We start from the raw sequence: 115,343 nt of genomic DNA on the forward strand, positions 1-115,343 counted from the left end.
CCATTCAGTCCTTAGTGGAACGGAAAGAGGCAGTGATCAACGCCTTGACTTACTCATTTTCTAATGGCATGATTGAAGGTACGAATAATCTGATTAAGGTCATCAAGCGTCTGGCTTTCGGTTATCGTTCTTTCATTCAATTTAAGACCCGCATTTTACTTATTTCTAACACCTTAGTTCCCTGCCGTTTTCTCAATTAAAAATGAGTCCCATTTCTGGAACTCATCTGCGTCTTTCTTGTTTCGGTTTTTCTCTCACCAACACTATTTTTGAAAGAGCCTTTTTAGTTTCAAAACCCTGTTTCATTCATTTCTAAATCCGCGGCATAAAGATCGTCAATCTCGCCTCGGACTGATGCGGGAACGCGGAATACAAGAACGATACCGCGCTAAGCGGTATCGTCATGAATTCTCTGGTTTATTTTAAATGCGACTGCATCCAGTCGGTGATCTCGTTCAATCTTCTCATCCGGTGTAGCGGTTTGCCGGACCGGCTCAGTTCATGATTTTCACCCTTGAAATACACGAGCTTGGACTCGACGCCCAGATCGACCAGAGCGGTATACATCTGCAAGCCTTCCGCCATCGGACAGCGGTAATCTTCATCAGAATGGATAAACAGCGTCGGCGTCGTGCAGGCACGCGCATACTTAACTGGGGAATGCCACCACAGCTTTTCCGTATCGTCGTAGATATTGCCGCCCTGCTGGTCTGGTCCGAAGGTCATGCCGATATCGGAAACGCCGTAGAACGAAATCCAGTTGGCGATGCTGCGCTGGGAGGCCGCGGCCGCAAAGCGCGAGGTATGGCCGATGATCCAGTTGGTCATGAATCCGCCGTAGCTGCCGCCGGTTACGCCGACACGCTGCGCGTCGATCGCCGGATACTGCTTGAGCACCGCATCCGTGAAATCCATGATGTTGTTGTAATCGCAGGTGCCGTATTTGCCGCGCAGATCCGCGAATTCATTATCGCGGCCGTCGGAGCCGATCGGGTTGCAGAAGAAGACAAAATAGCCTTCGTTCGCCCAGACCTGCATCTCATGATAGAAGACCTCGCCATACACTGTCTTCGGTCCGCCATGGATATCCAGGATTGCCGGATAGCGCTTCGTTTCATCATAATCCTTCGGCAGCAGCACCCAGCCGTTGATCGTCGTGCCTTCCGACTCGACGCTTAACCGCTGCGGAACCGCGACATATTTATTCGTTAACACCGCTTCGTTGAAATCGGAAATCTGGGTGGTCGTCTTAGTCTCCGGATCATACTCATAGATTTCCTGCAGCTTCTGCCCCAGCATGCCCGCAAACAGAATCTTACCGTCGGCCAGCGCGAAATGATCGACAGAGCCTGTCAGCTCGATCACCGGCTGAATGCAGCCGCAGGCGCCCATCTTATACAAATGCGAGCTGTCCTCGCGCGTCGTCAAGAAATACAGCGCTTTTTCATCCGCCGCAAAACCGCAGCCGCCGCCATAACGGCAGTCGGAGCCGACCGAGGAGCCCATACTGTACTCGTACGGCGCCCACAGCGTCACCTCATGGCTCACCGGATCAAGCTTATAAAGATACGGATTTTCGTTATTGCCATGGCGGGTTGTCGTCGCAGCCGCCAGCACGATGGCCTCACCGAAAAACGCGGCTTCGTGAATCGAATATTCTTTTTTATCATAAACACATTCCGTCGTCCTGGTTTTGACGTCATACAGATAGACGGAAGCCTTGCGCTGCGGACGGCTTGTGTATTCCTCGCCGGTATACAGCACCTTGCCCTCCTTCACGTCGACGTCGCCGGTCATAAACAGCGGCGCGGTGATCGGCGTGCAGGTCTTCGCCTTCGCATCGACGACATACAACGTATTCCGCAGCTTGTTCGTGAATCCGCCGCCGTTGGACCAGAACGGAATTTCATCGAAAACTTCATAATCAACGTTGTCTTTCTTCGCCTTCAAAACCTGTTCGCGCTGTTCTTCGCTCATCGCCGCAAAATCGCCGATTCCGGCATCCGTGCGGGCTTTGATCAGATACAGATCCACGTCCAGCTTCCAGATCCCGATCGCCTTTAACGGTACCGTAAAGGCCTTGACCGCTTCCCCACCCGTTAACGAAATCCGGTAATACGCGGTATACGGCTCGCCGGCTTCCGCCTTCTTCTTGTCCTGGCTGTCACGGCTGGCCGCAAACAGGATTGTCGTCTCATCATCAAAGATAAAGCTGCTTTCCTTATCCATCGCCGTCAGCTGCGCAAATCCCTGATCCTTGCGGACCCAGATGTTGCTTGTGTAGCCGTTGTTCTTCGGATCCGCCTGCCAGACCGTCACAGCCGCCGCCGTTTTTTCCGGCGATACAGTCAGATTGGATAAAAAGCGGTAGTTGTAAAATTCATCACGTTGAAGTTTGTCCATTGTTTATTCCCCCTTGTTCATGAACGTTTCTATTTCTTCCGTCGTATGCGGCAGCTTTTCGCTTAAGTTGACCGCCCCGGTTTCGCTGACGAGCACATCGTCCTCGATCCGAATGCCAATCCCCTCCGCTTCCAGGTACAGTCCCGGCTCCACGGTGATCACCATCCCCGCTGCCAGCGGCAGATTCGCGATGTTGACGTCGTGAGTATCCAGACCCAGATGGTGCGACACACTGTGGAAGTAGTAATCCCGCACGGTCATGCCGTGATCTAACAGACCGATCGCGGCGAGCTGTTCGCTGTAAAAATCAACCAGCACCTGGTTCAGCTGACGCAGCGTGCGTCCCGGCCGGATGGCGGCGATCACCCGCCGCTGACCTTCCAGCACGATATCATAAATCTGTTTCTGGCGCTCTGTGAAACGGCCGTTGGCCGGATAGGTGCGCGTGATATCGGCACAGTAATGACCAACCGCACCGCCCAGATCGCACAGCACCAGACTGCCGTCTTCGATCACTTCGTCATTGCGGCTGTAATGCAGCGTCGTCGCATTGGCGCCCGAAGCGCAGATCGTCGGGAACGCATGCTCGCGCACCCCCTGCTTCATCAAAGCGAAGTCGAAGACCCCTTCCAGCTCGGTTTCATTGATGCCCGGCGCGCAATGCCGCATCATCACCTTGACGGCGGTGATCGTCGCTTCCTGCGCCTGCCGCATCAGATTCAGTTCATCCTCGTCCTTGATCATCCGCAGCTGGGCCAGGGACGCGTGGACGTTGATCAGATCGACGCTGGGATAATGCTGCCGCACATGACTGGCAAACCGATAGGCCGGATCATCCGGCTCCTCCCAGCTCTCCTTCGCCAGATCCAGCCCGACGCTCATACGGCGGTTGCCGCGGTTCAGCTTCATCTGACGATGGATGAAATCAAGCATTTCCGCATTCGGATACACTGCGTCGACATCGGCCTGCTGCTGTGCTTCCTCCGGTTTCATCCGGCCGCCGACCCAGCGGGCCTGTTCCGGATCAAACGGCTCGATAAACAGCACTGACTGCACGGAATCACCGTTTTTAATCAGCGCCAGCGTCATCGACTCCCGATCTAAACCGGTCAGATAGTAAAAATTACGGTTGACCGAGAACGGATAGGCCTCGTCCAGCGAACGGACCGGCGCTTTGCCGGAGAAGAATAATGCCAGGGAACCCTGCGGCATTGCCTCCATGACGCGGGTTCGGCGTGTTTTATAGTCCATTACAGTTCCTTTCTGCAGCGGTCGATCGCTGCGGCAATCCGCGGCAGATCCGCGGTCTCAATTCCCCAGTGCGTGACCAGCCGGTAAACGCCGTGATCCGCACCGTTGATTAAAATCCCCTGTTCCTTTAATGCATCGACAAACCGCTCCGGCGCGGCCAGACCGTTCAGCGTCAGAAAGACCATATTGATATCCAGCTGATCCTTCGCCACCGCAACGCCGTCCAGCTCCGCCAGCATCGCCGCCAATGTTTTCGCATTGGCGTGATCCTCGCCCAGCCGCAGGCTCATCTGATTCATCGCGATCAATCCGGCCGCGGCCAGAAATCCTGCCTGACGCAAGCCGCCGCCGATCCGCTTGCGGTTGCGCCGCGCGCGGGCAATGAATTCCTTCGTTCCGCATAACATTGAACCGACCGGCGCGCATAGTCCTTTGGACAGGCAGAACGTCACGGAATCCGCACAGGCCGCCAGCTCTGCCGCATCAACGCCCAGCGCCGTCGCCGCGTTAAACAATCGTGCGCCGTCCAGATGGACGTTGAGTCCGGCTTCCTTCGCTGCGGCATAATCCTGCCGCATGAGTTCCAACGGCACCACTGTGCCGTTGGACAACGCGTTTTCCAGACAGAGCAGCGTTGTCGGCGGTTCGTGAATGTCATCCGGCCGGATCGCCTGACGGATATCGTCCGGATAAATCCGGTCGTCCGGGTTGTCGATCGTCCGCCCCATACATTGACAGATCTGAGCGAGATGGCCGACTTCATGGGTGATGATGTGGCTCCGCGCTCCGAGGATCACTTCATCCCCGCGCTGAGTCTGCGACTGAACGCCTAACAGATTCCCCATCGTTCCGCTGGAAACAAACAACGCCGCTTCCTTGCCTAAACGCTCGGCAGCCTGACGCTCCAGCTCGTTGACCGTCGGATCGTCGCCATACACATCGTCGCCGACAAGGGCGGAAGCGATTGCTTCCCGCATCTGAGGCGTCGGCTGCGTAACCGTGTCGCTGCGCAAATCGAGTATTTTCATGATTTCAACTCCAATTCTGATTTTCATTATAGAAAAAAACGCAGGTCTTTTAAAGTCTTTTCCCCGGATTCCTGAACTTCTTGATGATCTTTTTTCAATTTCTTCCTGAAACAATTTTCATTGAACTGATTCTTCCAGGTTAGTCCTGGTCTTCTTTGAAGCCGGTTTTCAAAATTCTTTATTTTTTCTGACGCTGATTTTTCGTTTTCTCTGGTATCCTAATGAATAGGAAGTGAGACTATGGTGCTTAAATTGATATTAATTCTGGTCTTGGCCGGAATTCTGGCGGGTCTGGCCGCCCAGCAGCGCCTGCTTGAGCGCAGTCATGTTTCGTTCAGCATTCGCAAAAAAATCCAGATTTTTGACGGAGTCGCGGTACTGATATTCATCGTCCGGTTCATGCCCTTACCGCTGGGCTCTACGCAATTCGTTCAGGCTCTGGCCTTGGGCGCGTTGGTTTTCCTGGCGATTTCCACACTGCTTCTGCTGCTTTTTCAGCTGCGGCACACCGGTACGCGGACCTGGCTGCTCAGCTGGCTGAGTCTCAGCGTCCTGCTGAGCGGCGGAATCAGCGTCACAGGATGGCGGCAGGCGCATACGCTTGCCGTTCACGATACCCAGCTCACGCTGAGCTCCCGGTTTCCACATGACGAACTGCAGTTCACCGTGATCTCGGATTTGCATTTGGGAACCTCCGTCAACACGAAGGAAATCAACGCCTTAATCCGCATCCTGGAACAAACGCCGGAGCAGCCGGTGATCATCGCCGGCGATCTGTTCGACGAATACACGACGCCGCAACAGCTGCAGCAATTCCTCGATGCCGTCAATCATTCCCAACTGGAAACGGTCTATCTGGCGGCGGGCAATCATGAATACCACCAACGCCGCTATGAAGCGTATTCCCAACAAATCCAGGCCAGCCGGATCGTCCTGCTTCGCGATCAAACCATCGCGATTGACGAGCATCTTCAGCTGTTGTTCCGTCAGGACCGCTCGCAGCCGCGTCTGGCGTTAAACGATTTGATCGGCAATCTGAACGCCGACTGGATCGTCGTCGATCATCAGCCTAAACTGAAAGAGAAAAACCCGGCGGTGCTTTTACAGGTGTCCGGCCATACCCACGCGGGACAGGTTGCGCCGTTCTCCCTGATTGTTGGACTGGCTTATCCGTGCGTCGCCGGCCACTGCGATACCCAGCCGCAAGCGCTGGTCACCAGTGGAATGGGCGTCTGGGGATTACCGTTTCGTTTCGGCACTGTGAGTGAAATTCTGCGGGTCACGCTGCATTTTCAGGCACAGTCAGGAATTCCTGCCGATAATGCCTGAAGACCTGCATCCTATTTCTTAGTCAGATGTCCTTTTTCTTAGTCTAGATGTCCTTGAATTTAATCATTCCTGCTCAGATTCCTCGGGGCAGTTTTTTTATGTTTCGCAAGGTTACTTTCCCCTCATTCGCAGAAATCATCGTTAAAGCTATACTCAAAATCAAAAAGTACGTTCGACAGGAAAGCCTTGCATTTCCGCCTTGCTTGTTTTAAAAAATGAGAAAAGCTGCGCTTCTCTCAACCTGCGCAGCTCTTCAAGATTTTACAATTATGCTTTGTTCGGCGTCAACGCCTTGATAATCGAGGCGGCCGCTTTCTTCCCCGCGCCTAACGCCAGGATGACCGTCGCCGCGCCGCTGACTGCGTCGCCGCCGGCGTAGACGTTCTTCATCGTCGTTTCCTGTTCTTCGTTGACGACCAGACACCCGCGGGCATTGGTCTGTAAGCGAGGTTCACTGCGGACAAGCAGCGGATTGCTGGAAGTGCCTAAAGCCATGATCACGCAGTCGCAGACCAAATCGATCATTTCTCCAGTCGGCACCGGCGAACGCCGGCCGCGCTCATCCGGCTCGCCCAGCTCCATCTTCTCCAGCTTCACGCCTTTGACGAAGCCTTTCTCATCCTTGTAGATTTCAACCGGATTGTGCAGCGTCATAAACGTGATGTCCTCGTCCATCGCATGTTCGACTTCTTCCTTGCGCGCCGGCATTTCCGCCAGCGACCGGCGGTAGACGATTGTAACTTTCTTCCCCAGCCGGCGGGCGCAGCGTGCGGCATCCATCGCGACGTTGCCGCCGCCCACGACGATCGTGTGATTGCTTTGATAATACGGCGTCAGATGATCCTCGCGATAGGCCTTCATCAGATTGACGCGGGTCAGCACTTCGTTAGCGCTGAAGACCCCGGCCGCAGTTTCTCCCGGAATGCCCATGAACTTCGGTAAACCGGCGCCGCTGCCGATAAAGACCGCCTGGAAGCCTTCGTCTTCCAACTCCTGCATCGTCAAGGTCTTGCCGATAATGACGTTGGTTTCAATCGCAACGCCCAGGTGTTTCAGTTGATCGAGCTGTTCGTCGACGATTCGCTTCGGCAGACGAAATTCCGGAATACCGTAGCGCAAGACGCCGCCCGCCTCATGCAAAGCTTCATAGATCGTCACCGCAAACCCTTCCTTCGCCAAATCCGCCGCACAGGCCAGCCCGGCCGGACCGGAGCCGACAATCGCAACCTTCATTCCGTTGGGCTGCGGCTTTTCCGGGTAAACTGGCGTGTGATGGTCGGCGACATAGCGTTCCAGCCGGCCGATCGCCACGGCTTCCCCGCGGATTCCGCGGACACAGTTCTTTTCACACTGGTTTTCCTGCGGACAGACGCGCCCGCAGATTGTCGGGAAACTGTTGGTCCTGGTAATGATGCCGTAAGCCTCGTCGATCTTGCCCTGCTTCAGCGCCTGGATAAAATCCGGAATCATGACGGAAACCGGGCAGCCCGCTGTGCATGGATGATTGACGCAGTGCAGACAACGATCTGCCTCGTTGATCATCTGTTCCTCAGTATAACCTAACGCAACTTCCTCAAAGTTTGTAATCCGCACCAGGCCCTCCTGCAAAGGCATCGGCGTTTTTTCATTCTGCATATTCGGCATGTTATTTCGCCTCCTCAAGATGACAGCGATGATCTTCCATATACGTGCGGTTACGCTGCATTAGCTCGTCGAAATCAACCTGATGGCCGTCGAAATCCGGGCCGTCGACACAGGCGAACTTCACCTTGCCGCCAACGGTGACGCGGCATCCGCCGCACATGCCGGTGCCGTCGATCATGATCGGATTCAGGCTGACCAGCGTCTTGATGCCGGCCGCTTCCGTCACCTTGCAAACCATCTTCATCATGATGATCGGTCCGATGGCGATGACTAAATCATATTTCTTTCCCTGTTCCAGCTTTTCTTTCAGCGCATCGGTGACAAAGCCCTGCTTGCCGGTGCTGCCATCGTCGCTGATCAGCGTAAACTCGTCCGCGATCGCCGTCATTTCCTCTTTCAAAATAACCAGCGATTCATTTTTAAAGCCGGCGATCAAATCGACATGCGCGCCCCGCTGGTGGCAGGCCTTCGCACTTGGATACGCGATCGCGCAGCCGACGCCGCCGCCGATCACGCAGATATTCTGTGCTTCGCCAAAATCAGTAGCCTGACCTAATGGCCCGACGACATCGCGAATCGAATCACCGGTCTTTAAGGCGCAAAGCCGCTTCGTCGATTCGCCCGCGGCTTGTACGATCACGGTGATCGTGCCCTCCTGCGGATCGGAATCCGCAATCGTTAACGGGATCCTTTCTGCTTTTTCATCTTGATGAAGAATCACAAACTGTCCTGGCTGAACCTTCTTCGCGATCCGCTCTGCTTTTAACTTCAGCAACGTGATCTGCGGGTTCAGGACACGAGCTTCTAAAATTTCAACCATGTTCTCTCATCCTTTCTGCAATCCCTTTCATAAATTAAGTATATAGCGAACACCTTGTGAATTCAACAAGTTAAATTAATTTCATTATTCACAATCTCCATTAACAGGAAAGTGTCTGAATTCTGATGCTTTCTGCTTGACAAAACAAAAAAAAGAACCTTTACGGTTCTTTTAAATCAGCCGGACTCCGCCTTCCGGACGTATGGATAAAACATGACAGCTGCCTGAGCCGAAGCAGTCGTCCATGACCTTCTGATACGAGTCAAGCAACGCCAGCGGCACAAACGCCTGAATCGTTCCTGCCAGACCGCCGCCGTGGACGCGCCATGCGCCATGGCCCTTCAGCACGTTTTCCGACAAGGCCAGCGCCAGCGCCAGCGACTGATGCCGGATATCGCTCGGACTGGTTACGTTCTGTAAATACATGAAGCTGGAATGCCCCGATTCGATCACCAGTTCAAAGAAACGCTTCAGATCGTGATCCTTCAGCGCCTGCACCTGCAGCGGCACCCGCGCGTCTTCCTCAAAGAAATGAATCGCCCGCAGAATTGCACGATCGTTCTGAACCTTCTCCCGCACCTCGCGCAGCCGGCGGTAGAACTCAGCCGGCTCCACCTGACGCAGCACCTCGGCGCCGAAATACGCGGCAACCTGACGCATTTCTGAAGGCATCAGACCGTATTCATCCGACAGATCGGCGTGATCCTGGCGCGTATCGACCAGACACAACGCGATCTGACTGTGATTGAAATCAAAATCAACCTGTTCCACAAGCACATTCTGCGGATCCTTGAAATCAATCGTCACAAAATTGCCGACGGAACAAGCCATCTGGTCGAGCAGCCCGCTCGGCTTGCCAAAATACACGTTTTCTGCATACTGACCGATCTTGGCGATTTCCTGCGCGGAAACCTGTCCGTCATTATACAAATGCGATAAAATCGTGCCGACCAGCACTTCAAAAGCAGCGGAGGAAGAAATTCCCGAGCCTTTCAGCACCGTGCTGTTGGAAACGGCCTGAAATCCGCCGATCTTGTAGCCGCGCTGGACAAATCCGGCCAGCACGCCGCGGATCAGTGCTTCCGAGGTGTTTTTTTCTTCCGGATGGACAAACAGATCCGCTAACGACACTGGTTTGATCTCAAAGCCTTCCGAGTAAAAGACGACCTCGCCTTCCCGCCTGCCGGCCGCCGCTGCCGCATCCATATTGACGCTGGCTGCCAAAACGCGGCCATGTTGGTGGTCGGTATGGTTGCCGCCGACCTCGGTTCGTCCCGGAGCCGAAAACAAAGCGCAGTCCGTATTTCCAAACGCTCTTTCGTAATCGTCGATCAACTGGCCGTAGCGTGCGATCTGACGCTCAGCCTGTCCCTCTCCATACAGACTGGTGAACCGCGGCCGCTGTTCATTTAACGCCGCTTTAAGCTCTGTCTTGTTCATGCCTGATCCTCCTGATCAAATTCAAATGCCGTGCAATGCTCCATCGTTTCACCCGGGTTCAGAATGCAGGAAATCTTCGATGGATCATTGACGCTGTTGGGATAATACTGCGTTTCAAAACAAACTGCGCAATGCGGCGTATACCGCACCCCGCCGCGGCCAACCTCGCTGTTTAAGAAGTTGGCGGTGTAGACATGCATGTCCGGCATATCGCTCAGCACCCGCATCGTCAGTCCGCCTTTGATCAGGCTGGCGACCGGTCGGAAGCCAACGCCGTTGAGCACATAATTATGATCCAGGCCGCCGGCGATTTCCAGCTGGCTGTGATGTTGGTTTAAGACCTCGGTCAGTTTTTTCGGCTGGCGCAGATCGAAGGCCGTGCCTTCGACCTCCAGCGTTTCCGGACGCGTGCAGCCATTGGGATCAAGCAAACCGATTTCATCGGCGTCCACCTGAATCCAATGTTCGTCTAACGACGGAATCTGTCCGTTCAGCGAGAAATAGGCGTGATTGGTCAGCGATACCGGCGTCGCGGCGGTCGTGCGGGTGCGGGTCGTAATCGACAGCCGGTTGCCTGCCAGAGCATAGGTCACCGTGACCGTCAGCTCACCGGGAAAGCCTTCGTCGCCCGCCGGCGATACCAGCTCCAGCGTGACCGTCTGGGAAGTATGTTCCCGCACCGTCCACAGCTTCGCGTCAAACCCTTCCTGACCACCGTGCAGCGTATTGCCTTTATCGTTGCGGTAAAGCGTGTAAGCCTGTCCATCGAGCGTGAACTGCCCGTCCTTAATGCGGTTAGCGACGCGCCCGATCATCGCGCCCATGTATTTGACGGATTGCTGATAGCCGCCGACCTGATCGAAGCCCAGCACTGCGTCCAACTGTGCGTCCTTGACCCACAGTGAAACCAGCGTGGCGCCGTAATCGCTGACGCGCACCCGCAGCTTATCGTTTTCAATTTCTAACCACTGCGCAGACCGGCCGTCCTGCAGCGTTCCGAAGTTTCCTTTGTTCATCTTCACAGCACCATCTTTTCAAACGCGTTCTGAGCGGCTTTTTGTTCCGCCTTTTTCTTGGAGTTGCCCTTGCCTGTGCCCAGAATAATCCCGTCCAGTTTAACCTGCACTTCAAACTCCGGTTTATTGGAAGGCCCCGTCGTATTGATGACTTCATAGGTCACGGTTTTGCGGGAATCCGATTGGACATATTCCTGCAGCTTCGTCTTATAATCGACGATGATCGGTTCCTCCGGATGGCTTAAATGCGGCACGATTACCTCGGTCAGGATATTGTCGATCGGTCCCATACCGCCATCCTCATACAGTGCGCCCAGCATCGCTTCAAACATATCGGCGATGATCGAATCGCGCTCGCGGCCGCCGGTTTTTTCCTCGCCCACGCCCAGCTTCAAGAAGGAATTCAGCTGCAGCTGCCGGGCATAGATCGCCAACGCCTCCTCGCACACCAGCTGCGCGCGGAAGGTCGTCATATGCCCTTCGTCCAGCGGCGGATCCAGGCGGAACAATTTATCCGAAACCCACAGCTGCAGCACCGCGTCGCCCATGAATTCCAGGCGCTCGTTATCATGTTTCAGCTGCTTATGTTCATTGACATACGAGGAATGCACAAAAGCCTGCTCGATCAACCGGCTGTCTTTGCAATGAATTCCTCGTGCTTCAAGCCATTCGCATATTTTCATTTTTTTCTTCCTTTCTGATTCTCTTATTTTATTATATCGTGATTAATCCATATAAGAAATAGCGGATTCATTTTCTTTCCGGATTTTAGTTAACAACGGCTGAAACTCCGTGTTGTCCGGATCGTTCAGGATCCGCGCCGCGTCCTGACGGGCAGTCTGGATGATTCTGGTATCGGCGATAAGATCGCCTAAAATCAATCCCGGCACCCCGCTTTGACGGGTACCCAGCAGCTCGCCTGGTCCGCGTTGTTCCAGATCCTTCATCGCGATCTCGAAACCATCTGTCGTCTGTTCCATGATTTTCAAACGGGCCAGACTTTCCGGATCCTTGCTTGCGGTCAGTAAAAAACAATAGCCCTGCCGGCGTCCGCGGCCAACCCGGCCGCGCAGCTGATGGAGCTGCGACAGACCGAAGCGGTGCGCGTCGTAAATCACCATGCAGCAGGCGTTAACGACGTTGACGCCGACCTCGATGACCGTCGTCGACACTAAGATCTGCGTCTTATTGGCCTCAAAATCATGCATCGCCTGTTCCTTTTCCTCGCTGCTCATGCGCCCATGCATCAGGCCCAGCTTGGCCTTGCCTGAAAAGGCTTCGCTTAAGCTTTCAAAAATATCAAGCACGTTGCGGCCGTCGAAGTTTTCATTTTCCTCGATCGCGCTGCAGACGATGTAAATCTGACCGCCCTGCTCCAGCTGGTCCAACAGCTGCGGCATGATCGTGCGCAGGCTGTTTTCCTCCACTAACCGAGTCTGAATCGGTTTGCGGCCCGGCGGCATCGTCATGATCGTCGAGATATCCATGTCGCCGTAGAGCGTCGCGGCCAGCGTCCGCGGGATCGGCGTCGCGCTCATCAACAGAAAGTCGACCTTCTCGCCCTTTTCCTTTAACGCGCGGCGTTGTTCCACACCGAAGCGATGCTGCTCGTCAGCGACGACCAGCCCCAATTTGGCAAACTCCACTTCCTTTTGAAAGAGCGCGTGCGTGCCGGCGACCAGATTCAGCGTTCCGTCCTTCATCGCCTGCAGCACTTCTTTTTTCTTTGCCGAAGGCAGCGACGAACAAAGCACGTCGATCTTGATCGGCAGACCGGCGAAAAGCTTCTTTAAGGAAACGGCATGCTGACGGGCAAGGATTTCCGTTGGGGCCATGATCGCGCCCTGATGGCCGCTGAGCACGCAGGCATACAAAGCCAGCGAAGCGACCAGAGTTTTGCCGCAGCCGACGTCGCCCTGGATTAACCGATACATGATTTTATCGCTGCCCATGTCGGCCAGAATATCCCGCACCGCTTTGAACTGATCCGGGGTCATCGCGAAGGAGAGGTGATTCGCCAGCGCGTACACCTGTTCAGCATCGAATTGCTTGGCTTTCTTCGTCACGGTTTCGGTCTGTTGCCGGTGGATCATCTCCAGTACAAGATGAAATTTCAGAAACTCCTCGTATTTCAGCGTCCGCGTGGCCTGGTAGACCTCGTCCATGGAGCGTGGGAAATGCAGGCAGCGCAGCGCCGTCTTTTTCGGCAGCAGGCGGTATTGTGCCTGAAGCGAAGGCGGTACGAGCTCTTCAATATGCGATTGAGCGGTGATGAAGGTTTTTTTGATAATTTCCTGCATCATCTTCTGCGTCATGCCTTCCTTTAAAGGATAGACCGGCGTGACGCCCAGCTGTTCCTGCAGCGGCTGCGAGTTATACGTCGAAGCTGTGATCTTGTTTCCGCCCTGGTAATAGCCGATCACCGTCACGCGCTGGCCCACCGTCAGATTACTGGCCCAGGGGCGGTTGAATATCGTGATCTCAAAGCAATCGTCGTCATTTTCCAGCTGGAACTTCGTCATCGTCTTGCCGCCGCGAATCCGCATCGTCCGCGCCGGCCGCACAATCTGCCCTTCCAGAATAACCTCGCTTTTCACCTGCCATTGATCATAAGGAATCACCTCACGGCTTTGATAGCGCAGCGGCACGCACATCAGAATCGCGTCGCTGTCGGTCAGTCCCATTTTTTCCAACAGCTCGGTCCGCTTCGGGGTCATTTTCAACTGTTTTAACGTCAGCGCCATCGGTTCTTCCTCCTTTCAAACAAGAATAGCTTTATTATACCTTATTTTTCAAGTCAGCGCCAAGCGAACTTGAAAATCTCCGGCAGAGATCTCTGCTTTTGCGTTTGATTTATGCCCATGGCAGAATCCGGATCTTCATTCGCAGACAAAACAAAAACGGAATGCAGAGATTTTCGGTTCTATAAATTTTGGTGTTGGTGGAAACCAAAGCCTTTTTTTCTTGAGCATAAAAAAAGAGACATAGGTAAGAATTTCCGTTACAATAAAATCACCACAAATTACAGAAAGGAAATCTCACTATGTCCATTACTCATTCTATCGTATCTGTTCTCAATTTAAAAGACCCTCATCTTCATTTCTCTGAGGATTGTGTCTCTTCTCAGTCGATTCGTGGTGTTGACTCCCTTGTCTTTTCCGGCTCGCTTTCTTATGACCCTCCCTCTTCCTGTCCTCTCTGCGGGTCCTCCAACCCCGGCTCGGCTATCATCAAACATGGTACGAAATCCTCCCTCATCACCCTGCCTTCCGTTTCCCGCCGCCCCGCTTATCTCCGCCTCAAAAAACAACGCTTCCTTTGTAAACATTGCGGCCATACTTTTACGGCTTCGACTTCCATCGTTCTCCCTCATTGTTTCATTTCCAATAACACTCGTCTCTCCATTGCCCTCGACGCCAAGATGAAGACTTCTGAAAAAGATATCGCTTTCCGTCACTCTGTTTCTCATGCTACGGTGAATTCCCTTCTTCAACAGCTCTATCAGGATTTTAAAGTCCAGCGGAATTTTCTTCCCCCTCATCTCTGTTTTGACGAGTTTCGCTCTGTCAAAGGGGTTGATGCTTCAATGTCTTTTCTCTTTCTTAACGCGGAATCCGGTCAGATCCTCAATATCCTTCCTGATCGCAGAATGCCCGCTCTCATCCGCTATTTCATGAGCTATTCCAGGAAAGCCCGCGAAGCCGTTAAAACCGTTTGTATGGATATGTATTCCCCTTACTTCTCTGTCGTTCACCACTGTTTCCCTCACGCCAAGATCATTCTTGACCGCTTCCACATCGTTCAGCTGCTCAGCCGCGCTCTCAATAAGACCCGCGTCAATTTCATGAATCAGAGTAAGCCTCATTACAATAAGCTCAAACGCTATTGGAAACTCCTTCTTAAATTTGAAGATGACCTGAATGATCAGGACTTCAAAAAATGGGTTTGCTTTCCATCTCTGATGCGCGAAATTGACCTTGTCCACTTCTTAGTTGAACTGGATCCCGAGCTCAAGGCGACTTATGAGCTCTATCAGAGTCTCCTTACCGCGCTCAACCGGAAAGATCCTGACGCCTTCCTCCAAGCTTGTCTGAATCCTGATCCTTTGATCTCCAAGCCCATGAATACCGCCATTCAGTCCTTAGTGGAACGGAAAGAGGCAGTGATCAACGCCTTGACTTACTCATTTTCCAATGGCATGATTGAAGGTACGAATAATCTGATTAAGGTCATCAAGCGTCTGGCTTTCGGTTATCGTTCTTTCATTCAATTTAAGACCCGCATTTTACTTATTTCTAACACCTTAGTTCCCTGCCATTTTCTCAATTAAAAATGAGCCCCATTTCTGGAACTCATCTGCGTCTTTCTTGTTTCGGTTTTTCTCTCACCAACACTATTTTTGAAAGAGCCAGATTTTCCGCATTCCGTCGATTTTCTGTTTCTGTCAAGTTCAAACTTCAGACTTGCAATATTTACAACGTTGTCCCTTTGACTTATTCGACACCAAAGATAAACGAGTAGACAGGCTGACCTCCGGCCTGGATATCCGTTTCCACGCCGAACTGATCTTCGATGTACCGGGCGATCTGGGACGTTTCTTCCTCGCTGGCGTCTTCACCCGCAAGCACCGTCACGATCTCCGAATCCCCGTCGATCAGGCTGTCCAGTAACCGCAGGCACGCATCCATTTTATTCGGCGTTGAAATCACGATCGACTTCTCGGCGATGCCCATGTAATCCCCGGCTACGATCTCCATGCCGTCGAAGGTTGTATCCTTGATCGCATAGGTGATCTGCCCCGTTTTGACATGCTGCAGCGCGGCTGTCATTTCCGCTTCGTTTTCTTCCGCGGAGACTTCCGGATTGAACATGATGCAGGCGGATAAGCCCTGTGGGATCGATTTTGTCTGCAGAACCCGGATATCCTGGTCTTCCATCACTGCCGCGGCCTGCTGCGCCGCCAGGATGATGTTGGAGTTATTCGGCAGGATGAAGATATGCTTCGCCTTGACCTTCTTGATCGCCGCGACAAAATCCTCAGTCGACGGATTCATCGTCTGCCCGCCGGAAATCACGACGTCGACGCGGTATTCCTCAAACAGCTTCTTCAAGCCGTCCCCGGCCGCAACCGCAATCAGAGCGTAATCTTTTTCTTCCACCGGGGCTTCCGCTTTTTCCGGCAGCGATTCGTTCATGATCGTGTTGTGCTGTTCCTGCATGTTTTCAATTTTCAGTTTGACGAATTCGCCATAGCGCTGCGCATAGTTCAGCGCGTCGCCCGGGGTCAGGGTATGCACGTGCACCTTGACCAGATCGTCATCCTGAACGACGACGATCGATTCGCCCAAGCGAGCCAGCGCCTTCTTCATCTTCTCTTCGGTGAATGTGACCTGTCCCTGCTCGCTTAAACGCAGAATAAATTCCGTGCAGTAGCCGAATTCTTCATTTTCCAGCTCCATCGCCGCTTTAGCGGTGGTGCTTTCCTTTTCTTCCATGACGAACGGATGACCATCCATCGCCGCTTTAAAGCCTTCTAAAATAACGACCAATCCGGTTCCGCCGCTGTCGACGACGCCGACTTCCTTTAATACCGGAAGCAGTTCCGGCGTATTGGCCAGTGAAATCCGCGATTCGTCGAGAATGCAGTTAAACACATCGTCGATCGTCGCTTCCGGATGTTCCTTCATGTATTGCTCGCCGGCCGCGCTGGCTTCGCGGACAACCGTTAAAATTGTCCCTTCCACCGGGCGCATAACCGCCTTGTAGGCAACCTTGCTGCCATTGACGAACGCCGCCGCCAAATCCGCCGGAGTCAGCTCGCTCTTGCCTTCAATCGACTGGTAAAAACCTCTGAAAATCTGCGACAGAATGACGCCGGAATTTCCCCGTGCTCCCATCAACAGCCCCTTCGACAAGGTCTTCGCCAACAAGCTGAGATCCTCAGTGCACGCCTGCATCGCTTCCTTCACGCCCGAGGTGAACGTCATCGACATGTTCGTGCCGGTGTCGCCGTCCGGGACTGGGAAAACATTCAGCGCGTCAATCGCGTCGTGGCGGTTGCTCAAATGAGCCGCTCCGCTGAGCAGCATCTCTTTAAAATCCGTTCCGTTAATTCTATTCATGATACCCTCCGATTAACCAATAACCCGGACACCCTGCACATAGACATTGACGGCCGCAAAATCCTGCTCCAGAGTTTTCTCAAGGACATACTTCACTTTCTTCTGTACTTCACTGACGACTTCGGACACTTTAACGCCGAAACCGATGACGATATATAGATCCAGTTCCATTCCCCTGTCGGTCTTTCTGACGACAACCCCGCGGGAATAGTTTTCTTTTTTCAATAATTCAGCCCAGCCATCCTTCACTAACTTCTGGGAAGCCATCCCGACGACGCCGTAGCATTCGCTGACGACACCTCCGGCCAACGTTGCGATCGCTTCCTGCGAGATGTTGATATTTCCGTAGCTGGTTACCCGTTCTATGGACATGAACGATTCCTCCTTCGCTTTATTTATTATATCAAACTATTTGTACTTTTCAAATTTTACTCGGTTTCTGCGCCGTTTGTGTCAGAATTTTCATCTGATTCTCCCTCTGCGGGCGCGTTGGGATCCGCTTCGCCCGGACACAGCTGGGTGTAGGCGGACTTGGACATTTCATCGACGTAGATGCACGAGTTCGGCTTGTTGAGATTGGAAACGATGCTGTTGTACTCGCTGAGCACGTCCATCGAATAGTAGCTGGAAAAAAACTGGTTGCCGTCATGCATGATCAGCCGGATCATGTTGGGATCGTAGGAAACCTCATATTGCTGGATCTCCGAAATCAACGAAATCATCGCTGCGGGCACATGGCGGAACGCCATCGCCAGATCGGCGCTCTGTTCCTCGCTTTGAAAGCCGACGATCAGCGGAATTCTTGCAATCAGGCCGGTCATCCGTTCATCCATCTTGACGACGGTTCCGTCCTTGAATAAAATTTCCGGTTCTTCGATGTAGCGGTAGCCGACCGGCTCCCGTTCTTCAATTTCAATCACGATCTGGTTGCCGCGCTCATGCCGCACTGAAGCCGAGACGATCAGCGGGTACTGCTGCAGGGCATTTTTCACCTGCGGTGCAAATACCGTCAGCCAGCGCGACTGAGCTGTGATTCCCGCCAGTTCCAGCACATCGGCACGGCTTAGACTGACGTTGCCTTTAACGCTGACGGTTTTGATTAACGAAGCGTCGCTTGAATAATACGCCAGTCCCATCACGATCAGCGCGCAGACTAACGACGCCTTGAACAGCCGGCGTTTCTGATGGCGGAAGTTTTTTTGTTCGGCCTGACGCCGCCGTTGTTCGATCAACAGATCTACCGAGTTTTTGTTTTCGTCCGGTTTGACCGGCGATGGTTTGCGGATCACCAGTTAAACTTCTCCACTTCCAGAATCAGTTCCTCACCATAATGACGGCGCACCTGTTCCTGAATTTCCTCGACCAGTTCAATAAAATCCCGGGCCTTTCCCTGTTGATCGTTGACGATGAAATTGACGTGCTTCTCGCTGACGGAAACCCCGCCGACACGGCGGCCGCGGTAGCCCAGCTCGTCGATCATCTGCCAAGCCTGGCGATCCTTGGGATTGCGGAACACGCTGCCGGCGCTCGGCTTATCCAACGGCTGCGATTCCATCCGCCGCTGACGCCGGCGGTCCATCAGATCGCGGATCTCCGTCTGATCCTGTTTTGTCAAATGAAACCGGACGGCCAGAATCACCCAGTCGGGATGACTTTGGAAAATCGAAGTCCGATAGCCAAAGCCGCACTCAGCCGGACTTAACCATTCGCAGCGTCCTTGCCGCAGCACGAACACCTCGCTGACGACCTCAGCCATGCAGCTCTTGTACGCGCCGGCATTCATAAATGTCGCGCCCCCGACCGTGCCGGGAATGCCGCTGGCAAATTCCAGTCCGGACAGCGAATGCTTCATCGCTTCATACGACAAAGCGATAATCGAACAGCCGGCCTCCGCCACTACCGTCTGGCCGTCGAAATAAAAGTCGCCGTGATAGCGGTCAAGCTTGAGTATCACGCCTTCGTAATCGTTGTCGGAGCATAACAGATTGCTCCCCTTGCCGAAGATTTTATACGGAATCCCCTGCTTGGCTAACAGCCGCAGCACCTGCGTCAGCGCCAGCATTGTCTTGGGATAGACGACCGCGCGGGCATTGCCGCCGATGCGCAGTGTCGTCAGCGTCGACATCGGAACATTTTCCGTCACATCGCCATAGCACCGCAGTCTTTCCAAGCTGTTTCTCATTGTTAAAATCACCTTTTATCCTTGTTGGATCCAGTTGTATATCTGTTCGCTGGCATCCGGATGTCCCAGCCGCTTCGCAGCCGTCCGCATGCTTTCCAAACGGATCGGATCAAAAACAACACTCTCTATTTTTGCGGTTATTTCCCCTTCTGTCAAGTCTTTTTCTTCGATCATGAGCGCCGCCCCCGCGCTCTGCAGCGCTTTCGCGTTGAGCACCTGATGGTTGTTGGGAACGTAAGGGCTGGGAATGATGATCGCCGGCAGCCCTAAAACCGTGATCTCCGCGGCCGTTGTCGCTCCCCCGCGCACCACCGCCAGATCGGCGTTGACCATGACCTTGACCCCGTCGATATACGGGACTACCTTGATATTGGCACATTCCAGATGCTGCGCGCGGACTTCCTCATAAGCCGCCCGGCCGGTAACATACAATACCTGATAAGATTGGCCGGCCATCTGCTTCAGCGCCTTGACCATGACGGCATTGACGCTTTCCGAGCCCAGCGAGCCCATCACAACAACGACTAACGGCCTGGCCGGATCCAGACCCAGCTGCCGCACCACGTTGGGATCGCGCTGCGCCCGGGCCGCCACACTGGCCCGCGGATTGCCGAGGATCCGGGTTTTCTGCGGCGGAAACTGGTCTAAGTTTTCAGGATAGCAGCCGACGATCTGATCGGCATATTTCGCCAGAAAGCGGTTCGCTTTGCCGGCATAGGAATTTTGTTCGTGAAGCATCGTCGGCACATGCGCGAAGTGCGCGGCCAGAATCACCGGCGCGCTGATATAGTTGCCAAAGCCGATCGCGTAATCCGGACGGAACTGCCGCACAATCTTCCGGCAGGCGAAATACGCCTGAGCCAGCTGCATGACGGCCTGAACCTTCGCCAGGGCGGAACCGTTCAGCCCTTTGGCCTTAATCGCTTCAAACGCATAGCCGGCCTTGGGAATCTCCGTCGACTCCATCCGTTCCGCCGTGCCGACAAACAGGATTTCCGTTTGCGGATCTTTTTCCTTCATGGCGTCGGCCAGCGCCAGCGCCGGATAGATATGACCGCCGGTGCCGCCGGTCGCAATTAATACGCGCATTGCGTTTCACTCCTTTTTCATTTGCTTTTTTGCCTGCCTTATTATAGCATACATCGTCCGCCGCGCCCACCCGCATCTTGCCTTTAGGCCTTGGCGATACTCATTAAGATGCCCAGCGAGGCCATGATCATCACTAACGAGCTGCCGCCGTAGGACATCAAGGGCAGCGTAATCCCGGTGACCGGAAACAAACCGACGACGACGCCGAGATTGATCATGACCTGAATCGCGAACAAACTGACGATGCCGACCGCGACATAGCACAGAAACGGATCGTGAGCGTTCTTGGCGATCCGGACACCCTCCAGGATGATCAGCAGATAAATAATAATGATCAGCGAAGCGCCGATCCAGCCCAACTCCTCCGCTGTGATCGCGAAGATGAAATCGGTCTGCGGTTCCGGCAGATAAAAGTGCTTCTGCATCGACCGGTTCAGTCCGGCTCCCAGCAAGCCGCCCGGGGCGATCGCAAACAGCGACTGGATAATCTGGAAGCCGCTGCCTAACGGATCCTGCCACGGATCAAGAAAGGAAACGATCCGCGCCATCCGGTACGGGGCTGCCAGAATCAAGCCGGTCAAGCCTGCCGCGCCCAGCAGTCCCAGACGGATAAAATACTTAAACGGCGCGTCCGCCGCCAGCACGATCACAACGATGCTGCAGACCATGACCAATCCGCTGCCGAAATCCGGCTGCAGAAGAATCAATCCGAAACCCAGCATGGTTAAAAACAGCGGCACTAACAAATCCCGGCGCAGACTTTTAATCCGGTCTTTGGAAGCCAGATAATCCGACACCGAGAGAATCAGCGCCAGCTTGAAAAACTCCGAGGGCTGGATCAAAAAGCTGCCGACGCCGAACCAGCTGCGCGAGCCGTTGCGCTGCACGCCCAGTCCCGGAATCAGCACCAGCGCCAGCGCGATATAACAGCCGATCAGAATCGGCTTCTGTTTTTCCCGCAGCTTTTGAATATTCAGCCGGCTGGTCAAATTCATCGCGACTAAGCCCAGCCCGGCAAACAGCGCCTGACGCTGGACAAAATACCAGGGGTTGTGATATTTGAACTCCGCCCAGTACACCGAGCTGGAGGCGATCATGATCAACCCGGCGGCCACCAGCGTCAGCACTTCGATCAAAAGCAGCCTGTTTTTTCGATGGAACATAAAAAAGTCTCACCTCCCATACAGCGTATGCGCAGAGAAAGTGAAACTTGATGTCAAATCAGGAAGCGGGCGTCAGCCGGCGGGAAATCCGGTTGCCGAAAATCCAGGTCAGCTGCGGATTGGGAAACAGGAGGAACAGACCCAGGACGACCCATTCGACCCCAATCCAGCCTGAGGGCAGGCACAGTTCCAGCACCGGCGGCACGATCTGGCATTCCGCCCAGAACAGGCCGATATAAATCGCCATGCAGCTGACAAAATAAATCGCATGATGAATCAGCTTCATCGTCCTTCACCTCTTTCTTTTCATTTTCCGTTTTCGTTTCCGCCAAAAACGTTTTCAGCGTATCGAAACCTGCGCCGTTATTATATAATACATAAAGATAGAAAACAATCGAACGGGAGGAACAGATCATGAAAACGGCATGGGTATTGTGCGGCGGCGGTTCGCGGGGCGCCTATGAAATCGGAGTGTGGCAGGCGTTAAGCGCGGCCGGCCTGGCCCCGGACATCGTGACGGGAACTTCGATCGGCGCGTTAAACGGCGCGTTGATCGTCCAGCAGGATTATGCGGCGGCGCTGGATCTGTGGGCGAATCTCAGGATTGAAGACGTGATGCAGGATGGTTTTGATTTAGAGCTCAGCGCGATCATGGAAAACAAACAGAAAATCGCCCCTTTCCTAAAAAAATACATCAACACCAAAGGGGCGGACAACACGCCGTTAAAAGAAATGATCGCCCGGCTGGTCGACGAAGAGAAGCTGCGCCGCTCGCCGATTGATTTCGGACTGGTCACCGTGCGTTATCCTTCGCTTCAGGCGGTGGAGCTGACGAAAGCGCAGATTCCCGAAGGCCGGATCAAGGATTATCTGATCGCGACTGCTTCGTGTTTTCCGGCCTTTCCGGTTTACGAGTTCGACGGGCAGCAGTATATCGACGGCGGATATCAGGACAACCTGCCGATCGCACTGGCGCTGAGGATGGGTGCGGACCGGGTGATCGCCGTGAATCTGCATTATCAAAGTCCGATCCATCCGACGCTGGAAAAGCTGCCGCAGGTCGCCGTGATTTCCCCTTCCCGCGAGCTGGGTTCGTTCCTTTCGTTTGATCCGGAGCTTTTAAAGCGCAACCGCGAGCTGGGGCTGCTGGACGCGAAGAAATTTCTCGGTCAGCTGATCGGAGAGCGTTTCGTCTTTTCTCCGCTGAACGCTTCGCTGCGTGCTCTGGCAGAGCGGATGCTGCGCGAGCTGACCTTATTCCAATGTCAGCTGGACGATTCCGATCATCCGTTCATCGACACGCTGTGGCCGCAGAACGTGCTGCTGGACAGAGTGCTGAAAATCAAGGGCGACACCGCAGAAACGGTGTTGGTGCGGATGATGGAAAACGGCGCGGAATTCATGAAAAAAGATCCCCAGGTCATTCTCGATCCGCAGGCTTTCCTGATCGAGCTGGCCGGCTATTTCAACGCCGGATCGCCAGCCTTGGAAACCGAACGCTCGCTGTATCAGAGCCTGCTGCAGCAGACCACGAAACAATCGTTATTGACGCTGATCGGCAAAGCGGACCGGATTACGCTGTGCCGCAGTTTGTGCGATCAGATGCTTCATCAACAGACCGCACTGCTTCAGCAGCTGCACTGGCTTGCCCCGATGATGCCGCAGGAAGTGCTCATCAGCTGGTTCGCGGCGTTTCTCGTGCGGGAATTCAGACTCGATCCTATCTGCCAAGAGGCCTGACATCCAACATAGCTCTGGCCGGCGTTAAATCTTAACCGTTCGGAAAGCGAATTGCTTATTCTTACAGAACGGAAACTTTCCGTTTCATCGCGATATCACAATCTATTGAAAAAGTCTGACAGCCGGAATGATTCCGGATTCTGCCAGACTTCTTTTTTATCTTACCAAGCTTGTTTTTTCGTCAGCCGTTGCGCTCCGGCAGCGGGATCCGGGTATAAAATTCCACCTCGTCCTCATGATCGATCCGCGCCTGATTTTTAAGCTGAACCCGCAGCGAAGCCGGATTGTCTTTATGGCAGGACAGATAGACCTCCTCCTCCCGGATCAGCTTCGCGGCTTCCTTGACCGCCAGCGCCAAGCCGCGCGTCGCATAGCCTTTTCCCCGATAAGCAGGATGGATACCATATCCGACATGACCCGCACCCTGCGCCAAGGCCTCGGTGAGGTAATGCCGGATCCGGAACAAACCGACCATCTGATCGTCATCCCACAGAAAGAACCAGGTTTCCGGCACGTAATTTTCCTTCAGCATTTTTCCTTCGGCGTGTGCCAGAATCCGCGGCAGCTCCTGCGTTAAAAACTGATCTTTCGGACAGCCGCGGTAAGGATTCATAAAGCCGTTTTCGTCCGGAGCGAAGGCTTGCAGAAAGGCGTACGCTTGTTCGCCGTCCGCCGCCGTGAAGCGTTTTAATTGAAGCATTTTGATCACCTCGTCAAAACGTGCCGCCGTTTCTGACGGCCCGCATTTTCACTTTCTTTTTTGTTCATCGTTATTCTTCTCTTTTGCACTCGTAATCCGGGTATTCTATTTGCGCTTCGCTCTCTTTTCACGATTTGGAAACGCGCTCAACCTGTCCCAGCCAGTCCTCTGCCTGACGGTGCGAGCGCAACCGGATGATGGTCAGATCAGGAAATTCACGCTGCAGCGCGCTCAGATCCTCGCGTTTGAATTTTAAGATGTACCCCACAAACTCCCAATCCAGCTTCTCCGCGCAGCCCGGCGTCATATCAGGCCGGGATTGGCCGCGGTAGCGCCGCAGCCGTTTAAAATAGCCCAGCAAACTGCGCCATTTGGGCAGATCGTAAACGACCAGGGTATCCGCGAAGCCTAACCTTAACGGCAGCGTGCGGGCAAAGTTCCCGTCCATGATCCAGCGGCTTTGCTTGAGTGCTTCCGCCAACAGCTCGTCAAATTCCGCAGCTGTGCGCTGAACCCAGTTTTCCTTCCAGAACAGCTGATCCAGATGCACTGCCGGAATGCCTGTTTGCGACGCGAGGCGCGCTGCCAGCGTACTCTTGCCGCTGCCGGGACAACCGATAATACAAATCCGTTCCATTGTTTCCCCCCTGTCCTAATCCCGGCATGCCGGCGACCACTCCGCCTCAAAGATCCCGCCGTTGGAGATTGTTTTTTCCGCGCCAAAGGCTTGCATCAACAACCCGTGACAGACGACGATCAGGCAGTCATAGCCGGCATACCGCGCTAACGCCCGTTCCGCGCGCGTGCGCATCTGTTCCCACGTCTCCCAGGCCTGTTTTCTTTCCGGACCGGCGACGCCGTTCATCGCGTCAAATTCCGCCCGGGCCCGCTCAACCGTTTCCACGTCGGTATGCGAATACGTGAGATCCGGCAGCCACTCGTGCAGCCCCACTTCTACACGCAGTTCCAGATCCAGCCGGTGCGAGAGGACCGCCGCCGTCTGCAATGCCCGCGTAAACGGCGAAGCGACGATCAGCTGGCCTTGCTTCAGCCGCGGATCCCGCGCCGTCTGTTCCGCCTGCGAACGTCCCAGCGCGTCCAACGGCGCCAGGTCGTTGCCAAAGCCCGGATAACCCAGCGCTTTCGGTTCGGTATAATCCGGATGACCGTGCCTGACAAAAAAGATTTTCATAAGGTTTGCCCGCCGATCAAAAATCCTTTATCCGTGATGACAATCTGTTCCAGCTGATCGACCCGCATGTCCGCCTTCGACAAGTCCTGACCAAAGTACGGATCATCCAGTCCGATCACCGTCATGCCTGCCCGTTTCCCCGCCGTCACGCCGTTCAACGAATCCTCGATCACGACACATTCCGCCGGTATGCAGCCCAGCTGCTTCGCGCATTGCAGAAAGATCGCCGGATCCGGCTTGCTGACGGGCAGATCGCAGCCGCTGACGACTAAATCAAACTGTCCCTCAAGTTTACAATCGCATAAAACCGTCTGGATATTGTCCATCGGCGAGCTTGAAGCCAGCGCGGTCAAAATCCCGCAGCGGCGGCATTGATCGATCAGCGTCTGGACGTAGGGACGGTAAATTTTTTCATAATTGACGCGCACGTCCTTGCAGAACGCGCGGTATTTGTGGAACGTGGCGGCGATATCCAGCTCCGGATTCCAGCGGGCGATCATGCCCCAGTTCACATCGTCCGTGCAGCCCAGGCACTGGCGCAGCGCGATTCGGTCCGTCTTAATGCCGTTGTCCGCAAACCATTGCTGATCTGCCTGCTCATACACTTTTTCACTGTCGATAATGACGCCGTCCATATCGAAGATTAATGCTTTCATTGCTTATCCCCCTGTTTTCTTTTATTTTACCCGCCGGCTTCAGTCAGCGCCAAAGCTCATCAGCGCCGCGCAGAACGAACAGCGCTGCCACTGCAGCTGTTGTGCGAAGACGGGTTTTAGCTGTTCCCGGGTCAGATAGATTTCGTCTGCGTCCCATCGCTTTCCCGCCTGATCGCGGCATGCGTACAGCGCCGCGGCGTTGTCAAACGCGACGTCGCCGATCAGCACCCTTCCGCCGGGCTTGAGATGGCCGAGCATTTCCTGAATCCAGGCGATTTGTCCGGCCACGCTGAGATGATGCAGCGCATACGTGGACACGATAAAATCAAACTGTTTTTCCGCCAGCACTGCCGGCCAGCCGTCATTAAAATCATGCACGAACAATTCTGCCTGCGGCAGTTGGCGCCGGACAGTTTCAACCATTGCCAAAGCAAAATCAAAACCGGTGATCTGAGCGCCCCGCTCAGCCAGCCGCCGGGTCAGAACACCGGTGCCAAAGCCCGCGTCCAGCACCTCCGGCTGCGGCTTTGCGGCAACGATCATTTCAATCGCCTGCAGCACGGCATCGTAGCCGGCAAATGGATACTGGCTGTCAGCCTGAGTTTGAGCGACGGTTTGATCATACTGTGCCGCCCATCGATTAAAGCCTTCTTTATCTAATACCATGAATGAGTCCAATTCTCCTGTTCTTTGTTTATTTCCGGATTCCCTTTAAGCCTCAGGATGATATTGGCAGCAGCATGCCACGGCCTGCTGCCAGCGGCGGTAATCTTCGTCCGCCTGGCCCTGTTCTATCTGCGGCTCAAACCGGCGGTCGAGCTGCAGCCCGGCCAGCGCCTCCTGCCGGTCTTTCCAGAAACCGACGGCCAGTCCGGCTAACAGAGCCGCGCCCAGCGCTGTCGTTTCATTGATTTTCCCCCGTTCCACCGGTGTCTGAAGCAGATCGCTCTGAAACTGCATCAGATAATTATTGCGCACGGCGCCGCCGTCAACCTTCAATGTTTTTAAGCGGATGCCGGAATCCTTCTGCATCGCTTCCAATACGTCGCGGGTCTGGAATGCCAGCGATTCCAGCGTTGCCCGCGCTAAATGAGCCTGCGTTGTGCCGCGGGTCAGGCCAAAGATCGCCCCGCGGGCTTTATCATCCCAATACGGCGCGCCCAATCCGACAAATGCCGGAACGACGATCACGCCTTCACTGCTGGATACCGAGGTCGCCAGCGCTTCGCTCTCCGGTGCGGTGCGGATCATTTTCAAGCCGTCCCGCAGCCATTGGATTGCGCTGCCGGCGACGAAAATACTGCCTTCCAGCGCGTAATTCACCTTGCCGTCCACCCCCCAGGCCAACGTCGTCACCAAGCCATGACGGGAAACGACCGGCTTCTCACCGGTGTTCATCAACAGGAAGCATCCGGTGCCGTAGGTGTTTTTTGCCATACCTTCCTCAAAGCAGCCCTGGCCGAACAAGGCCGCCTGCTGATCGCCTGCGACCCCGGCAATCGGGACTTCCCGGTTGAAAAAATGCACCGGCGCCGTCGTCGCGACAATCTGACTGGACGGCTGAACCTGCGGAAGCATGCTTGCGGGGATATCCAGCTTTGCCAGGATCTCCGCATCCCACTTCAAATCGAAGATATTATACATCATCGTCCGCGAAGCGTTGGAGTAATCCGTGCTGTGACAGCGTCCTTCACTGAGCTTCCACACCAGCCACGTATCGATCGTCCCCATCAACAGCTCGCCGTTTTCTGCCCGCTTCCGCGCGCCCGGGACATGATCAAGAATCCATTTGACTTTCGTCGCTGAGAAATACGGATCGATGACCAGTCCGGTCTTCCCGCGAATCCAGTCTTCCAGCCCTTCTTTCTTCAGCTGGTCGCAGAGCTTGTCCGTCTGCCGCGACTGCCACACGATCGCGTGATAGATCGGCAGACCGGTCGTTTTATCCCAGACGACTGTCGTTTCGCGCTGGTTGGTAATCCCGATCCCCGTTACCTGCACGGGGTCGATGCCGCTGGCCATCACAACTTCCGCCATCACGGCCAGCACGCTCAGCCAGATCTCCGTTGCGTCATGCTCAACCCAGCCGGGCTTGGGGAAATACTGTGTAAATTCCTTCTGTGCCTGTGCGCGGATCTGACATTGCTGATCAAATAAAATCGCCCGGGTGCTGGTCGTTCCCTGGTCGATCGCCATAATATATTTTTCCATGCTTCCACCTTCATTTCTTGTATAAGTTTACCTTGAAACCGCTGTCATTGCAACAAAACCCAAACGAAAAGACCGTTCAGTTTTCAATACAAACCCGTTCACGGTCTTTCCTTTTTCTTTCAGATTATCCCCGCTTTTGATGTTAATAGCGGATCTTGTTGTGAACCAGCCGGCCCAGTATCTGCACGCGGCGGTCCATGACGTCTTTTAACGGCACGACGATCGGTTCGTAAGCGTCGTTCTCCGGCTGCAGGATCATATCGCCGTCTTTATAGAACACACGTTTAAGCGTTACTTCGTCGTTTTCCAGCAAGACGACGGCGATCTGCCCGTTATCCACGGAATTCTGACGATGGATATACACGCGGTCGCCTTCCTCAATCCGGGCGTTTTTCATCGAATCCCCGACGACATCGAGATAAAAATATTCGCCGCCCCGGGCTTCATCCGGGCTGACCCATTCATAATCCTCAACAATCTGTTCTGCCAGATGATCATAGCCCGCCTTGACGCTGCCCAGCACCGGTACCCGCACGCCCGACATTTCATCGCGTGTCAGATCCTGGTTGATCAGCCGTTCGATCGTCAGGTTAAAAAAGTCCGCCAGCTGCTGCAGGATGCTCATTTTCGGCATTGAGGTGCCGTCTTCCCATTTCTGAATCGTCGTAAATGATTTATAGCCGAATTTCTCCGCCAGGTCATTCTGTGTAATATGATACTTCTTTCTGAGATATCTCAGGTTTTCCTTAAAATACATCGGAATCACCACCCTGGCTTCATTGTAACGGAATCTTCCCGTTTTTTCAACGACTAATCGGAACTTTTTTCAAGTATTCCAGGTATATCCTTTAAATTTGTTCATGTTATCTGAAAATTATTCATGATCATTTAAGCAATGACCAACCCTGTCCCAGTAAAATCATCATTGAAACTTTCCAGAAAAAAGAAAGCGTGGTTCCATACTTTGTTTCGCCTAAGAACTTACGCTTTCCTGAATGATTATTCTAATTGATTTATTGAAGTTGGTTTAACGCGTTTTTAACGGCCTCTTTCAGCGCGTTACTGGTCACTGTTGCCTTGCTGACATGATCGATAGCGTCGATTTCCTCTGCTGACGCACAGCCAATAAACTGATCTGGTAATGTGGCGAACGCCGGATCGCTAATCCCTTGCGTTTCATTATTCTCCAGAATTCTGATTCTGGCGACCGCTCCGTTTTCAATTTTCACTGCAACGACAACATCGCCGCCCATCCCTGCGCCAACACCCAGCACTTCGTTTTCCTCCAGTTCATATTCACTCGTTTTTTCATCCGTTGTACCCTGGGTGTACGTGAGTTTTGATTCAACTGCCGGAGCCAGCGTATAACTTGGTAAAGCTTCTTTCACAGTTGCTGCATTTTCGCCTGCAATCCTTCCAAACACCAGACACTCCGACAAATTGGTCGCCCCTTGATAATTTTTTGCCGTCAAACCACCGAATTCACCTGCTGAATATAAATGAGGGATGGCATTACCGGCCGGATCCAGTACCTCGGCCCGGGCATTTCTACGCGCTCCTCCCTGCGTATTCAAAATTCGCGGGACAAGCCGCAGCGCATACCACGTCTTTCCTGCCAGTTCCCGCATCGTTTGGGGATCGCGTTCAAATTCAAGATCCTCACCTGCACTGGCAAAGCGGTTAAATTTTTTGATAGTCCGCGATAAGACTGCAGCTTCCATCTTTAATGCCGCCGCCAGTTCCAGAACGGATTCCGCAGCGATGATCTGCCCTTGAACGAAAGCTGGCCAGCTGAGGGTTTCATATTGATTCTGATCAAAAATTAACCAGGCGTTCTGCGGATGTCCTGGCATAACGTACTCACCGCCGCGCCGGATATGTCCATGTCTGGCTTCCGCTGTTTCATTAAAATAACGTCGACCATCTAAGCCTGTGATCAAAAAACTTCCGGCTGAAAATCCGGTAAGATCGATTCCTCGTTCACCCGCACCATAATCCGGTCCCAAACCGCCTAGGGTGTTGCTGCCTTCGAAACAGTTCATATGCCATAAATCCGCTCCGGCCTCCAAGCAAAGATGAATCCCATCCCCCTGATTATAAGTCGATCCAATGACATTATAGTGAGCATAGCCGATATAATCCTGAACGATTTTTGAATTATTCTCAAACCCGCCGCAGGCTAGAACAACACCGTTCGCCGCCCGAATATTCACCATTTTCCCATCCCGCTCAAATGTGACGCCGATGATCGTTTTCGTCTGAGGTTCCTGGATTAAATGAGCCGCCCGGGAATTGAACCAGATATCAATTTTATCTTTTTCTTCGACCACTTTTTGCCGCAGCAGTTTCCACAAAGCGGAATCTTTTGCACCGGCGTGAACGGTAAACGCGTTGATCGCCTCGCCGCCTTCCAATTCCGGGAATTCCGGAATTGCCCAAGCCACTGCCGGCACGCCTTTCCAATACATTACGTCCGCGCCGTAATCGGACGCCATCCGGTCACCCAGTGTCACCATATTCTCAGTATACACTTTAATGACCTCCTCGTCGTATTCCAATCCCCCGGCTAATTCATGGTAATATGTCTGTAACTTTTCCGGATTATCGCCGCAAACAATAAACTGTTGGGCATATCGGGTATTGCCGCCTTCATGACCTTTGGGCGCCGCATCGGCAATCAGGACGTTAGCACCACTGGCGGCCGCATAGTGCGCTGCCGTAGCGCCGGCTCCGCCAAAGCCGACAACGACCACATCATATTGTCCATCCCAGGCAATGGTTTCCGCGTAAGTATAGTCTCCAGCTGCAGAACTGGTTGACGTCTGGCATCCACCCAGCAGAGACATCCCGGCAAGCCCGAGCGCCCCGGCCGCTGCGTCTTTCAAAAAATCTCTTCGTGACAGTTTGTTCATTTTCTCCTCTTTGCATGATCTTTGATTCATGCTATCCTTTCTATGCTTACAGCATTTAATCTCTGCTGTTTTCGCAATTGTGATATAATTCATTTACATATTTATTATAGAAAAGAAGAAACGGTATGCCTATGTTGCGGCCACTAAACATTCGCTTCCATCTTTAATGCAAAATCACAAAATTGATGTGTCCTTGTGCGGTGTCACATTGAATCCTTATCGTAATTATCCGTTTAACTAAAAGGAGAAATAATTATGTCTTATCTATCCGTAAAAGCTGAGTCGATTCTCTTCCCGATGCTCTATGACAATACTGATTTACAAGTTCTTGTCGATACCGCATCGGAACTTCTAAATGCTCCCGTCAGGTTTTCCCCTGACAATCGAATTGAACTAGCAATCTGCTCCAAGAATTATCCAGAAGGTGAAATGATCCGGATTAAAAAGATGCTTTCCAAAGACAGCCATGGGTTTAATACGTTTATGGGGGTTCTCAGCAAACGCAAAGAAAATCTGATTCCATTTTATTCTCCGGCTACGGAAGATGATTATGCCCGAGTTTTTTCTAACGTTTATATTGGTGAACGCTATTTTGGCAATATTACAATTCCAGGAACAAACCAGGAATTAGAAAATATGGATATGGAGTTAGTTCAAACGATTGCCAGAATTATTGCAATTTCCTGTTCCATTGATGGTGTTTGGGGATACAATCTCAACGAACAAAATTTATTTAAAATGATTTTATGCGGGAAAATCAAAACTTTGATGGAATTATCGGTAATGGTTTCCGACAGCGAGAAATACCACGGTAAACAATATCGTCTGCTTGCCGCCAAAGGAAGAAAATCTGAAGAAAACGCTTTGATTACATCTGCTTTACTGCGAATTTTTCCTGACTCTCTAACCGCTGAAGAACAAGGAATCATTTATACGCTTGTTGACCTCACAGAAAAGGAAATCAGAACTTACCAGATCGAGAATCTAAAAGAATCAGCGAAGGTTCTGCAGGCTGACATTTTAATCGGCTGCCGTTTTTGCAACATCTTGAACTCCAACATACAGCGGAGCTATTTATGCTCTCATCCGATCTTTAAGAAACAACCTCGAGGCACTTTGTTCTATTTTGACGATCACCGGGAATATGCGTTATTTCTGCGCAGCAATCTTGAAACTGATGGTTACCTTGATTACTGTAATCCGGCGTTAATTGAAATGATTCGCTGGGATCAGCAGCAGAATTCTGAATATTATAAAACGTTAAAGCAATATATCAAAAATAATTTTGAAATTGGAAAAACAGCAGAAGCCTTAGCTACACATAAAAATACCATTCTTTACAGATTGAAAAAAATCGAAGAAAAATGGAATTTATCCTGCCGCGATGCTAATCAGCTATTTTCCATCCAACTGACGATGCGTTTGCTGAAATATTTTGAACAAGATGATTAACTATTATTCTTAATTCCTTGAGCTTGGGGCAATCCATGCAATTAAGATTCATGGCGTACTCAGCTTTAAATTCTTTTCAAATCCTGCATACCCAAAATTATCCTTTCCTTTTTCTAATATAAGCTTGAAATTGAATTATTTTCAAGTAAAATATAAGACAGAGAGGAGCGAGGATTTCATGGAAAAGCAGTATGTTCGGGTGAACGGCAACTGGGAAGACGACGGCAGTTTCATTCCCTTGTTTATTCTTTGGGAAAACGGGTTAAAATATAAGATAGAGAAAATTGTTCAGCGTTGTCCTGCGGCTTCCTTAAAAAGCGGCGGCGCGGGTCTGCGCTATACCTGCCTGTTTTCCCACGGGCAGCGGCGGTATCTGTACTTTTGTGAAAACCGCTGGTTTATCGAGAAATGAGGGTGAAACGATGTGCGGACGTTATTTATTCTTTGATCAGAACAACGCGCGGATCCGCTCGCTGCTGGCTTTGCTTGAGCGGCAGCTGGGCGACGAACCGCTATCGGAATTGAGTCTGGGCGAGGTTTTTCCATCGCAGCGGACGCCGGTTTGCCTGTTGTCTGAGCAGGGAGATGAACTGGTTCCGGCCGCCATGCGCTGGGGATTTACCCATCCGACGCAGAAACGGCTGGTGATCAACGCCCGCTCGGAAACCGCACCGCGCTCGCGGATGTTCGGCGAAAGCCTGCGTCAGCGCCGCTGCGTCATCTGCGCCAGCGGTTATTATGAATGGGAGAAGCCCAGCCGGAAAAAGATGTTGTTCACCCTTCCGGATCAGGCGATGCTGTGCATGGCCGGTTTCTACCGTCTGGAAGCGGATGGTCCGCACTTCGTCATTATGACCCGTCCGGCGCTGCCGGAACTCTCCGCCATCCACGACCGGATGCCGGTGGTGCTGAACGAGGAAGGCGCGCTGCGCTATTGTCAGGGCGAAGATCGGCTGCACTGTGCTTCCCGCCTGCAGGTCAGACCGGCGGATCGGATTTAACGGGGAGCAGCGCACTGTAAAATCATTGAAATTCATCTGGATCTTTGCAGACGGCAAACGCCGGAAGCGGGGATCCTTTTTTATTGGTCTCCTCGTCTGCTTTTTTGTATTCTCAACAAGACGAAAGAATTCAATTTCCGCAAACGCAGTCAGATTCTGCCTTGCGAAGATAGAGATCCCCGTTCGAAATCAATGAAAACAGAATAAGATTGAAGATCGGATCCAAACCGAAGCAGAATCCCATCAACAACAAAAGGACGCGGTCATTGCGTCCTTTTGTTCAACGAATCTTCTTTTCCCTTTGATTTTCTGCTTACAGATCGAACAGCTGATCGTGATAAGCAATCTTCAGATGCTCATAAGCCTTCGGCGTCGCGACCCGGCCGCGCGGCGTCCGGTTGATAAAGCCGATCTGAATCAGATATGGCTCATACACGTCTTCCAGCGTCATCGGTTCCTCAGAGATACTGGAAGCCAGCGCTTCCAAGCCGACCGGACCGCCGCGGAAACGTTCGATAATCCCCCGCAGATAGCGGATATCGACGTCGTCCAGGCCGAGCGAATCGACCCGCAGCCGATCCAACGCTGTCTGCGCGACGTCCAGACTGATCACGCCGTCGTTGAGCACTTGCGCAAAATCCCGCACACGGCGCAGCAGACGATTCGCAATTCGCGGCGTACCGCGGGAGCGCTTGGCGATTTCCCTGACCGCTTCCGGGGCCGCGGCCACATTGAGCACCCGCGACGTCCGCGAAACGATCTGCGAAAGCTGATCCTCGTCATAATATTCCAGCTTATTGACGATGCCGAAGCGATCGCGCAGCGGCGCTGTCAGATCGCCCGCCCGCGTCGTCGCGCCGACCAGCGTAAACGGCGGCAGATCCAGGCGGATCGAACGCACGCCGGAATCCTTGCCGACAACGATATCAATGCAGAAATCCTCCATTGCCGGATACAGCACTTCCTCGACCATCTTCGGCAGCCGGTGGATTTCATCGATAAACAACACGTCGCCCGGCTCCAGCGTCGACAAGATCGCCGCCAGATCGCCGCTGCGTTCAATGCTCGGGCCGCTGGCTGTGCGCACCTTGCCGCCCATTTCATTGGCCAGAATGTAGGCCAGCGTCGTCTTGCCCAATCCCGGAGGTCCGTACAACAGGACATGATCGAGCGTTTCATTGCGCTGCAGCGCCGCCTGGATAAAAACCTTCAGGTTTTCTTTCAGCTGGGTCTGACCGATATAATCCGTCAGCCGCTGCGGCCGCAGCGATGATTCGTCATCCCCCGCTTCCGGCAGTGCAGAAAGCAGCCGTTCCTCGTCCATCCCTTATCCCCCTCTTTTCCGCTGCAGCAGATGCTGCAGACCTAATTTCACATATTCGTCTGTCGTCTTATCCGGATGCTCGCGCATCATTTTCGATAACCCGCTCAATTCGCTTTGCTTGTAGCCCAATGCTTTGAGCGCTTCCAGCGCGTCTTCGATTGCCTGACTGGACTTGCCTTCAGCGGTTTCTTCGCGAACCAGCTTGCCCTTCAGATCCAAAATGATCTGCGATGCGGTTTTCGCACCGATGCCCGGCATCTTTTTTAACGCCGCAACATCGCCCTGCTCAATCATCTGCACCATCTGCTGATACGTCGCCGCCGCCAGCATATTCATCGCCGTCTTCGGGCCCAGACCCTTGACGGAAATCAGCTTGACGAACAGATCCTGTTCCTCCATCGACAAAAAGCCGAACAGACTGAACTCATCTTCGCGCACGTGCTGGTAGGTAAAGACTCGCACTTCCTGATTCAGCCGGACCGCTTCCGGACGGGAAAAGAACACTTTATATCCGATACCTTGGTTTTCGATTATGATCCAATCCAAACCCACGGCAAAAACCGTTCCTTTAATCATTGCTATCATGTTATCACCTGCCGTTTATTTTACCATAAAACAAGCGCAAACGAAACAGCCAATCAGGAAACTGACGAAGGCTTGCCTCAGGCTTAACCAACACTTGTCTGTTTCCCGGCGTTTCCGCTCCTCCGTTTGACGTCTTGAAAGAAAATACCAATGAAGAAGTAAAAAACGAGGAAATAAAAAATTTCGCGTCCGGCTTAGAGGCAGGATCCGTTTACAGCCAGCGCACAAAGGCGGTTTTATCCTGATCATTAAATCCCGCTTCACGGTAAAAACGCAGCGTACTTTCCCGCTTGGAGCCCGTTGTCAGCAGCACTTTGTAACAATGATTCTCGCAGGTGATCCGCACCGCTTCCTCCAAGACCCTCCGGCCTAAGCCCTGACACCGATACCGCGGATCCGTCACCACATTTTCGATGATCCCGCAGGGCCGCTGATCATGCGTCAGATTGCGGATGATCGTCAGTGTGCAGGTTGAGATTCCATGGCCTTGACTCTCAGCCACGATTATCGCTGTCTGCGGATCGTTCAGCAGCGTTTGCCACAGCCGCATGAGTTTGGCATCCAACTCTGGAATAGGGTTATCGCCCAAAAACGTATAAAGCTGAAGTAAATCCGGTAAATCCTGTCGCTGAGCCAACCGCATGGTCATCATCATTTCATTCTCCTTCACACTCAAAAACTGATCGTTTATTTAAGTCTTTTTTCAAGCCAGAAATCCCATTTCCCTCTGGTCCACTCCATGGCCAACGAAAAAGAGGCGCAAACGGCCTCTGATTGCTTATTCGACAAATTCAAATTGGAAATCGTTGATGAAGACGAGATCGCCGTCCTCCGCGCCCTTCTGCCGCAGCGCCTCATCGACGCCCAGCTTGCGCAGCGACTGGCCGAACCGATACACCTGCGATTCAACCTCAAAATCAGTCATCTTGAACAGTTTCTCGACCTTCGGACCTTCCAGCCGCCACTGGTGATTGCCCAGATTGGTAACGGTGAAATCCGGCGCCTTCGGTACAAACTTATACAATACGCCTTCCTCAACTTCAGTTTCACCTGTCATCGGGAATTCCGGCGTCGTTTCCAACAGATCCGCGACTTTGTAAAGAACCTCGTCCAGCCCTTCCGCGATCAGCGTGATCACCGGATATACCGGAATGTCCGGATAAGTTTCCTTAAAACGCTTCAGATTCTCTTCCGCGCCCTCCAGATCCATCTTGTTCGCCAGCACGACCTGCGGCCGTTCCATTAAGCGCAGTTCGTATTGTTCCAGCTCCTTGTTGATGATTCTGTAATCTTCAATCGGATCGCGGCCGTCGTTGGCGCCCATGTCCACGACGTGCACAATAACCCGGCAGCGCTCGATGTGACGCAGAAACTGATGTCCCAGTCCCTTGCCTTCGCTGGCGCCTTCGATCAGACCCGGTAAATCCGCCATGACAAACGAACGGCTATCCGGGACCTGAACCATGCCCAGATTCGGCGTGATCGTCGTGAACGGATAATCCGCGATTTCCGGGCGAGCCTTGGAGACAACGGATAATAACGTTGACTTGCCGACCGAGGGAAAGCCGACCAGCCCGACGTCCGCCAGCAATTTCAGTTCAACCTGAATTTCCTTGGCTTCGCCGTCTTCACCCTGCTCACAATATTCCGGCGCAGAGTTGCGGGCGGAAGCAAAATGCCAGTTGCCGCGGCCGCCCTTGCCGCCTTTGGCAATGACTGCGCGCTGGCCGGGTTTCGTTAAATCGGCGATCAGTCCGCCGGTCGCCAGATCCTTGACTAACGTACCCAGCGGGACCTTGACCAAGACGTCGTCGCCATCCGCGCCGTGCATTTTCTTCGGCTTGCCGACACCGCCGTTGCCCGCGGTCAGCTGCTTGGAATAGCGCAGATCCAGTAGGGTTGACTTGTTGCTGTCAGCTTCAAAAATAATATCGCCGCCGTCGCCGCCGTCCCCTCCTGCCGGTCCTCCCAGGGGTACATATTTTTCACGCCGGAACGCAACCAATCCGTTGCCGCCATTACCGGCCTTGAGTTTCATTTTAACACGATCAATAAACATGGAAAACGCCTCCTTTCCTCTTAGAATAACCTCGATCGTACTTCTTCAAACAAAAATCCCCAACCGGGGATTTTGTTAACTTACGCTGCTGGATAGACAGAAACTCTCTTCTTGTCCTTGCCTACGCGCTCGAATTTTACAGTTCCGTCGACTTTTGCGAATAAGGTATCATCGCCGCCGCGTCCGACATTCACACCCGGATGAATCTTTGTGCCGCGCTGACGGTATAAGATTGAACCGGCTGTCGCAAACTGTCCGTCCGCCTTCTTGGCTCCCAGTCTTTTGGAATGAGAATCACGGCCGTTCTTTGTAGAACCGACACCCTTTTTGGAAGCGAACAACTGAATGTTCAATACTAACTTCATGGCTTACACCTCCTGTTTTTTGAGTTTTATAAATTCTGGATAACTCTCTGCAATGGTCTGCAGCTGAATCCAGGCTGTTCGGAGAATCAGCTGGGCGGTCGGATCGTCCGGATTCAGAATCCGGATTTTCAGATATCCCTCCCGGGTTTCCGTTTGAAACGTTCCGGGCGCTAATTCATCCAAAGCATTATTGGTTCCGATCGTAATGCAGCTGACGCCGGCGCAGACAAGATCTTGTCCCATTTCAGCGTAGCCCGCATGACCCTCCGCCAGTAAGGTTTCCGCCTTTCCCTGACGTTCAGTCAGCTTGATCCGAATCATGAGACTTAAGCTTCGATGGCTTCAACGGTCAGCTTTGTATACGGCTGTCTGTGGCCCTGTTTGCGGTGAGAAGAACCGTCCTTGGCTTTGTACTTGAAGATCGTGACCTTCTTTTCCTTGCCCTGCTTCTCAACTTTGCAGGTGACCTTAGCACCCTTGACATACGGCGTACCGATTTTTGTTGTTCTGTTGGCATAGAGCACAACGGTGTTGAAGACGACTTCTTCACCCGGCTGAACGTCCAGCTTTTCTACATAGATCGACTGGCCGACTTCAACGCGCAGCTGCTTTCCGCCTGTTTCAATTACTGCGTACATGACTTGCACCTCCGTTCATATTCTCATGTATTTCTGAAAGAGACTCGCCAGCGCAGGGGACGATTTCCCGTCTTAAAACCCTGTTATGAGCGGTTGCAGCCATCAGAGGGGCATACAACGTGATAATAATAGCACAACAGCTATTTCCAGTCAATGTAATTTTACCAATCTGTCCGCTTGTTTTCAATCATTTTTCTTCTGTTTTATAGTTTTTATCCCACCAGGAATTATCAGAACAGGTGATTATTTCTTAACTGGATTGTCGTTGATCACGCTGGATATCATCGTCAATATCCTCTATGATGCAGGAATCTCTTATGGTATGCAGGACGTCAAAATACTGAGAAGGATTCCCATAGATGCAAAAGCTTTAAATTTTGTTCGCCTCTTCTATTTTTATAAACCGAGACGGCGGATCAGCTGCGGCAGCACGCGTTCAAAATTCACGCCGTATTTCTTTTCAGCGTCGTGTTCCATCGTTTCGCGGATACAAGCGACGGTGTAGTCGGCCGCAATCTCCAGCGCTTCCTGCAAGCTTTTTCCCAGTGCCAGAGCGCCGACAGTCGTGCTTGAGAAAATATCCCCGGTTCCATGGTAGCTGACAGGGATCCGGTCATGCACATAGCGGATTTTCTTCCCGCTTACAAGATCCCGGCCGGCGACGCCGGTCTTGCCGGGTTCCAAAGCCACACCGGTCAAAACGACCGCACGTTTTGTTCCCAAAGCGGCCAGCTTATCCAGCAGCGTTTCGATGTACTGCTCGTCATAGTGTTCGCGGTATTCCATCCCCGTCAGAAAGCATGCTTCCGTCAGATTCGGCACGATGATATCCGCCTTGGCGCACAGCCTGGCCATCTGGGCGGCAAAGTCCAGGTCAAACAGTGGATAAAGCTTGCCGTTATCCGCCATGACCGGATCCACAAAGATAAAATTATCCTCAGATTTGAATTGATCAAAGAAATCGGAAATCAGCTGAACTTGCCGTTTCGATCCTAAATATCCCGTATAGATCGCCGCAAAATCAATCTGTTCCTGCTGCCAATGCCGTGCGATCGGCGCGATTTCGTCGGTCAGGTCATGAAATGTATAGTTCTGAAACATTGTATGGGTCGACAACACCGCCGTCGGGATGATCGCTGTTTCCACACCCATCGCCGAAATGATCGGCAGCGCCACGGTCAGCGAACATTTACCGACGCAGGAAATATCCTGAATGGTTACGATTCTCTGCATTGTTCAATTCCTCCTTCAAGTCCGATGACTTCAATCCGATTATAAACATCTCTCACGGCAAACACAAGCCCCGCCCGCACTTGGGGAAAGGCTTCGCTTGCTTTTTCAGACAGAATGCCAAAGTTTTCAGCCTTTCAAAGAGTCTGTTAAAAAAGCCGCTTCCCGCGGCTCTTGGTTTTATTTCGTCGTTTGTTTTGGAAATTTCTGAATCCCGCTGATTGCTGAGCGTTGGGAACGCTTTACAGTCCGCCTTTTAACAGCTCCGGGTTCAGAAAAACCTGCAGCGCGCTGAAGGCCATCGCTTTAATCGCTGTGTGCAGCGAATGATCGGCGGCATGACCATGAACATAGTCCAGAAAATCTTCGTTGTGCGCATACACCGGCGGACAAGCGTCGGTTTCAATTTCGCAATACACCGTCGGACAAACATGCGAGACATTGCCGATATCGGTCGAGCCGGAGGCTTCGTTGGACTGCGGCACAAAATGAGTCACGCCCAGCGCTTCCAGATTTTCCTTCAACAGCTTCCGTAACGGCTCGCTGTAAACCAGATCGTCATACGAGTTCTCAAAGTTATGATAAGCTAACGACGCACCCGTCATCAGCGCCGCGCCCTTGGCACAGTTGATGATCCGCTGTGTCAATTCTTCCAGATAAGCGCGGGATTTCGCCCGGATATAGAACTGACAGGACGCGCTTTCCGGCACAATGTTGGCGGCCGCTCCGCCGTTGGTTACAATCCCATGCACCCTTGCGTCGCTCTGCATGTGCTGGCGCAGGGCGTTGATCCCGGCAAACGTGAGCTGGACAGCATCCAGAGCATTGATGCCTAAATGCGGATATGCCGCGGCGTGCGCCGCTTTCCCGGTGAAGTCAAACTGCAGGGAATCCATCGCCAGCGACACGACATGAATGTTGTTTTCCGCGCCTAAATGCATCTGAAATGCCGCGTCAATATCGTCAAAGCAGCCCGCGTCAACCAGGTCGCACTTGCCGCCCAGCGTTTCTTCCGCCGGCGTTCCGATCAAAACGATTGTACCGCTGAATTCTTCGCTGATCTGCGCCAGCAAGACAGCTGCGCCCAGCGTTGAAGCTGCGATCCAGTTATGACCGCAGGCATGGGCGTTCTGGTTATGCTCAGGGCCATAGCCCGGCAGCGCGTCATATTCCGCCAAGAAAGCAATTTTCGGACCATCGCCGCAGTTCAGCTCAGCGCGAAACGCCGTTGCCAGACCGCCGTAAGGCTGCGTAACCGCAAAACCATAGCCGCGCATTTTTTCACACAAATACTGCGACGACCAGACCTCATCACACCCCAGTTCCGGATGGGCGTAGATTTCATCGCGGACCCTTTCAAACTGTTCAGCCATTTCCGCTTCCCGCGCAAACAGCGCCTCGCGCAGCGTCGCCAAGTTCTTTTCCATCGTGATTTCCTCCCGTCTAGTATCCGATCAGCACGGCGATCGTCAAGAGCACAATTTCCGCGATAAACAACAAACCGAACAACGGCGTCACAAACTTATACCACTTGTTGACGGGCAGGCCCATAATTCCGCACATCATAAAGACGGAGGTCGGCCAGAAAATATTGGAGAACCCGTCGCCGAACTGGAAAGCCAGAACTGCGATCTGCCGGCTCAAGCCGACCATTTCAGAAACCGGCGCTAAAATCGGCATCGTGACGACCGCCTGTCCGCCGCCGGACGGAATGAAGAAGTTAATGATATTCTGCACAAACAACATGCCCATCGCGCTCGCAATGCCCTGAAACTGCGCCAAGCCGGTCGACAGCCAGTACACAATCGTGTCGATGATGTGCGCATTGTCCATGATGACCGGAATCGCCCGGCTCAGTCCGACAATCAATGCACCGAACATCATATCCTTCGCCGCTTCGATGAAATACTGCGCGATCTGACTCGGCGTAAACCGGGACACCAGACCGATCACAAGCATCATGATGATGAACAGCGCCGCGATTTCATTGATATACCAGCCCAGCTTGATCGTGCCGATCAAAAGCATGACCACGGTGAAAATGAAGCACAGCCCGGAAATTTTCTGCGTCAGCGTAAAATCACGCTTCATCAACTCTTCCTTGGTACCGACTTCGCGGAAATTCAGATTTTCACCGGCCAGAATTGATTTTTCCGGATGCTTTCTGACCTTCTCCGCATAGCGCCAGACATAAATGATCGAGATGCCCATGAAAATAACAAAGCAGAAGACCCGGTAACCCAGGCCAGAAAACAGCGGAACCTGAGATACTTCCTGCGCGATGCCGATCGTGAACGGATTGATCGTCGCCGCCGCAAAGCCGACCGCGACCGCGATATAGACGATCGAACCGCCGACGATGGCGTCAAAGCCCAGCGCAATCGCAATTGAAATGAAGATCGGAAGCAGGCCGTAGGTTTCCTCAAACAGACCGATGGTTGAGCCGAGGATCCCGAAGGCGATCATGCAGATCGGAATCAACAGGTGTACGCGGTTGCCGATCTTTCGCAAAACGGCGCCGACGACCGCATCGAACGTTCCGTTTTTCAATAACATATAAACAAAGGCGTAAGCAAAGACGATGAAGAAAATAATCTGAGCACCGTCAATGAAGCCTAACTGAATCGAAGTGAAAATTTCAAACAGACTGCAGCCGGTTTTCGGCAGGTAATGGAACGAATCGGCGACGACGACCATCTTGCCGCTGGCTTCGTCCAGGACACGGGTGAATTCCCCGGCCGGCACAATGTTCGCCAACAGCGCGGTCAGCAGGACCATGCCGAAGATAATGACATAGGTATGGGGCATTTTGAATGATGTGGCAGTTTTCTTGCGCATACAATTTCCTCCTTAACAAAAAAAATCTTTACATCCTAAAACATGTAAAGATCAATGGAAATCATCATTCATCCCTATATGCCTTAAGATAGTGCTCCTTTGTAAAATGGCATCTTTACAAAGACAGTGACCTACCTGTTCGATAGGTCCCCAGCCGCTTTTATGACAAAGCGACTTCGGCGGATCATCCTTTCCGGCTGACTTCTCAGGCTTTCGGCCTCCATCAGCGTACTCTTAATCTCCGCGCCTCTAGCTGTGCTTTCACACAAGCATGTTTAGATTACCATATTCAATTTTACATTTCAACCGGAAAACACAAGAAAAAAGGAAATTCTGACAGAATTTCCCAAGGACTTGAAAAACAGATCAAACGGCGGACGACAGCGGATCTTTGGTATCGTAATCCTCCAATTTTAATAAGGAATAAAGTATGGCACGGAACGGTTTGGCATCATAGGTGAAGCGCTGCAGCCGATCGGCATAACGCATCGCATAGCTGTTGAGCAGACAATGAACGACGTTCGCCCGGGTCCGGGCTTCGCTTTCACTTAAGTCGGGATCATGGCGCTGGATGTATTCCTGAAGCTGACGCCGGTAACGCATCGACCACTCCGCGATCGCCGGAAAATTATCGACCCGGTGGGAGCTGATCAAGGAAGCCTGCGTCGAATAGAGCGCCGCCGTGACCGGATCATCCGCGAACAGTTCGTTTTCCTGCATCAGAATATCCAGAAACGATTTCAGATCCCCGGCCGCTTCCGCCTTCTTCAACGTTTCACGGATATTCTTTGCCGCATATTCGTCCCAAATCTCGACAAAAATCTCCTCCTTGCATGGAAAATGCCGGTAAAAGGAACCGACCGCTAACCCGGCGCGTTCCGTGATTTCCTGAATGCTCGTCTGTTCATAGCCTTTTTCAAGGAACAACGCCAGCGCCTGTTTCTTAAGCAGATCATGCGTTGTCGTAAAGCGTGCGGATCGCGGCATACTATCCCTCTTTTCTGTGCTTAACTATAGCCCAGCCCACCGGTGGTGTCAAGATTGCGTCAGAAGAGAGCGCTTTGTTTAAAGTTTTTGTGAATCTAATTCACTTTCATATTGATAAAATTTGCACATACCCGTATAATAGAAGCAACAATGTGAATCACATTCACAAGAAAGGAGAATTTTATGTCTGATTTATTTCCAATCCTCACCTCGCCGGGCAAAATTGGCACACTGGAACTGAAAAACCGCATCGTCCTGCCGCCAATGGGGACCGATGCCGGACGAGATGGCTTCGTCACGGATGCGATCGTCAACCGCTACGCCGAAAACGCCAAAGGCGGCACCGGCCTGATCATCACCGAGGTCACCTGCGTCGATCCGCCGCTGGGCATCAACACCGCCCAATACATCGCACTGAGCGACGACAAGTACATTCCGGGCTTTCGCCGGATCACCGACGTCATTCATCAATATGGTTCCAAGTGTGCGATCCAGCTCAGCCATGCCGGACGCGGCGCCAATCTGGATGTACTGCACAAGCTGAACCAGCCGGCTGTTGCCCCTTCCGCAGTCGCGATGCCGTATAGTTTTCTGACCGGGCTGACCGGAGAAACGCCGCGGGCTTTTGAGCACGATGAAATCGTTGCACTGGAGGATAAATTTGCGGATGCCGCCTACCGTGCCAAGCAGGCCGGCTACGACGCCGTAGAGGTGCATGGGGCCGGGTATTATCTGGTCGCTCAGTTCTTCTCCGCCACCGCGAATCTGCGGACTGACGAATATGGCGGCAGCGCGGAGAACCGGGCGCGTTTCGCCTGCAACATCATCCGCAAGATCAAAGCTCGCTGCGGAGCTGACTTCCCGGTTCTGATCAAGATGAACGTCATCGACGGCGGCCTCAACGGCGGTGTCAGCGTCATGGACGGCTTGTTGAATTGTTATCTTGTGCAGCAGGCCGGCGCGGATGCGATCGAGGTCATCGCCTGCAACTGGAGCGATGTGGCGACGTTGAAGGATATTCCAGCCGGTGGTCAGCCGAAAGGCATGACCTTCCCGTTAGCGGGTATGATCCGCAAAGCGATGATCGCGGAAAACGAAGACCGGCCGAATCTGGAAGGCCGCGGCCGGCCGGCGATCACGATTCCGCTGATTTCCGGCGGCCGAACCTATGATCCGGAATTGGCGGAAGGCGCGCTGGCCCAGGGAGTCTGCGATTTCATCCACATGGGACGCGGCTTATTGACAGAACCGAACCGGCCGAACATGATCCTCAACGGCACATGGAAATATGCCCGGCCGTGCATCGGCTGCCAGAAGTGCATGGACAACCAGCTGCACCATGACGGAGAACTGATTTGCAGCGGCAACGCCGTATTCGGCCACGATGATAACGACGCGTCGCTGCCGGAACCGGAAACGATTAAAAACGTGATGGTGGTCGGCGGTGGGCCGGCTGGCATCGAAGCCGCTCGAGTGGCAGCGATCCGCGGACATCATGTCACCGTTTACGAAGCGGCAGACCGGTTAGGCGGTCAGCTGATCCCGGCCATCGTTCCGCCTTATAAGCAGAATCTTGCCGATTATATTCCTTATATGGAAGGCCAGGCCGAATACCGCGGCTTCACGGTCGAACTCAATCATCCGATCACCCGCGAGGAAGTCGAGCGTCTGAAACCGGACGTCGTCATCGTCGCGACCGGCGTTCTGCCGGCAGTTCTGCCGATTCCGGGCTTTGACAAACCGCTGGTCATGAACGCCAAAGAAGCGCTGCTGGGCAAGTCGACAGGCAAAAACATTGTGATCATCGGCGGCGGCACGGTCGGCTGCGAAACGGCGGAATGGATGCTGGACGCGGGCAAATCCGTCACGATCGTGGAAATGAGCGACCGGCTGATGGGCAAGATGGTGGAAACGACGCGGTTTGTCCTCAAAGCACATCTGCGCGAGCTGAACTGCCGCGAATTATTGAATACCCGCTGCGTGGAAATTCAGGATCAGGCCGTCGTCGTCGAATCGGCCGAAGGACAACAGACAATTCCGGCAGACAATGTCATCATCGCAGTCGGCGACCGGCCGAACAACGCATTAGCAAACCAGATTCAGGATCTGTGCCCTGAGGTCATCACGATCGGCGACGCCCAGGGGATCGGCAGTGTCCTGGAAGCCGTGCGGACCGGTTATGTCGCGGGGAAATCAATCTAACTTTCTCCAATCAGGATGTTCTAAAGCTCTTGGGGAAAGCATGGACGAAATTGTCTTCTGCCCCAGATTCTGACATAGACAACAAAGAGGAGTGTATGCTCCTCTTTTAGTATCCTAATCAACTTTTCTTTCTTACTTTGATATTTCCGTTCTATTCCGCGGATGCCTGACTTACGGCTTCAATCCATTTCTTTAAGATTGGATCCTCCCCGTGCAGTCCAAAATCAGCCTGATCCAGAAATTTCTCAATCGCCGCGGCCAGTTCCGGGGAAAGTTCCCGGCGGATTGCTTCCAGCAGAGCTGCCGTGGACTTAACCGTCAGGTTCGCTAACAAGGAAAGGATTTGATCGACGACCGTCATTCCATGATCAAACGCCAGTTTTAAAAACAAAGCCGTTCCTTTTTGATGGATGCTTTTTGCATCGTTCTTCCCTTCCGGCGTGCGGATCGGCCGCAGCGGTGCACAAGTGGAAACGAGCATGTTCAATTTTTGCTTAAGCAGCCATGTCGGGCCGTGTTTCATCAAGTAACGCAGGCAAGCCCATTCCGCCCCTGTTTCATTCAGCCAGTCCTCCCAGGAAGAAACGTCGGCGCCGGTAAACCAGAGATGACCCAGTTCATGCGCCATCAAGCCAATCATCCGATCGGCATGTTCCTGGATTTGAGAACAATCTTCCGGCAGAATCCGCGTGTAAAACGTCCACTCCCCACGCTGGAAAGCGCCGGCATTTTGATAGTCGGGAATATCCAAAGATATCATTTTTCGCTGCGGCAGCTTCCGCGCGCCATAGGCTGTCTGATATTCCATCAGAATTTGTTCAACTTCCTCGACCATGCGGGAAATGATTTCCGTTTCATCCGGATTGAAATAGATAAACTGCACTGCGGCATTTTCCTGCGTCAGTTTGCTTTCCGGCTTATAGATCACGACATTGCCGGAATCCCCGGCCAGCCCTGAAGAAAACCAGGCCTTCTGAGCTTCATCCCATTGTCCCTCCAGCATGACCTGTCCTGGCCGGCCTCGATATGTCAGTAGAAACGGAATGAGGGACAAGGTCTTCGGCTGCGGATAGTAAACGGAATAAACGTTAAGGGCCAATAAATCGGAGCGGTTGACATTCCCCCATCCAACCGGCTGTCCTTGATATTCGATCACGATTTCCCCTGCCTGAACGATCTGCGGCGTAATCTTGCGGGCAGCCGAGCGGAATAGCATCGGTTCTGAGGGACCTGCTTCGAAGGCAATTTCTTGATCCTGGCTCACGATGCGATGGAGAGTCAGCTGATCGGAAAGCCAGAAGCTTTCATCCTTTTCCAAATACAGCTGACAGCGAAACAACAGGTCCGAGGCTTGTTCAAATAGTTGCAGGTGAATGATTTTCATCGCTGAGTCCCTCCTTGTTTATCGGTTATCTATAATTTAACATATACTATATAGTTTTACAATATAGTTGCTATGAAATAATAAAATCAACGTTGATTTACAGGATCGCGCTTTTCCTGATAAAAAAAGCCGGAAACCCCAGCTCCCGACTTTAAAGTTAAAACCGTTGAAAACGCTTATTCTTCATCCTATATTTGAAATTTAGAACTCAAAATACCGAACGGCGTTGTCGTAACAAATATCTCTGACCATTTTCTCCAGCTGCGTCCAATCCTGCGGCGCTTCCCCATTTTCAACCCAGGTTCCTAACTTATTGCAGAGAATCCGTCGGAAATATTCATGACGTGGAAACGACAGGAAGCTGCGCGAATCCGTCAGCATCCCGACAAACCGGGATAACAAGCCGACCTCCGCCAGCGTATCCAGCTGCTTTTCCATTCCGCGCTTCTGGTCGCAGAACCACCAAGCCGAACCGAGCTGGATCTTGCCAGGAAGGCTTCCATCCTGAAAATTCCCGGCGGCGGTGGCCAACACTTCATAATCCTTGGAGTTCAGACTGTACAGAATCAGCTTCGGTACGCCTGCGTTTTGTTCCATCGCGTCCAACAGCGAATTCAGCTGACCCGCGATCATCGGATCATCCGTGCTGTCATATCCGGTATCCGCCCCCAGTTTGGCAAACATTCGTGAATTGTTATTGCGCAGCGCGCCGATATGCAGCTGCATCGCCCATCCCCGCTTCACATATTCACTGGCTAAAAAAACAAGCACTGCGCCGCGGTATTGACGCAGCTGTGAGATCGTAAGGGGCTGGCCGGCTTTCTTCTGGTCCAGCAGTTTTTGAATCTGAGCCTCATCCGCCGGCGCATAAAAATCTCCGTTTAACGCATGATCGCTCAATTTACAACCCTGTTCGGCAAAATGATCCATACGTTTTTTCAACGCAGCCTTCAGCCCTTCCCAGCTGCCGCAGTCTTCGCCTGTCAGCTCAGCTAACTTTCCAAGATACTCCAGATAACCCTCTTTCTCAATGTTTAAAACAGGATCCGGACGGAAGGCCGGCAGCACCCGGATTTCAAAGTCAGCCTTCAACAATTTATGCCAGCGCAGATCATCCAGCGGATCATCCGTTGTACACAGCGTCTTAACATTCATTTTCCGAAGCAGGTTCCGCACCGAATATTCCGGCGTGTTCAGCATCGCGTTGGTTTGTTCCCAAATCTGATCGGCATTCTCCGGACAGATAATCGTATCCATGCCGAAATATCGTTTTAATTCCAGATGTGTCCAATGATACAGCGGGTTGCCGATCAAATCCGGCATCACCGCGCACCAGGCATCAAATTTTTCCCGGCCGCTAGCCTTGCCTGTGATCTTATCCTCGCCGATGCCGTCAGCCCGCATCGCCCGCCATTTATAATGGTCGCGGCCCAGCCAGACTTCCGCAATATCCGGATAACAGCGGTCTTCGTAAATAACCTGCGGTTCCAGATGATTGTGATAGTCCAGGATTGGCATCGTCTCCGCCGCCTGATGATATAATTGTTTCGCCGTATCATTTTGAAGCAGAAAATCTTCGTCCATAAATTTTTTCATCTTCTCGCCCTTCCCTCTTTTCATCAGTATACCGCGTTTTGCGAATCCGCGGATTCTGAAATTCTTAGTTTTCCCATTTTTAAATCTCTTTTTTTATGAGTCTTCCGTCTAATCGCCTTTATTATCCAGTTGTCTTTTATACAGCTGCGCATCTTCGCTTTCATAGCAGCAGAAAATGACGTCGATCTCCTTTTCAGCCTGCAGCTCGCTTAACGTATCCCGCACCGTGTCCACAGCGATTGAACAGGCCAGCGCTTTAGGGAAATGATAGATGCCTGTGCTGATGCACGGAAACACAATCGTCAACGAGGACAGTCTGTATTCCTTTTGCAGCTGACGAGCCAGGCGCAGCGACTGCCGGTAACAGCTTGCCAACAAATCCACTTCCTGATGTCGTCCTCCGCTCCACACTGGACCGACAGTATGGATAATCCAGCGGCATGACAGATCATAAGCTTTTGTCACTTTCGCCTGACCGGTTTCACAGCCATGCAGAGTCCGGCATTCCGCCAACAGCTGCGGACCCGCTTTCTGGTGGATTGCCCCGTCGACGCCTCCGCCGCCCAACAATGAGCGGTTCGCAGCATTGACGATGATCTCGGCCGGCACTGAAGTGATATCCCCCTGAATAAAAGTAATCATATTCTTGCCCTCTTTTCATTGACAGCGATCTGCTTCTTTTCTATTCTATAACTAAGAAGAAGTGGAAAGCAAGGTGAATCCGGTATGAAACGAAGTCAGATCCAGCTGATCAGCGCGATGTTGATTTTCGGCAGTCTGGGATTGTTTGTCCGCCAGCTCACTCTGTCCTCAGCGCTTATCGCTTTTTTCCGTGCCGCGATCGGCGGTTGTTTTTTATTCCTGTATCAATGCCTTCGCCGCAAACCGCCGCACCTTCCGCAAAGCCGCAAATCCCGGATCGCCTTGTTGATATCCGGCATTTTATTAGGCTCCAACTGGGTCTTCCTGTTTGAAGCTTACCGGCTGACGACGGTCTCGATCGCCACTTTATGTTATTATCTGGCGCCGATTCTCGTTGCTTTGTTTGTGCTGTTTCGTTCCCATCGTTTTTCCGGAAAAGCCGCGCTGCTTTTAGTTCTGGGACTGACGGGTCTTTGTCTGTTGATCAATCCCGGTTCCGCTCTGGGAATCCATCCAGGACTGGGCATCGGGCTTGGCCTCATCGCCGCGCTCATGTATGCTGGGATTATTTTGATCAACCCCTATTTCAAAGAGGTCGACGGCCTGGACAGCTCCTGCCTTCAGCTTTTGATCGCGGCCGCGGTTTTATTCAGTTATCTTTTAACTCAGCCGATGTTGTGGAACGGCCTTAAAATATCGCTTTTGCAATGGGGTCTTCTATTATTGCTTGGCATCGTGCACACCGGATTGGCTTACGCCTTGTACTTTAGCGCGCTGCCGCGTTTAGACAGCACCACGGCCGCATTTTCCAGTTATCTGGATCCCGTCAGTGCGATTTTCTTTTCTGTTATCTTCCTTCACGAACAGCTTAACGCCATTCAGCTTGTTGGCGCGGTCTTGATTCTGGGAACCTCCTGGCGCTTAAGCCGGCTGGAGAAAGAAGCGGGACTGCCTGAAAAGACTTCTTCATAAAGAAAGATTTTTCAAAGATAATGTTTTGTTTTTTCAATTTGTTCTTTTCATTTTTTCTTTCCTGCGGTACACTTAAAAGCAAATAGAAAGAAGGCATCAGCCATGACCCAAACAATTACTTTGATCGAAGGCGACGGGATCGGCCCGGAAATCACCGCTCAGGTTGTCCGCGTCTTACAAGCGCTCCAGCTCCCCCTGACCTTTGACCGCCAAACGCTCGGACAGACCGCGCTGGAACAAACCGGCAGTCTGATTCCGGAAGCCACGCTGCAGTCGATCCGCAAAAATCACATTGCGCTTAAAGCGCCATGCACGACGCCGGTTGGTCAGGGCTTCCGCAGCGTCAACGTCCAGCTGCGCCTGGCGTTTGACCTGTACGCGAACATCCGGCCAGCCCGTTCACTGGAAGGTGTGAAAACCCGGTATGAGAATGTCGATCTGATTATCTTCCGGGAAAATACCGAAGATCTGTATATCGGCGAGGAACGGAAGATCGACGAGGATACGATAGAAGCGATCAAGCGGATCACCCGTCCCGCTTCACAGCGAATCATCCAGGCGGCATTTGAATACGCGGCAGCTCATCAGCGGAAGAAAGTTACATGCGTGCATAAAGCGAACATCTTAAAACAAAGCGACGGCCTGTTTCTGCGGATCTTCCGGGAGATCGCCGCGCAGTATCCGCAGATCGAAGCCACTGATCTGATTGTCGACAACGCGTGTATGCAGATGGTCATGCATCCGGAGCAATTTGACGTCATGGTCATGCCGAATTTATACGGTGATATCCTTTCTGATCTGTCCAGCGGTTTGATCGGCGGACTGGGGCTGCTTCCCGGTGTGAATCGGAATGAGGAAATCGCAATCTTTGAAGCCGTGCATGGCTCTGCCCCGGATATCGCGGGAAAGAACCTGGCGAATCCAACTGCCCTGCTTCAATCCGCCTGCATGATGCTGGACTATTTAGGTTATGGAGACGCGGCTCAGCGGATTCACAAGGCGTTGGTTTCCGTTTTGTGCGACACTCCGGTCCGCACGCGCGATTTAGGCGGAACCGCGACGACCACCGCGTTTACCGACGCTTTGATCGCTCGGCTTTAAGCTGTCCGAGAAATTCTGATCTCAGCTTGCTTTCATTACAGTCAATTAAAAAGAGAAATTCCGCTTTCGGCTTCCAACGCCAAACTGGAATTTCTCTTTTTTTCTGGTTAAAACTCATCCGGTTTCTGATCAAGATCGATCCGCCGCTGCACCCGGCACGGATTTCCATAGGCGATGACATTCGCCGGCATGGACTTCGTGACGACGCTGCCGGCTCCGATCACCGTATTATCCCCGATGGTCACCCCCGGACAAACGATCGCCCCGCCGCCAATCCAGACATTTCGGCCGATTGTGATCGGTTTTCCGAATTCCACATCTTGTTCGCGCAGCTTGGGATCCAGCGAATGACAGGCCGTCAGCAGCTGAACGTTCGGACCGATCAGCGTTTTATCGCCGATTATGATCGGACAGACGTCCAACAGTACGCAGCCATAGTTCAACATCACATCGTTTCCCAATGTAATATTAAAACCGTAATCGCAATAGAACGGCGGCTTTACCCAGAAGTTGCCCTCAGTCCGCAGCAGCTTCCGCAACAGGCGGCTGCGCAGATTCACTTCATGAAAGGTTTTCTTGTTATAGCGATGACAGAGCCGGGAAGCCCGGTCACGAAGCAGAATCAGCTGCGGATCCAGCGGATTATAGTTCATGCCGGCAATCATTTTTTCTTTTTCATTCATTCCGGTCTATTTTCTCCCAGCTCGCCCATCATTCTTTCCAGCAGAGTCAGCGCCTGAAGCGCGGCCCAGGAAGAATTCTGATGATATGCTTTTGAACCGCTTTGATGCGGCGTGTCGGAAATTGCGCGCAATGCTAAAAACGGAATCTGGTTGACATAACAAACATGGGCTGCCGCGGCGCTCTCCATATCGACGCAATCCGGATTGAATTTTTCAATTATTGATGAGCGTCCCGCCTGATCAATGAACTGATCTCCGCTGACGCTCCGGCCTGTCCGGATTTTTCCTTCTCCGTTTCCCTGACCGGCAGCGCGTTCTGCCAGATGAACCAAGTCCGGATCGCTGAGAAACCACAGGTCTTTCATATAGGGGTGATAATGAATCAAAACACCCGAATGATCAACATCGTGATAGGTGCATCGCTCGATAATGATCACGTCCCCGATCCTTAAGTTCGGATCCAACGCCCCCGCCGTTCCGATCATGATCACAACGGATACCTGCTTATCGATCAGCAGCTGAGTTGCTAAAGCTGCATTCACTTTACCGACGCCGCAGCGTACCGCAGTGATGGATTGTCCCTGCCATGTCCCCTCGATGAGTTTCAGCATCGCGGCTGCTTCTGTTTTCTCGATTCGCATCTGCGCGATCAACGGTTGAATTTCATCGTCGGCCTCCGCGATAATTCCGATTTTTTGTTTCATAGGTTTCTCCTTTGTCACGGGTAAACACAAAATTATGATCATTCGAAAGTTTGGCTTGATAACGATAACCACGCCGATTGAACGTTTTCAGCTGTTCTGGATTGTCCGCTCGGATTTCCGCTAAATAGCGGATCATTTCACCCCGTGCGATCTTTACATAAACACCCTTCTCCCGCAGCCCCATCCCGGTTTCTTCATAGAACCAGCATTTAATATACCGGACAGGCGAAGCCGCATATCGGCTGACGCTGCGAGCATGCTGAGCGCTGGCTAAGTCGATTAAAACAGAATCTGACTGAGCCAGGTGCTGATATAAACGATCGCCCCAAAATTCATAAAGACTGCGAAACGCGGGTGTTCTTAATGGAGAATCCATTTCCAGGCGATGCGGATGGATACCATCCAGCGGCCGCAGCAGACCGTAAAATCCGGAGAGAATCCGGACGTGGCGTTCCACGTAGTCCAGCTGCTCATCCGTAAATACATGCGGCGCCATCGTCTGGTACTGAATACCGTCATAGCTCAGAATCGCGGGTGTCCCTTCCTTATTCAGATCCAGGATTTGATACTGCTTTCTTGCTTCTTCGGCAATCTGCGGACTGCATTTCAATAGTCTGCGCAGTTGTTCCTGATTGAGCGCTTTGAGGGTTGGCAGCAATTTCCGACTGTCTTCAAGAAAGAAAGGCTGATGTCTGGGCGATATAAAAACTTCGTCTGTTTTAATGCGCTTTGCCGGCGCGATGATACACAACATCGTTTAGCCTCCTTTTTCTTTGTTCACACTTCCAGCGCAACTTTTTGGGATATCGCTTCTCTATTTTTAGTTTTTTTCCTAGATTCTCTGTTTCGATGATATATTTCAGAGATAGAAAACAGGTAAACATAGGGCCAGAAATTCAAAAGTATTCTTCTACTTTTCTTAGCCTTAATTCTGAAAGTTTAATTATTTGCACTCTGCACAAACAGGCGGAATCTCCGCCGACGGCCGCCGCTGGCTTAACGGCGCCGAGGTTTTACTGCTCGGCCGGGTTTTGACTAACAAACAAATTGTCTCCACGTGTGATGTCATCGGAAAGAGATCGACCGGTACGATCGAACGCACCTGATACCCCTCATGCGTCAGATGCCGTAAATCCCGTGCCTGCGTCGACGGATTACACGAGATATACACGATCCGATCCGGATTTAACCGGCATAACGACTTCAGGAAACGCTCATCCGCACCGGCGCGCGGCGGATCCATAAACACAACATCGTAAGCCTGCCCTTCCCGGGCTGCCTGTTCCATAAACAAACCGGCATCCGCTTCCACAAACCAGGCGTTGCGAAGATGGTTCATGCGCGCGTTTTCAATCGCGTTTTTGACCGATACCGGATTGACTTCCACGCCGACGACCTCCTTCGCCGCCTTCGCCGCGACCAGGCTGATCGCCCCGATTCCGCAATACGCGTCCAGCACCCGTTCCTTGCCGGTCAGATTGGCCAGCTCCATCGCTTTCCCATAGAGAACCTCGGTCTGAACTGAGTTAATCTGATAAAACGACTTCGCGGCGATCGAAAACTTCAGTCCGCAAAGCTCGTCCTGGATTTTTCCGGTCCCCACGAGCACTCGCTCCTGCGATCCCAGAACGACGCTGGTATTGCGGGAATTCACGTTCATGACGATAGTCGTAATTTCCGGATGCCGCTGGCGCAGCCGCTGAATCAGCTGCTTGCGGGCCGGAAAGATCGGCGAAGCGCAGACCAGACACACCAGCACCTCGCGGCTCACATGCCCAACGCGAATCAAACAATGCCTGACCAACCCTGTCCGCTGATCCTCGTCATACGGTTCGATCCGCAATTCCGTCATCAGCTCGCATACCGTGGCGAGAATTTTCTCCGCGATCGGATCCTGGATCCAGCATGACGAATACGGTACCAGCTGATGGCTGTCCTCCTCGTAAATCCCGGCGATGACTTTTCCTTTTTTACTGAGTGAAAACGTCGCGATCACCTTGTTGCGATAAGCCCACGGTTCTGCCATGCCCAAAACATCATGCACCCGGCCATACCGTCCTAAAAGCTGCTGGACCTTTTCCTTCTTCCAATCCAGCTGGGCAGGATAATCGACATGCTGAAGCTGGCATCCACCGCAGCGATCAAACACCCGGCAGCGCGGCTTCACCCGCAGCGGACTGTCCGTCAGCCGGACCGCGGATACGACTCGAATGCCCCTTCCCCGTGTATATTCCAACTCAACTTCCTCGCCCTGAAGCAGATTCTCGATCAAAACCTTTTCGTCCTTTATTTTAACAAGCCCTTTGCCGGAAGCATCAAGCTGAATGCACTTTGTCCGAACTGATAATATCGGATCCTTTTTCTTTTCTTTCATTTCTATCACCGTTACCATCATATCATAAAATAACCGCGGGCGGCAGTGCTTTGTTTCTGACCGCCGCATTGCGGGCATGGTATTTTCACAAAGAAAGTGCTATCATGAACTTAGAGATGAACTGATTCATCCCGGGCAAGAGAAAAGGAGGGTTTCGCATGAATCAAGAACAACTGAACCGAATGCATTCCGCCAAAGGCTTTATCGCCGCTCTGGACCAAAGTGGAGGAAGTACGCCGAAAGCTCTTCGGCTGTATGGAATCGAGGAAGATCAGTACAACGGCGAGGAAGCGATGTTCGATCTGATCCATCAGATGCGCTCACGAATCATCACCAGTCCGGCTTTCACCAGCGAGCATATCCTGGCAGCCATCCTGTTTGAAATGACGATGGACCGTCAGATTGAAGGCCAGTACACCGCCGACTATCTGTGGGAAAAGAAAGGCATTCTTCCGATTCTCAAGGTTGACAAAGGCCTGGCCCCGTTAGAGAACGACGTTCAGCTGATGAAGCCGATCGGCAATCTGAAGGAATTGCTGGAGAGAGCAGGTCAGCGGCATATCTTCGGCACAAAGATGCGCTCCGTGATCAAAGGTGCAAATCCGGACGGCATCCGCGCGATTGTCGATCAACAATTTGAAATCGGTCTTGAAATCGCAAAAGCCGGCTTCGTTCCGATTTTGGAGCCGGAAGTCGACATCACCCTGCCGGACAAGGAAAAATGCGAAATCCTGCTGAAAGCGGAAATTGAACGTCATCTGAAAACGTTGAAGGACAATGTTCGTTTGATGTTTAAGCTTTCGATTCCGACAGTTGATGGTTTCTACAGTGATCTGATGAACGATCCGCATGTCGTCCGTGTCGTCGCGTTATCCGGCGGCTACTCCCGCAAGGAAGCCAACGAAAAACTGGCGCGCAATCCAGGCTTAATCGCCAGCTTCTCCCGCGCGTTGACCGAAGGGCTTAAGGCGCAGCAGACTGACGATGAATTCAATGCGCTGCTGCAGGAATCGATCCAGACTATTTACGACGCATCCATCCGATAAGCAAACGAAGTTTAACCCGTACAAACAGGACGAACTTGGGATATTCTCTGATTTCGCCCTGTTTTTTCAATTCTTCCCGCCGCTTTTTGCCTCTGTTTGTTTTCTTTTCTAACGACAGGCCGGTCATTTCGATATTTTTTTCCAGTCTTCGCGTTTATAATTAAACCATTACATCAAGGAGAAAACTATGCGATTAAAAGACAAAGTAGTATTGGTTACCGCTTCGACGCGGGGCATCGGCTTAGCGACGGTACAGGCATGCGCAAAGGAAGGCGCAATCGTTTACATGGCCGCGCGGAATTTGGAACGGGCCAGCCAGCGGGCTGAGGAATTGAATGCGATGGGTTACCGCGTCCGCACTGTTTATAACGACGCGACCGATTTAGAATCCTACCGCACGATGATCGAAGAAGTCTTCAAGCTGGAGGGCCGGATCGACGTGCTGGTCAACAATTTCGGCACCTCCGATCCCAAGACAGATTTAGACATTGAACACACGCGCTGGGAGGATTTCCAGGCCACGGTCGATATCAATCTGGCCAGCGTTTTCGTCAGCAGCCAGGCGGTCATTCCGCACATGAAGAAACAAGGCGGCGGCAGCATTGTCAACATCAGCTCCATCGGCGGACTGACGCCTGATATCGCGCGGATTGGTTATGCCGTCAGCAAGGACGCAATCATCTACTTATCAAAAAATATCGCCGTGCAGACCGCCCGCAGCAACATCCGCGTCAACGTCGTCTGCCCGGGCCAGACCGCAACCGATGCGGTGATGAACAACATGTCTAAAGAATTCCAGGACTTCTTCCTGCGGCATACGCCGATCCAGCGCATGGGCAAACCGGAAGAAATCGCAGCAGCCGTGGTTTATTTCGCCAGCGACGATGCGGCCTACACGACCGGTCAGGTCATGGCGGTGCATGGCGGATTCGGCTTGCCGACACCGGTCTATGCCGACATGATCGACTTGAGCGCCGATCGGAAACACTGATCCGAACACACAATAACAGAAAAACGCTGAAGCCGTACAGGAGTATTCCTGTTCGCCTCAGCGTTTTCTTTTCAATTCGAGTATGCGCCTAATTCATTAACACGGCTTTGGCATGGCCAGAATCTGTTCACGCAGCTGACGGTAGCGTTTCGTTGCTTCCGGGCGCATCTGCGCCTCGCGCACATCGTTACCAAACGCGCCGCGGCTGATCAAAATTAGCGGCGGGAACTGGATTCGTTTGAACACCGCGCCCTGCATTGTGCGCAGCACCCATTCCAGATCCTGAATAAAAGCTTCCGGCTCGTCCAGCCCATAGTATCGCAGCCACTGTCCGATCTCGCTGGTCTGCAGCCGCCCCTGCAAATAGTCGTCCATGATTTCCTCAACCCGGCCGCCCGGATACTCCGTCAGCTGGTTAATCAACCAATCATGATAAAACCACTTCATCGGATCGCGCTGATCATCTTTCAGCTCAGCTGACGGCGGGAATTCCCAGATCAGGCGGTCGCCGTCCATTTCCGGAAGCAGGTTGGCCGGAATGATCTCGCGGCCAAACGCCGCGTTAATCTGCTTCGCCAGGTCAAACAGCTGGACCTTCGTACAGTCGGCAATCGGCGACAGCGCGCCGATCGCGTCGCCATACAGCGTGCAGTACCCCAGCGCCGCTTCCACCTTATTGCCATTGTTGACGATCACGCCGCCTTCCATCGAAGCAAAGCTTGACAACAAATGACCGCGCAGCCGGGCCTGAATATTTTCCAGCGCCAGCCCTTCCGCCTGCGGATAGCCATAATCCTGCAGCGTATCGACCGTCGCGTCGACGATCTTTTCAATGCTACCCTCGCGGATCAAAATCCCCAGGCGTTCCGCCAGCGCCTTCGCGTTGTTTTTCGTCGTCAGGCTGTTATACCGGCTGGCCATGTTGTAGCCGACAACCCGCTGAGCGCCCAGCGCGTAAACCAGAAGCGCCGAAGTGATGCTGCTGTCAAGCCCGCCGGACAAACCGACGATCCATTTCATCTTCGGTGAAAACATCTGCTTGTCAAACTCCCGGATCGCGCTGACCAACGCGCGCATCAGCTTGGTTTCCGGCTGGCGCGTAAGAACTCCGCGCTCATGCAGATCGACGATCCGGCACTCCGGCTCAAACTGATCGTTCAGCGAAAGCTGGCGTTCGCCCTGTTCATCATAAATCGTGCTGTCGCCGTCAAACACCATTACATTTTTGCCATTGTTCTGCATCCCGCAGGCATTGACATAAACCAGCGGCACAAAGGCTCCCTGCGCCAAAGCGGCATGCTGGCGCACCCGTTTATCCCGCGAGCGTTCTTTATTCAGCGTCCAGGGGGAACAGGACAGATTCACGATCAGATCGACGTCCTGCTTTAAATAAGCATCCGTCACATCCAGCGCGTAATCCTCGCTCCACAGATCCTCGCAAATCTCAACGCCGATCCGCCAGGTCTGACCGTCTTTCTCAAACAGAAACGGCCGCAGCCCTTCCTCAACCGGCGTTTGATTCCGCATTGCGATTTCCATTCCGGACAGGAAATAACGGGAATCGTCGAACACCCGGTAATCTGGATTGAGATGCTTGATATACATCCCATCCAGACTGCTGTTTTCCCGTTTCACCCACTGACCGTCAGCGCAGAAGTAAGCGGCATTGTAGCGCACCGGGCGTCCGTCGCGCCCACGCTGGGCCTGACCGATCGGCCGGGTTCCCAGATTGCCATAGAGGATCCCGATCCCCTGCGACAACGCCAGAAGCTCGTCGTTCAGACTTTCCAGATACGCGCACCAATCCTGATCCAGCCATTTGTCCTGCAGACAGTAGCCGCTCAGCGCCATCTCCGGAAAGACGATCAAATCTGCCTTCTCCGCTTTCGCCTGTGCGATCATTTCACGCATGGCCGCCAGATTTTCCGTCGGCTGGCCCTGCTTAACGTTGATTTGTCCTAACGCGATTTTCATGTTTCTGCCCCCGCTGCTTCTTTTTTAACAGATCGTTCCGCCGGTGATCTTCACATCTTCCTGATGCTCGATCATCGCTTCGATCGCCACGGTCAGACCCTTCACAATCGTATCCAGCTCCATCGACGGCATGCCTTTTTTCGTCGCCGCCTGCGATGGCAGATACGGAATGTGAATGAAACCGGAGCGTTTGCCCGGAAATTCCGTCTCGATCAGATAACGCACGCCATAGGTCACATGGTTGCAGACAAACGTCCCGGCGCTGTTGGATACGGAAGCCGGAATCCCAGCTTCCTGCATCGCCTTGACCATCGCCTTGATCGGCAGCGTAACAAAATACGCGTCCGGGCCCTCCGGATAAATCGGTTCGTCCACCGGCTGATTGCCCGCGTTATCCGCGATCCGGCAGTCGTCGACATTAATACCGACTCGCTCCACTGTGATATCCGGCCGGCCGCCGGCCTGACCGATCGAAAGAATCATATCCGGGTCTTCCTTCCGGATTGCTTCCCGGATCACGGCCAGCGATTGATGAACAACCGTTGGGATTTCCAGCTTGACGATCTGCGCACCGCCGATAACCTCCGGCAGCCGTTTTACCGACTCAATGGCCGGATTGATTTTCTCACCGCCAAACGGATCAAAACCTGTCACTAATATTTTCATCACAACGTCCTCCTTTTTATTTATCCGCGGACCAGGGGAATCCGCTTGCGCCCTTTCCCCTGATCTTAATTTATTAAGCTTAGAAAGCCAATACGAGCATCAGCACGACGTGAACGACGATCATGATCAGCGCCATCGGCAGCTGCGCCTTGATCACCGTGTATTTGTTTTTCGTTTCGAGTACCGCCGCCGGCACAATATTGAAGTTCGCCGCCATCGGTGTCATCAGGGTGCCGCAGAAACCGGCCGTCATTCCCAGTGCGCCGACGATTGCCGGATCTCCACCCTGCAGGATCACAAACGGAACACCAATCCCCACGGTGATGACGGAGAACGCCGCAAACGCGTTGCCCATAACCATCGTAAACAGAACCATCCCGGCGACATAAACGATCACGCCCAATACCACGCTGCCCTGCGGCACGACGTTCGCCATAATGCTGGAAATCACCGCTCCGACGCCAGCCTCCGTAAAGACGGATCCCAATGCCCCTAACAGCTGCGGCAGCAGGCTCGCCGCGCCGACCGTCATCAATAACCGCGCCGTATCGTCACGCGTTTCCGCAAACTTCGGCCGGGTGATCGCCACGCCGATCAAGTACGCCAGGATCGAAGCCAGACCGATTGCCAGCGCTGACGGGAAAGTCACGCCGCCCTCGGCCACTTTAAACTTCAGCTGCGCTAAAATCACCGTGATCACCGCTAAGATACCACCCGCGATGGCCCATTGTACCGCTTGCCGCTGGGCGCGTTTCTTTTCCTCAGGCGTCAGCTTTCTCGCCTGGATTCCTTTCGCAGCCGCCAAGATCACAAACACAGCCGCGGGAATCAAGCCCAATAACAATGGAAAAGTAATCACCGGCGTCTTATCTGAAAATTTCAGCATTGACAAAGCCAGGGCGACAACGCCGATCGTGATCGCCGGCAGGAAAATCTTATTACCCAGCTTGTCCGCCTGCGCCTTGCGGAACGACGCCTCCGACGGCACAAACTTGCCCATCTGCACCTGCTTGGTCGCCGTCAGGCAGCCCAGCACCAGAAGCAGCGCACCGGTCAGCGCATACGGAATATACGGGCCTAAAATAAAGATCAATCCGAGAATCGTCCAGAACACAAACGTGCCGATCCGGCATTTTTCATTCTGAAGACCGCGCCAGGCCGCGTTGAAGCTGACCAGACCGCACAGGCAGAACACAATCTCGCTGCCCCAGTTTAACAGTGTTTTTAAATCCATTACGCCTGCGCCTCCTTTTTCAGCTTGCGGTCCGCTAACAGAACCTGAATGATCGTAAAGATCGTCACAATGATGCCGACCGGAATCGACGCCTGCGCGATTGAGCCGAGCGTGACCTCATAACCGGCCGCCGCCAGCGTCCCCTGGATCAACAGCACGCCGCTGTTGCCTAAAAAGATATTCTGACCGAAGAAGTTGCCGTAGTTTTCAACCGCGGCCGCCAAGCCTTTAATCCGCTCGCTCTGTTTTTCGTTCAGCGGTTTTTTAATCGACGTTTCCCCAGCCGCCTCGCTCATCGGCAGGATCAGCGGACGCACAAACTGCACGTGGCCGCCCAGCCGGATCGACATCGCCGAAGCCAGAATCCGCACGACCATATAGATGGATAAGACCTTGCCTGCCGTCGCATTTTTGATCTTGCCGATCAATTCCGCCGCGCGCTCTTTCATGCCGTAGCGCTCAATCAGCGCGATCGCTGGAAAGCTGATCAAAAAGATCGACATCAGGCGGTTATCGACAAACGCCTTGCCCATAATCTCCAGAATCTGAATAAAGTTCAGGCCGGACACCAGACCGGTGACCAGACCGGAAATCAGGACGACCGCAATGACGTCCCATTTTAAGGCAAATCCGACTACGATGATCAGAATGCCGATAAGTTTCAAATATTCCATAACTGAGTTCCTTTCCCTTTTTGAGTATTCCCATTATACCAGATTTTCACCAGGGCTTGAATGGAAAATTTTCAAGCCCTGTTCCCTCGATTTCCGCGTCCCTCTTTTTACAGACTACCGGAAAATCTGCTGGACAAGAACCATATAGAACAGCGTGCCGCAGCCGATGCTGAGCAGACTGTTGCGCTTCCAGCCATGAATAACGCCGGTCACCGCCAGCGCCAAAAGCTCCGGCAGGCCGTGATTGGATCCCAGCCAGTCCGTAGAGCGCAGACCGTACACCACCAGCATCGCCATCATCGCTAACGGCAGCACCTGCCCCAGGTATGCGATGGTCTTCGGGATCGGCTGCCCGGGTCGAAACGCCGCAAACGGCAGCCAGCGCGTAAGAAACGTCACCCCCGCCATCAACAGAATCGCTAAAAACATTGACGAATTCATGCCTTCAGCCCCCTTCTTTCCAAAACCGGGCGCAGGCCGAGCAGACCTGCGGCAATCATCACCAGCGCCGGCAGAATCATCCCGTCCGCGCCGAACAGGACCAGCGCCGCGACTGCGCTGATCAAACCCACCAGCGTCGGAATCGGAGTGACCGCTGATTTCAGCTGATCCAGACAGGTGACAAAAAACAGCGCCGTCATCGCAAAATCAATCCCGGTCGTATCAAAGGGAATGACGGCCCCGGCAGCCGCGCCGATCAGCGTGCCGAGAATCCACCACAGCTGATCCAGAAGCGTAATCCAGAAATACAGCCGCTGCGGCTCCGCTTTGTTCTCCAGCTTCTTCTGACATAACAAACCATACGTTTCATCCGTCAGTCCGAAGATCAGATACAAGCGGCGCACTCCCTGTTCGCCGAACTCCCGCAGAAACGAAAAACCGTAAAACAGATGCCGCAGATTCACCGCCAGCGTCATCAGGATGACCTGCAGCGGACTGGCCGCCTGCGCGAGCAGCTGAATTCCGACAAACTGCATCGAACCGGCATACACCAGTACGCTCATCATCAGCGCCCAGCCCCAGCCGATCTGATGTTGCTGAGCGAGCAGCCCGAACGCGATGCCGACGACCAGATAGCCGGGAAACACCGCCAGCGAAGATGTCAGCGCCTCTTTTTTTGTTTGATCCATACCTTGCTTCCCCCTTATCAAACTCTTGCATTCCGTCGTCTCCCTCTCCTTATCCAGATTCCTGTCGGGGGATACGATAGAGAAAAGCGGAAGTTCCGCATTGTCCTTCCGCTTCCTGATTCATTGTTAGCTTCTATTCCCGCCCGGGCTTTCACCGCGCAGCCTTTTATGAGCGACCTGATTGACTGTCCTTAACGATTAGAACATCAGGATGGTATTCAGGATCATCATCAGACAGATGAAGCTGACCAGGCCGATCACCAAGATTTTCTGAAATGTTTTCTTGGGTTTCGTCATGACACCCTCCTATCCGTATCGCTAGTTTACCGCAAAGAGCGGGCTCTGTCAACTAATCCGCCAGTCCCCGCGCGCCAATATCATGACGATAAAACAGCGCGTCGCAGTCGATTTTCGCGATCTCGGCATACGCCGCGGCCTGCGCTTCCTTCAGCGTCGGCCTCTGGGCGGCGACAAACAAGACGCGGCCCCCGGCGGTAACCAGCTGACCGTCCTTTTCCGCTGTTCCCATGTGGAACACCGTTGTGTTTACCGTTTCCAGATTCCGGATCAGCGCGCCTTTGGTCGAGCTTTCCGGATAGCCCTGGCTGGCCAGAACGACGCCCAGGACTGGTTCCGATGACCAATGCAGCGGCATTTCCTGATGCTTCAGCACCTGCGTGCAGATTTCATACAGGTCGTCCTGCAGCGCGATCATCAGCACTTCCGTTTCCGGATCGCCGAAGCGCACATTGTATTCGATCGTCTTCACCCCGCGCGCGGTTGCCATGCAGCCGGCGTAGAGAATTCCGGTGAACGGACAGCCTTCCGCCACCATCGCCGCAGCCATCGGCCGGACGATCTTGTCGATCGCTTCCCTCACGACTTCCCGGGATAAATGCGACACCGGCGTGTAAGCGCCCATGCCGCCGGTATTGAGGCCTTCGTCATGGTCGAAAGCCCGCTTGTGATCCTGCGCGATCTCCATCGGGATCACGGTCGTCCCGTTGACAAACGCCAACTGCGAGAACTCCTCGCCTTCTAAGTATTCCTCAATGACCACCGAAGATCCGGCCTGATCGAACAGACCCTCGCACATCATTTCTTTCAGCGCGGCCTGGGCCTGTTCCTGCGTCTGGGCGATGATGACGCCCTTGCCCGCAGCCAGGCCGTCCGCCTTTAAAACAACCGGAACCGGCTGCTTCTCTAAATACGTTTTCGCTTCTTCATAATCGGAAAAGCTGGCATACGCCGCGGTCGGGATGTTGTATTTATGCATCATTGCTTTGGAAAACACCTTACTGCCTTCCAGCCGGGCCGCCGCCTTGCTTGGCCCAAACACAGCCAGCCCCGCGGCCGCAAACGCGTCCTGAATTCCTTCGCAGAGCGGAACTTCCGGGCCGACGAACGTCAGGTCGATCGCCTTTTCTTTAACAAACGCGATCAGCTTGTCAAATTCCAGCACACCAATGGCTACGCATTCGGCTACCGCCGCCATGCCGGGATTTCCCGGCGCCGCATAGACTTTTTCCACCTGCGGGCTCTGCGCGAATTTCCAGGCCAGCGCATGTTCGCGCCCGCCGCCGCCAATCACCAATACTTTTGCCATAGCTTCTTTATTCCTCCACCAGCGTTTTTAACGTTTCCGGATACAGGACATGCTCGATCGCATGCACCTGCGCTTCAATTTCTTCCTTGCTCCACTGCGGCTGCACCGCGAAGGCACGCTGAGCGATGATCCGTCCCCCGTCCATCGACGCGTCGACATAATGGATCGTCACGCCCATCACCTTAACGCCGTATTCAATCGCCTGCCCGATCGCGTCCTTGCCTTTAAACGCCGGCAAGAGCGAGGGATGGATATTCACAATCCGCTGATCATACGCTTCCAGCATCACCGGCGACAACAGCCGCATATACCCGGCCAGCGCGATCCACTCCACGCCGTGAGCCTGACAGCGGGCGATGATCTCACGTTCGTAATCCGGCTTGGACGGATAGTCCTTCGGATTAAACGCGAACACGTCAATGCCGCGATTCTGCGCTTTTTCAATGACCGGCGCATTTGGCTTATCGACGACGACCAACGTGATTTCCGCGTTCAGCTGACCGGCTTCGATCGCGTCGGCGATCGCTTCAAAGTTCGTGCCGGTGCCGGAAGCGAAGACGGCGATGCGCTTCATTGAATGTCAATCCCTTCTTGATCGGTCACCACACCGATGACCGTGGCCTTTTCACCCTGAGCTTTTAAGATTTCCAACGCCGCGTCCGCATCTGCCAGATCGACGACCAGAATCATGCCGATCCCCATGTTGAAGACGTTGTACATTTCTTTTTCTTCCATGCCGGAAAGCTGCTGCAGAACATGGAAGATCGGCAGCACTTCCCACGTGCCGCGATGAATCTCAATGCCTAAGCCCGGGTTCAGGCAGCGCGGCATGTTCTCGTAAAATCCGCCGCCGGTGATGTGCGCGACGCCGTGGACATCGACCTGCTTCAGCACCTCCAGCACCGGACGGACGTAAATCCGTGTCGGCGTCAGCAGCGTATTTCCCAGGGAGTCCTGCAATTCGTCAAACTTCGTGTTCAAATCAAGGTGGTTATCTTTCAGAACAATCTTGCGGACTAACGAGAAGCCGTTGGAGTGCACGCCGCTGGAAGCCAGACCGATCACCACATCGCCCGCTTTGGTTTTCTCTCCGGTGATCATTTTGGATTTTTCCACCGCACCGACCGTAAAGCCCGCGATATCGTAATCCTCTTCATCATACATATCCGGCATCTCCGCCGTTTCCCCGCCGACTAACGCGCAGTTGGCCAGCACGCAGCCCTCGGCTACACCCTTGACGATCTGCTCGATTTTCTCCGGATGGTTTTTACCCACCGCGATGTAATCGAGGAAGAATAACGGTTCGGCGCCCTGCGCGATGATGTCGTTGACGCACATTGCGACGACGTCCTGTCCGACCGTGTCGTGTTTATCCATCATAAAGGCCAGCTTCAGCTTGGTGCCGACGCCGTCGGTACCGCTGACCAGCACCGGTTCCTTCATGTTCAGCGCGCTTAAATCAAACATGCCGCCGAAGCTGCCGATGCCGCCCATCATGCCGAAGCGGCGGGTTTTCTCAATGTGTTTCTTAATCAGCCGTACTGATTCATACCCTGCTTCCAGGGATACCCCGGCCTTTTCGTACTGTGTGCTCATGCTTTTCCTCCCTTGCCCCGGATGTAATTTACCCCGTTGGCGAAAATATTCTGTTTCTTTTCTCCGTCAATATTTTTAAAGACATCCGTGAAGTAACGCTCGGAATGACCCATTTTTCCCAAAACCTTGCCATCCGGGGAAACCAGACCCTCGATCGCCCAGTCGGAACCATTGAGGTTGGCTGTCGGATCCATCGTCGGCGTGCCGGTTTCATCGCAATACTGGAACGCGACCTGACCGTTGGCAAACAGCTGCTCGATCATCGCCTCATCCGCGACCAGCCGGCCCTCGCCGTGGCTCACCGGTATCGAATAGACTTCGCCGCATTCCAGGCCCTGCAGCCATGGGGAGCAGGTGCTGGCGACGCGGGTTCTGACGACGCTGGAGATATGCCGGTTGATGTGGTTGCGGGTCAGCGTCGGACTGGTTTCGTCCAGCGTGCGGATTTCGCCATACGGCAGCAGTCCGGATTTGATCAGCGCCTGGAAGCCGTTGCAGATGCCTAAGATCAGACCATCACGGTCCAGCAGGCGGGTTACCGCCGCTTTGATCTTCTCATTCTGCAGGATGTTGACGATAAACTTCGCCGAACCGTCAGGCTCGTCGCCGGCGGAGAAGCCGCCCGGAATCGCCAGGATGTGACTGTTGTCCAGCAGCGCGGCCATCTGATCGATGGAATCGAAGATCGCCTGTTCGTTCTGATTGCGGAACACAAAGATCGTAACCTTCGCGCCTTCTTCCTCAAACGCCCGGCGGGTGTCGTATTCGCAGTTGCTGCCCGGAAAAACCGGAATCAGGACGCGGACCTCCGCGCTGGATTGGCGGCAGAGGTAATCCTGCTTACGCTTTTGATCGCGGATCGGCAGCGTCTGCGCTTCGCCCTTGCTGTAAACCGGATAGAGCGAACCGAGCGTCCCCATCCAGGCGGCCAGCACTTCGTCCTGGCTCAGCTTCAATTCATTGATGAGGTATTGCGGCTCGGCCTTCACTTCACCGATCACCGCCGCGCGCTCATCCGCAAACTGCGGCGTAACTTCCGCGACGATCAATCCCGGCTGCAGCTGCAGAAGCTCCTGACCGCCCTCGATGGCAAAGCCCAGGCGGTTGCCGAAGCTCATCTTGAACAAGGCTGCCAGCGCGCCGCCTTCTTCCCCGACATAGGCGGAAACGATCGTGCCCTGACGGATCCCTTCGCTGACCGCCGCAAACATCGTCTTATAGCTGGACAGCTCCGGCAGTCCCTCCTCGCTGATCTGTGGCTTGAAGACAACCAGACGGTTGCCCGGAGTTTTCAGCTGCGGGGTAATGATATTGTTTGTCTTCGCATCGCTGCAGGCAAAGGAAATCAACGTCGGCACGACGTGCTTGTCGTTAAACGTGCCGGACATGCTGTCCTTGCCGCCGATCGCGGCCTTCTGGAAATAGTCCTGCACCTGCATTGCGCCCAGCAGCGCTTCAGTCACCTTACCCCAGCGCTGCGGATCCTGATTCAGCCGTTCAAAATATTCCTGGAACGAGAAATGGATCCGTTCCCAATCGCCGCCGCAGGCCACCGTTTTGGCCATGGATTCCAGCACGCTGTCCATCGCTCCGACATAGGTCGAGTATTCCATGATTCGCGGATTAAAGCCGTAGGTCAGCACGCTGCAGGTCGTCGTCTTGCCGTCCAGAACCGGCAGCTTCTGAACAGACGCCTGAGCCGGCGTCAGCTGCGTCTTGCCGCCGTAAGGCATTAAGACCGTCGTCGAGCCGATCGACGCGTCAAACATTTCGCCCAAGCCCTTCTGGCAGCAGACGTTCGGTTCCGCCATTGTCGCCAGGATTGCCTCTTTGGTTAACGGCTTATCACAGCCAAATGGATTGGCGCCTTCCAGCGTGGCAATCTCCACGTCGGCTTCCTGACGCACGCCGCTGGTGTCGATAAACCGGCGTGCCAGATCGACGACCGTCTGATCGTTCATCTTCATGACTAAACGGGCGGTATCGGTGACTTCCGCCACACGGTAAGCTTCGAGATTTTCTTCCGCGGCCAGCTGAATGAACTTCGCTTCATCCGCCGCCCGGACGACAACGGCCATCCGTTCCTGACTTTCGCTGATCGCAATTTCCGTTGCGTTTAAGCCGGCATATTTCGTGCGGACCTGATCGAGATGGATTTCCAATCCGTCAGCCAGTTCGCCGATCGCAACACAGACGCCGCCGGCGCCGAAGTCGTTGCATTTCTTGATCAGACGGGTGCATTGCGGATTGCGGAACAGCCGCTGGATCTTGCGTTCTTCCGGAGCGTTGCCCTTCTGGACTTCGCTGGCGCAGACTTCTAAGGATTTTAAATTGTGTTCCTTCGAGGACCCGGTCGCCCCGCCGATGCCGTCGCGGCCGGTCTTGCCGCCCAACAGAATGACGACGTCGCCTGCTTCCGGAGACTGGCGCACAACGTTTTCCGCCTTCGCCGCCCCGACGACCGCGCCGACTTCCATGTGCTTGGCGACATAGCTCGGATGGATGATTTCACGGACATGCGTCGTCGGCAGACCGATCTGGTTGCCGTATGAAGAATTGCCGTGCGTCGCTTTCTTGGAGATCACTTTCTGCGGCAGCTTGCCCGGAATCGTGTCTTCCAGTTTCTCTAAAATATTGCCGCAGCCGCTGACGCGCATCGCCTGATAGACGTAGCTGCGTCCGCTTAATGGATCGCGGATTGCCCCGCCGATGCAGGTGGAAGCACCGCCGAATGGTTCGATCTCAGTCGGGTGGTTATGTGTTTCATTCTTGAACATCAGCAGCCATTTTTCAGTCTGACCGTCGTGATCGACGTCGATAAAAACGCTGCAGGCATTGATTTCCTCGCTGACCTCAACCTCCGGCGATTTTCCCTGACGGCGCAGGTCGCGCGCGTTGATCGTCGCCATGTCCATTAACGTCTGCGGCTTCTCATCCCGATTGCACCCATGCCGCAGCTGCAGATAGCGGTCATAGGCCTGCTGAATCTGCTCGCCAAAGCGGTCGGTCGTGATCGTCACGTTCTTCAAGCAGGTTTCAAACGTCGTATGCCGGCAATGATCGGACCAATAGGTATCGAGCACGCGGATTTCTGTTTCCGTCGGATTTCGCTTTTCTTCTTCGAGGAAATAGCGCTGAACCAACGCCAGATCAGCTTCGCTCATCGCTAAGCCGTGTTCTTTCACAAACGCCTGAATCTGTGCGGCGTCCATCTCAATGAAATGCGGGAATTGTTCCAACGGCTTGACGTCGACATTCTGATCGACCGCCAGGCGGGACAGATCCTTGACACGGGATTCGATCGGATTGATGACGTAGGCTTCGATTTTCTTCAGCATTTCGCCGTCGACCTCCCCTTCCAGCATCATCAGCTTTCCGGTCGTAATCCGGCAGGCGGAAGCGGGATTGAGCAGCTTGATGCACTGCATCGCGCTGTCGGCGCGCTGATCATATTGACCCGGCAGAGTTTCCCAGACGACGACCGTCTTGCCCTGACAATCCAGTGTTTCGTAAAGCGTGTCGGTCATGACCTCGGTAAAGACGGTTTTCTTAGCCTTTTCATAATCTTCGCTGTCAATATCGAAGATATCGTAAATGTTGAACAGCCGCAGACCTTCGGCGCTCAGCTGCAGATTTTCCTTTAATTCGTTATACAGATCCTGGGCCTCCGTGCGGAAGCGGTCTTTCTTTTCTACAAAGATGCGCTTGTTTATCAAACTCATGGTATTCTCCATTTCTAGAATTTCATATTTTCTAAGACGTTTTTCTTCATGTCCGCTTTGTGCGCTTCGATCTTCTTGTGCATTTCCGGATCAAACGCCCCCAGCATCGTCGCCGCCAGCACAGCCGCGTTTTTGCATCCGGCCTTGCCGATCGCAACAGTCGCTACTGGAACCCCGGCCGGCATCTGAACGATGGAAAGCAGGCTGTCCAGACCATCGAGCGTACTGGTCTTCATCGGGATGCCGATTACCGGCAGTGTTGAGCAGCCGGCGATCACACCCGCCAGGTGCGCCGCGCCTCCGGCAGCCGCGATGATCACCTTTAATCCGCGGTCATATGCCGTTTTTGCATATTCGATCGTTTCATCCGGTGTGCGGTGCGCACTCAGCACGATCTTTTCATACGGAATACCGAAGGATTCCAGTGTTTCACAGGTGAATGAAACGTTTCCCTCATAATCGCTCATTGAACCCATGACGATCCCAACTACTGCTTTTTCTTCCATTTTCATACTCCTCCTTGAATTTAGAAATAGAAAAAGACATCAGAGAACCTCCAATGTCTACAAAACAAAAACAAAAAAGTCTTCGTTTTGTAGTCTTGCCGTTTACGGCAGCAAGGTAGAAACTTGTGAGCCTTATTCCCACGATTATACAAAATCACCAAGACGTCAAAAAGAAAACACAGGTGCAAAACACCCATGCTTAATTTTGATTTTTATGAAAAGTATCCTCCATGGAAATGCTCATCGTTGTCATTGCTCACCAGTCACCTTTCACGCGGATATAATACCATAAACACGCAGGCAAAAAAAGGCTTTTTCTTCGGTTTTGTTGAGATTTTACCTAAAATTGAGGCAAGCTTCGGGGCGCTGCTGCCTCAGCGTCGGCAAAGCTGGCGTTGATCTTTCCCTTTTCCAGCGTCATCGAAAGAAACGTACTGTGGTTGGAGGCTACCGCGATGCTGCCGGCGGAGACGGCTTTGTCTGCCGCAGGGTAAGCTGTCTTATAATATTTCGCTGTCTTATAATATAAGGATGAAAATATCGAAGCCGGAAAGCTCAGACGACAGAGCCGCAATACCCACAGAAAAAAAGAAGCAAGAGCCTTAACGCTCCAGCTTCATCCGGCGGTATTTTTTGCCGATCGCCGCTTTTAAACGATTGGCGACCTCGTCCTTCTGTTCTTTCTTAAAGTCAAACGTCAGCTGTGTCAACGAGGTTTTGCCCTTCTTGTCCACTTCCTTGACCGTCATCACAACCTTGCATTTATTCTTGACTTCCTTCACATCATATTCAGTAATCGCGTCAAACGGCACCGCGCTGCCCATATACATGAAGCCGTCGCTGCCTAAGCCGTCGCTGATCAGCGCGAACATGATGATGACCACCGCCATTAAGACCGAGCGCAGCACCGTCATCGGACTGAAGTCCAGCGCCAGAAACGGCAGAAAGCAAAGTGAAGCGGCGATCAGGATCATAATCCGCGACGCCGTCCAGAAGCAGCAGTAAATCTGAATCGCTTTCTTCTGCCGCAGCAGAATCCGGATCAGCCAGACGCACGCACCGGCAAAAAACAGGAGTAAAATAAGATTAAAAATTTCCATAGGGTTCCTTCCTTGTGTTGTAATTGAATTGAATGGCCGCGGCTTTATTAAAGCAGCTCGATTCCGTTATCGTGGCACAGCTTGCGCATGATCGGCGGCCACAGCGAAGCCTGGACTTCGCCGATGTGCGCCTTATGCAAAAGAAGCATACAGATCCGGCTCTGACCGATGCCGCCGCCCATCGTTAACGGCAGATCCCCCGCCAATAACGCGCGGTGAAACGGCAGCACCGAGCGTTCGGGACAGCCGGCCTTGTTCAACTGATCGATCATGCTGGCCTCATCGACACGGATGCCCATGGATGAGATTTCCATCGCCCTATTCAAAACGGCGTCCCAGATCAGCAAGTCGCCGTTGAGCTGCCAGTCGTCATAGTCCGGCGCCCGCCCGTCATGCGGCTGACCATTGCTCAGCAGTCCGCCGATCTGTTCAATAAAGACCGTGCCGTATTCTTTCGTGACCGCGTCTTCCCGCTGCTTCGCCGTCAACGACGGATAGCGGTCCAACAGTTCCTGCGCGGTAATAAACTTGACTTTTTCTTCAATGATCGGCGTGATCTGCGGCACATTGGCGCACAGCACCTCGTCGGTTTCCTTTAAGCTGCGCACGATCAGGCGGACGGTTTCTTCCAGCTGCTCCAGCGTCCGCTGAGGCCGCAGGATGATTTTTTCCCAATCCCACTGATCGACGTAAATCGAATGCAGATTGTCCAGATCTTCGTCGCGGCGAATCGCGTTCATATCGGTATATAAGCCCTCGCCGGGACCAAAGTCATATTGTTTTAACGCCAGCCGTTTCCATTTCGCCAGCGAATGAACGATTTCCGCTTCCGTCTGCGTTTCCTTGACGTCAAAGTGGACCGGGCGCTCCACGCCGTTGAGGTTGTCGTTAAGACCGCTGGCGGCTTCAACAAACAGCGGGGCGCTGACGCGGATCAGGCGCAGGTTGTCCGCCAGCTTGCGTTCAAAGGTATCCTTGACAAGCTTGATCGCCATCTGGGTTTCTTTCTGGTTAAGCAGCGAGCGGTAATGCTCAGGCAGTATGCAGTGTTCGATCGACATGGTATCCCCCATTTCAAAACTGTCTTTTATTATACCAGCATCCTCGTCATAACAAAAGTAAAAGACAGGAATTTCTCCTGCCCTTAATCAATCTTTTGAACAATTTCCAGCGAAACGCTGACGCGCGTCGGCTGACCGCAAAGCTCCAGTTCCAGCACTGCTCTCCGCTTATGCCGGTCGATCTTCACGATCTGCGACTCGAAGCCTTGCAGCGGGCCTTCGGTAATGATGACCTGATTGCCCTGAATCAGACCGGTGGAGTGTTCCAGCTCCTTATTTTTGCCCAGCAGCCGCTCGAGATAGTCCTTCTCCTCGCTGCGCAGCGCCGGGGTTCCTTCTTTATCGAATTTCAGCAGCTTGACGATTCCCGTTTTCTGCATCCGCAGTTCTTTAATCTGTTCATCCATCGCCGCCTGTTCCAGCTCGCTTTCAATGAACAGATAGCCGGGGAACATAATCTTTTCGACGAGTTCGGAGATTCCCTGTTTTCTGAAGACGACCTTCATCTTCGGAATGAAGGCATGCAGTCCCTGGCTGAGAAAAAAATCGCGGATTTTTTCTTCCATGCCGCCGCGGACAAACAGTACATACCAGTTCATTCGATCTCCCCTTTCGACAAGAATCGTTTAAAGGATACAAAGTTCACCCGGAAATGTCAAGAAACAAACGGGATTGTTTCTACTTTCACATAGCGTTACTGAAAGGAAGTGACTTCGTTTCCACTTTTCAAGGGTCGATTCTCAGCCAGTCTGACAAACTTCTGTCGCCTTCTTTATGCGGATGGATTGTCATAAAAAAGCGGCCGAAATCGACCGCCTGAAAAATATTGAATTAGTAACCGAGATCTTCGTTGATCAACAAGACATGAATGCGTCCTGGAACATGACTGCGCTGCAGCGTAACCGCGGCGGAACAAATCCGGGTCGGTAATTGGCAATCGGCGCAATACCCGATCTTTGTGCACGGATTATCCTTATTTAAACGAACACAGTTGGCCGGAGCCGCAAGGGTCTTTACACGATCCTGAGCTGCCTGCAGATCCTTGACGATCTTGTTGGCGCCGGCGATGACCAACACGTGTTCCGGCCCATAAATCATGGCCGCAACGCGGTTTCCATTGCCGTCCACATTGTATAATTCACCTGTCATCGTAACGGCGTTGGTGCTGGTCAGAAAATAATCGCAGGACAGCGCCGCGTGATAAATCTCGTGCGGATGATCGCTGTGATAACGATCCAGATATTGTATGTCCTGATTGTTTTCCAGAAAATCAAGAATGCCGGTTTCAAATAACGTCATGGACCCGCCAACGCTGACCGATACCTGATCTTTCAGCAGCCCCTTCAAATATTCAAGGCATTCTTTTTGTGTCGGAAACAGATCGACTTGAAACTGATGGTCTTCGAGCTTTTTCTTCGCCTGCAGCATCTGCGTCCACCGCAGCGTTTGCGTATGCTTATCCATTTTCACTCCACCCTTTCCCGCAATGATTCTTTCAATACTTCTATTTTAGCATCACTGAGGCCGATCTGTCTTAAATATTTTTCAGCCGATCCATACGTTTTCCGCAAATGGTCCAATGTGCGGATCATGTTGGATTTCGGCGATCCCAAAACGGCGTCCGGATCCTTGATTCCCATCTTTTTCAGCATTGCCAGCTGATCCTTCAAATGTGGATTCAGATACAAAGCGGTTGCCGCGTAATCCTCAACGATCAGGTCTTCCTCTGCCCCGACCAAGTCCAGCAGCAGCATTGCCGTAACGCCTGTGCGGTCCTTGCCTGCCGTGCAATGGAACAGAATACACCCTGCGGTGTCCGCCATCGCTTCAAATACTCTTTTTATCGTATTCTGACTGTGATCCAGTAAGCCGATATAAACCTGACCCATATCGGAGGGAAAACCCGAGGCGCTCATCCCGGAATTCACCTGGTCCAACAGCGGAAAGCTCAGATGCTCTACGCCCAGCTTCGGATCCGGCGCTTGTTCCTGTTCAAACTCAGAGCGTAAATCAACGACTAACGATAATCCTTTTTCCTTTAAAACTTGCCGGTCTTCCAGCGTTAAACCGCATAAAGAATCGCTGCGAAGGAACCGATTTCTCTTTGTCTGTCCACCATCCTTAAGCGGATAGCCCCCTAACTCGCGGGTGTTGTGCGTTCCTTGCAGGATCGGTTTATTTACCATATTGCCATCCCTTTCTGTATCTAGGGAATATTGTAACGTAATTTTAGAAATAATGCTATGGCCTAGCCCTTCTGCAATTCCTTGATTCGTGATGAAAATCAGGTTGTTAAAAAAGGAACTCCGCGGAGTTCCTTAACTTATTGCTTAGAAATGTTTTACGCGGTCTTCGTACTTCGCGTAGATCGCATCGTTGTTGAAGCCATCGACGTTCTGGCTCTGGAAAACAGGCAGTTCGCAGCCTTCTGCCGCCAGGATCTTTAACGCTTCGTTTACGATCGTATCCAGAACGAAGATGCTGGAAATCGTGCTGCCCGGGCCCGTCGCTACGCCGCCGACATTCATCAGCGCGTCGCCGTCAGGTACGCAGTTGTCCAGAATGCAGTCAACACATTCAAACAGACGCTTGCCGCTTGGATGACGGCTGGTCGTGTTCTGCGACTGATGCAGGTTCGTCAGCGCGATCGTGTAGACGCCTTCCTTCTGGCAGCGCATGGCCATTTCAACCGGAACCGCGTTACGGCCAGAGTTGGAAATGATGATCATGATGTCGTTTTTGTCAATCTTGTACTGATCAAAAATAACATCCGCCAAACCGGAAACCTTTTCCATCGCACCGCTGCGGCGAGCGCCGAAGTTCGTCAGTGCATCCGGATCCAGAATCGCGTTGACATTGCCCAGTCCGCCGGCACGGCAGAACAGTTCGATGCCGATCATGTGCGAATGACCTGTACCAAAGACATGGATGATGTGATTGTTCTTGATGTTGTCGGCGAACTTGACAGCCAGCTCCTGGATTTTTTCCTTGTTGGTATCATCCACTTTGTGCAGCAGTTCTTCGACCTTGTTCATGTATTCAAAATTGTACATATTTAGTACCTCCCTTTTCCTTTATTAAATACGGCCCACGTATTTCTGTCTTAATTCTGCGTTATGCCTGCGGTTTTCTTCGCTGTCTTCGCTCAGCAGCAGCGGCAGCTCCACGCCTCTCTCGCTTAACAGACGGCAGGTTTCCGTCGTAATCGACTGCGCGATAAACGCGCCGGTGATCGAAGAAATCGAACAGATCTTTTCGATCTTGCCTGTTTCAATCAACGCGTCGCCCTGCGGCCCGCAGTTGTCGATGACCACGTCGCCCATCTCATAAAGCTTCTTGCCGCTTGGATGACGGCTGGCTTCCGCACTGGTATGCTGCCAGCTGGTCGCAACGATGACCTTATGGCCTTCCTGCTTTGCCTTGATCGCAAAGTCGATGACAACGCCGTTAATCCCGGAGTTGGATATAATGATAAAGCTGTCCTGCGGGCGGATGTCGTATAAATCATACAGCCGGTCCGCAATATCCGCACGACGTTCAAAAATGTTGTCCGGATCCTTAAATTCCGCTAACGAAACCTTGCCATGCAGAACGAAATCGCTGGTCACAATCGTATGAAACGGCACTAACGAACCCGGCCGGCCGGCCAGCTCCATCCCGAAGCCCACGGAATGACCAGAACCAAAGACATGCACAACGCCGCCCTGGGCGATCGTTTCAGCGCAAACCTCGGAAGCCTTGCGGATGTTGTCCATTTCCTTGCCTTCCAGAACATCGACAACCTTCAGCATTTCTTCATAGAATAAATCCATATTAATTTCTCTCATGAGCGCACCTCCTAGGAATTCCAGCGTCCCAGATATACGTCTGAGATTTCGCGGTTATGGACATCGGCACCCTTGACATTGGCGCTCAGCAGAACCGGGCAGTCATGGCCCAGTCCGGTCAGATAACGATACGTTTCAGCACACAGCATCTGCGCGATCACGTTGCCGGTGACCGTCGAGACCTGGTTGATCTTCTGACCGTTTTCCAGCGTGACCACCATATCCGGGCTCGGCGCACAATTATCCAGAATCAAATCGGCATAATCAGTCAGTTTTTTGCCGGACGGATGACGTGAAACCGAAGTCTCCGCTTCCGCCTTGGAGGTCACAACAATCAGCTTGCGGCCTTTTTCTTTTACTTTCTTTGCGAATTCGACGATGACGCCGTTGTTGGCTGGATTGGAAATCAGGATGAACATGTCATGATCGTCAATATTGTACATGTTCCACAATTTATCCGCTAAATCCGTGCGGTCGTTGAAATCAGGCTGGTTCGCTTCTTCCGGGGAAACGACGCCGCGCAGCAGCAAATCCTCCATTTTGATCTGGTGGAACGGCATCAACCCGCCGGCACGATACCCCAGTTCCATGGAAAACGCCAGTCCATGTCCCAATCCGAACAACTGGACAAGACCGTTTTCCAGCATGCAGTCGCCCATCATTTTCGCCGCTTCGTAAACCGCTTCTCTCTGAGTGTTTTTAACCTCTTGAAGAGCGTGCTTGGCGGCTGAGAAAAACTCTTTTGCTTCAGCCATACTGAAACCTCCCTTTCACGCAGAATCACTCCCGCGAATGACCCTTTACGCTGACTTTATGATAGCTATTTTCGCTTTCAGTGTCAACCGCTTTCACGATGTTTTTGAATAATTTAATCAAATTGTCATATTGCTTAAAGAATAAATAATTTGCATGCGCCGGCGATCAAAATAAAAGAAGAACCGTGTCTTTCGGTTCCTCTATTCCATGTGTCGTTTTATGATTAAAGAAATGATCGACGCCGCCAGCTTCGGGTCTTCGTTGCAGACGATGAACTTGTACTGATCGACCAGCTCCATCTCCCGGCTCGCCTTGCTCAAGCGCTGCTGCACGATCTCCTCCGGCTCGGTTCCCCGCCCGCGGATCCGCTTTTCCAGCTCATCCATGCTCGGCGGGATAATGAAAATCGTCAGCGCGTCCGGACATTTCTCCATGACCTGCTGGCAGCCCTGCACCTCGATTTCCAGCAGCACATTCTTCCCCTCAGCGCGCAGCTTTTCGACGTTTTTCAGCGGCGTGCCGTAATAATTCCCGACAAACTCCGCATATTCCAGCAGCTCGCCCTCGCGGATCGCCTGTTCAAAGGCCGGCCGGTCGACAAAGTTATAATTTACGCCTTCGACTTCCCCCGGACGCATTTTGCGGGTCGTCATGGAAACCGAATACGCCAGGTTTAATTCCGGATCATTCACGAACTCCTTCAGAATCGTCCCCTTCCCGACTCCGCTCGGTCCGCTCAGCACGATCAGCAACCCCTTTTTCATGCTTCCTTCCTCCTTTTGTCCTGGTTTAATAATACAAAGCTTCCCCAGGATTGTCAACGAATTCCACGGCCGGTCCGGTTTGGGATTTTATCAGAATCATGGTATAATAGGAACACATTTTGGAAAGGTTGATCACCATGGCTTTAGACGGACTCCTGCTGCACGCGCTGTGCCGGCAGTTTCAGGAAATACTTCCCTGCAAAATCAATAAAATCCATCAGATCTCCAATACGGAGCTGTTGTTTCACCTGCGTACCCAGCGTGAGAAAAAGAATTTACTGATTTCCTGTCATTCGCAATACAACCGCATCAATCTCACCGACTGCACCTATCCGACCCCGGAGGAGCCGTCGCATTTCGTCATGCTTCTGCGCAAGCATCTGGAGGGCGGCTTAATTCTCTCTGTCCAACAGGGCGGGCTGGATCGCTGGCTTGTGATGGAGGTTTCGCTGCGCAATGAAATCGGCGATAAGGTCTTCCGCAAGCTGTACGTTGAATTGATGGGCAAATATGCCAACGTCATCCTCGTCGATGAAAACAACCGGATTCTCGATGCGCTCAAGCGGATTCCGCCGTTTGAAAACACCAAGCGAACGATTCAGCCGGGCGCGCAGTTCACACTCCCGGAACAGCCGGTGAAACAGGATCCATTTACAGCGCAGACCGTCGATCCGCAACAGCCGCTGCACCAGCAGTTTGACGGCTTCTCTCCGCTGCTTGGGCGGGAGGTCGAAACGCGGATGCGCCGGGGCGAAACCTTCCCGGCGATCATGAAGCAGATCGAAAGCAGCGATTCGCTGTTCATCACTAACACGCCTAAGGAAACACAGTTTCATCTGATTCCGCTGACCCAGTATGAACAGCCGGCCAAGGAATATCCGCTGATGGAGGGCATGGACGTCCTGTATTATCATAAGGAAGAAAAAGACCGCATCCGGCAGATGACCGGCGATCTGTTCAAGTTTGTCCGCAAGCAGCTCAAGCATTACCGCCAGAAGCTGCCGAAGCTGCTCGACGCGATGCAGGAAGCGCTGGATTGCGAAAAGTGGCGGGAATACGGCGATCTGTTATATGCGTATGGGCAAAATATTCCCAAAGGCACGCCGTCGGCAACCTTGACCACCTTCGATCAGAGCGGGCAGGTCAAAATCGATCTGGACGTCCGCTTCGACGGACGCGGCAATGCGAAAAAGTGTTTTCAGAAATACAACAAAGGAAAAAAGGGTCAGGAGCATTTATTGGAACAGATCGGCCTGTGCGAGAAAGAGATCGAGTATTTCGAGGGTCTTGAGCAGCAGCTGGAACTGGCCAATTTTGAAGATGCCCGCGAAATCCGCGAGGAGCTGGCGGCGTTAGGCTACATGAAGCCGATCCAGTCGAAAATCCGCCGCAACCGCAAAAAGGCGAAGGCCCTGCCGGCGATCACGGCGATCCCTCTGGCAAACGGCGTCACGTTATATTTCGGCAAGAATAACCTTCAGAACGAAGCGCTGACGTTCAAGCTGGCGCGCAAAAACGACCTGTGGTTCCATGCCAAGGATTTCCATGGTTCGCATGTCGTGCTGGATTGCGAACAGCCTGACGAGGAAACGCTGCGGCTGGCCGCGATGGTGGCAGCCTATTACTCCAAAGGCCGCTATTCCAGCAGCGTCCCGGTCAACTATTGCCCAATCCGAAATCTCAAGCGGGTTCCCGGCGCCAAACCGGGCTTCGTCTCGCTGACCAGTTACAAAACGATCTATATTGATCCGGAAGAAGCCGTGATCGGCGATCTGTTGAAAGAAAACGCATGAAAACGACGCGTTACTGCTTAACCCTGCCCTATCTGGAGGTCGTAAAGAAGTTAAAATATGAGCTGCGCTGGGGTTGCATCCGCGGCACGCTGTTAAGTCAGGCCGAGGTCAGTCCTCAGGTGACGGTGCTGCTTTTACAGGTTGAAAATCAACCGGAAAACACCATGCTGATCATTGATCATCTGCGTACGGAAACGCAGCTGCGGATCATCGAGCCGGAGGATCAGGGATGGGATCAGATTTTGGGCAAGCTGTTTCTGTCCTTCCGGCTTCCGCCTAAAAAGGACATTCTGTAACTTGACTGCGACACGCATTGTCTGGCCGGGGATCTCGCTGATTAAAAAGAAGACTTCTCAGAGGTTTCACTCTGCCAAAGTCTTCTTTTTTTATTCTGGTTTTTCAATTTGTCTTTTAAACGTTCAGATCTCTTTTCCTTCGTTTCAGGATCAAACGTCTTCCTGCTTCCCGTTTTTCCAGATCATCAGCGCTTCTTTTCGCCAAACTGGTATCAATTATTTTCCCGCCAAATGCTTTGCCGCAACATAGGCCATGACGCAGCCCTGCGAAATGCAGGCTCCCCCTGCCCAATAACCGGCAACACCGGTGGAACAGGTGCCCGCGGCATATAAGCCTTCAATCACGTTGTTGTCCTGATCCAGCACCTGCGCGTTGCCGTCGGTCAACAAACCACCGCGCGTTCCGCAGGTTCCCGGCACATACCGGCAGCAATAGAACGGCGCCTTTTCAATTTTCCCCAAGGTTGCCGTCAGCGTCGTAAACTGAGAGAAATCGGCCTCCGGCAGCGCTACATAAGTATTCGACTGCAGCGTCCGCAGTGCGTTTTCACTTTCGCCGCGGTGCCATTGCGGATCAACCCCGGCGTCCACATACCCGTTAAACGCTTCGACTTGCTTTAACAACCCTTCTTTGTCGATGCCCATACCTTCAGCCAGAGCTTCCAGAGTGTCATAGCGGGTGATGTAGTCCGGCAGCGCGTCGATCGTTGCCCCGCCCGGCAGTTTAAACTGCGATGTATAATCCGCATCGCAAATGAAGTATCCCGGAATATTCGCATACTTCAGCGTTCCTGTGTCGTAGGCGCTGAAGGCCCGGCTGAACACATCATATTCGCGGCTTTCATCCGCAAAACGTTCGCCTCTGGCATTGACGCAGATGGCATGCGGAAATTTCAGATAACACGCCCAATCCGCCAGCGCGGACGTCGCCATAATTCCGTAGTTGCGGTCGTCGCCTTCGTTCCACACCGGGTTGTCGTAAACAAACGGCACGCCCAGATAACGGTCCATCAGCGCCAGCTGTGCGCCCAATCGAGCGCCCATCTTCTGACCGTCGCCGGTGTTGTTAGGACTGGAACAGGAACGATACAACGGGAAGGACAGATGATTCCGGCGCATCGCTTCATTGTAGTCAAATCCGCCGGTGCCTAAAATCACACCCTTATTCGCTTTGATCCGCAGCGTTTTTTCGCCCTGCCGCGCCACCAGACCGATGACCTTGTGGTTCTCATCGGCGATCAGCTCCTCTGCCGCAGTGCCCATCATCAGCTGAATTTGATCATGCGTTTCAACATATTCCCGATATTGCTTCCATTGTGCGCCGGCCATCATCATCTGGTTGTCCGCGTCCAACGGAAATGCCGAACCGCGTCCGACGACGATGCTGTCAGGGTAGCGGTCGTAATAATCATTATGCGCGCCGGAATGGATAAACCGCGACCACCCCAGTGTCTGTTTTGTCCAGTCGCAATATTCCTGAGCGTGATCAACAAATGATTCCATTACCGTCAGGCTCATCCGGTCCTCGCCGACGGCCTGCATGTAGGACAGACATTTCTCCCGGCTGTCGCCGTTGTTTTCTTCCTTAAAATCATTCAGGAATCCCGGCAGCGCATAACCGCCCCCGGAGGTAGTCGAAGTGCCGCCGAAGATATTTTCATCCTTCTCCAATACGGTAATCGAAGTAATCCCCATTTCACAAGCCGCAATCGCGGCGGTAATCACCGTGCCCGTTCCGACAACAATGATGTCCGTTTCCTGATCCCAGCTCAGTTCTTGATTCTGAGGGGCAGCGGCGGGCGTCGTGCCGCAGCCGCTGATGAGCGATAAGCCGGCTAATCCGGCAGCGCCGGCCGCAGCGCCTTTGATGAACTCTCTGCGTGAATATTCTTTCATTTCTTTCTCTCCTTTTTGATAATATTTTATCAAGCTCGCAAAAAAAGAAACAGAAGCAAAAACAACCAGTGTCTGTCATCCGAATTTATCAGTTCATAAATTTTGTTTCAGGTAGCGGATCAATTCCCGGGCTACCTCGTCATATTGGCGTTTCCGCATCGTCGCGGAGGACGTCCGCAGAAAATAAGGGAAGGTAAAACCATCGGAAAAAGGAATCAGGCGGATATCCCGCATCTGATTGATCAGCGTATTCTGCCCATGGCAGGCCATAACCCCGCGGTTAATCGCCAACAGCGAATACAGGTAGAGCGGATCTTCCGAGCAGATCTGGCGCTGCTCAAACTCAAACGGCATCCATTTCTGACCGGTATATTCCAGCTTGCCATAGCCCAGCGTCGTCGTCAGAATCGTCTGGGTGTGAAAATCCTGCGCGGTGACGACGGTCTTCTGCGCTAAAGGATTGGCTTTATGCACGGCAAGCATCAGCGGATATTCCGCGACTTGTTCGCTGGTAAAGTCCAGATTGGCCTCGCTGGGCATGGTTGTCAGACAGAAATGCAGCTGGCCCTGTTTGAGCATCGCGTTGCTTTGCTTTCCGCTCAGAAACAAAATCTCTGCCTGAACTTCGGGATGTTCCTGAATCCAGTTTTCAAAAATGGCGACTTCCCGCTGATCCGCCCAGCTGACGATCCCCAGTTTGATCGGCAGCCGGTACTGACTGGAAAACTCCCTCATTTCCTTTTCAATTTGGTTGAATTCATCAAACTGACGGGCGATCCGATCGTAAAAAAGCCGTCCCTCATTCGTCAATTCGACGCCGTTCTTTCCCCTTTCTAAAAGACTGAAACCCAGTTCGTTTTCCAGCTGCGTCAGCGCGGCGCTGATCGTCTGCCGGGTGATGAACAAGGCTTGCGACGCCTTGACGATACTGCCATATTCAACGGCGCTGACAAAATATTTCAACTGCTGGATTTCCATGTTTCCGCCCTCCATCTGTCAGTTTTTTTAACATTATGCGCAAAATCATCAGACACATCCAACCAGCTGATGATTTCCCCGATCCTTAAGACTGATTTTCTTTCCCCTTGAGATTCAAATTAAATCCTTAAAAAAACTTTACCCAATTTCTTGAACCGGGTCAAGTCCGGATTCAGAAAGTCCTGTTTTCCGCACAAAAAAACGAACTTCTGCCGGCTTGAACCAGACACAAAGTCCGTTGTTAACTCTCTTTTTATCGTTATAAGATTTCCAACAGCTGATCCAGCGCGTCGATCTGCCAGGTTGGCTGTTGCTTTAACGTCAGCGGCAGATGCTTCGGATTGAACCAACAAGTATCCAATCCCGCCGCCTGACCGCCGGCGATATCCGAGCTTAGCGAGTCGCCGATCACCAGAATCTGCCGCGGATCTTTTTCCGCGATGGTTCGCAGCACCGGCGCAAAGAATTCCGCCTGCGGCTTCTGCACACCTAGCTCATCCGAAATGAACAGATGTGTAAAATACTTCGCCATGTCCGCGCCCGCTAACCGCTGCCGCTGGGTCGGACCGTCGCCGTTAGTGATGACGTCCATTTCCACTTTTCCCTGCAGTGCTTCCATGATTTCACGCGCGCCCGCAAGCAGATCGTAGCCCTGCATCAGCAGTTTGCGGTAAGCCCGGGAAGCCGCCAGACCGTCGGCGGCAACGCCCAGTTCGTCAAACGTCCGCTGAAAGCGGGTATCCTCGATCACCTGCTTGCCGATCAGCCCCTGCTCGTAATCCGACCACAGCTGATGATTAATCCGCAGATAACACGCCACATTTTCCTCGCTGGCGTCTACGCCGAATTCCTCCAGGATCCGCCGCAGCGACCGCTCCTGATTTTTTTCAAAATCATACAGCGTGCCGTCCAGATCCCACAACAATGTACTGTACCGCATTATTTCAGCCGGCCCTCGTTCGCCAGCCGGCGCAGCTGCTTAACCTCAAACGGTTTCATCAGCCGATATTCGCCAGGATTCAAGCCGCGGACCGTGATCGGGCCCAACGAGCGCCGATGCAGCCGGCGCACCTCGTAGCCAAAGACTTCCAGCATCCGCTTGATCTGACGGTTGCGGCCTTCCTGAATCGTCAATTCAAACATCGTCTGTTCATGTGCGAAATCCTTGTTCGTCACCCACAGCTTCGCCGGCAGCGTCTTGATTCCATCATCCAGCACGACGCCCTGTTCCAGCTGTTTGATTTCTTCCGTTTTCAAAATCCCGTTGATCGTCACCTCGTATACCTTGGCGATGTGATAGCGGGGATGAATAATTTCATTCGCGAATTCTCCGTCGTTCGTCATGATCAGTACGCCGGTCGTGTCGTAGTCCAGCCGGCCGACCGGAAACACCCGCTGCGGCACATCCGTCATCAAATCCACAACCGTCCGCCGGTCATGCTCGTCATTGAGCGTACACAGCACCTTCTTCGGCTTGTTCATGACATAATAGACTTTATCTTCACGCGCGATGGCTTTGCCGTCAACTTCGATCAAAGCCCCTTTGCGCGGTTTTACACCCAGCTCCGTTACGACCTGTCCGTCGACCTTGACGCGTCCCTGCAGAATCCATTCTTCTGCCTTGCGCCGGGAGGTCAGACCGCTGGCCGCAATAATTTTTTGTAATCGATCCATCGTTTATCTCCATCCTTTGCCTTCTTATTTTACCAGACAAGACCGGGAAAGAACAGAGAAATCGGCGTTAAACAAGGAATTGCAGCGTCAGCCAGATACCTACACCAATGCCGATCACATCCGCAAACAAACCGATTGGCAGCGAATTTTTGATTTTCTTCACCCCCACCGAGGAGAAATAGAGCGTAATGACATAGAGCGTCGTATCCGTCGAGCCCTGAATGACGCTTGCCATTTTGCCGGCCAGCGAGTCCGGTCCCAGCGTTTTCAAGATATCAACGAGAATTGCCAGCGACGCGCTGCCGGAGATCGGACGGAAGAAGGCCAGCGCGAAGATATCCGAAGGAATCGCGGGAAACACGTTGCCCAGCTGTCGGGCCATCACGGTAAACAGCCCGCTTTCCCGCAGCAGCGACACCGCAAACATCATCGCCAGCAAGCTCGGAAACAGCGTGACAAACAACGACAGTCCCTCTTTTGCGCCACTGACAAACGCATCATAGGCGTTGAACTTCCGCAGCAGGGCGAACGCGAAGATCAAAAGGATTAAGATCGGCAGAATATACAGGCTACTTTCCACGGTAATTCACCCACCGATCCAGCGCCAGGCCGCCGATCGACGCACAGCTGGTCGCAATGATCGCCAGCGGCATGAAATCGGTCGGATTCAGCGCGCCGAACTGCGCGCGCAGCGAAACGATCGTCGTTGACAAGATGGTCACGCCGGCGGTGTTCAGCACTAAAAACGTGACCATCGCACGGCTGGCGGTTTTCTTATCCGGATTGTGCCGCTGCATGCACTCCATCGCCTTAAGGCCGCTGGGCGTTGCGGCCGAGCCCAGTCCGAATACATTAATTGTAATGTTGGCGGCAATGTAGCCCAGCGCTTCCGGATCGTCGCGCAGATCCGGAAACAGAAACCGCAGCAACGGAGACAACAGCTTTTGCAGCATATTCAGCAGACCGACCTCCCGTGCGATATTGAGAATTCCGCTCCAGAAACAGGTCGCCGCCACCAACGGCAGCGCCAGCTCGAGCGTCTCGCGGCCGACGTTGACGATTACCTGATTCACAGAACTGACTGATCCGGTCAACAGACCATACGTCAGTGAAGCCAGAATCAACAGGATCCAGATCAGATTCATACGCACCACCTCCAGAAACAGAACTTCCGCGGCGGCTTAACGGCCGGGAGTGTCTTGACCACCGTGTGCGAAGGATCGGTCCAGCACAGCGTCAGCTCATTTTTACTTTTATCGAGCGTCATTGTGTACTGTCCCTGTCCCGCTTCTTCCTTTTTAACGACGACTTCAAACGGCTGGTCCAGCTGAGCGATATAGCCTTCCTGTTCGATCGAACCGGCCGGCTGCAGCGTGATCAGCTCGCACATTTCCATCGCTTTCCGATACTTTTGTTCGTGAAACGTCCAGCGGTCCGGCACGGCCAGCGTCACGACGATGTATTCCAGCTCGCCGTTCTGCGCTGCGGTGACCAGCGTTTCCCCGGCCTTGTTGGTGAAACCGGTCTTGCCGCCGGTACAGAATTCAAAATTACTCAGCAGCTTGTTGGAATTTTTCCAGCGTGAGCCCCATTCGCTTGTGTAAAACTGCGTCGCAACGATCTCCCGAAACTGCGGCAGCGTCATCGCGTACTGCATCAAAAGCGCCATATCATACGCCGTGGAATAATTGCCTTCCTCCTCAACGTCCATGCCGTTGGGGTTATGGAATTCTGTATCCTTCATCCCCAGCGCCGCCGCTTTTTCATTCATCATCTGAATGAATTTTTCAACCGATCCGCCCCCGACCCGGTGGGCGATCGCAACCGCCGCATCGTTGCCGCTCTTTAACATCATGCCGTAAAGCAGCGAACGCATCGAAACCTGCTGCCCTTTCTGAATCCAGATCATACTGCCTGTCACATTCGTCACTTCGTCGCCGATAATCCACTGGTCGATGTAATCCCCGTTTTCCAGCGCGACCACCGCGGTCATGATTTTTGAGATCGAGGCGATCGAGCGAACTTCGTGTTCATTTTCAGCTTCCAGAACATTGCCGTCGTTGCCGCTGATCACAATATACGAACCATCCGCGTGCAGCGGCGTCCAGAACAACGTCAGCGTCAGAAAAAATACCGCAATCTTTTTCATACAGCGCCTCCTGTTTGACAGTGTATGTTCCAGCCCGCCGATCAAGAATCAGGTCTTTTTCACAGGGTTAACAGTATTCGATTGCCATTCTTTTTCAAAATCCGGACTGAATTTGCTAAACGTTTGCGCCAAAGCCATTCCGGCAGGATTTGCGAACGGATTCTCCTCGCTGGTTTCCCGGATCAAAAAAACGCTGTTCAGGCAGTTTCTTTTTGATGCCGCCGCGCTTTTCCTGTCCGTGGTCTTAATAAAAAAAAAGATTCGTTTTTCAGTTAAACTCGTCGGATTGTTCCAAATTCATTGCCAGCGCCTCACACCAGTTTGACCACCCGCGGCGCTTCCAGACGGTCAAAGCCAGGTGAATATGGCTTGAGGGCCAGGATCGGCATGCCGTCATGGGTGACGATATACGTGCGCTACACGATGCCTTCCTTTCGTGTGATCTCACGATAAACCCTGACACGTTGTGAGAGTCAAGTGAAAAATAAAATTCCTCCTGTTCTTGAGCCAGGAGGAACTTCAATTTCATTGCGGACCGGGATCTGAATCTCAGTCAGATATCGCTGCGAATCCGTTTCATTCCAAAGTCCGTACTGTATGATTTGACGATCGGGGCCGTTGAGATGCATTCCGTTTTCTTCCAGTCCCCGGACAACCAGCAGCGGAGCTTGCGGATCAAGATCGGCTTCAGTTTGGAAAATTCGCCGATTTTTAACGTTGTTCAGTCCTTCTTTCCGGTAATCCGATCAAGCTGCAATGGATGTCCTGACGTCGTCTGATTTTTCTCACAGCGCCCGCAGTGGGTGCAGCCGTTGCAGGTCAGCTGTCCGCCGCAGCGCTGGCAATGGGATCCAAAATAAGGCTGATATAACCGTTCCGGCGGAATTGGGCCATATTCGTCTTCCAGATGAAAGACCTGCGGACGGCCGCGGAAGCTGAGTCCGGATTTCCATGCCATTTCACTTTGCAGACGCTTGGACGGCATGCGGTACGTTTTCCCGTCTTTGACAAAAACCGAGCCGGTTTCGATGAAATTAAAAGTCACCCCGGCCCGGCGGCATTGCGCCCCCAGAGCTTGAACCCAGCGATAATCGCAAGGCCGCGCGCCATCGTAATTTTCCCCGCCGCAGATCACCTGTTCGATCTGGCCGCTGGCGAGCCATGGCGACAAGTCGACAGGACCGATCAAGGGTGCGCACATCACCCCTTTATGTTGAAACGGCAGCTTCAATAACCAGTCCATCCGCGATTCCGCCCGTTTCTGATTCTCCACAGTCACATTAAAAAAGATGTTTTCCCAACCCGTTCCCCAATCCGCCGGAAGACACGCCGCCACACGCTCAGGACGTTTTGTCAGCAGGAAAAAGATAACGTCCGAACGTTTTTTCATGATCTGCCAGGCTTCCTTTCGCCAGAGGTCAGCCTCAGCCAGGAAAAAATCAGAGTTCATGCATACGCGCACCCGCTCGCCGCTTAGAATCTTATAATATCCGCGCCGGTCTTTCTTTACCGGCATGTCGAAGCCACTTGCAACCCGCCGGATCTGGGCTCCGTCCTGCCCCCGCTGGCGGTCGAGAAAATACATATAACAATGCTCGCAGCCCTCGCTGATCTTCGTGCAGCCATGCCATGGATTCCAGATATCATGCATCGGGATCGCCACCCTTCTTTTTCCTGTTTTCTTCATTGTAGCGAAACATTGAATTATTTTCAAGTTTTTTAGAATGATTCCTGAGGAAACGGACCACAGAAAAAGAAAAGAATCCTGCGCTCTGTCAGAATTCTTCAATTTCCCCTTGGTCTTGATAAATCAGCTCGATTAAGCGGCCCTGCGTGCCGATCGTAAACGTCAGCTTGCTGCGGATCACGATCAGCCAATCCCGTCCTGAAGCTCAAAGACTTTCAGAAAAGCAGGATTCCGCTTCAGCAATGTTGACGGTGTGATCAGATCCGACAATATTGCCGGCCCTTATGCCGAGCAACCATCCCCGCCGTCAGCTGAAATTGCGCCAGCTTGGGATACTCGTCAAAAATCGGCTGAAGCATGAGAACCTTCCAACAGTCCTTTGGGCACACGACATTCCTGCCGCTTTCCCGGCTGTCCCTACTTCAGATACCGGCTTCAGCCTTCGATCAGCTGACGGCGGGTCCAGCGGTCGCCGCGGAAGCGGACCGCAAAGAAAGCGGAACGCACAAACCAGTCGCAAATCATCGCCAGCCAGACACCGACAACGCCCAGCTTGAAAACCAGTCCGAACACATAGCTCAGACCGATCCGGCAGATCCACATCGACGCAATAGAAACGCTCATCGTAAAACGCGCGTCGTTGGCTGCCCGCAGCGCATTGGGCAGCGTGAAGGAAACCGGCCAGATCACCATCACGAAGAAGCCGTGGATAAACAACAGCTTAAACGCGATGTCCAGCGTTTCCGGCGACAGATTATACAGCTTCAGTAAGACGTTCGCTCCCAGCAGAATGCAGACGTTCAAAGCGATCGAAGCCATATACGCCCATTTCATCAGCTTCTTCGTATAATATCGCGCTTCCTCGATCTTCCCGGCGCCGACGCACTGGCCGACCACCGTGACCAAGCCCAGACCGATTGCCGCGGCGGGAATGACTTCCATCGACGCGAAGTTGTTGGCGACGGCGTTGGCCGCGATCGAAGCGGTGCCGAACATCGCGACTAAGCTCTGTACCAGAATCTTGCCGATCTGAAACATGCCGTTTTCTAATCCGTTCGGGACACCGATCTGTAAGATCCGTTTGATCATCGTCCAGTCAAAGCCCAGATGGAAATACGAATCCAAACGGATCTGATCCTGCCGATGCCGGAGCATCACGACGATCAGCACCGCGCAGACGATCCGCGAAATCAGCGTCGGGATCGCCGCACCTTCCACGCCCATGCCCAAACCGTAAATCAGAATCGCGTTGCCGACGATATTGAGCGAATTCATGATCAGCGACGTCACCATTGAAATCCGTGAATTGCCCATCGCCCGGTATAACGCCGCGCAGGAATTATACAACGCGATAAACGGATAGGACATCGACGTGATAAACAGGTAGGTCTGCGCACTGGCAAGCACCTCCGGATCCACCTTGCCGAAGATCAGGGAAATCAGCTGATGACCGAAAATCAGAAACATCACCATGATCACCGCGGAAATCGCCGTCGTACACAAGATCAGCTGCTTCGCGGAGAAGCACGCCTGTTCCTCTTCCCGCCGGCCGAGATACTGCGCCGCGACAACCGCGCCCCCGGTGGCCAGCGCCGCAAAGATATTGATGATCAGAATGCTGATCGAATCGACCAGCGATACGCCCGAAACCGCAGCCTCAGAAACGCTGCTGACCATCATGATATCTGCCATGCCGACCAACACCGCCAGGATCTGTTCGATCACTAACGGTATGATCAGCTGTTTTAACTTTTGATTGGTAAACATTGTCTTCCCCCATTTCTCTGAACTTGTCTGATTATACGCTTTCTTATCGGGAAGTTCAATTTTGTTTTTCTGTTAATAAGCGCGATCTGCCAATGAAAGCATTGGCCTAAGCATTTCAAAGTTGAAGAAAACATCAAGAAAGCTGACTTGCGTCAGCTTTCAGGTTATGCTTCAGTTTTCTGGTTCTTGATTTTAATCAGGTTCAGCAGACCGCCGGCCCGCAGAATTTCCAGCTCCCGCGCAGTGCAATGATGCTGGACCGTGAAGGAGAAGCCCTTCGCGTCCGTAATCGTCAGCGGCTGGCCTTCCGCCAGCTTGCCGCAGTCCAGCGCCAGCGTATCGAGCATCGCAATTCGCTCATAGTCGTCCGGATGCTCAAAGACCAGCGGCACAATTCCGGCGTTGATCAAATTCTGGCGATGAATCCGGGCATAGCTCTTGGCGATTACCGCCTGAATCTTCAGATACATCGGCGCCAGCGCGGCATGTTCGCGCGAGCTGCCCTGCCCGTAGTTCTCCCCGGCGATAATCCACCCGCCCCCATACTGCAGACAGCGATCGTGGAATTGCGGATCGATCTGGCTGTAACAGAACTCGCTGATCTTTTCGATGTTGCTGCGGTATGGCAAAATTTTGGCTCCGGCCGGCATGATGTGATCGGTTGTGATGTTATCCCCAACCTTGATCATGACCTGCGCTTCAATCGTTTCCGCTAACGGAGCCTTGGCCGGATACGGCTTAATGTTCGGGCCGCGTTTTATTTCTACCGCCGGATCACAGCTGGGCTGGATCAGCATCGTGTCGTCGATCAGATAAGCGTCCGGCATCTCCGGCTTGGCATAGTCGATTGTTTCCGCGCTGCACAGAACGCCGGCGATCGCGCTGGCGGCCGCGGTGGCTGGGGAAACAAGATAGATCCCCGCGCTCAGCGTGCCGCTGCGGCCATAGAAGTTGCGGTTGAACGTGCGCAGCGAGACGCCGTTTGACTGCGGACTCTGTCCCATTCCGATACACGGTCCGCACGTCGCTTCCAGCACCCGCGCTCCCGCCGCGATCAGATCATCCAGCGCCCCGCAGCGGCTGAGCATCCGCAGCACCTGCTTGGAGCCGAAGGAAATCACCAGTGAAACTTCCGGATGAACGGTCTTGCCTTTGAGAATCCGGGCCACCTCCAGCAAATCGGTAAACGAGGAATTCGTACAGGAACCGATCGCGACCTGATCGACCTTCAACCCCGCCAGCTCCTCGACCGGCTTGACTAAATCCGGGGAGTGCGGACAAGCGACCAGCGGTTTCAGCGCGGCGCAGTCAATTTCGATCACTTCGTCATACACAGCGTCCGCATCGGGCTTCAGCTCGATAAAGTCAGCGGCACGGCCCTGCTTGGTTAAAAACTCACGGGTATTCTCATCGCTGGGAAACAGCGACGTCGTCGCGCCCAGCTCCGCGCCCATGTTGCAGATCGTGCTGCGCTCCGGCACGCTTAAATCAAGCAGACCTTCACCGGTATATTCCAGGATCTTGCCGACGCCGCCTTTGACGCTCATCAGCGACAGAACCTTCAGGATGATATCCTTTGCCCCGACGCCATGCGGCAGCCGGTGGATCAGCCGCACGTTGACGATCTTCGGCATCGTTAAGGAAAACGGCATACCCGCCATCGCGCAGGCCACGTCCAGTCCGCCCGCGCCGATTGCGATCATTCCCATCGCCCCGGCGGTCGGCGTATGGGAATCCGAACCCAGCAGCGTCTTGCCCGGTTTGTCAAACCGCTCCAACTGCACCTGATGACAGATCCCGTTGCCCGGCCGGGAGAACAGAATGCCGTAACGATCCGCGACCGTGCGCAGATATTGATGATCATCGGCATTTTCAAAGCCGTTCTGCAGCGTATTGTGATCGACATAGCTCACTGAGCATTCCGTCTTGACCCGCTCGCATCCCATCGCCTCAAATTGTAAATAAGCCATCGTCCCCGTCGCATCCTGCGTCAGCGTCTGATCAATCTTGATTTCGATCGGCATGCCCGCCTTCAGCTCACCCGCCACGCAATGCGCCGCTAAAATTTTTTCCGCCAGTGTCTTCATCCAACCCCTTCTTTCATAGACTTTATTATATCAGCTCGTTTCCGCTTTTGAAAGTCTTTACACAGAAAAGTAAATTGTTTTCTTTTTTGTGTCATTTCTTTCATTTTTGTAGTAAACTAGAACCATTGAGGTGAAATCATGAACAATCAGCTGCAGAAGATCTTCCAGGAATCGATCCCGAAAAATAAAATCGACAATGAATTATACACAAAATATGACGTAAAGAAAGGTCTTCGCAATGAAGACGGCACCGGCGTCTTGATCGGTCTGACCCGGATCGCGGACGTCGTCGGCTACAAGCTGGTCGACGGGAAAAAGGTGGACGATCGCGGTGAGCTGTACTATCGGGGGATTCCGATCACCCAGCTGTGCCGGAATCTCGATCAAGATCAGATCTGCGGTTATGAGGAAACGTGCTTTCTGATTTTGTTCGGCCATCTGCCAAGCCGGTCGGAGCTGGATCTGTTTACCGCTGAACTGCGCGGACGCTACACGCTGCCGGAGGGCTTTCTGGCGACCAACATCCTGCGTTATCCCAGCATGAACGTAATGAACCAGATCCAGAAGGCCTTGTTGATGTTGTATGGGGAGGATCCTGTGGCCGACGATATCTCTGTTGCCAACACGCTGGACCAGGGGTTGTCGATCCTGGCGAAAATGCCGGCGATCCTTTGCTACTCGATGGCCGCAAAAGCGCATTTCTTTGAAAACAAGAGCCTGATCGTCCATCCGGTGAAGCCTGAACTGTCGATCGCGGAGAACATCCTGTCCTTATTAAGACCCGATCAACAGTTCACCCCGCAGGAAGCGAAGATTCTGGATCTGATGATGGTGCTGCACGCCGATCATGGCTCCGGCAACAATTCCACATTTACCAATATCGTCGTCGCTTCCACCGGTACGGATATTTATTCCGCGATGGCGGCTTCCGTCGGCTCGCTGAAGGGTCCGCGCCATGGCGGAGCGAACATCTCCGCCCGGCGGATGATGGACGCAATGCTGAAGCAGCTGGGGCTGGACGCCAGCGACGCACAGATCACCCGGATTTTAGAACAGATCATGAATAAGCAGTTCTTCGACGGCAAAGGCTTGATCTACGGCATGGGGCATGCCGTCTACACCCTTTCCGATCCGCGCAGCGAAATCTTAAAAGCGCAGATTGAAATTCTGGCGCAGGAGAAAAACCGTTCCCGCTTATATCAGTTCTACCGCCGCACTGAAGAATTGGCGAAGCAGGTCATCTTGCGCCGCAAAGGGATTCATGTCAGCAGCAACATCGACTTTTACAGCGGGCTGGTTTATTCCATGCTGGACATCCCGGAAGATTGTTACTCGCCGCTGTTCGCCGCCAGCCGGATGGTCGGCTGGCTTGCCCACAACATTGAAAACAAGCTGTATTGCGACAAGATCGTTCGGCCAGCCGGCAAATACGTCGGTGACTTAGCCGATTACATCCCGCTTGCACAACGCCAAAACCGCTAAATCCCAGCGGTTTTTTTGACAAATCAACAGCTTTGTCAACAAGCACAGACAGTTTTTCTTGACATTCGTTCTCCGCTCTTTATAATTTATAAATAGTTTACAAATAAACTATTTAAAGGAGCTGAATTGATGAATTTGACTATTTTGATCGTCACGATGATCGCAGGATTAGGCGCGGGCATTGCGACCGGACTGGCGGGCTTGTCGGCAGCCGCGGTCATCACGCCGATGTTGGTCACCTTATTGGGCTTCAACGCTTATGAAGCCGTCGGCATCTCGCTGGCCTCCGACGTGCTGGCCTCGGCTGTTTCAGCCTTCACCTATTACAAGCACAAGAATCTGGACATCCGCAACGGCTTGATCATGATGATTTCGACGGTGATCTTTACGATGGTCGGCAGCTGGCTGGGCTCGTTAGTGCCGCAGACGACGCTGGGCAGCTTCTCCGTCTGGATCACGATGATCCTCGGTATCCGCTTTATCGTCAAGCCGGTCATGAGCGCCAGCTCTAAAAATCAGACCCGCACCGCAAAACAGAAAGCGTTGTTATCACTGGCCTGCGGCGTCCTGATCGGTTTGATCTGCGGCTTTATCGGCGCCGGCGGCGGCATGATGATGCTGCTGGTCTTAGTCAGCGTGCTGGGTTATGATTTAAAAACAGCGGTCGGCACCAGCGTGTTCATCATGACGTTTACCGCCTTAACCGGCGCTCTCAGTCATTTTGCGATCAGCGGCACGATCCAGTGGTTCCCGTTGATCAGCAGCGTCTTCTTCACCTATCTGGGCGCGATGATCGCCGCGCGCTTCGCCAACAAGGCGGAACCGAAAAAGCTCAATCAGGTCACCGGCGTCGTCCTGTTTATTCTGGGCGTATTCATGTTGGCGATCAAATATCTTGGCTGAATTTTTACAAAACACTCCGTTTCGTGCGGAGTGTTTTTAATCTGCGATTTACTTTCTTTGTTTAAATGAAAATCGAAAGAAACTGAAATTGCATAATCGTGTAAAGGGTAATCGCTTAGCGAACATCTAATATTGAATGTCATTCAAATCATTAATAAAGCTATCCATAAAAGCTGCACGAACAGAAAGTTTGTGCAGCTTTTTAGCTAAGTTCAAAATTAAATGATCAGTTAAATCTTATGATTGTTTCGGTTCATTGTGGCAGACAACCTTCTGGCAGATTTTGATTGTAAAACAGCTGGACAACTTTATCATCGGACAAGGATTCCAATGAAATCGTCTTATGATACGCCATATTCCCCGCAAACGCATAGACATCCAGCGACTTCGCAGCTTCACTGATGTCCATGGTTTGCGTATTGAAGTCATGATTCTGATAAAATTCGTCCAGTTCAGATCTCATATCCTTACGAATTTCGTTTAAAACAGCTGCATCGTGAACAGATTCGATGTCTGCCCGGCAGACGGGATTCACCCCTTCTCCACGCGGTTCGTTATACTGCAGAAAGATCATATCCACTTCGCTGATTTTCTCGATTTGCTGAACTTGAACTCGATAACAGAGTGTATGAATTCCCTGATTGATTCCCCAGGCGGTTAATCCCAAAACGAGAAAACCAAGGATTTGCTTCAGCGATACCTTCTTACTCTGCCGGTACAGCATCATCCCGCCGAAATAAATAACGATGAGCAACAACACTTTAAACGGCTGGCTTCGATATCCTGATATGTCGCTCGTGCAGTTCAGCATCAGTAAAAAGGAATATACTGATAAGAAAATCGGCAGAATCAGCTTCGATTGAAAGTTTCTGCCAACATCTTCGTTTCGTTGCCGCAGGCTGATCCGCAGGGTCAGCAACAGCGCTGCAACACTGATCAGAAAGACAATGCCGAATTCAATCCAGTTCCCGTTTATCCGGATAATTCCGGCAGTGAAAAGCGGATCAAAATCTTCTGACATTCTGTTAAAAGCATACTGCCACGGCGAGAAAAATTCGGGCATGAATGAACGATTGTCAAACAAAAGATGCCGGCTCAGAATCTCAGTACCATCGTTAACGATGGCGATCGGCAGCATGATTGCTCCAGCCAGCGCGATCATGCCCTCAACGGCAGAGCGGCAACAGCTCAGAATGAATAGATTTACCGAAGTCATCAGAAGCAAACCGCCGCACTCATTCAGCAACAGCGCCGTCATGGCGGCAAACGAAAGGTTTTCCCTTACGGCAACAACGAACAGGAGGAGACATGCTGGAACCAGAACCAAAAACAAGATAACGCCAAAGCGCACGAGGATCAACGTTTCCCGCCGGATCGGCAGCGCTCCATACGTATAAGCCGCTTTTCGTCTAAACTGCCAGAACTGAAACACAAATGGAATGATCAGCGACATCGCGGTAAGAACCATCGGCAGGGCTTCGATGTTGATAAAATCAAACGCAAACAACAACTCAAACCCTGAAATCATCAGAAAAAGCGGCAGCGATTGCTTCATCAGATATCTAAAATATTTTTTCGTCATCTTCCCATCCTCTTTCTATGCAGATGCGTTCTTAATCCAGCTTGACGAGCTTCCGCTGATCATCGCGGCTGGCAGCCTTCCGGCAGATCCTGTTGATAAAACAGCTGGACAACTTTGCTGCCGGACATTAAATCTACCGGGATATTCTTATAATAAGTTAAATTTTTATAATCGTGAAAACGCACCTGCATTGCCCGCGAAGCATCATCGTTCCAGTCATCATATTCGTAATAGCTGGCATCTTGATAAATTCCTTCCAGCGAAGTTTTCATCCACCCCCGCAATTCGTTCAGCACTAACGGATCCTTTACCTGATCAACTTCGACCTTGCATAGCAGATTTTCGGGGATCATCCGCTTGTCGTTATATAAATAATATTCCATGGATACTTCGTTCATTTTTTGAATTTCCCGTTTATCAAGACGGTAACAGAGCGGACGAATCCCCAGGTTAATCCCCCACGCGATCAATCCCATCGCCAGAAAACCAACGACCTCTTTACGCGACGGTCTTAAGCTTTGCCGGTAAAGCATCAGCCCGCCGAAATAAACAAGAATCATCAGAAGCGCCATTAAAATCCAGCTGCGGTTGCGCGGCAAACCCTGCGTGCAGTTCATCATCAACAGAAACGCATAAGCCAAGGATAAAACCGGCAGCACCCGTGCTGAGCGGAAGCCTTTCCCGGCCTCCTCATTACGGAATTTCCGACTTAAATGCAGGGTCAGCGTCAGGGCCGCCGCACCGATCAGAAAGACAAGCCCTAATTCCATCCCATCCCAGCGCTCTCCCGTGAAAACACCGGTTAAAAACGCCTGAAAATCGCCGCTCATCTTACTGAATCCATAGGTCCAGGGTGATAGAAAGTCCAGCCATCGGGGGCTGTTAAACCCAAACAGAAGATGCTGACGAAGGATATCGGACAGATTATTAAGGATCGTCATCGGCAACAAGAGATATCCAGCTAACGCAATGATCCCTTCCGCAGCTGAATGGCAGACACTCAGAATCAACAGATTCAGCGAAGTCATCAGAAACAGATAGCAGATCCAGTTCAACATCAGCGAGATCATCGAGGTAAAAGAGATGCTCTCGCGAACGACCACCGCGAACAGAAGAAGGATCGCCGGAACCAGCACCAGAAACAGAACGACGCCGAGCCGGGCAATGACAAATTTCTTTCGATCCATTGGCAGCGCCCCACAGGTGTACGCCGTTTTTCGCCGGAACTGCCAGAACTGAAACAGAAACGGAATCGCCAGCGATACGATGGCCAAATAGGCCGGAAGATTATCCGGATTGATAAAACCGAGCGAGAACAACAGCCCAAAAGCCAAAATCAACGCAAACAGCGGCAGCGATTGTTTCATCAAATATTTAAAATACTTCTCCGTCATTCTCCTCATCCCCCTTCCAAGTCGAATCTGTCATCAGGCTGAAATAATCCTCCAGACTGAGCGGCTGAACGTCGGCCAACGCCGGGGACAGCCCGGCAATTACGCCGCGGATCGCCTGTTCCTCTCCGCGCACAACGGCATTCCAGCACTTTCCGATTCGCTCAGCCTGCACGATTTCCAGCGTCTTCAAATCCAGCTCACACTCCTTAAGAAACACCAGCTGCACGCGAAACAGATGATTCTCCAGCAGATCCTGCTGAGCGACGATCGTCTGATCCTTCATCAAGAAACAATGATCGCAAATTCCCTTGATCTCTTTTAAACTGTGCGAGACCAGCAGCACGCCCATGGATTCATCGCTGATCTTATCCGTCAGACACCGCATGAGATACCGCCGGACGTTCCAATCCAGGCCGTCGAACACTTCGTCGATCATCAATAACCGCAGATCCAGACTCAGCGCGATGGAAAACAACGCCTGACGTTTCTGACCTTTCGACAGACTGTTGATCCGCAGCTTTTCTTCCAGCTGAAAATGCTTTAAATGCTGCGCGAACACCTCCTCATCGAGCGGATAAAACATGCTGTAAAATTCTTTCATCTGACGAATCGTGAAAAACTGACCTTCGTCAAAGTCCTCGCTGATCAAAAACAGCGCTTTCCGGTTCAGCGGTTCATGAATCAGATCTTTACCATCCAGTTCAATCCGTCCCGCTTCCGGTACCAACACGCCCGCGATGCAGTTGAGCAGCGTCGTTTTCCCGGCACCGTTAGGTCCCGCCAGCCCGCAGATCTGACCGGCCTGCACGCTCAGGCTGCAATCCTTGACGATTGCCTTCGATTGAATCGACTTTGTTATGTTATCAACAATCAACATTATTTTCCCCTTCCTTCCTTATGATTTCGATCAACTCGTCCGTGCTGATCTTCAGGGTGCGGCATAACTTCAGCAGCTGCCGGACTTCCGTTTCCACACCGCAAACTTTTCCATTCGCAGGCCGGCCGCGGACAAACACCCCTTTTTTCGGCAGCGTATACAGCACGCCTTCCGCTTCCAATTCCTGATAGGCTTTCTGCACCGTGTTGGGATTGATATTTAATTGCTGAGCCAGCGAGCGCACCGAAATCAATTTTTCATCCGGCTGCAGCACGCCGGCTTCCACGAACCGCACGATCTGACGTTTAATCTGTTCGTAAATCGGTTCGTTGCTTTGCGTATTGATCAGAAACAAGCTTCCGCCTCCAATCTGTATCATCTGTACTATCTGTATTAACTGTATTACTAAAAGGTAAAAATGTCAATCCTGAATTGACGCTTTTCCCCCTCCCTCCTCTTTTCTTTTTTCATCAGCCTTGTATAATCTAAACAGAAGGAGAGATCGGATTATGAAAATATTTGCCAATCATGCGCATGTGTTCCGCCGGGATCAGCGGGCAGACGGAACGGTCAGCGCTCTGCTTGAAGTCATGGATAAAACAGGAATTGAGAAATGCGTCTGTTTCGCGCCGTTTTACGAATGGGGTCTGGACTATAACCCAAACCTGTGGATGGCGGAAGAACTGAAAGCCCATCCGGAGCTGACGGGCTTCGGCGTCGTGGACATCCACGGGCAGGATCTGGCCGGTCAGGTCAGACAGATCCGCGAACTGGGATTGAAAGGCATCAAGCTGCATCCGGCTTTCCAGAAATTTGCGATCGACGGACCGGAAGCGTTTCAGGTTTACGCGGCCGCGCAAGAAGCGGGATTATTTCTGTCGTTTCATACCGGCGTACACTGGCATCGGATCAAGGATTATCAGCCGCTGCTGTTTGACGAAGTCGCCTGGCATTTTCCGGACTTGAAATTCTCGATGGAACACGTCGGCGGGTATTGCTTCTTTAACGAAGCGCTGGCTGTGATCCTGAACAACCGCGCGGAAGAAACCGGCAAGTGCAACGTCTACGCCGGATTAACGAGCGTGTTTGACAACGACCGCAACCGCTTCTGGTATTTGGGTCAGGAGAGAGTGCGGACGCTGCTGCACATGACCAGCGATGAGCTGTGTCTGTTCGGATTGGATTTTCCTTACAACAACGCTGAAAAAATCACGGAAGCGATCAATGAAATCCTGCGTCTGCCGATTGATGAAGACGCAAAGCAGCGGATCCTGGGCGGCAACCTGGCGCGGGTTCTGGGCGTCGATCTCTGATACAATTTTGAAATTATAAAAGTCTTAAAAAGCCAATAAAAAAAACTTGGTCTGCAGGCTGCCTTTCCGGGTTGAAAGGCAATCTGTCCTTGCCAAGTTTTTTTGCTTCCGCGCTGTTCCAGTTTGAAAAACAATCTGTCCTCGCCACGTTTTCTTTTTACTCTTACGCTATGGTTCGATGATCGCGAAGCGTTTGTCAAAATCGGTGATGGCCTCCGTCAGCTCCGCGATACAATTCGGATCGCCGTCGATCTGAATCAGCTTTGCCTGCAGATCCCCATTGCGGGAAAGTATGGCCGCCAGCCCCATTCGCGGCATTGTCAGCGTCGCCCGCGCGTCCTTTTCGTGAATCTTTGGATAAACTAACAGAGCGCCGTGAATCAGATGCACGCAAAACTTTTCCTGAGTGTCCGTGATTGTCAAGTTCAGCTTGATATCCTTGTCCTCCGCCTGTTCGCCGTCGATCAGAATGCCCAGATAGTCCAGCATCATGCGGCTGTCCATACAGCGGGCCAGATCCCCGGAGTTTCTCGCCTGACGGCCTGTTTTTACCCCATGGCGGAGTTCGTCCGCGCCGTTAAGATAACAGTTGCGCCAAGGTCCGGATTCAGCCTGATAGCCCAGTTGTTCCAAGGCATCCGCACAGAGATAGCGGGCTTTCTGATGGTCAGGATGGACAAAGACAACGGCGTTGGCCAGCTGCGCCGCCCATTGATATTCACCCTTTTCCAGTGCTTTTTCCGCTTGTTCCAACACAGGCTCAAGGCCGCCGGCCAACTCGATCAGCTTCTGCCCCTGCTCGGATGGGGTCAGCGGATTCAGATTGACCGGATTGCCGTCATACCAGCCCAGATAACGCTGATAGACCGCTTTGGCATTGTGCGACGGCGTACCGTAATAAGGCCGGATCGTCCACACGCTTTCCAACGACTTCGGCAGCCGGATCGTATGGGAAATTTCATTCGGCGTCAGGCCCTTATTCATATACAGCAGCGTCTGATCGTTAATGAACTTGTACACCGCCGCGGTTTCCTCCAGAATTTCGTTGACTTCCTGATTTCCCCAGTGCGGCCAGTTATGCGCCTGAAATAGCACTTCGGCCTCGCTGCCAAACAGCGCCCTGGCCTGCGTGATCGCGAACGCCCACGCATTGCCGTCGCGGATCTGCGTGCCGCGCAGCGTATATAAATTATGCATCGTCGCATTGCACAGTTCGGCCATCCATAAGGCCTTGAACTGCGGCAGATACCAACACATTTCCGCCGGGGATTCTGTTTCCGGCGTCATCTGGAAAATAAATTCCACGCCGTCGATGATCCGTCTTTCCCCCGTCTGCCGGATTTCATCCGTAGGCCGGATAAACGTGACCGTCCCGCGCGACTGCCCCATCCCGATCCCCATCGCGATCGCGCCGGTTTCGCCAAAATCCAGCGCTGTTCCATACTGGTAACAGGCCCGCCGCTGCATCGCGTTCATCGCATAGACATTCTCGCTTGCGGCGTAATCGGTATAATGCTCGGGCACAATGATTGGAACCGAACCGTTTTGAACCGCTTCTTCGCTGACAATGCCCTTGATTCCGCCGAAATGATCAAGATGCGGATGTGAAATTACAACCGCGGAAACCGGCCGCGTTCCAAGCACGGCATTGACTAAGGCCAGCGCCGCGGCTGAGCATTCACAGCTGATCAGCGGATCGCAGACGATCCAGCCGGTTTCCCCGGCGATGACGGTCAGATTGGACATATCGTAGCCGCGGACCTGAAAAATTCCGTCGACAACCTTGAACAAACCGGTCTGATGATTCAGCCAGGCGTTGCGGTACAGGCTCGGATTGATCGTTTCCACTTCCTGTTCCTGATCCAGACAGGCGATTTTCTGACTCCAGATCACTTCGCCTTCCGCGTTTTTGATTTCCAGATTTTCTACTTTTTTCAGACAGTTGCGCAGCGCGCATTCTTTCTCATGCGGATCGTCAAAATCCAGCAGCGTCTTCATCGCTTGATGAATCTGGCGGGTCGCCTCGCTTGCGGGTTTTGGCAAATCGTTGTATTCCATAACTTATCCCTCCGTGCTTGATGATAAGAAACGGATCGCCGCTTGTCCATGGGCACTCTCCTGTTCTGTTCGATTTTTGGGCAATTTCTCAATTTGTCCAAAAGAATTTGGACAGCGGAACCGGGGTTTGTTACAATAATGAAAAAGGAGTGAGACTGATGGCGACTTCCGAACTGACCCGGCAGGCGCTCTTCAACGCCGTAGAAAACTTGATGCGCAAGAAATCGCTGGATGATCTGCAAATCGGACAGATCAGCGATGTGGCCGGCGTCAGCCGCAATACGCTTTATTATCATTTTTCCGATAAGTACGAAATTCTGGACGCTCTGTTAAAAAGCCAGCTGGTCCCCGTTGTCCAACCGCTATTGACGCGGGAGAGTTGGGCGCGGTCGCTGGAAGCGGCGGCAGCCCAGCTGCGGCAGGATCCGGCGTTTACGATTCACGCCCTGCACACTTACGGACGGGTCAATTTAGGCACGGTCCTGCGCGAGATTTACGAAGGCTTCCTGCGTCAGCAGCTGCAGCTCAGCCATCCGGATTTAAGCGCCAAGGAACAGGGGCTGATCGTGCGGTTTTATACGCATGCGATCGTCGGCTTGCTTCAGGATTGGATCAATCTGGGGATGAAGCAGGACGTCGGCGAAGCGATTGCCGTGATCACCCGGGCGATTCATGAAAACATCTTTCAATCCCGCAAAAAATAAAAATCCGCAGCGAATGAACTTCTGAAATTCATCCGTCACGGATTTTTTTAATTATCGGCGGCGGGTGCGCTGGTGTTTCGCTCTTTTCGCCAGGGCCCGGCGGCGTTTTTTATCCGCCCGCCGTTGTAAAACAAGGACGGTGATAAACAGGACTAACAACACGATCACGGCTGCCAGCGCCTTGATCATCAGCTGCGGCCAGTCTAAACCGTTCTGGGCGATCGTCATGACCTCAACCGGCGCCGCGTCTTCATATTGGTTAACCGTCTGACGGCTGACGAGCACAAACTGACCTAAGGCTTCCGTCGAGAAGGTCAGCGTCGAAGCGCTCTGGGTCGTCGGCATCTGGATGACGTCGCCGGCCTCCAGCCGCCACACCGTTACCTTCTTTGAGCTGTTCCAGCCCTCCGGCAGACTCATCGTCACGCACAGAGGCGTGCGCAGCGTCAGCGTCTTGTCATAGTTCTTCTGTCCCGACACGCTGAACCATTGTTCAATCTCCGCGCCATTGCCGCTGGCAATCGTCTTCACCTGCACCTGGACCTCCGCCTCCGGCACGGTTTCTTTCAACGTCAGCTTGTAAGTGTCCGGGATGCCTTTTTTCTGTCCCGGATTTTTCTGCGGCAATGCCAGACTCAGTCCGGAAACCGCGAACTGGCTGTCTTTGGATTTCAGGATCAGCGAGCGCTGGCCGTCCAGCAGTGGTTTCAGCAGCGCGTCCAGCGAACGGATCTGGACGATCGTCCAGGCCGAAATCTCCGTCGTGTCCAGTCGCTGCTTCAGCTGGATCAGATCGCTCTTCTGCTGCTCCGTGACCGCCGCCGGATCAATCGCGTCGATCAACGCCTGAAGATCCTCCTTGAACGCATCCTGGGCTTGGGTCAGCGGCTCGGACACCTCAATGTCGTAACTGGTCGCCGCCGTGCCGACAGTCACCGTGACCGTCTGCGGCCCGTCGGCGTTCATATCAAATCCGCTCACCATGGAACTGGTCAGCGGTTTCTCTTCCTGCGTTCCATCAGCATACTGAACCAGGACTGATCCCTCTTTAAGATCAATACGCGAACCGCTCGCAAATTGTTGCTTCGGCAGCGAAATCATCGAAATGGATTGGATTTCCTTATATTCAGCCGTATAAACGCCGTTGTTTTCCTGCCAGCCGACAAAGACGCCGCCTTCCCGGGTCGGCTCCGGCGCATACGGCTCGCTGTTTTCCAACAGATCGATTTCGATCCGGCTGCCGCCCTGCGGGAATGTTCCTTCACCCGCGTCAAAGACCGCGGATTTCAGCTGCAGCGTATTCAATCGGTCCGCGTTTAAAATCAGCTGGAAGCTGGATGATGGCAGATAACCGATGCAGTCTTCAAAGCGATAGGTAAAATCTTCCGCCACCGCGGCTTCGCTCTGCACCTTATACCATGTGCCTTCCCCATTCTCAAGCTTTTCCAATAATACCAGCGCCAGCGGCGCCGTCTTTCCTGTCGTGTAGAGTACTTCAGCGGAAGCGGCGGGTTCGCTCAGAATTTTAAGACTGGTGTTTTCCGTATGAATGCCCAGCGTCAGCTGGTTCAGATCTTTCAATCCCATCGCTTCGTCCAGCTGCATATAATAGGAAGCCGCTTTCTCACCCCAATACGGATCGGAGGCATAGCTGACGTTCATCCCGCTGGCCTTGTCGCCGAAGAATCCGCCATGATACTGGAACTTCTTCGGATTGAGATAACTGGCGGAAACATAGGTTTTGGCATGCGATAAAATGGAGCTGCTTAACTTGAAATAGCGCTTGGCGTTGGCCTCGACGTCGCTGTCATACGCCGCGTGGCCGAACAGATTGTTGCGCGTAAAGCTCAGGGAACTGCGGCCGCTGGCCGATTCGTTCATCGACAGCGCCAGCATCATTAACGCATTGGATCCATACAGCGACTGCGCCTGCAGGAACGCGCCTTCCTCGCTATAATACAGCGACTGGTTCAGCGTATCGTGAACGGAATTGCGGTCGCGGTCCTGATAGGAAACGATCGACTGATCGATCCCCAGCGTCTTCTGGAAATAATCCGTCAGTTCCGCTTCCGTGTAAAAGGACAAGGACCGATGGGATAAATATTGATAATAAAAATAAAAGGGTTCCGCGGGATTGACTGACAACGCGGTGCTTCCGTTGTGATAATCCTGCAGCATCACCGCCGGATCTTCATAGAAGTAGTGGCCGTCATAGCTGTAAAGCTGAGCAGCACTGCTCAAATATGCCGGTACCGGCCCCAGATCGATCATCGTCGCATAGCGCGAGGACGACTGACTTTGACGGATCTGATGATACAGCCGGCCGTCGCGGATCGTATAGCTGCTTAAATTGCCAGCCTGATCCAGCGGAACCAACATCACCTCCGCCAGCTTCACCCGGCCGCGCACGCCGGAAATCTTGAAATCCACCTGCATGCGCGTGAAATCGGTGTCCAGCGCCGCACCGTCGGCGCCGTAGCATCCGTTGAGATAGCCGTCGTTGCCCGTGTCGGCATCCTTGTATTCCGTGTTGACCTTGCAGCCTTCCGAGGCGAAGAAGACGATCCCCTGATCCACGGCGATCAGCTTCCCATCCTGCCGCACGCCCAGATTGGCGACACTGGTGTCATCCCGGTGCTTGGCATAATAATCCGCCGCACTTTTCACGGTGCCAAACGTCTGCAGGACAGTTTCCTGTCCATCGCGGTAATCGACAATTTCGATCACCGTCGTTTCCGCTTTGACCGGCGTTACCGGCAGCAACAGACAGCACAAAAGAAACGTCGCCCATTTTTTTCCTTGTTTTCTCATTTTTGACCTCCTGAAAGCTGGGGGGAACTCGCTTAGATTCATTGTAAAAGTTTTAGCGTCTGAAATCAACTCCGACCGGGTTGCCATTTCTTTCAATTTCAGGTCGGAATGAACGGATTTTTGTTTCTTAATTCGCTTCCTCCAATGAAGATGTGATGAAGGAAAACGCGATTCTGCCCGCTAACCAACAGGAACCCGCCGCATTCCTTATGTTTCATCCGAACTCCTTTCAAGCTTTTGTACTGAGATCATTTCAGAGATTATTTTTTCCTGCTTACCTTCCTCATTCTTATCGTTTCTTTTTTCGATCTTTCCGGATTTGAGCGATGTTCAGGCAATGCAGGGACGCGATCCTTTCCAGAAACAAAAAACGCCGGCTTTTTTCAGCTGACGTTCTTTCCTTATTCCTGATCGGGTTCCGGCCGCCACAATGGTTCGCGGAAACGCACCGGGCCGAGCTTTCCCTTGCGCAGCTCAGCGATCACCGCCGTGGCCTGACGGGTACGGCGGTCAAAGACCAGCGTCGCTTCGCGCAGCGTTAACGGCGAGTTCTGCAGCGCCGCGATGATCTGCGCCAGCCGGTCTGCGCGGTGAACCAGATAGAACCGGCCCTTGTCTTTCTTTCTCTTTTTCACATCTAGATGTGTATAAAAGAAAGCCATGGAAATTGTCCACGGGTTTTCTTTCTGCGTTCCCTCCGCCTACTGTAACCAGGATGATCCCTCTTTTAGATCAATACCCCAAACCCCCCCTTGCCCCGCCCCGGCCTCCCCCGCCGGGGCCGGGGGGGTACGGCGGAAAAAGCCCGGCGCCGCTCCGCGCGGGTTTACGGGGGGGTTCGGCGCCCCCGGGATGTTCGGCCCCAGCCGGTCTGCGCGGTGAACCAGATAGACCCGGCCCTTGTCTTTTAACAATCGGCCGCCCGCCGCAAACAGCGTTTCCAGCGTGCAGCCCGCTTCATGCCGGGCTGTCGCTAAAAAAGGATTGCGGTTGACGGAAGCCGGATCCGGCGTCGCGAAATACGGCGGGTTACAGACGATCACATCAAACGGCAGATGACGAAACTCCGCCAGATCCGCGCAGATCAGTTCCGCTTCCAGACCGTTGATCCGCATGTTTTCCGCCGCCAAGGCCAGCGCTTGGGGAAGCAGGTCGACGCCGGTTAAGGAACCCGGCGAAAAACGCGAGGCGTACAGCAGCAGCGCGCCGTTGTTGCAGCCCAGATCGAGCACACTCTCGCCTTTTCGAACAACCATCTGCTCGCCCAAAAGCACGGTGTCCGTGTTCATGCAGAACATGTCCTTGCGCTGCCACAGCGGCAGTCTCAGCTTGGGCAGATAATCCAGACGCAGGTTCTGCCGTGCTTCTTCAGTTAGATTTTGATTTTCCATTCTGCCGAGCGCCGGATCCTGAACCAGAACCGGGAGCCCTTGCCCTCCTCGCTTTCTACCGCGTACTCCGCGTGATGACTGTCCAGGATCGCCTTGACGATCGCCAGGCCCAGCCCGGTGCTGCCGCCGGTTGCCCGCTGATATTTTTTATCAATCTTGTAATAACGGTCCCAGATGTACGGCAGATCTTCTTTCTTGATCCCCTCGCCCTCGTCTTCCACCTCAACCTGAATCCAGTCGTTTTTTTCAAACGCGCGGATCGTGATCTTCTTTCCATCCGGCGTATGCTTGAAAGCGTTGGACAGGAAATTATAGATAACCTGGCTGATTTTGACCTCGTCGGCCGTCATCATCAAACTCCGCGGACATTCGATCACCAGCTGATAATGATGCTCGTCGATCATGACCTGGCACAGCGTGACGATATTCTGGATTTTCTGACTTAAGTTAAACGTACCGAGCTTCAGCTGATAGCTGCCCGACTGCATCTTCGAGAGCTCCGCCATGTCGGTCACCAGATGATCGAGATAATCGACCTCGCGCACGATGACGTCCAGATGCTCGTCGCGCTTGGCCGGAATATCGCCGGAGATATCATGGATCATTTCGGCATACGCCTTGATCATCGTCAGCGGCGTCTTGATGTCGTGCGAGACGTTGGCGATCAGATCCCGCCGCAGCTCGTCAACCTTGCTCAGCTTGTGTGTGGCATCGTTCAGCGTATCCGCCAGCTGGTCGATCTCGCTGAAATAGCTGCCTTCGAAATGAATATCGTAATGCCCCTTGGCCAGCTCGTTGGCGGAGTGCTTCATCTGCACGATTGGCCGCGACAGCTTTGTCGATATAAATAGAGAGATCACAATGGATAAAATCAGCGCGAAAAAAGCCAGAAAGAAAAACTGATCCTGAAAAATCGTCAGCGTGGAATCCAGCGGTTCCAGCGGACTGTTGACAAACAGATAAAAATTCGCCAGATTGGCCTGCACCATTTTCCCATACAGAATCATTTCCTGGTCGCTGCGCTGATTCGCCAGCACTTCCGAAAGCTCCCCGTCGCTTAACAGCAGCAGCTCGCGCATCGCTTTTCCGTTGGTCAGGGGCTGCAGCTGCGTCGAGCCGACGGTAATCGTCTGGTTGAAAATACACGAATCCCCCAGCGAATCAGAATTGTAGACCACGTTGCCGCTGTCGTTGTAAACGACAGCGCAGACATTGTTGTTGATCGCAAACTGCGAAGCTTTCTTGATCGTCGCCTCGTCCAGCCATTGATTGTCAATGACGTACTCCTGAATCGTCGCTGCCACCTCTTTGATCGCCGAAATCTTATTGCTTCGATAATACGGCTTGATCAAAAGCAGCTGCGCCCCGCCGACCAAAGCTAAAAGTCCGGCCGCAAACAACATGAAATACAGCCAGATATTAAACTTTATACCATGAAAATCAAGCTTCAAACTTATACCCCATTCCGCGGACGGTAACGATGAACTTGCGGTAGTCTTTTAAATTATGCCGCAGCATTTTAATGTGCGTATCGACCGTCCGGTCGTCGCCGAAATAGTCGTAATCCCAGACTTCTTCCAGCAGCTTCATCCGCGATAAGGCGATATTCTTGTTTTTAACCATGTATAACAACAGATCGATTTCCTTCGGCGTCAGATTCGCTTTCTCCCCATCCACCGTGACGGAGCGGCCCTCGATGTTGATCTGCAGCCCTTCAAAGCGCAGAACTTCGGTATCCTTGGTTTTAAAGCGTTCCAGAATGACCTTGACGCGGGCCATCAGCTCCTTCGGCGAGAAAGGCTTGACGACGTAATCATCCACGCCCAGCTCAAAGCCGAACAGCTTGTCGTATTCCTCCTGACGGGCCGAAAGCATGATGATCGGAATCGGCTTGATCTTTTTAATCTGCTTGCACGCGGAAAAGCCGTCGAGCTTCGGCATCATGATATCGAGGATCACGCAGTCGAAATCTTCCTTCTCCACTAACTCCAGCGCCTCCAGTCCGTCGCTGGCTTCCGCGACTTCATAGCCGTTGATCAGCGCGTATTCCCGGACGACCTCGCGGATCATCTGTTCGTCGTCAACAATGAGTATTCTGGCCATGTGCATCATCCTTCCTTATGGTCAACAGTGTATCGTTTTATTGTGAATTCTGCGTGAAATCCGTGTTCAGCGGCTGCAGCCGGTTGACAAGACAGGAATCTTCCTTGTCCATCTTGCCCTGGAAGTACACGTACTGGCCTTTGTTCAAAAAGGCCGTGCTGCGGGCGTAAATGCTCGGCATGACGACTAAGTCGATCTGCGCGGTTTCATCCACGCCGACCGCAAACGCCATCAGATCGCCTTTTTTTGTGCGATGCTGGCGCACCCGCTGCAGGTAAACGAAGCCTTCGATAAAACCGCCCTTCGCCATTAACCGGACTAACGGTTCGGTCTGGATCTGAAATTTCTTTTTGACCTGCAGGATCGGATGCGAGCAGAGATAAAAGCCCAGCGCTTCCCGCTCGCGTTCGCTGCGTTCAATCGGATCTTCCTTCGCCATCACCATCACCGGCTTGGATACCAGGCCTAAATCAATCCGCACCTGACCGCCGACCTCAATCCGCACTAAATCGCCATAGCTGATCGCTTCTTCCAGCGACAGACGCAGACTTTGACGGTTGGCGTGGAACTCGTCCAGCGCCCCGGCGTCGATCAGCGCTTCGATCATTTTCCGGTTAAGTCTGCGCGTCAGCATCCGCGTGACAAAATCGTAGTAATCCTGAAACGGCCCGTTTTCCTGCCGCTCCGCCAACAGCTGCATGCAGGCGGCCGAGCCGATATTCTTAATCCCGAGCAGCGGATAGCGGATCGCTTCGCCCTCGATTAAATAACGCACGTCGCTGGCATTGACCGACGGACCCAGAATTTGAACCTGATGCCGGCGGCATTCGTCGATGTATTCGGCCGTCTTGCCTTCCGCGCCGATCACGCTGTTAAGCAGCGAAGTATAAAATTCCAACGGGAAATTGGCCTTCAAATAGCTCAGCTGATAGGCAAGCAGACCATACGCTACGGAATGGGATTTATTGAAGCCATAATTGGCGAACTTCAGAATCAACGCATAAACCTCATTCGCCAGCTTTTCATCATAGCCCTGCTGGATACAGCCGCCGATGAATTCCTTCTGCAGCGACTGCAGCTCCTTGAGCTTTTTCTTGGACATCGCCCGCCGCAACACATCCGCGCGGGCAAGCGAGAAACCGGCCATCTTCTGCGCCGTCTGCATGATCTGTTCCTGATAGATCATTACGCCATAGGTACTTTCCAAAATCGGCTTGAGATCCGGATGCAGGTAATGCACAGCTGACGGATCCTTCCGGCAGCGCAGATATTCCGGGATGTTTTCCATCGGCCCGGGGCGAAACAGCGCGATCGTCGCGACGATGTCGTCGAAACAGGCCGGCTGCATCTTGCGGATCAGATTTTTCATACCTTCCGATTCCAGCTGGAAGATGCCGACGGTATCGACTTTTCTTAACAGCGCGTAGGTTTTCGCGTCGTCCAGCGGAATTTTCATAATATCGAGCGGCTGGCGCTGCTGCACGCGCTGAACGATATCGTCGATGATCGTCAAGTTGCGCAGTCCCAGAAAGTCCATCTTGATCAGTCCCAGTTCCTCCAGATGCTCCATCGTATACTGCGTGGAAAGCAGATCGTTTTCAATCCGGATTGTCGGGCAGACCTGCTCCAGCTCGGCGCGGGAAAAGACAATTCCGGCCGCATGGGTGGAAACGTGCCGCGGCAGACCCTCGATCCGCAAGGCGGTTTCATACAGCTCCTGATACCGCCGGTCGGCATAGACCATCTGGTGAAACCGCGGATTCTGCTGAATCGCCGTCTGCAGCGTCATCTTAATTCCAAACGGCACAGCTTTGCAAAGCATGTCAACCTCACGCAGCGGAATCTCCAGAACCCGGCCGACGTCGCGCAGCACCTGCTTGGCGCCCAGCGTACCGAACGTCGCGATATGCGCGACATGTTTTTCGCCATACTTTTCAGCGACATACTGAATCACTTCGTCGCGCCGGTTATCCGGAAAGTCGGTATCAATATCCGGCATGGAAATCCGCTCCGGATTTAAAAATCGTTCAAAAAGCAATCCGTATTCCAGCGGATCCACGTGCGTGATTCCCAACACATACGCGACTAACGAGCCCGCCGCGCTGCCCCGGCCCGGTCCGACATAAATTCCCGCCTTGCGGGCAAACCGGATGAAATCCCAGACGATCAGAAAATAATCCTCAAAGTGCATCGTTAAAATGACGTCCAGCTCATATTTTAACCGCCGCCGATACGCCGGATCCTCCGGCTGTCCCTGCCGCCGTTTCTTCAAGCCGGCCAGACACAGCTGGGTTAAATATTGTTTTGAGGATACACCCTGCGGACAGGGAAACGCCGGCAGCGTCGTCTTCGCCAGCTCCATCGTCACATTGCAGATCGAAGCGATGTGATCGCTCGCCTGCAGATCCTCGGCGTCATACAGCTGTTCCATTTCCGCCGGGGTGCGCAGATAGCGGCCGTTGACCGACGGCAGCGTTTTATCATTGATCGTCTTGGACAACCGGATCCCGTTGACAATTTTAAACAGCTGGGCATCCTCTGCTTTGCCATAATAAATCTTCGACAGGGCGACAGTCGGAATTTCCTGCGCCGCGCACACCTGCTTTAATAAAATATTCTTCAATTTCCAGAACGACGCGTCGTTAAACGAGACCGCCATATAAAACAACGGCAGCTGCGTCTTCAGCCAGCCCAGCTTATCGCTCAAGCCGCGGCGGTCCTCCTGAATCAATTCACTTTCGACAAAACCGCCCTCGCCATAAACGATCAGCACCCAGTGTTCCAGATGCGCTCGGATCTGATCCAGCGTCAGCGTATTCTGCCCGTCGCACAATCGGCTGGAAGCTTCCATCAGACCGACATAACCTTCATTATCCCGCGCCAGCACGGTCATCGCAACGATCTCTTCTTCAATTTGAATCTGTACTTCCAAACCGAAAATCGGTTTAATCTGTTCCCTCTGGCAGCACTTCCAGAATTCCATCGCACCGTGCATCACTTTTTCGTCGGTGCAGGCGATCGCCTCATAGCCCGCCTGTTTGGCCTGAGCTACCAACTGCGGTACCGTCAGGGTGCTGTTTAATAAAGTATAACAACTTCGCGCATGCAGATGAACACTCATTTTTCAGCACTCCCTTCTTTTTTATTTTACCATAAAGCGGCCGGATCAGCCACTGCTTCACTCAACCGAAGGCTTCCCTTCCGGCTTATTTCCATGCCTGTTCCGCTCCGTCAGGGCAGCGCCGCTTCCATTTTGCGTCATCATTTCTTTTGAGTGAATTATACGAAATTCTTCAGACTCCGTCAATTTCAAATTGAATTTTTTTCTAGTTTGATCGAAACATCCCTCTTTCCGTTTTTTCCAGATTTATTTTTGCTTTTCCAAACTGTCCTTCTTTATTTTTAACCCTTGATTCAGCCCTTTGATTCATCAATTCGATTTCAATGAAGATCTGTGCTTTCGCACAAAGTCGACAAACCGTCTTTTCTGTAAGTGGATATTAGTTTACTTCTAAATCAGATCGCGTTAAAATGAAACATATAAGGAGTGAAAAACTATGAAAATAGCCTTTGTTACCGACAGCGGCATCGGGAAAACCGCGGCTGAAATGGCAGCGGACGGCATCGTCAGTCTGCCGCTTCAGATCAGCGTCGACGGCCGCAGTCTTCAGGATATGGAAGACATTGATCAGGACCAGCTGATCACGCTGCTTCAGCAGCAGAAGGTTATGGCGACATCCCTGCCGTCGTTAGGCCGGATTCAGGAATGTTTTGAACAATTAAAAGCTGAGGGCGTGGAACTGATCTTCGCTGTGCCGATCTGCAGCGGTCTGTCCGGCACAATCAGTGCGATGCAGACGGCGGCTTCCCAAATCGGGCTGCCGATCATCACGATTGATACGCATGTCACGGCCGTCGTTCAGGAATACCTGATCCGCACCGCCAGGCAAATGGCCGAGACCGGCGCCTCCATGGAAGAAATCCAGGCCGCCTGCCAGCAGGTGATCGACACGACCAACACCCTGATTCTGCCCAGCGACATGCAGCATTTAAAACGCGGCGGACGGCTGACGCCGCTGGCCGCCACGTTAGCGGGCTTATTAAAGATCAAACCGATTCTGGAAATCAACCGGCGTACCCAGGGACGGATCGACGTCAAGGAAAAGGTCAGAACCTATACCCGCGCGCTGGAACGGGCCGTACAGATCATGAAGGAAGACAACATCGACGAACATTACTCGATTACCATCGCGCACGTCGACGCACCGCAGACCGCCGAGCAGCTGGCCGCCATCCTGCGCCGCACCTTCCCGAAAACCGAAATTCAGATCATCAAGCTCGTCAACGTCGTCGCCGTTCACACCGGACTGAACACGCAGGCGATTCAATATTTCAGAAAGCTGGATTAGCCGTCAATCGCGACGGCTTTTCTGTTGCTTCAGAAAGTGAAGACTGTGTGAACATTTCATGTGAAATCATGTGAAGTCTGTAAACACGTGTTTACAAGATTGCGAAAATCGGTATAATAGTTTGCATGAGGTGATGATGATGGAAGATGCAATCCGCAAGGTCCTCGAAGATTTATTCAATCTGCAGCCGCTGATGCTCAACCGGTCCATGGGAATCGCGCAGAACGAGAATTTCAGCCCTGTTCAATTATATGTTTTATTCACGCTGCAGTGCCGTGAGGAAATGACGCTGGCCGACTGCTGCCGGCAGACATTGATTTCCAAGCAGCAGCTGTCCAAGCTGATCGACGGTTTAGTCACACGCGGGATCGTCGACCGCAAGCCCAACCCCAACAACCGCCGCAGCATTCTGATTTCGATCAGTCCCCAGGGCGGCGAAATCCTGCGCCAGTATAAAGAAAAGCAAATCCGGCATCTGACGCCGTATTTCGCCCAGCTCAGCGCAGACGAACTGGCGACGCTGCACCACAGCTTCCAGGAGATTACGCAGATCATGCGCAAGCTACATTATAAGGAGAACGATAACCATGCTTGAAAAAATTAAAAACGCGCTGTTTCGCTTTATGAACGGCCGCTACGGCACCGATGCGCTGAACAACTTCCTGTTGTTCGCATCCCTGGCCGTCCTGCTTGTCAACACGCTGACGTTTAAGAGCGTATTCCTCGGCCTGCTGGGCGACGTACTGATCTTCGCCTCCCTGTTCCGCACGCTTTCCCGCAACCTCTGGAAACGCCGGAAAGAAAACATCAAATTCATGGAACTGACCCGGCCGGTCCGCTCCGCCTTCTCACTGATCAAAAAGAACGCCAGTGATAAAGAGCACAAATATTTCAGCTGCCCGCATTGCCATCAAACGGTCCGCGTGCCGCGGGGACACGGGAAGATTGAAATCACCTGTCCGCGCTGCAAGACGACCTTCGAGAGAAAGTCGTAGGGCGCGATGATGGGATCCTTTGTTTATTTTTTCATTCTGTTAATTATTCTGCAGGTGCTCTCGCCGCTGCTTTACGCCTATCCGCTGGTCGGACTGCTGTTATGGGTCGGGATCATCGGCTGGTTTCTGTACCGCAATAAAAAACAGCGCGAAGCTTTCTACAAAGCGCAGCAGCAGCAACAAGATTATTACCAGCAGCAACAGCAGGACGCCGGTTATTCACAAACTCAATCCCGTCCGCACGTCGATGAAAAAGATGTGATCGACGCGGAATATACCGAGCATGAAATCAAATAGCGCAGCCCTTAGGCAAGGAAGGTTGGTCTTCTTGTGGATCAATCCGATTTAAATCCATCGTGAAAAGACAATCCGCTGATCCGGGTTGTTTTTTTCTGCGATCACGGCCTTCGTTTTCCTGTTTCTCATGCGTGTCCCCCCGCGGTTCCTCTTTTGATCGCCGCCGATTCCCTTCCGCCCGGCAGATTTCCACTTATTTTTCACATTGCGCTGGCATAGAGCCCTGGGCAAATTCATACACTTCAAATAGCTAAGGGAGGAAGTTATGGAAACGACAGAAATTTTGAAAAACATCGGTGAAAGAACTGGCGGCGATATATATTTAGGCATTGTCGGACCAGTACGGGTAGGCAAATCCACTTTCATCAAAAAGTTCATGGAGCAGGCCGTCATTCCGTATGTCGAAGACGAATACGAAAAAGGACGGATGATTGATGAACTCCCGCAATCCGGAGAAGGCAAGACGATCATGACGACGGAGCCGAAATTTGTCCCGAACAACGCCGCGACGATCGCTTTCGACGACGGCTTTACGGTCAAGGTCCGGTTAGTTGACTGCGTCGGTTTTGTCATTCCGGAAGCCAAAGGCTACAAAGATGAAAACGGCATGCGGATGGTGCGCACGCCGTGGTATGACGAAGCGATTCCATTTAATGAAGCGGCCAAGACCGGCACGCAGAAGGTCATTCAGGATCATTCCACGATCGGCATCGTGATCACCACCGACGGCTCGATCGCGGATCTGCCGCGCGACTCGTATATCGAGGCGGAAGCCGAGGTCATCGACGAACTGACCCAGATCGGCAAGCCGTTCATCATCATCGTCAACTCCAAGGATCCTTCATCCATTCAATGCCGCAGCGTCGTCGACAAGTTAAAGGAAAAGACTCAGGTTCCGGTTCTTCCGATGGCAGTCAACCGCCTGGACGAAAACGATATTCACGCGCTGCTGCGGGAAGCGCTATACGAATTCCCGGTTTCGGAAATTAACGTTCAGATGCCGAAGTGG

108 protein-coding genes, 2 riboswitches and 1 other annotated feature (1 of these 111 running past the window's edge) are annotated in these 115,343 nt (G+C 52.8%); of the genes, 25 read left to right on the top strand and 83 right to left on the bottom strand.

Features of this window, described 5'->3' with window-relative positions; all coding sequences use genetic code 11:
• On the top strand, window positions 1-200 hold a 200-nt coding region (locus tag BQ7364_RS02715), incomplete at its 5' end, for a transposase (RefSeq protein WP_200798754.1).
• 217 nt (window positions 201-417) lie between these two features.
• Here BQ7364_RS02715 and BQ7364_RS02720 read toward each other — a convergent pair.
• From BQ7364_RS02720 to ltaE, 3 genes are read right to left on the bottom strand one after another with little or no spacing between them, the layout of a single operon-like run.
• Window positions 418-2,403 carry an alpha/beta hydrolase family protein gene (locus tag BQ7364_RS02720; protein WP_072683298.1) on the bottom strand — a complete coding sequence of 662 codons (1,986 nt, stop codon included), beginning with the start codon at window positions 2,401-2,403 and terminating at the stop codon, window positions 418-420.
• A gap of 3 nt (window positions 2,404-2,406) precedes the next feature.
• A complete protein-coding gene (locus BQ7364_RS02725; RefSeq protein WP_072683299.1) occupies window positions 2,407-3,654 on the bottom strand; it encodes a M24 family metallopeptidase in 1,248 nt (415 codons plus the stop codon).
• Window positions 3,654-4,709: a low-specificity L-threonine aldolase gene (ltaE, locus tag BQ7364_RS02730; RefSeq protein WP_083538409.1), complete on the bottom strand. Its 1,056-nt coding sequence runs from the start codon at window positions 4,707-4,709 to the stop codon at window positions 3,654-3,656. The genes BQ7364_RS02725 and ltaE overlap by 1 nt, the downstream gene beginning before the upstream one ends.
• A gap of 213 nt (window positions 4,710-4,922) precedes the next feature.
• Here ltaE and BQ7364_RS02735 point away from each other — a divergent pair, with 213 nt between their 5' ends.
• Window positions 4,923-6,011 (top strand): metallophosphoesterase, encoded by a 1,089-nt coding sequence (locus BQ7364_RS02735; protein ID WP_072683301.1) that lies wholly within the window; start codon window positions 4,923-4,925, stop codon window positions 6,009-6,011.
• Window positions 6,012-6,278: 267 nt separating this feature from the next.
• Here BQ7364_RS02735 and gltA read toward each other — a convergent pair whose 3' ends face one another.
• From gltA to recG, 6 genes are all read right to left on the bottom strand, one after another.
• Window positions 6,279-7,655, bottom strand: a complete 1,377-nt coding sequence (gene gltA, locus BQ7364_RS02740; RefSeq protein WP_072683302.1) for an NADPH-dependent glutamate synthase — start codon at window positions 7,653-7,655, stop codon at window positions 6,279-6,281.
• 1 nt (window position 7,656) lies between these two features.
• Window positions 7,657-8,475, bottom strand: coding sequence for a sulfide/dihydroorotate dehydrogenase-like FAD/NAD-binding protein (locus BQ7364_RS02745; RefSeq protein ID WP_072683303.1), 819 nt, complete (start codon window positions 8,473-8,475; stop codon window positions 7,657-7,659).
• A gap of 171 nt (window positions 8,476-8,646) precedes the next feature.
• A complete protein-coding gene (locus tag BQ7364_RS02750; protein ID WP_072683304.1) occupies window positions 8,647-9,915 on the bottom strand; it encodes a galactokinase in 1,269 nt (422 codons plus the stop codon).
• Complete coding sequence (locus BQ7364_RS02755; RefSeq protein WP_072683305.1) at window positions 9,912-10,931, bottom strand: aldose epimerase family protein; 1,020 nt, start codon at window positions 10,929-10,931, stop codon at window positions 9,912-9,914. The genes BQ7364_RS02750 and BQ7364_RS02755 overlap by 4 nt, the downstream gene beginning before the upstream one ends.
• A 2-nt stretch (window positions 10,932-10,933) precedes the next feature.
• On the bottom strand, window positions 10,934-11,614 hold the full coding sequence (rnc, locus tag BQ7364_RS02760; RefSeq protein ID WP_072683306.1) for a ribonuclease III: 681 nt from the start codon (window positions 11,612-11,614) through the stop codon (window positions 10,934-10,936).
• Between the two features lie 42 nt (window positions 11,615-11,656).
• Entirely contained in the window at window positions 11,657-13,675 is a 2,019-nt protein-coding gene (recG, locus tag BQ7364_RS02765; RefSeq protein WP_072683307.1) for an ATP-dependent DNA helicase RecG, read from the bottom strand.
• A gap of 299 nt (window positions 13,676-13,974) precedes the next feature.
• Between recG and BQ7364_RS02770 the strand changes: the two genes are divergently transcribed.
• Entirely contained in the window at window positions 13,975-15,261 is a 1,287-nt protein-coding gene (locus BQ7364_RS02770; RefSeq protein WP_072683308.1) for an ISL3 family transposase, read from the top strand.
• A 163-nt stretch (window positions 15,262-15,424) separates the two neighbouring features.
• Here BQ7364_RS02770 and BQ7364_RS02775 read toward each other — a convergent pair whose 3' ends face one another.
• The 7 genes from BQ7364_RS02775 to BQ7364_RS02805 all read right to left on the bottom strand — a co-directional run bounded on the left by BQ7364_RS02775 (window position 15,425) and on the right by BQ7364_RS02805 (window position 21,773).
• Entirely contained in the window at window positions 15,425-17,053 is a 1,629-nt protein-coding gene (locus BQ7364_RS02775; RefSeq protein WP_072683309.1) for a DAK2 domain-containing protein, read from the bottom strand.
• 12 nt (window positions 17,054-17,065) lie between these two features.
• Entirely contained in the window at window positions 17,066-17,425 is a 360-nt protein-coding gene (locus tag BQ7364_RS02780) for an Asp23/Gls24 family envelope stress response protein (RefSeq protein WP_072683310.1), read from the bottom strand.
• 56 nt (window positions 17,426-17,481) lie between these two features.
• Complete coding sequence (locus BQ7364_RS02785) at window positions 17,482-18,342, bottom strand: cell division protein FtsQ/DivIB (protein WP_072683311.1); 861 nt, start codon at window positions 18,340-18,342, stop codon at window positions 17,482-17,484.
• Window positions 18,339-19,235, bottom strand: coding sequence for a UDP-N-acetylmuramate dehydrogenase (murB, locus tag BQ7364_RS02790; RefSeq protein ID WP_072683312.1), 897 nt, complete (start codon window positions 19,233-19,235; stop codon window positions 18,339-18,341). Before murB ends, BQ7364_RS02785 begins: the two co-directional genes overlap by 4 nt.
• Window positions 19,236-19,250: 15 nt before the next feature.
• A complete protein-coding gene (gene murG / locus BQ7364_RS02795) occupies window positions 19,251-20,324 on the bottom strand; it encodes an undecaprenyldiphospho-muramoylpentapeptide beta-N-acetylglucosaminyltransferase (protein ID WP_006060555.1) in 1,074 nt (357 codons plus the stop codon).
• Between the two features lie 83 nt (window positions 20,325-20,407).
• On the bottom strand, window positions 20,408-21,487 hold the full coding sequence (gene ftsW / locus BQ7364_RS02800) for a putative lipid II flippase FtsW (RefSeq protein WP_006060554.1): 1,080 nt from the start codon (window positions 21,485-21,487) through the stop codon (window positions 20,408-20,410).
• A gap of 58 nt (window positions 21,488-21,545) precedes the next feature.
• Complete coding sequence (locus tag BQ7364_RS02805; RefSeq protein ID WP_006060553.1) at window positions 21,546-21,773, bottom strand: hypothetical protein; 228 nt, start codon at window positions 21,771-21,773, stop codon at window positions 21,546-21,548.
• A gap of 128 nt (window positions 21,774-21,901) precedes the next feature.
• Between BQ7364_RS02805 and BQ7364_RS02810 the strand changes: the two genes are divergently transcribed.
• Window positions 21,902-23,227, top strand: coding sequence for a patatin-like phospholipase family protein (locus BQ7364_RS02810; protein WP_072683313.1), 1,326 nt, complete (start codon window positions 21,902-21,904; stop codon window positions 23,225-23,227).
• Between the two features lie 181 nt (window positions 23,228-23,408).
• Here BQ7364_RS02810 and BQ7364_RS02815 read toward each other — a convergent pair whose 3' ends face one another.
• The 8 genes from BQ7364_RS02815 to BQ7364_RS02850 all read right to left on the bottom strand — a co-directional run bounded on the left by BQ7364_RS02815 (window position 23,409) and on the right by BQ7364_RS02850 (window position 30,991).
• Window positions 23,409-23,927, bottom strand: coding sequence for a GNAT family N-acetyltransferase (locus BQ7364_RS02815; RefSeq protein ID WP_072683314.1), 519 nt, complete (start codon window positions 23,925-23,927; stop codon window positions 23,409-23,411).
• Window positions 23,928-24,054: 127 nt separating this feature from the next.
• Window positions 24,055-24,564 (bottom strand): AAA family ATPase, encoded by a 510-nt coding sequence (locus BQ7364_RS02820; RefSeq protein ID WP_072683315.1) that lies wholly within the window; start codon window positions 24,562-24,564, stop codon window positions 24,055-24,057.
• Window positions 24,565-24,579: 15 nt separating this feature from the next.
• Window positions 24,580-25,119 (bottom strand): histidine phosphatase family protein, encoded by a 540-nt coding sequence (locus tag BQ7364_RS02825; protein ID WP_072683316.1) that lies wholly within the window; start codon window positions 25,117-25,119, stop codon window positions 24,580-24,582.
• Window positions 25,116-25,775, bottom strand: coding sequence for an HAD family hydrolase (locus tag BQ7364_RS02830; protein ID WP_072683317.1), 660 nt, complete (start codon window positions 25,773-25,775; stop codon window positions 25,116-25,118). Before BQ7364_RS02830 ends, BQ7364_RS02825 begins: the two co-directional genes overlap by 4 nt.
• A 39-nt stretch (window positions 25,776-25,814) precedes the next feature.
• A complete protein-coding gene (locus BQ7364_RS02835) occupies window positions 25,815-26,441 on the bottom strand; it encodes a class I SAM-dependent methyltransferase (RefSeq protein ID WP_072683318.1) in 627 nt (208 codons plus the stop codon).
• Between the two features lie 45 nt (window positions 26,442-26,486).
• Window positions 26,487-27,986 (bottom strand): glycerol kinase GlpK, encoded by a 1,500-nt coding sequence (gene glpK / locus BQ7364_RS02840; protein ID WP_072683319.1) that lies wholly within the window; start codon window positions 27,984-27,986, stop codon window positions 26,487-26,489.
• A gap of 142 nt (window positions 27,987-28,128) precedes the next feature.
• Window positions 28,129-28,743 (bottom strand): LexA family protein, encoded by a 615-nt coding sequence (locus tag BQ7364_RS02845; protein ID WP_006060538.1) that lies wholly within the window; start codon window positions 28,741-28,743, stop codon window positions 28,129-28,131.
• A 256-nt stretch (window positions 28,744-28,999) separates the two neighbouring features.
• A complete protein-coding gene (locus BQ7364_RS02850; protein WP_083538410.1) occupies window positions 29,000-30,991 on the bottom strand; it encodes an FAD-binding protein in 1,992 nt (663 codons plus the stop codon).
• 162 nt (window positions 30,992-31,153) lie between these two features.
• Here BQ7364_RS02850 and BQ7364_RS02855 point away from each other — a divergent pair, with 162 nt between their 5' ends.
• The 3 genes from BQ7364_RS02855 (at window position 31,154) to BQ7364_RS02865 (ending at window position 33,351) form a co-directional block, all read left to right on the top strand.
• The gene (locus BQ7364_RS02855) at window positions 31,154-32,350 is read left to right on the top strand and encodes a PucR family transcriptional regulator (RefSeq protein WP_083538411.1); all 1,197 of its coding nucleotides are present in this window, start codon (window positions 31,154-31,156) and stop codon (window positions 32,348-32,350) included.
• A 178-nt stretch (window positions 32,351-32,528) separates the two neighbouring features.
• On the top strand, window positions 32,529-32,762 hold the full coding sequence (locus BQ7364_RS02860; protein ID WP_006060537.1) for a hypothetical protein: 234 nt from the start codon (window positions 32,529-32,531) through the stop codon (window positions 32,760-32,762).
• Window positions 32,763-32,772: 10 nt separating this feature from the next.
• On the top strand, window positions 32,773-33,351 hold the full coding sequence (locus tag BQ7364_RS02865) for an SOS response-associated peptidase family protein (protein WP_072683321.1): 579 nt from the start codon (window positions 32,773-32,775) through the stop codon (window positions 33,349-33,351).
• A gap of 313 nt (window positions 33,352-33,664) precedes the next feature.
• On the opposite strand, the gene ruvB is transcribed toward BQ7364_RS02865, so the two are convergent.
• From ruvB to BQ7364_RS02920, 11 genes are all read right to left on the bottom strand, one after another.
• Complete coding sequence (ruvB, locus tag BQ7364_RS02870) at window positions 33,665-34,675, bottom strand: Holliday junction branch migration DNA helicase RuvB (RefSeq protein WP_072683322.1); 1,011 nt, start codon at window positions 34,673-34,675, stop codon at window positions 33,665-33,667.
• Between the two features lie 3 nt (window positions 34,676-34,678).
• Window positions 34,679-35,260, bottom strand: coding sequence for a Holliday junction branch migration protein RuvA (gene ruvA / locus BQ7364_RS02875; protein ID WP_072683323.1), 582 nt, complete (start codon window positions 35,258-35,260; stop codon window positions 34,679-34,681).
• 211 nt (window positions 35,261-35,471) lie between these two features.
• Window positions 35,472-35,915: a GNAT family N-acetyltransferase gene (locus BQ7364_RS02880; RefSeq protein ID WP_229100707.1), complete on the bottom strand. Its 444-nt coding sequence runs from the start codon at window positions 35,913-35,915 to the stop codon at window positions 35,472-35,474.
• A gap of 123 nt (window positions 35,916-36,038) precedes the next feature.
• A complete protein-coding gene (gene obgE / locus BQ7364_RS02885; protein ID WP_072683324.1) occupies window positions 36,039-37,319 on the bottom strand; it encodes a GTPase ObgE in 1,281 nt (426 codons plus the stop codon).
• A gap of 80 nt (window positions 37,320-37,399) precedes the next feature.
• Entirely contained in the window at window positions 37,400-37,684 is a 285-nt protein-coding gene (rpmA, locus tag BQ7364_RS02890; RefSeq protein ID WP_006060527.1) for a 50S ribosomal protein L27, read from the bottom strand.
• A gap of 3 nt (window positions 37,685-37,687) precedes the next feature.
• Window positions 37,688-38,005, bottom strand: coding sequence for a ribosomal-processing cysteine protease Prp (locus tag BQ7364_RS02895; protein ID WP_072683325.1), 318 nt, complete (start codon window positions 38,003-38,005; stop codon window positions 37,688-37,690).
• A 5-nt stretch (window positions 38,006-38,010) separates the two neighbouring features.
• Window positions 38,011-38,322 (bottom strand): 50S ribosomal protein L21, encoded by a 312-nt coding sequence (rplU, locus tag BQ7364_RS02900; RefSeq protein WP_006060525.1) that lies wholly within the window; start codon window positions 38,320-38,322, stop codon window positions 38,011-38,013.
• A 30-nt stretch (window positions 38,323-38,352) separates the two neighbouring features.
• Window positions 38,353-38,427: a sequence feature (ribosomal protein L21 leader region), on the bottom strand.
• Between the two features lie 291 nt (window positions 38,428-38,718).
• Window positions 38,719-39,555, bottom strand: coding sequence for a pyridoxamine kinase (locus BQ7364_RS02905; protein ID WP_072683326.1), 837 nt, complete (start codon window positions 39,553-39,555; stop codon window positions 38,719-38,721).
• Between the two features lie 239 nt (window positions 39,556-39,794).
• Window positions 39,795-40,979, bottom strand: coding sequence for a M20 family metallopeptidase (locus BQ7364_RS02910; protein ID WP_072683327.1), 1,185 nt, complete (start codon window positions 40,977-40,979; stop codon window positions 39,795-39,797).
• A gap of 16 nt (window positions 40,980-40,995) precedes the next feature.
• The gene (locus BQ7364_RS02915; protein WP_072683328.1) at window positions 40,996-42,390 is read right to left on the bottom strand and encodes a YfcC family protein; all 1,395 of its coding nucleotides are present in this window, start codon (window positions 42,388-42,390) and stop codon (window positions 40,996-40,998) included.
• 81 nt (window positions 42,391-42,471) lie between these two features.
• A riboswitch (Lysine riboswitch) is annotated at window positions 42,472-42,650 on the bottom strand.
• A gap of 106 nt (window positions 42,651-42,756) precedes the next feature.
• Window positions 42,757-43,377, bottom strand: coding sequence for a TetR/AcrR family transcriptional regulator (locus tag BQ7364_RS02920; protein ID WP_006060516.1), 621 nt, complete (start codon window positions 43,375-43,377; stop codon window positions 42,757-42,759).
• Between the two features lie 183 nt (window positions 43,378-43,560).
• On the opposite strand from BQ7364_RS02920, the gene BQ7364_RS02925 reads away from it, so the two are divergent.
• A complete protein-coding gene (locus BQ7364_RS02925) occupies window positions 43,561-45,579 on the top strand; it encodes an oxidoreductase (protein ID WP_072683329.1) in 2,019 nt (672 codons plus the stop codon).
• A gap of 151 nt (window positions 45,580-45,730) precedes the next feature.
• On the opposite strand, the gene BQ7364_RS02930 is transcribed toward BQ7364_RS02925, so the two are convergent.
• The 3 genes from BQ7364_RS02930 to BQ7364_RS02940 form a co-directional block, all read right to left on the bottom strand.
• A complete protein-coding gene (locus BQ7364_RS02930) occupies window positions 45,731-46,963 on the bottom strand; it encodes a M1 family aminopeptidase (protein ID WP_072683330.1) in 1,233 nt (410 codons plus the stop codon).
• A gap of 201 nt (window positions 46,964-47,164) precedes the next feature.
• A complete protein-coding gene (uxaC, locus tag BQ7364_RS02935) occupies window positions 47,165-48,559 on the bottom strand; it encodes a glucuronate isomerase (RefSeq protein WP_072683331.1) in 1,395 nt (464 codons plus the stop codon).
• 108 nt (window positions 48,560-48,667) lie between these two features.
• Entirely contained in the window at window positions 48,668-49,201 is a 534-nt protein-coding gene (locus BQ7364_RS02940) for an O-acetyl-ADP-ribose deacetylase (protein WP_072683332.1), read from the bottom strand.
• Window positions 49,202-49,285: 84 nt separating this feature from the next.
• Here BQ7364_RS02940 and BQ7364_RS02945 point away from each other — a divergent pair, with 84 nt between their 5' ends.
• Window positions 49,286-50,173, top strand: a complete 888-nt coding sequence (locus tag BQ7364_RS02945; RefSeq protein WP_072683333.1) for a DMT family transporter — start codon at window positions 49,286-49,288, stop codon at window positions 50,171-50,173.
• 102 nt (window positions 50,174-50,275) lie between these two features.
• Window positions 50,276-51,274 carry an isocitrate/isopropylmalate dehydrogenase family protein gene (locus BQ7364_RS02950; protein ID WP_072683334.1) on the top strand — a complete coding sequence of 333 codons (999 nt, stop codon included), beginning with the start codon at window positions 50,276-50,278 and terminating at the stop codon, window positions 51,272-51,274.
• A 107-nt stretch (window positions 51,275-51,381) separates the two neighbouring features.
• Here BQ7364_RS02950 and BQ7364_RS02955 read toward each other — a convergent pair whose 3' ends face one another.
• The 4 genes from BQ7364_RS02955 to rlmD all read right to left on the bottom strand — a co-directional run bounded on the left by BQ7364_RS02955 (window position 51,382) and on the right by rlmD (window position 55,104).
• Window positions 51,382-51,957: a sugar O-acetyltransferase gene (locus BQ7364_RS02955; protein WP_072683335.1), complete on the bottom strand. Its 576-nt coding sequence runs from the start codon at window positions 51,955-51,957 to the stop codon at window positions 51,382-51,384.
• On the bottom strand, window positions 51,954-52,661 hold the full coding sequence (locus BQ7364_RS02960; protein WP_072683336.1) for a 5'-methylthioadenosine/adenosylhomocysteine nucleosidase: 708 nt from the start codon (window positions 52,659-52,661) through the stop codon (window positions 51,954-51,956). Before BQ7364_RS02960 ends, BQ7364_RS02955 begins: the two co-directional genes overlap by 4 nt.
• Window positions 52,621-53,415: a peroxide stress protein YaaA gene (gene yaaA, locus BQ7364_RS02965; RefSeq protein WP_072683337.1), complete on the bottom strand. Its 795-nt coding sequence runs from the start codon at window positions 53,413-53,415 to the stop codon at window positions 52,621-52,623. Before yaaA ends, BQ7364_RS02960 begins: the two co-directional genes overlap by 41 nt.
• A gap of 189 nt (window positions 53,416-53,604) precedes the next feature.
• Window positions 53,605-55,104 (bottom strand): 23S rRNA (uracil(1939)-C(5))-methyltransferase RlmD, encoded by a 1,500-nt coding sequence (rlmD, locus tag BQ7364_RS02970; protein ID WP_234973140.1) that lies wholly within the window; start codon window positions 55,102-55,104, stop codon window positions 53,605-53,607.
• A gap of 89 nt (window positions 55,105-55,193) precedes the next feature.
• Here rlmD and BQ7364_RS02975 point away from each other — a divergent pair, with 89 nt between their 5' ends.
• Entirely contained in the window at window positions 55,194-56,081 is an 888-nt protein-coding gene (locus BQ7364_RS02975) for a fructose bisphosphate aldolase (RefSeq protein WP_072683338.1), read from the top strand.
• A 187-nt stretch (window positions 56,082-56,268) separates the two neighbouring features.
• Window positions 56,269-57,072 carry a 7alpha-hydroxysteroid dehydrogenase gene (locus BQ7364_RS02980; protein ID WP_072683339.1) on the top strand — a complete coding sequence of 268 codons (804 nt, stop codon included), beginning with the start codon at window positions 56,269-56,271 and terminating at the stop codon, window positions 57,070-57,072.
• A gap of 96 nt (window positions 57,073-57,168) precedes the next feature.
• On the opposite strand, the gene nadE is transcribed toward BQ7364_RS02980, so the two are convergent.
• The 11 genes from nadE to purE all read right to left on the bottom strand — a co-directional run bounded on the left by nadE (window position 57,169) and on the right by purE (window position 70,186).
• Window positions 57,169-59,046, bottom strand: coding sequence for an NAD(+) synthase (gene nadE, locus BQ7364_RS02985; RefSeq protein WP_072683340.1), 1,878 nt, complete (start codon window positions 59,044-59,046; stop codon window positions 57,169-57,171).
• A 24-nt stretch (window positions 59,047-59,070) separates the two neighbouring features.
• The gene (gene pcp / locus BQ7364_RS02990; RefSeq protein ID WP_072683341.1) at window positions 59,071-59,712 is read right to left on the bottom strand and encodes a pyroglutamyl-peptidase I; all 642 of its coding nucleotides are present in this window, start codon (window positions 59,710-59,712) and stop codon (window positions 59,071-59,073) included.
• Between the two features lie 79 nt (window positions 59,713-59,791).
• Window positions 59,792-60,946, bottom strand: a complete 1,155-nt coding sequence (locus tag BQ7364_RS02995; RefSeq protein WP_072683342.1) for a DUF979 domain-containing protein — start codon at window positions 60,944-60,946, stop codon at window positions 59,792-59,794.
• Window positions 60,946-61,620: a DUF969 domain-containing protein gene (locus BQ7364_RS03000; RefSeq protein ID WP_072683343.1), complete on the bottom strand. Its 675-nt coding sequence runs from the start codon at window positions 61,618-61,620 to the stop codon at window positions 60,946-60,948. The genes BQ7364_RS02995 and BQ7364_RS03000 overlap by 1 nt, the downstream gene beginning before the upstream one ends.
• A gap of 114 nt (window positions 61,621-61,734) precedes the next feature.
• Window positions 61,735-62,061, bottom strand: a complete 327-nt coding sequence (locus tag BQ7364_RS03005) for a branched-chain amino acid transporter permease (RefSeq protein ID WP_072683344.1) — start codon at window positions 62,059-62,061, stop codon at window positions 61,735-61,737.
• Complete coding sequence (locus BQ7364_RS03010) at window positions 62,058-62,750, bottom strand: AzlC family ABC transporter permease (protein WP_072683345.1); 693 nt, start codon at window positions 62,748-62,750, stop codon at window positions 62,058-62,060. The genes BQ7364_RS03005 and BQ7364_RS03010 overlap by 4 nt, the downstream gene beginning before the upstream one ends.
• Before the next feature lie 349 nt (window positions 62,751-63,099).
• The gene (purD, locus tag BQ7364_RS03015; RefSeq protein WP_072683346.1) at window positions 63,100-64,356 is read right to left on the bottom strand and encodes a phosphoribosylamine--glycine ligase; all 1,257 of its coding nucleotides are present in this window, start codon (window positions 64,354-64,356) and stop codon (window positions 63,100-63,102) included.
• A 7-nt stretch (window positions 64,357-64,363) separates the two neighbouring features.
• A complete protein-coding gene (gene purN / locus BQ7364_RS03020) occupies window positions 64,364-64,930 on the bottom strand; it encodes a phosphoribosylglycinamide formyltransferase (RefSeq protein WP_072683347.1) in 567 nt (188 codons plus the stop codon).
• A complete protein-coding gene (gene purM, locus BQ7364_RS03025; RefSeq protein WP_072683348.1) occupies window positions 64,927-65,952 on the bottom strand; it encodes a phosphoribosylformylglycinamidine cyclo-ligase in 1,026 nt (341 codons plus the stop codon). The genes purN and purM overlap by 4 nt, the downstream gene beginning before the upstream one ends.
• Window positions 65,949-69,674 carry a phosphoribosylformylglycinamidine synthase gene (locus tag BQ7364_RS03030; RefSeq protein WP_234973141.1) on the bottom strand — a complete coding sequence of 1,242 codons (3,726 nt, stop codon included), beginning with the start codon at window positions 69,672-69,674 and terminating at the stop codon, window positions 65,949-65,951. The genes purM and BQ7364_RS03030 overlap by 4 nt, the downstream gene beginning before the upstream one ends.
• 14 nt (window positions 69,675-69,688) lie before the next feature.
• Entirely contained in the window at window positions 69,689-70,186 is a 498-nt protein-coding gene (purE, locus tag BQ7364_RS03035; protein WP_006060424.1) for a 5-(carboxyamino)imidazole ribonucleotide mutase, read from the bottom strand.
• Window positions 70,187-70,250: 64 nt separating this feature from the next.
• A riboswitch (purine riboswitch) is annotated at window positions 70,251-70,352 on the bottom strand.
• A gap of 23 nt (window positions 70,353-70,375) precedes the next feature.
• Here purE and BQ7364_RS17640 point away from each other — a divergent pair.
• Window positions 70,376-70,579: a hypothetical protein gene (locus BQ7364_RS17640; protein WP_139248538.1), complete on the top strand. Its 204-nt coding sequence runs from the start codon at window positions 70,376-70,378 to the stop codon at window positions 70,577-70,579.
• A gap of 203 nt (window positions 70,580-70,782) precedes the next feature.
• Here the strand turns inward: BQ7364_RS17640 and BQ7364_RS03045 are convergent, their stop codons facing one another.
• The 9 genes from BQ7364_RS03045 to gmk form a co-directional block, all read right to left on the bottom strand.
• Window positions 70,783-71,280 carry a hypothetical protein gene (locus BQ7364_RS03045; RefSeq protein ID WP_072683350.1) on the bottom strand — a complete coding sequence of 166 codons (498 nt, stop codon included), beginning with the start codon at window positions 71,278-71,280 and terminating at the stop codon, window positions 70,783-70,785.
• Between the two features lie 47 nt (window positions 71,281-71,327).
• Window positions 71,328-72,341, bottom strand: coding sequence for an aspartate--ammonia ligase (gene asnA / locus BQ7364_RS03050; protein ID WP_072683351.1), 1,014 nt, complete (start codon window positions 72,339-72,341; stop codon window positions 71,328-71,330).
• Between the two features lie 83 nt (window positions 72,342-72,424).
• Window positions 72,425-72,940, bottom strand: coding sequence for an antiterminator LoaP (gene loaP / locus BQ7364_RS03055; protein WP_072683352.1), 516 nt, complete (start codon window positions 72,938-72,940; stop codon window positions 72,425-72,427).
• A 232-nt stretch (window positions 72,941-73,172) separates the two neighbouring features.
• Complete coding sequence (locus BQ7364_RS03060) at window positions 73,173-73,805, bottom strand: lactate utilization protein (protein ID WP_072683353.1); 633 nt, start codon at window positions 73,803-73,805, stop codon at window positions 73,173-73,175.
• 2 nt (window positions 73,806-73,807) lie between these two features.
• A complete protein-coding gene (locus BQ7364_RS03065) occupies window positions 73,808-74,527 on the bottom strand; it encodes a tyrosine-protein phosphatase (RefSeq protein WP_072683354.1) in 720 nt (239 codons plus the stop codon).
• 144 nt (window positions 74,528-74,671) lie between these two features.
• Window positions 74,672-75,394 (bottom strand): sugar isomerase domain-containing protein, encoded by a 723-nt coding sequence (locus BQ7364_RS03070; RefSeq protein WP_072683355.1) that lies wholly within the window; start codon window positions 75,392-75,394, stop codon window positions 74,672-74,674.
• A gap of 24 nt (window positions 75,395-75,418) precedes the next feature.
• Entirely contained in the window at window positions 75,419-76,168 is a 750-nt protein-coding gene (locus BQ7364_RS03075) for a sugar isomerase domain-containing protein (RefSeq protein ID WP_083538415.1), read from the bottom strand.
• An 11-nt stretch (window positions 76,169-76,179) separates the two neighbouring features.
• Window positions 76,180-76,923 carry a sugar isomerase domain-containing protein gene (locus BQ7364_RS03080; RefSeq protein WP_072683356.1) on the bottom strand — a complete coding sequence of 248 codons (744 nt, stop codon included), beginning with the start codon at window positions 76,921-76,923 and terminating at the stop codon, window positions 76,180-76,182.
• 201 nt (window positions 76,924-77,124) lie between these two features.
• A complete protein-coding gene (gene gmk / locus BQ7364_RS03085) occupies window positions 77,125-77,688 on the bottom strand; it encodes a guanylate kinase (RefSeq protein ID WP_072683357.1) in 564 nt (187 codons plus the stop codon).
• A gap of 137 nt (window positions 77,689-77,825) precedes the next feature.
• Between gmk and BQ7364_RS03090 the strand changes: the two genes are divergently transcribed.
• Complete coding sequence (locus BQ7364_RS03090; RefSeq protein WP_072683358.1) at window positions 77,826-79,481, top strand: Rqc2 family fibronectin-binding protein; 1,656 nt, start codon at window positions 77,826-77,828, stop codon at window positions 79,479-79,481.
• A complete protein-coding gene (locus BQ7364_RS03095) occupies window positions 79,478-79,777 on the top strand; it encodes a hypothetical protein (protein ID WP_072683359.1) in 300 nt (99 codons plus the stop codon). Before BQ7364_RS03090 ends, BQ7364_RS03095 begins: the two co-directional genes overlap by 4 nt.
• A gap of 216 nt (window positions 79,778-79,993) precedes the next feature.
• On the opposite strand, the gene BQ7364_RS03100 is transcribed toward BQ7364_RS03095, so the two are convergent.
• The 7 genes from BQ7364_RS03100 to BQ7364_RS03130 all read right to left on the bottom strand — a co-directional run bounded on the left by BQ7364_RS03100 (window position 79,994) and on the right by BQ7364_RS03130 (window position 86,474).
• Window positions 79,994-81,673: an FAD-dependent oxidoreductase gene (locus BQ7364_RS03100; protein WP_072683360.1), complete on the bottom strand. Its 1,680-nt coding sequence runs from the start codon at window positions 81,671-81,673 to the stop codon at window positions 79,994-79,996.
• 93 nt (window positions 81,674-81,766) lie between these two features.
• Window positions 81,767-82,651, bottom strand: a complete 885-nt coding sequence (locus BQ7364_RS03105; protein ID WP_072683361.1) for a LysR family transcriptional regulator — start codon at window positions 82,649-82,651, stop codon at window positions 81,767-81,769.
• A gap of 259 nt (window positions 82,652-82,910) precedes the next feature.
• Window positions 82,911-83,591, bottom strand: coding sequence for a YjjG family noncanonical pyrimidine nucleotidase (locus tag BQ7364_RS03110; protein WP_072683362.1), 681 nt, complete (start codon window positions 83,589-83,591; stop codon window positions 82,911-82,913).
• Window positions 83,591-84,325 (bottom strand): pseudouridine synthase, encoded by a 735-nt coding sequence (locus tag BQ7364_RS03115; RefSeq protein ID WP_072683363.1) that lies wholly within the window; start codon window positions 84,323-84,325, stop codon window positions 83,591-83,593. The genes BQ7364_RS03110 and BQ7364_RS03115 overlap by 1 nt, the downstream gene beginning before the upstream one ends.
• 67 nt (window positions 84,326-84,392) lie before the next feature.
• Window positions 84,393-84,905: a nucleoside recognition domain-containing protein gene (locus tag BQ7364_RS03120; RefSeq protein WP_072683364.1), complete on the bottom strand. Its 513-nt coding sequence runs from the start codon at window positions 84,903-84,905 to the stop codon at window positions 84,393-84,395.
• Window positions 84,895-85,470: a nucleoside recognition domain-containing protein gene (locus BQ7364_RS03125; RefSeq protein ID WP_072683365.1), complete on the bottom strand. Its 576-nt coding sequence runs from the start codon at window positions 85,468-85,470 to the stop codon at window positions 84,895-84,897. Before BQ7364_RS03125 ends, BQ7364_RS03120 begins: the two co-directional genes overlap by 11 nt.
• On the bottom strand, window positions 85,467-86,474 hold the full coding sequence (locus BQ7364_RS03130) for a D-alanyl-D-alanine carboxypeptidase family protein (protein ID WP_072683366.1): 1,008 nt from the start codon (window positions 86,472-86,474) through the stop codon (window positions 85,467-85,469). Before BQ7364_RS03130 ends, BQ7364_RS03125 begins: the two co-directional genes overlap by 4 nt.
• 24 nt (window positions 86,475-86,498) lie before the next feature.
• On the opposite strand from BQ7364_RS03130, the gene BQ7364_RS18300 reads away from it, so the two are divergent.
• Window positions 86,499-86,690: a hypothetical protein gene (locus BQ7364_RS18300; protein WP_234973142.1), complete on the top strand. Its 192-nt coding sequence runs from the start codon at window positions 86,499-86,501 to the stop codon at window positions 86,688-86,690.
• 505 nt (window positions 86,691-87,195) lie between these two features.
• On the opposite strand, the gene BQ7364_RS03140 is transcribed toward BQ7364_RS18300, so the two are convergent.
• From BQ7364_RS03140 to BQ7364_RS03150, 3 genes are all read right to left on the bottom strand, one after another.
• Window positions 87,196-88,161: a DUF5131 family protein gene (locus BQ7364_RS03140; protein WP_234973143.1), complete on the bottom strand. Its 966-nt coding sequence runs from the start codon at window positions 88,159-88,161 to the stop codon at window positions 87,196-87,198.
• A 435-nt stretch (window positions 88,162-88,596) separates the two neighbouring features.
• Complete coding sequence (locus BQ7364_RS03145; protein WP_072683367.1) at window positions 88,597-89,928, bottom strand: MATE family efflux transporter; 1,332 nt, start codon at window positions 89,926-89,928, stop codon at window positions 88,597-88,599.
• A 164-nt stretch (window positions 89,929-90,092) separates the two neighbouring features.
• The gene (locus BQ7364_RS03150) at window positions 90,093-92,015 is read right to left on the bottom strand and encodes an aconitate hydratase (RefSeq protein ID WP_072683368.1); all 1,923 of its coding nucleotides are present in this window, start codon (window positions 92,013-92,015) and stop codon (window positions 90,093-90,095) included.
• Between the two features lie 138 nt (window positions 92,016-92,153).
• On the opposite strand from BQ7364_RS03150, the gene BQ7364_RS03155 reads away from it, so the two are divergent.
• Both BQ7364_RS03155 and BQ7364_RS03160 read left to right on the top strand, forming a co-directional pair.
• Window positions 92,154-93,497: a citrate synthase gene (locus BQ7364_RS03155; protein ID WP_072683369.1), complete on the top strand. Its 1,344-nt coding sequence runs from the start codon at window positions 92,154-92,156 to the stop codon at window positions 93,495-93,497.
• Window positions 93,498-93,626: 129 nt separating this feature from the next.
• Window positions 93,627-94,400, top strand: coding sequence for a sulfite exporter TauE/SafE family protein (locus tag BQ7364_RS03160; RefSeq protein WP_006060361.1), 774 nt, complete (start codon window positions 93,627-93,629; stop codon window positions 94,398-94,400).
• A 253-nt stretch (window positions 94,401-94,653) separates the two neighbouring features.
• Here the strand turns inward: BQ7364_RS03160 and BQ7364_RS03165 are convergent, their stop codons facing one another.
• From BQ7364_RS03165 to BQ7364_RS03180, 4 genes are read right to left on the bottom strand one after another with little or no spacing between them, the layout of a single operon-like run.
• A complete protein-coding gene (locus BQ7364_RS03165) occupies window positions 94,654-95,982 on the bottom strand; it encodes a hypothetical protein (protein ID WP_072683370.1) in 1,329 nt (442 codons plus the stop codon).
• Between the two features lie 59 nt (window positions 95,983-96,041).
• A complete protein-coding gene (locus BQ7364_RS03170; protein WP_072683371.1) occupies window positions 96,042-97,376 on the bottom strand; it encodes a hypothetical protein in 1,335 nt (444 codons plus the stop codon).
• On the bottom strand, window positions 97,357-98,253 hold the full coding sequence (locus tag BQ7364_RS03175) for an ATP-binding cassette domain-containing protein (RefSeq protein ID WP_072683372.1): 897 nt from the start codon (window positions 98,251-98,253) through the stop codon (window positions 97,357-97,359). The genes BQ7364_RS03170 and BQ7364_RS03175 overlap by 20 nt, the downstream gene beginning before the upstream one ends.
• A complete protein-coding gene (locus BQ7364_RS03180; RefSeq protein WP_234973144.1) occupies window positions 98,240-98,632 on the bottom strand; it encodes a GntR family transcriptional regulator in 393 nt (130 codons plus the stop codon). Before BQ7364_RS03180 ends, BQ7364_RS03175 begins: the two co-directional genes overlap by 14 nt.
• A gap of 130 nt (window positions 98,633-98,762) precedes the next feature.
• Here BQ7364_RS03180 and BQ7364_RS03185 point away from each other — a divergent pair, with 130 nt between their 5' ends.
• A complete protein-coding gene (locus BQ7364_RS03185) occupies window positions 98,763-99,566 on the top strand; it encodes an amidohydrolase family protein (RefSeq protein WP_072683374.1) in 804 nt (267 codons plus the stop codon).
• Between the two features lie 168 nt (window positions 99,567-99,734).
• On the opposite strand, the gene BQ7364_RS03190 is transcribed toward BQ7364_RS03185, so the two are convergent.
• Window positions 99,735-101,624, bottom strand: a complete 1,890-nt coding sequence (locus BQ7364_RS03190; RefSeq protein ID WP_072683375.1) for an alkyl/aryl-sulfatase — start codon at window positions 101,622-101,624, stop codon at window positions 99,735-99,737.
• Window positions 101,625-101,782: 158 nt separating this feature from the next.
• On the opposite strand from BQ7364_RS03190, the gene BQ7364_RS03195 reads away from it, so the two are divergent.
• Complete coding sequence (locus BQ7364_RS03195; RefSeq protein ID WP_072683376.1) at window positions 101,783-102,328, top strand: TetR/AcrR family transcriptional regulator; 546 nt, start codon at window positions 101,783-101,785, stop codon at window positions 102,326-102,328.
• Window positions 102,329-102,379: 51 nt separating this feature from the next.
• On the opposite strand, the gene BQ7364_RS03200 is transcribed toward BQ7364_RS03195, so the two are convergent.
• From BQ7364_RS03200 to dnaE, 6 genes are all read right to left on the bottom strand, one after another.
• Window positions 102,380-105,139, bottom strand: a complete 2,760-nt coding sequence (locus BQ7364_RS03200) for a glucosaminidase domain-containing protein (RefSeq protein ID WP_072683377.1) — start codon at window positions 105,137-105,139, stop codon at window positions 102,380-102,382.
• 401 nt (window positions 105,140-105,540) lie between these two features.
• Window positions 105,541-105,774, bottom strand: coding sequence for a hypothetical protein (locus BQ7364_RS03205; protein WP_139248541.1), 234 nt, complete (start codon window positions 105,772-105,774; stop codon window positions 105,541-105,543).
• 66 nt (window positions 105,775-105,840) lie between these two features.
• The gene (locus BQ7364_RS03210) at window positions 105,841-106,530 is read right to left on the bottom strand and encodes a tRNA1(Val) (adenine(37)-N6)-methyltransferase (protein WP_072683379.1); all 690 of its coding nucleotides are present in this window, start codon (window positions 106,528-106,530) and stop codon (window positions 105,841-105,843) included.
• Window positions 106,512-107,981: a sensor histidine kinase gene (locus BQ7364_RS03215; protein ID WP_072683380.1), complete on the bottom strand. Its 1,470-nt coding sequence runs from the start codon at window positions 107,979-107,981 to the stop codon at window positions 106,512-106,514. The genes BQ7364_RS03210 and BQ7364_RS03215 overlap by 19 nt, the downstream gene beginning before the upstream one ends.
• Window positions 107,971-108,633, bottom strand: a complete 663-nt coding sequence (locus tag BQ7364_RS03220; RefSeq protein ID WP_039865057.1) for a response regulator transcription factor — start codon at window positions 108,631-108,633, stop codon at window positions 107,971-107,973. The genes BQ7364_RS03215 and BQ7364_RS03220 overlap by 11 nt, the downstream gene beginning before the upstream one ends.
• A gap of 37 nt (window positions 108,634-108,670) precedes the next feature.
• Window positions 108,671-111,754 carry a DNA polymerase III subunit alpha gene (dnaE, locus tag BQ7364_RS03225; protein WP_072683382.1) on the bottom strand — a complete coding sequence of 1,028 codons (3,084 nt, stop codon included), beginning with the start codon at window positions 111,752-111,754 and terminating at the stop codon, window positions 108,671-108,673.
• Window positions 111,755-112,190: 436 nt separating this feature from the next.
• On the opposite strand from dnaE, the gene BQ7364_RS03230 reads away from it, so the two are divergent.
• The 5 genes from BQ7364_RS03230 to spoIVA all read left to right on the top strand — a co-directional run.
• Window positions 112,191-113,042 (top strand): DegV family protein, encoded by an 852-nt coding sequence (locus BQ7364_RS03230; protein ID WP_072683383.1) that lies wholly within the window; start codon window positions 112,191-112,193, stop codon window positions 113,040-113,042.
• 139 nt (window positions 113,043-113,181) lie between these two features.
• Complete coding sequence (locus BQ7364_RS03235) at window positions 113,182-113,637, top strand: MarR family winged helix-turn-helix transcriptional regulator (RefSeq protein WP_072683384.1); 456 nt, start codon at window positions 113,182-113,184, stop codon at window positions 113,635-113,637.
• Window positions 113,630-114,037 (top strand): hypothetical protein, encoded by a 408-nt coding sequence (locus BQ7364_RS03240; protein WP_072683385.1) that lies wholly within the window; start codon window positions 113,630-113,632, stop codon window positions 114,035-114,037. Before BQ7364_RS03235 ends, BQ7364_RS03240 begins: the two co-directional genes overlap by 8 nt.
• A 9-nt stretch (window positions 114,038-114,046) precedes the next feature.
• Window positions 114,047-114,334 (top strand): hypothetical protein, encoded by a 288-nt coding sequence (locus BQ7364_RS03245; RefSeq protein WP_139248542.1) that lies wholly within the window; start codon window positions 114,047-114,049, stop codon window positions 114,332-114,334.
• 265 nt (window positions 114,335-114,599) lie between these two features.
• A protein-coding gene (gene spoIVA / locus BQ7364_RS03250; protein WP_072683387.1) for a stage IV sporulation protein A crosses the window boundary here: on the top strand, window positions 114,600-115,343 show its 5' portion. It continues 735 nt past the right edge of the window; 744 of the gene's 1,479 nt are visible here — the first part of the coding sequence; its start codon is at window positions 114,600-114,602; its stop codon lies beyond the right edge, outside the window.

The sequence above is a fragment of the Holdemania sp. Marseille-P2844 genome (assembly GCF_900120005.1).
Classification (GTDB): Bacteria; Bacillota_I; Bacilli_A; order Erysipelotrichales; family Erysipelotrichaceae; genus Holdemania.

Bases quoted from the DNA above. Each gene is read 5' to 3' on its own strand.
- BQ7364_RS02720 (WP_072683298.1), bottom strand. From the start codon at position 2,403: ATGGACAAACTTCAACGTGATGAATTTTACAACTACCGCTTTTTATCC.
- BQ7364_RS02725 (WP_072683299.1), bottom strand. From the start codon at position 3,654: ATGGACTATAAAACACGCCGAACCCGCGTCATGGAGGCAATGCCGCAG.
- ltaE (WP_083538409.1), bottom strand. From the start codon at position 4,709: ATGAAAATCAGAATTGGAGTTGAAATCATGAAAATACTCGATTTGCGC.
- BQ7364_RS02735 (WP_072683301.1), top strand. From the start codon at position 4,923: ATGGTGCTTAAATTGATATTAATTCTGGTCTTGGCCGGAATTCTGGCG.
- gltA (WP_072683302.1), bottom strand. From the start codon at position 7,655: ATGCCGAATATGCAGAATGAAAAAACGCCGATGCCTTTGCAGGAGGGC.
- BQ7364_RS02745 (WP_072683303.1), bottom strand. From the start codon at position 8,475: ATGGTTGAAATTTTAGAAGCTCGTGTCCTGAACCCGCAGATCACGTTG.
- BQ7364_RS02750 (WP_072683304.1), bottom strand. From the start codon at position 9,915: ATGAACAAGACAGAGCTTAAAGCGGCGTTAAATGAACAGCGGCCGCGG.
- BQ7364_RS02755 (WP_072683305.1), bottom strand. From the start codon at position 10,931: ATGAACAAAGGAAACTTCGGAACGCTGCAGGACGGCCGGTCTGCGCAG.
- rnc (WP_072683306.1), bottom strand. From the start codon at position 11,614: ATGAAAATATGCGAATGGCTTGAAGCACGAGGAATTCATTGCAAAGAC.
- recG (WP_072683307.1), bottom strand. From the start codon at position 13,675: ATGGCGCTGACGTTAAAACAGTTGAAAATGACCCCGAAGCGGACCGAG.
- BQ7364_RS02770 (WP_072683308.1), top strand. From the start codon at position 13,975: ATGTCCATTACTCATTCTATCGTATCTGTTCTCAATTTAAAAGACCCT.
- BQ7364_RS02775 (WP_072683309.1), bottom strand. From the start codon at position 17,053: ATGAATAGAATTAACGGAACGGATTTTAAAGAGATGCTGCTCAGCGGA.
- BQ7364_RS02780 (WP_072683310.1), bottom strand. From the start codon at position 17,425: ATGTCCATAGAACGGGTAACCAGCTACGGAAATATCAACATCTCGCAG.
- murB (WP_072683312.1), bottom strand. From the start codon at position 19,235: ATGAGAAACAGCTTGGAAAGACTGCGGTGCTATGGCGATGTGACGGAA.
- murG (WP_006060555.1), bottom strand. From the start codon at position 20,324: ATGCGCGTATTAATTGCGACCGGCGGCACCGGCGGTCATATCTATCCG.
- ftsW (WP_006060554.1), bottom strand. From the start codon at position 21,487: ATGTTCCATCGAAAAAACAGGCTGCTTTTGATCGAAGTGCTGACGCTG.
- BQ7364_RS02805 (WP_006060553.1), bottom strand. From the start codon at position 21,773: ATGAAGCTGATTCATCATGCGATTTATTTTGTCAGCTGCATGGCGATT.
- BQ7364_RS02810 (WP_072683313.1), top strand. From the start codon at position 21,902: ATGAAAACGGCATGGGTATTGTGCGGCGGCGGTTCGCGGGGCGCCTAT.
- BQ7364_RS02815 (WP_072683314.1), bottom strand. From the start codon at position 23,927: ATGCTTCAATTAAAACGCTTCACGGCGGCGGACGGCGAACAAGCGTAC.
- BQ7364_RS02820 (WP_072683315.1), bottom strand. From the start codon at position 24,564: ATGGAACGGATTTGTATTATCGGTTGTCCCGGCAGCGGCAAGAGTACG.
- BQ7364_RS02825 (WP_072683316.1), bottom strand. From the start codon at position 25,119: ATGAAAATCTTTTTTGTCAGGCACGGTCATCCGGATTATACCGAACCG.
- BQ7364_RS02830 (WP_072683317.1), bottom strand. From the start codon at position 25,775: ATGAAAGCATTAATCTTCGATATGGACGGCGTCATTATCGACAGTGAA.
- BQ7364_RS02835 (WP_072683318.1), bottom strand. From the start codon at position 26,441: ATGGTATTAGATAAAGAAGGCTTTAATCGATGGGCGGCACAGTATGAT.
- glpK (WP_072683319.1), bottom strand. From the start codon at position 27,986: ATGGAAAAATATATTATGGCGATCGACCAGGGAACGACCAGCACCCGG.
- BQ7364_RS02845 (WP_006060538.1), bottom strand. From the start codon at position 28,743: ATGTATTTTAAGGAAAACCTGAGATATCTCAGAAAGAAGTATCATATT.
- BQ7364_RS02850 (WP_083538410.1), bottom strand. From the start codon at position 30,991: ATGAATTATATCACAATTGCGAAAACAGCAGAGATTAAATGCTGTAAG.
- BQ7364_RS02855 (WP_083538411.1), top strand. From the start codon at position 31,154: ATGTCTTATCTATCCGTAAAAGCTGAGTCGATTCTCTTCCCGATGCTC.
- BQ7364_RS02860 (WP_006060537.1), top strand. From the start codon at position 32,529: ATGGAAAAGCAGTATGTTCGGGTGAACGGCAACTGGGAAGACGACGGC.
- BQ7364_RS02865 (WP_072683321.1), top strand. From the start codon at position 32,773: ATGTGCGGACGTTATTTATTCTTTGATCAGAACAACGCGCGGATCCGC.
- ruvB (WP_072683322.1), bottom strand. From the start codon at position 34,675: ATGGACGAGGAACGGCTGCTTTCTGCACTGCCGGAAGCGGGGGATGAC.
- ruvA (WP_072683323.1), bottom strand. From the start codon at position 35,260: ATGATAGCAATGATTAAAGGAACGGTTTTTGCCGTGGGTTTGGATTGG.
- BQ7364_RS02880 (WP_229100707.1), bottom strand. From the start codon at position 35,915: ATGATGATGACCATGCGGTTGGCTCAGCGACAGGATTTACCGGATTTA.
- obgE (WP_072683324.1), bottom strand. From the start codon at position 37,319: ATGTTTATTGATCGTGTTAAAATGAAACTCAAGGCCGGTAATGGCGGC.
- rpmA (WP_006060527.1), bottom strand. From the start codon at position 37,684: ATGAAGTTAGTATTGAACATTCAGTTGTTCGCTTCCAAAAAGGGTGTC.
- BQ7364_RS02895 (WP_072683325.1), bottom strand. From the start codon at position 38,005: ATGATTCGGATCAAGCTGACTGAACGTCAGGGAAAGGCGGAAACCTTA.
- rplU (WP_006060525.1), bottom strand. From the start codon at position 38,322: ATGTACGCAGTAATTGAAACAGGCGGAAAGCAGCTGCGCGTTGAAGTC.
- BQ7364_RS02905 (WP_072683326.1), bottom strand. From the start codon at position 39,555: ATGCAGAGAATCGTAACCATTCAGGATATTTCCTGCGTCGGTAAATGT.
- BQ7364_RS02910 (WP_072683327.1), bottom strand. From the start codon at position 40,979: ATGGAAAAGAACTTGGCGACGCTGCGCGAGGCGCTGTTTGCGCGGGAA.
- BQ7364_RS02915 (WP_072683328.1), bottom strand. From the start codon at position 42,390: ATGCGCAAGAAAACTGCCACATCATTCAAAATGCCCCATACCTATGTC.
- BQ7364_RS02920 (WP_006060516.1), bottom strand. From the start codon at position 43,377: ATGCCGCGATCCGCACGCTTTACGACAACGCATGATCTGCTTAAGAAA.
- BQ7364_RS02925 (WP_072683329.1), top strand. From the start codon at position 43,561: ATGTCTGATTTATTTCCAATCCTCACCTCGCCGGGCAAAATTGGCACA.
- BQ7364_RS02930 (WP_072683330.1), bottom strand. From the start codon at position 46,963: ATGAAAATCATTCACCTGCAACTATTTGAACAAGCCTCGGACCTGTTG.
- uxaC (WP_072683331.1), bottom strand. From the start codon at position 48,559: ATGAAAAAATTTATGGACGAAGATTTTCTGCTTCAAAATGATACGGCG.
- BQ7364_RS02940 (WP_072683332.1), bottom strand. From the start codon at position 49,201: ATGATTACTTTTATTCAGGGGGATATCACTTCAGTGCCGGCCGAGATC.
- BQ7364_RS02945 (WP_072683333.1), top strand. From the start codon at position 49,286: ATGAAACGAAGTCAGATCCAGCTGATCAGCGCGATGTTGATTTTCGGC.
- BQ7364_RS02950 (WP_072683334.1), top strand. From the start codon at position 50,276: ATGACCCAAACAATTACTTTGATCGAAGGCGACGGGATCGGCCCGGAA.
- BQ7364_RS02955 (WP_072683335.1), bottom strand. From the start codon at position 51,957: ATGAATGAAAAAGAAAAAATGATTGCCGGCATGAACTATAATCCGCTG.
- BQ7364_RS02960 (WP_072683336.1), bottom strand. From the start codon at position 52,661: ATGAAACAAAAAATCGGAATTATCGCGGAGGCCGACGATGAAATTCAA.
- yaaA (WP_072683337.1), bottom strand. From the start codon at position 53,415: ATGTTGTGTATCATCGCGCCGGCAAAGCGCATTAAAACAGACGAAGTT.
- rlmD (WP_234973140.1), bottom strand. From the start codon at position 55,104: ATGCGGCGGTCAGAAACAAAGCACTGCCGCCCGCGGTTATTTTATGAT.
- BQ7364_RS02975 (WP_072683338.1), top strand. From the start codon at position 55,194: ATGAATCAAGAACAACTGAACCGAATGCATTCCGCCAAAGGCTTTATC.
- BQ7364_RS02980 (WP_072683339.1), top strand. From the start codon at position 56,269: ATGCGATTAAAAGACAAAGTAGTATTGGTTACCGCTTCGACGCGGGGC.
- nadE (WP_072683340.1), bottom strand. From the start codon at position 59,046: ATGAAAATCGCGTTAGGACAAATCAACGTTAAGCAGGGCCAGCCGACG.
- pcp (WP_072683341.1), bottom strand. From the start codon at position 59,712: ATGAAAATATTAGTGACAGGTTTTGATCCGTTTGGCGGTGAGAAAATC.
- BQ7364_RS02995 (WP_072683342.1), bottom strand. From the start codon at position 60,946: ATGGATTTAAAAACACTGTTAAACTGGGGCAGCGAGATTGTGTTCTGC.
- BQ7364_RS03000 (WP_072683343.1), bottom strand. From the start codon at position 61,620: ATGGAATATTTGAAACTTATCGGCATTCTGATCATCGTAGTCGGATTT.
- BQ7364_RS03005 (WP_072683344.1), bottom strand. From the start codon at position 62,061: ATGAATTCGTCAATGTTTTTAGCGATTCTGTTGATGGCGGGGGTGACG.
- BQ7364_RS03010 (WP_072683345.1), bottom strand. From the start codon at position 62,750: ATGGATCAAACAAAAAAAGAGGCGCTGACATCTTCGCTGGCGGTGTTT.
- purD (WP_072683346.1), bottom strand. From the start codon at position 64,356: ATGGCAAAAGTATTGGTGATTGGCGGCGGCGGGCGCGAACATGCGCTG.
- purN (WP_072683347.1), bottom strand. From the start codon at position 64,930: ATGAAGCGCATCGCCGTCTTCGCTTCCGGCACCGGCACGAACTTTGAA.
- purM (WP_072683348.1), bottom strand. From the start codon at position 65,952: ATGAGCACACAGTACGAAAAGGCCGGGGTATCCCTGGAAGCAGGGTAT.
- BQ7364_RS03030 (WP_234973141.1), bottom strand. From the start codon at position 69,674: ATGAGTTTGATAAACAAGCGCATCTTTGTAGAAAAGAAAGACCGCTTC.
- purE (WP_006060424.1), bottom strand. From the start codon at position 70,186: ATGAAAATGGAAGAAAAAGCAGTAGTTGGGATCGTCATGGGTTCAATG.
- BQ7364_RS17640 (WP_139248538.1), top strand. From the start codon at position 70,376: ATGCTTAATTTTGATTTTTATGAAAAGTATCCTCCATGGAAATGCTCA.
- BQ7364_RS03045 (WP_072683350.1), bottom strand. From the start codon at position 71,280: ATGGAAATTTTTAATCTTATTTTACTCCTGTTTTTTGCCGGTGCGTGC.
- asnA (WP_072683351.1), bottom strand. From the start codon at position 72,341: ATGTCGATCGAACACTGCATACTGCCTGAGCATTACCGCTCGCTGCTT.
- loaP (WP_072683352.1), bottom strand. From the start codon at position 72,940: ATGAACTGGTATGTACTGTTTGTCCGCGGCGGCATGGAAGAAAAAATC.
- BQ7364_RS03060 (WP_072683353.1), bottom strand. From the start codon at position 73,805: ATGGATAAGCATACGCAAACGCTGCGGTGGACGCAGATGCTGCAGGCG.
- BQ7364_RS03065 (WP_072683354.1), bottom strand. From the start codon at position 74,527: ATGGTAAATAAACCGATCCTGCAAGGAACGCACAACACCCGCGAGTTA.
- BQ7364_RS03070 (WP_072683355.1), bottom strand. From the start codon at position 75,394: ATGTACAATTTTGAATACATGAACAAGGTCGAAGAACTGCTGCACAAA.
- BQ7364_RS03075 (WP_083538415.1), bottom strand. From the start codon at position 76,168: ATGAGAGAAATTAATATGGATTTATTCTATGAAGAAATGCTGAAGGTT.
- BQ7364_RS03080 (WP_072683356.1), bottom strand. From the start codon at position 76,923: ATGGCTGAAGCAAAAGAGTTTTTCTCAGCCGCCAAGCACGCTCTTCAA.
- gmk (WP_072683357.1), bottom strand. From the start codon at position 77,688: ATGAAAAAGGGGTTGCTGATCGTGCTGAGCGGACCGAGCGGAGTCGGG.
- BQ7364_RS03090 (WP_072683358.1), top strand. From the start codon at position 77,826: ATGGCTTTAGACGGACTCCTGCTGCACGCGCTGTGCCGGCAGTTTCAG.
- BQ7364_RS03095 (WP_072683359.1), top strand. From the start codon at position 79,478: ATGAAAACGACGCGTTACTGCTTAACCCTGCCCTATCTGGAGGTCGTA.
- BQ7364_RS03100 (WP_072683360.1), bottom strand. From the start codon at position 81,673: ATGAAAGAATATTCACGCAGAGAGTTCATCAAAGGCGCTGCGGCCGGC.
- BQ7364_RS03105 (WP_072683361.1), bottom strand. From the start codon at position 82,651: ATGGAAATCCAGCAGTTGAAATATTTTGTCAGCGCCGTTGAATATGGC.
- BQ7364_RS03110 (WP_072683362.1), bottom strand. From the start codon at position 83,591: ATGCGGTACAGTACATTGTTGTGGGATCTGGACGGCACGCTGTATGAT.
- BQ7364_RS03115 (WP_072683363.1), bottom strand. From the start codon at position 84,325: ATGGATCGATTACAAAAAATTATTGCGGCCAGCGGTCTGACCTCCCGG.
- BQ7364_RS03125 (WP_072683365.1), bottom strand. From the start codon at position 85,470: ATGAATCTGATCTGGATCCTGTTGATTCTGGCTTCACTGACGTATGGT.
- BQ7364_RS03130 (WP_072683366.1), bottom strand. From the start codon at position 86,474: ATGAAAAAGATTGCGGTATTTTTTCTGACGCTGACGTTGTTCTGGACG.
- BQ7364_RS18300 (WP_234973142.1), top strand. From the start codon at position 86,499: ATGTTCCAGCCCGCCGATCAAGAATCAGGTCTTTTTCACAGGGTTAAC.
- BQ7364_RS03140 (WP_234973143.1), bottom strand. From the start codon at position 88,161: ATGAAGAAAACAGGAAAAAGAAGGGTGGCGATCCCGATGCATGATATC.
- BQ7364_RS03145 (WP_072683367.1), bottom strand. From the start codon at position 89,928: ATGTTTACCAATCAAAAGTTAAAACAGCTGATCATACCGTTAGTGATC.
- BQ7364_RS03150 (WP_072683368.1), bottom strand. From the start codon at position 92,015: ATGAAGACACTGGCGGAAAAAATTTTAGCGGCGCATTGCGTGGCGGGT.
- BQ7364_RS03155 (WP_072683369.1), top strand. From the start codon at position 92,154: ATGAACAATCAGCTGCAGAAGATCTTCCAGGAATCGATCCCGAAAAAT.
- BQ7364_RS03160 (WP_006060361.1), top strand. From the start codon at position 93,627: ATGAATTTGACTATTTTGATCGTCACGATGATCGCAGGATTAGGCGCG.
- BQ7364_RS03165 (WP_072683370.1), bottom strand. From the start codon at position 95,982: ATGACGAAAAAATATTTTAGATATCTGATGAAGCAATCGCTGCCGCTT.
- BQ7364_RS03170 (WP_072683371.1), bottom strand. From the start codon at position 97,376: ATGACGGAGAAGTATTTTAAATATTTGATGAAACAATCGCTGCCGCTG.
- BQ7364_RS03175 (WP_072683372.1), bottom strand. From the start codon at position 98,253: ATGTTGATTGTTGATAACATAACAAAGTCGATTCAATCGAAGGCAATC.
- BQ7364_RS03180 (WP_234973144.1), bottom strand. From the start codon at position 98,632: ATGATACAGATTGGAGGCGGAAGCTTGTTTCTGATCAATACGCAAAGC.
- BQ7364_RS03185 (WP_072683374.1), top strand. From the start codon at position 98,763: ATGAAAATATTTGCCAATCATGCGCATGTGTTCCGCCGGGATCAGCGG.
- BQ7364_RS03190 (WP_072683375.1), bottom strand. From the start codon at position 101,624: ATGGAATACAACGATTTGCCAAAACCCGCAAGCGAGGCGACCCGCCAG.
- BQ7364_RS03195 (WP_072683376.1), top strand. From the start codon at position 101,783: ATGGCGACTTCCGAACTGACCCGGCAGGCGCTCTTCAACGCCGTAGAA.
- BQ7364_RS03200 (WP_072683377.1), bottom strand. From the start codon at position 105,139: ATGAGAAAACAAGGAAAAAAATGGGCGACGTTTCTTTTGTGCTGTCTG.
- BQ7364_RS03210 (WP_072683379.1), bottom strand. From the start codon at position 106,530: ATGGAAAATCAAAATCTAACTGAAGAAGCACGGCAGAACCTGCGTCTG.
- BQ7364_RS03220 (WP_039865057.1), bottom strand. From the start codon at position 108,633: ATGGCCAGAATACTCATTGTTGACGACGAACAGATGATCCGCGAGGTC.
- dnaE (WP_072683382.1), bottom strand. From the start codon at position 111,754: ATGAGTGTTCATCTGCATGCGCGAAGTTGTTATACTTTATTAAACAGC.
- BQ7364_RS03230 (WP_072683383.1), top strand. From the start codon at position 112,191: ATGAAAATAGCCTTTGTTACCGACAGCGGCATCGGGAAAACCGCGGCT.
- BQ7364_RS03235 (WP_072683384.1), top strand. From the start codon at position 113,182: ATGGAAGATGCAATCCGCAAGGTCCTCGAAGATTTATTCAATCTGCAG.
- BQ7364_RS03240 (WP_072683385.1), top strand. From the start codon at position 113,630: ATGCTTGAAAAAATTAAAAACGCGCTGTTTCGCTTTATGAACGGCCGC.
- BQ7364_RS03245 (WP_139248542.1), top strand. From the start codon at position 114,047: ATGGGATCCTTTGTTTATTTTTTCATTCTGTTAATTATTCTGCAGGTG.